The organism is Myceligenerans crystallogenes, assembly GCF_039529775.1.
Taxonomy (GTDB): Bacteria; Actinomycetota; Actinomycetes; order Actinomycetales; family Cellulomonadaceae; genus Myceligenerans; species Myceligenerans crystallogenes.
The window spans coordinates 73,053-188,395 of sequence record NZ_BAAANL010000007.1 but is presented as its reverse complement, the minus strand read 5'-3'; the positions used below and the strand labels follow the sequence as shown (position 1 = coordinate 188,395).

General features: G+C 72.1%; 93 protein-coding genes, 8 tRNA genes and 1 CRISPR repeat array (1 of these 102 only partly in view). Of the genes, 60 read left to right on the top strand and 41 right to left on the bottom strand.

Annotation, left to right across the window (positions count from 1 at the left end; translation table 11 throughout):
- From ABD208_RS16845 to gndA, 4 genes are all read right to left on the bottom strand, one after another.
- Positions 1 to 866 carry the 5' portion of an HRDC domain-containing protein gene (locus ABD208_RS16845; protein WP_344105122.1) on the bottom strand. It extends 406 nt beyond the left edge of the window, so the window shows 866 of its 1,272 coding nt (coding positions 1-866); its start codon is at positions 864 to 866; its stop codon lies beyond the left edge, outside the window.
- Positions 863 to 1,483, bottom strand: a complete 621-nt coding sequence (locus tag ABD208_RS16840) for a DUF3000 domain-containing protein (RefSeq protein WP_344105119.1) — start codon at positions 1,481 to 1,483, stop codon at positions 863 to 865. Before ABD208_RS16840 ends, ABD208_RS16845 begins: the two co-directional genes overlap by 4 nt.
- 181 nt (positions 1,484 to 1,664) lie before the next feature.
- Entirely contained in the window at positions 1,665 to 3,005 is a 1,341-nt protein-coding gene (locus ABD208_RS16835) for a carboxylate--amine ligase (protein WP_344105117.1), read from the bottom strand.
- The gene (gene gndA, locus ABD208_RS16830; protein WP_344105115.1) at positions 3,002 to 4,444 is read right to left on the bottom strand and encodes an NADP-dependent phosphogluconate dehydrogenase; all 1,443 of its coding nucleotides are present in this window, start codon (positions 4,442 to 4,444) and stop codon (positions 3,002 to 3,004) included. The genes ABD208_RS16835 and gndA overlap by 4 nt, the downstream gene beginning before the upstream one ends.
- A 120-nt stretch (positions 4,445 to 4,564) precedes the next feature.
- Here gndA and ABD208_RS16825 point away from each other — a divergent pair, with 120 nt between their 5' ends.
- Positions 4,565 to 5,278: a hypothetical protein gene (locus ABD208_RS16825; protein WP_344105113.1), complete on the top strand. Its 714-nt coding sequence runs from the start codon at positions 4,565 to 4,567 to the stop codon at positions 5,276 to 5,278.
- A 122-nt stretch (positions 5,279 to 5,400) separates the two neighbouring features.
- Here the strand turns inward: ABD208_RS16825 and ABD208_RS16820 are convergent, their stop codons facing one another.
- Positions 5,401 to 5,625, bottom strand: coding sequence for a hypothetical protein (locus ABD208_RS16820; protein ID WP_344105111.1), 225 nt, complete (start codon positions 5,623 to 5,625; stop codon positions 5,401 to 5,403).
- A 177-nt stretch (positions 5,626 to 5,802) separates the two neighbouring features.
- On the opposite strand from ABD208_RS16820, the gene glgX reads away from it, so the two are divergent.
- The gene (gene glgX / locus ABD208_RS16815) at positions 5,803 to 7,935 is read left to right on the top strand and encodes a glycogen debranching protein GlgX (protein ID WP_344105109.1); all 2,133 of its coding nucleotides are present in this window, start codon (positions 5,803 to 5,805) and stop codon (positions 7,933 to 7,935) included.
- A 100-nt stretch (positions 7,936 to 8,035) separates the two neighbouring features.
- Positions 8,036 to 9,787 carry a hypothetical protein gene (locus tag ABD208_RS16810; protein ID WP_344105107.1) on the top strand — a complete coding sequence of 584 codons (1,752 nt, stop codon included), beginning with the start codon at positions 8,036 to 8,038 and terminating at the stop codon, positions 9,785 to 9,787.
- Between the two features lie 21 nt (positions 9,788 to 9,808).
- Here the strand turns inward: ABD208_RS16810 and zapE are convergent, their stop codons facing one another.
- On the bottom strand, positions 9,809 to 10,888 hold the full coding sequence (gene zapE, locus ABD208_RS16805; RefSeq protein WP_344105105.1) for a cell division protein ZapE: 1,080 nt from the start codon (positions 10,886 to 10,888) through the stop codon (positions 9,809 to 9,811).
- Between the two features lie 127 nt (positions 10,889 to 11,015).
- Between zapE and ABD208_RS16800 the strand changes: the two genes are divergently transcribed.
- Together ABD208_RS16800 and ABD208_RS16795 are read left to right on the top strand one after the other, a co-directional pair.
- Positions 11,016 to 11,291 (top strand): hypothetical protein, encoded by a 276-nt coding sequence (locus tag ABD208_RS16800; RefSeq protein WP_425561121.1) that lies wholly within the window; start codon positions 11,016 to 11,018, stop codon positions 11,289 to 11,291.
- A gap of 142 nt (positions 11,292 to 11,433) precedes the next feature.
- Positions 11,434 to 14,937 (top strand): VanW family protein, encoded by a 3,504-nt coding sequence (locus tag ABD208_RS16795; RefSeq protein WP_344105103.1) that lies wholly within the window; start codon positions 11,434 to 11,436, stop codon positions 14,935 to 14,937.
- 235 nt (positions 14,938 to 15,172) lie between these two features.
- Here ABD208_RS16795 and ABD208_RS16790 read toward each other — a convergent pair whose 3' ends face one another.
- The 7 genes from ABD208_RS16790 to ABD208_RS16760 all read right to left on the bottom strand — a co-directional run bounded on the left by ABD208_RS16790 (position 15,173) and on the right by ABD208_RS16760 (position 19,420).
- On the bottom strand, positions 15,173 to 15,496 hold the full coding sequence (locus ABD208_RS16790; RefSeq protein ID WP_344105101.1) for a DUF2277 domain-containing protein: 324 nt from the start codon (positions 15,494 to 15,496) through the stop codon (positions 15,173 to 15,175).
- 175 nt (positions 15,497 to 15,671) lie between these two features.
- A tRNA-Val gene (locus ABD208_RS16785) sits at positions 15,672 to 15,743 on the bottom strand.
- 1 nt (position 15,744) lies between these two features.
- Positions 15,745 to 15,815: transfer RNA gene (locus tag ABD208_RS16780), tRNA-Cys, on the bottom strand.
- Between the two features lie 26 nt (positions 15,816 to 15,841).
- Positions 15,842 to 15,914: transfer RNA gene (locus ABD208_RS16775), tRNA-Gly, on the bottom strand.
- A 146-nt stretch (positions 15,915 to 16,060) separates the two neighbouring features.
- Complete coding sequence (locus tag ABD208_RS16770; protein ID WP_344105098.1) at positions 16,061 to 16,924, bottom strand: S1 family peptidase; 864 nt, start codon at positions 16,922 to 16,924, stop codon at positions 16,061 to 16,063.
- A 229-nt stretch (positions 16,925 to 17,153) separates the two neighbouring features.
- Positions 17,154 to 18,140: an alpha/beta hydrolase gene (locus tag ABD208_RS16765; RefSeq protein WP_344105096.1), complete on the bottom strand. Its 987-nt coding sequence runs from the start codon at positions 18,138 to 18,140 to the stop codon at positions 17,154 to 17,156.
- A gap of 173 nt (positions 18,141 to 18,313) precedes the next feature.
- Positions 18,314 to 19,420, bottom strand: coding sequence for a substrate-binding domain-containing protein (locus ABD208_RS16760; protein ID WP_344105094.1), 1,107 nt, complete (start codon positions 19,418 to 19,420; stop codon positions 18,314 to 18,316).
- A gap of 230 nt (positions 19,421 to 19,650) precedes the next feature.
- Here ABD208_RS16760 and ABD208_RS16755 point away from each other — a divergent pair, with 230 nt between their 5' ends.
- Together ABD208_RS16755 and ABD208_RS16750 are read left to right on the top strand one after the other, a co-directional pair.
- Positions 19,651 to 22,689 carry a chitobiase/beta-hexosaminidase C-terminal domain-containing protein gene (locus ABD208_RS16755; RefSeq protein WP_344105092.1) on the top strand — a complete coding sequence of 1,013 codons (3,039 nt, stop codon included), beginning with the start codon at positions 19,651 to 19,653 and terminating at the stop codon, positions 22,687 to 22,689.
- A 123-nt stretch (positions 22,690 to 22,812) separates the two neighbouring features.
- Positions 22,813 to 23,670 (top strand): glycoside hydrolase family 16 protein, encoded by an 858-nt coding sequence (locus ABD208_RS16750; protein ID WP_344105090.1) that lies wholly within the window; start codon positions 22,813 to 22,815, stop codon positions 23,668 to 23,670.
- A 100-nt stretch (positions 23,671 to 23,770) separates the two neighbouring features.
- Here the strand turns inward: ABD208_RS16750 and ABD208_RS16745 are convergent.
- The 4 genes from ABD208_RS16745 to ABD208_RS16730 all read right to left on the bottom strand — a co-directional run bounded on the left by ABD208_RS16745 (position 23,771) and on the right by ABD208_RS16730 (position 24,125).
- Positions 23,771 to 23,844 (bottom strand) — tRNA-Val (locus ABD208_RS16745).
- Between the two features lie 12 nt (positions 23,845 to 23,856).
- A tRNA-Val gene (locus ABD208_RS16740) sits at positions 23,857 to 23,931 on the bottom strand.
- Positions 23,932 to 23,942: 11 nt separating this feature from the next.
- Positions 23,943 to 24,013: transfer RNA gene (locus ABD208_RS16735), tRNA-Cys, on the bottom strand.
- A 39-nt stretch (positions 24,014 to 24,052) separates the two neighbouring features.
- Positions 24,053 to 24,125, bottom strand: a tRNA-Gly gene (locus tag ABD208_RS16730).
- Between the two features lie 139 nt (positions 24,126 to 24,264).
- Between ABD208_RS16730 and ABD208_RS16725 the strand changes: the two genes are divergently transcribed.
- The 3 genes from ABD208_RS16725 to ABD208_RS16715 all read left to right on the top strand — a co-directional run bounded on the left by ABD208_RS16725 (position 24,265) and on the right by ABD208_RS16715 (position 26,566).
- Positions 24,265 to 25,506 (top strand): chorismate-binding protein, encoded by a 1,242-nt coding sequence (locus tag ABD208_RS16725; RefSeq protein ID WP_344105291.1) that lies wholly within the window; start codon positions 24,265 to 24,267, stop codon positions 25,504 to 25,506.
- Positions 25,507 to 25,510: 4 nt separating this feature from the next.
- Positions 25,511 to 26,365, top strand: coding sequence for an aminotransferase class IV (locus ABD208_RS16720; RefSeq protein ID WP_344105087.1), 855 nt, complete (start codon positions 25,511 to 25,513; stop codon positions 26,363 to 26,365).
- A 124-nt stretch (positions 26,366 to 26,489) separates the two neighbouring features.
- Positions 26,490 to 26,566 (top strand) — tRNA-Val (locus ABD208_RS16715).
- A gap of 61 nt (positions 26,567 to 26,627) precedes the next feature.
- Here the strand turns inward: ABD208_RS16715 and ABD208_RS16710 are convergent.
- Positions 26,628 to 27,014, bottom strand: coding sequence for a DUF1304 domain-containing protein (locus ABD208_RS16710; protein WP_344105289.1), 387 nt, complete (start codon positions 27,012 to 27,014; stop codon positions 26,628 to 26,630).
- A gap of 334 nt (positions 27,015 to 27,348) precedes the next feature.
- Here ABD208_RS16710 and ABD208_RS16705 point away from each other — a divergent pair, with 334 nt between their 5' ends.
- The 10 genes from ABD208_RS16705 (at position 27,349) to ABD208_RS16660 (ending at position 37,799) form a co-directional block, all read left to right on the top strand.
- On the top strand, positions 27,349 to 29,022 hold the full coding sequence (locus ABD208_RS16705) for a flavin monoamine oxidase family protein (RefSeq protein ID WP_344105085.1): 1,674 nt from the start codon (positions 27,349 to 27,351) through the stop codon (positions 29,020 to 29,022).
- A 100-nt stretch (positions 29,023 to 29,122) separates the two neighbouring features.
- Positions 29,123 to 29,917 (top strand): tyrosine-protein phosphatase, encoded by a 795-nt coding sequence (locus tag ABD208_RS16700; RefSeq protein WP_344105082.1) that lies wholly within the window; start codon positions 29,123 to 29,125, stop codon positions 29,915 to 29,917.
- Positions 29,918 to 30,096: 179 nt separating this feature from the next.
- Positions 30,097 to 30,282: a hypothetical protein gene (locus ABD208_RS16695; RefSeq protein WP_344105080.1), complete on the top strand. Its 186-nt coding sequence runs from the start codon at positions 30,097 to 30,099 to the stop codon at positions 30,280 to 30,282.
- Between the two features lie 225 nt (positions 30,283 to 30,507).
- Positions 30,508 to 30,753 (top strand): hypothetical protein, encoded by a 246-nt coding sequence (locus tag ABD208_RS16690; protein ID WP_344105078.1) that lies wholly within the window; start codon positions 30,508 to 30,510, stop codon positions 30,751 to 30,753.
- A 183-nt stretch (positions 30,754 to 30,936) separates the two neighbouring features.
- Positions 30,937 to 32,979 carry a threonine--tRNA ligase gene (thrS, locus tag ABD208_RS16685; RefSeq protein WP_344105076.1) on the top strand — a complete coding sequence of 681 codons (2,043 nt, stop codon included), beginning with the start codon at positions 30,937 to 30,939 and terminating at the stop codon, positions 32,977 to 32,979.
- Positions 32,980 to 33,064: 85 nt separating this feature from the next.
- A complete protein-coding gene (locus ABD208_RS16680) occupies positions 33,065 to 33,631 on the top strand; it encodes an HIT family protein (RefSeq protein WP_344105287.1) in 567 nt (188 codons plus the stop codon).
- Between the two features lie 95 nt (positions 33,632 to 33,726).
- A complete protein-coding gene (locus ABD208_RS16675) occupies positions 33,727 to 34,578 on the top strand; it encodes a hypothetical protein (protein ID WP_344105074.1) in 852 nt (283 codons plus the stop codon).
- A 24-nt stretch (positions 34,579 to 34,602) separates the two neighbouring features.
- The gene (locus ABD208_RS16670; protein WP_344105072.1) at positions 34,603 to 36,456 is read left to right on the top strand and encodes a purine-cytosine permease family protein; all 1,854 of its coding nucleotides are present in this window, start codon (positions 34,603 to 34,605) and stop codon (positions 36,454 to 36,456) included.
- A gap of 151 nt (positions 36,457 to 36,607) precedes the next feature.
- On the top strand, positions 36,608 to 37,525 hold the full coding sequence (gene pdxS / locus ABD208_RS16665; RefSeq protein ID WP_344105069.1) for a pyridoxal 5'-phosphate synthase lyase subunit PdxS: 918 nt from the start codon (positions 36,608 to 36,610) through the stop codon (positions 37,523 to 37,525).
- 106 nt (positions 37,526 to 37,631) lie between these two features.
- Entirely contained in the window at positions 37,632 to 37,799 is a 168-nt protein-coding gene (locus ABD208_RS16660) for a substrate-binding domain-containing protein (RefSeq protein ID WP_486348042.1), read from the top strand.
- 6 nt (positions 37,800 to 37,805) lie between these two features.
- Here the strand turns inward: ABD208_RS16660 and ABD208_RS16655 are convergent, their stop codons facing one another.
- Both ABD208_RS16655 and ABD208_RS16650 read right to left on the bottom strand, forming a co-directional pair.
- Positions 37,806 to 38,246: a type II toxin-antitoxin system VapC family toxin gene (locus ABD208_RS16655; protein ID WP_344105065.1), complete on the bottom strand. Its 441-nt coding sequence runs from the start codon at positions 38,244 to 38,246 to the stop codon at positions 37,806 to 37,808.
- Positions 38,236 to 38,505, bottom strand: coding sequence for a type II toxin-antitoxin system Phd/YefM family antitoxin (locus tag ABD208_RS16650; RefSeq protein ID WP_344105063.1), 270 nt, complete (start codon positions 38,503 to 38,505; stop codon positions 38,236 to 38,238). The genes ABD208_RS16655 and ABD208_RS16650 overlap by 11 nt, the downstream gene beginning before the upstream one ends.
- Positions 38,506 to 38,825: 320 nt before the next feature.
- Here ABD208_RS16650 and ABD208_RS16645 point away from each other — a divergent pair, with 320 nt between their 5' ends.
- Both ABD208_RS16645 and ABD208_RS16640 read left to right on the top strand, forming a co-directional pair.
- On the top strand, positions 38,826 to 39,818 hold the full coding sequence (locus ABD208_RS16645; RefSeq protein WP_344105061.1) for a hypothetical protein: 993 nt from the start codon (positions 38,826 to 38,828) through the stop codon (positions 39,816 to 39,818).
- Positions 39,819 to 39,827: 9 nt separating this feature from the next.
- Positions 39,828 to 40,589, top strand: coding sequence for a Pr6Pr family membrane protein (locus tag ABD208_RS16640; protein ID WP_344105059.1), 762 nt, complete (start codon positions 39,828 to 39,830; stop codon positions 40,587 to 40,589).
- Positions 40,590 to 40,762: 173 nt separating this feature from the next.
- Here ABD208_RS16640 and ABD208_RS16635 read toward each other — a convergent pair whose 3' ends face one another.
- The 4 genes from ABD208_RS16635 to ABD208_RS16620 are packed head-to-tail and all read right to left on the bottom strand — an operon-like array spanning position 40,763 to position 45,272.
- Positions 40,763 to 42,904 carry a hypothetical protein gene (locus tag ABD208_RS16635; RefSeq protein WP_344105057.1) on the bottom strand — a complete coding sequence of 714 codons (2,142 nt, stop codon included), beginning with the start codon at positions 42,902 to 42,904 and terminating at the stop codon, positions 40,763 to 40,765.
- Between the two features lie 28 nt (positions 42,905 to 42,932).
- Positions 42,933 to 43,673 carry a VOC family protein gene (locus ABD208_RS16630; protein WP_344105055.1) on the bottom strand — a complete coding sequence of 247 codons (741 nt, stop codon included), beginning with the start codon at positions 43,671 to 43,673 and terminating at the stop codon, positions 42,933 to 42,935.
- Positions 43,674 to 43,704: 31 nt separating this feature from the next.
- Positions 43,705 to 44,409 (bottom strand): hypothetical protein, encoded by a 705-nt coding sequence (locus ABD208_RS16625; RefSeq protein WP_344105053.1) that lies wholly within the window; start codon positions 44,407 to 44,409, stop codon positions 43,705 to 43,707.
- Complete coding sequence (locus ABD208_RS16620) at positions 44,406 to 45,272, bottom strand: hypothetical protein (protein ID WP_344105051.1); 867 nt, start codon at positions 45,270 to 45,272, stop codon at positions 44,406 to 44,408. Before ABD208_RS16620 ends, ABD208_RS16625 begins: the two co-directional genes overlap by 4 nt.
- Before the next feature lie 61 nt (positions 45,273 to 45,333).
- Here ABD208_RS16620 and ABD208_RS16615 point away from each other — a divergent pair, with 61 nt between their 5' ends.
- Positions 45,334 to 47,934, top strand: coding sequence for an ATP-dependent RNA helicase (locus ABD208_RS16615; protein WP_344105048.1), 2,601 nt, complete (start codon positions 45,334 to 45,336; stop codon positions 47,932 to 47,934).
- Between the two features lie 89 nt (positions 47,935 to 48,023).
- Here ABD208_RS16615 and ABD208_RS16610 read toward each other — a convergent pair whose 3' ends face one another.
- The gene (locus tag ABD208_RS16610; RefSeq protein WP_344105046.1) at positions 48,024 to 48,866 is read right to left on the bottom strand and encodes a helix-turn-helix transcriptional regulator; all 843 of its coding nucleotides are present in this window, start codon (positions 48,864 to 48,866) and stop codon (positions 48,024 to 48,026) included.
- 229 nt (positions 48,867 to 49,095) lie between these two features.
- On the opposite strand from ABD208_RS16610, the gene ABD208_RS16605 reads away from it, so the two are divergent.
- Both ABD208_RS16605 and ABD208_RS16600 read left to right on the top strand, forming a co-directional pair.
- A complete protein-coding gene (locus ABD208_RS16605) occupies positions 49,096 to 50,040 on the top strand; it encodes an SDR family oxidoreductase (RefSeq protein WP_344105043.1) in 945 nt (314 codons plus the stop codon).
- Between the two features lie 52 nt (positions 50,041 to 50,092).
- On the top strand, positions 50,093 to 51,448 hold the full coding sequence (locus ABD208_RS16600) for an MFS transporter (RefSeq protein WP_344105041.1): 1,356 nt from the start codon (positions 50,093 to 50,095) through the stop codon (positions 51,446 to 51,448).
- A gap of 98 nt (positions 51,449 to 51,546) precedes the next feature.
- Here ABD208_RS16600 and ABD208_RS16595 read toward each other — a convergent pair whose 3' ends face one another.
- Positions 51,547 to 52,440 carry an alpha/beta fold hydrolase gene (locus ABD208_RS16595; protein ID WP_344105039.1) on the bottom strand — a complete coding sequence of 298 codons (894 nt, stop codon included), beginning with the start codon at positions 52,438 to 52,440 and terminating at the stop codon, positions 51,547 to 51,549.
- Positions 52,441 to 52,489: 49 nt separating this feature from the next.
- Here ABD208_RS16595 and ABD208_RS16590 point away from each other — a divergent pair, with 49 nt between their 5' ends.
- Positions 52,490 to 53,095 carry a TetR/AcrR family transcriptional regulator gene (locus ABD208_RS16590; RefSeq protein ID WP_344105037.1) on the top strand — a complete coding sequence of 202 codons (606 nt, stop codon included), beginning with the start codon at positions 52,490 to 52,492 and terminating at the stop codon, positions 53,093 to 53,095.
- A gap of 223 nt (positions 53,096 to 53,318) precedes the next feature.
- Here ABD208_RS16590 and ABD208_RS16585 read toward each other — a convergent pair whose 3' ends face one another.
- Positions 53,319 to 55,700, bottom strand: a complete 2,382-nt coding sequence (locus ABD208_RS16585) for a non-reducing end alpha-L-arabinofuranosidase family hydrolase (protein ID WP_344105035.1) — start codon at positions 55,698 to 55,700, stop codon at positions 53,319 to 53,321.
- A 192-nt stretch (positions 55,701 to 55,892) separates the two neighbouring features.
- Between ABD208_RS16585 and ABD208_RS16580 the strand changes: the two genes are divergently transcribed.
- The 15 genes from ABD208_RS16580 (at position 55,893) to ABD208_RS16510 (ending at position 75,464) form a co-directional block, all read left to right on the top strand.
- Complete coding sequence (locus tag ABD208_RS16580) at positions 55,893 to 57,527, top strand: nucleotidyl transferase AbiEii/AbiGii toxin family protein (RefSeq protein ID WP_344105032.1); 1,635 nt, start codon at positions 55,893 to 55,895, stop codon at positions 57,525 to 57,527.
- On the top strand, positions 57,524 to 58,270 hold the full coding sequence (locus tag ABD208_RS16575) for a sulfite exporter TauE/SafE family protein (protein WP_344105030.1): 747 nt from the start codon (positions 57,524 to 57,526) through the stop codon (positions 58,268 to 58,270). The genes ABD208_RS16580 and ABD208_RS16575 overlap by 4 nt, the downstream gene beginning before the upstream one ends.
- Positions 58,271 to 58,460: 190 nt before the next feature.
- Positions 58,461 to 59,015 carry an NUDIX hydrolase gene (locus tag ABD208_RS16570; RefSeq protein ID WP_344105028.1) on the top strand — a complete coding sequence of 185 codons (555 nt, stop codon included), beginning with the start codon at positions 58,461 to 58,463 and terminating at the stop codon, positions 59,013 to 59,015.
- A 65-nt stretch (positions 59,016 to 59,080) separates the two neighbouring features.
- Positions 59,081 to 61,810 (top strand): tetratricopeptide repeat protein, encoded by a 2,730-nt coding sequence (locus ABD208_RS16565; protein WP_344105026.1) that lies wholly within the window; start codon positions 59,081 to 59,083, stop codon positions 61,808 to 61,810.
- Between the two features lie 102 nt (positions 61,811 to 61,912).
- A complete protein-coding gene (locus ABD208_RS16560) occupies positions 61,913 to 64,489 on the top strand; it encodes a tetratricopeptide repeat protein (RefSeq protein WP_344105024.1) in 2,577 nt (858 codons plus the stop codon).
- A 46-nt stretch (positions 64,490 to 64,535) separates the two neighbouring features.
- Positions 64,536 to 65,201 (top strand): pyridoxal 5'-phosphate synthase glutaminase subunit PdxT, encoded by a 666-nt coding sequence (gene pdxT, locus ABD208_RS16555; protein WP_344105022.1) that lies wholly within the window; start codon positions 64,536 to 64,538, stop codon positions 65,199 to 65,201.
- 84 nt (positions 65,202 to 65,285) lie between these two features.
- Positions 65,286 to 66,047: a YebC/PmpR family DNA-binding transcriptional regulator gene (locus tag ABD208_RS16550; protein WP_344105020.1), complete on the top strand. Its 762-nt coding sequence runs from the start codon at positions 65,286 to 65,288 to the stop codon at positions 66,045 to 66,047.
- A 121-nt stretch (positions 66,048 to 66,168) separates the two neighbouring features.
- The gene (gene ruvC, locus ABD208_RS16545) at positions 66,169 to 66,744 is read left to right on the top strand and encodes a crossover junction endodeoxyribonuclease RuvC (RefSeq protein WP_344105018.1); all 576 of its coding nucleotides are present in this window, start codon (positions 66,169 to 66,171) and stop codon (positions 66,742 to 66,744) included.
- A 158-nt stretch (positions 66,745 to 66,902) separates the two neighbouring features.
- A complete protein-coding gene (gene ruvA, locus ABD208_RS16540; RefSeq protein WP_344105016.1) occupies positions 66,903 to 67,532 on the top strand; it encodes a Holliday junction branch migration protein RuvA in 630 nt (209 codons plus the stop codon).
- Between the two features lie 122 nt (positions 67,533 to 67,654).
- Positions 67,655 to 68,710: a Holliday junction branch migration DNA helicase RuvB gene (ruvB, locus tag ABD208_RS16535; protein ID WP_344105285.1), complete on the top strand. Its 1,056-nt coding sequence runs from the start codon at positions 67,655 to 67,657 to the stop codon at positions 68,708 to 68,710.
- A gap of 58 nt (positions 68,711 to 68,768) precedes the next feature.
- Positions 68,769 to 69,221 (top strand): preprotein translocase subunit YajC, encoded by a 453-nt coding sequence (yajC, locus tag ABD208_RS16530; RefSeq protein ID WP_344105014.1) that lies wholly within the window; start codon positions 68,769 to 68,771, stop codon positions 69,219 to 69,221.
- Positions 69,222 to 69,354: 133 nt separating this feature from the next.
- Positions 69,355 to 71,298: a protein translocase subunit SecD gene (gene secD, locus ABD208_RS16525; RefSeq protein ID WP_344105012.1), complete on the top strand. Its 1,944-nt coding sequence runs from the start codon at positions 69,355 to 69,357 to the stop codon at positions 71,296 to 71,298.
- Entirely contained in the window at positions 71,298 to 72,395 is a 1,098-nt protein-coding gene (gene secF / locus ABD208_RS16520) for a protein translocase subunit SecF (protein WP_344105010.1), read from the top strand. The genes secD and secF overlap by 1 nt, the downstream gene beginning before the upstream one ends.
- A 44-nt stretch (positions 72,396 to 72,439) precedes the next feature.
- A complete protein-coding gene (locus tag ABD208_RS16515; protein ID WP_344105008.1) occupies positions 72,440 to 73,039 on the top strand; it encodes an adenine phosphoribosyltransferase in 600 nt (199 codons plus the stop codon).
- A gap of 100 nt (positions 73,040 to 73,139) precedes the next feature.
- The gene (locus ABD208_RS16510) at positions 73,140 to 75,464 is read left to right on the top strand and encodes a RelA/SpoT family protein (protein WP_344105006.1); all 2,325 of its coding nucleotides are present in this window, start codon (positions 73,140 to 73,142) and stop codon (positions 75,462 to 75,464) included.
- Between the two features lie 32 nt (positions 75,465 to 75,496).
- Here ABD208_RS16510 and ABD208_RS16505 read toward each other — a convergent pair whose 3' ends face one another.
- The 3 genes from ABD208_RS16505 to ABD208_RS16495 are packed head-to-tail and all read right to left on the bottom strand — an operon-like array spanning position 75,497 to position 78,065.
- Positions 75,497 to 76,336 carry an LpxL/LpxP family acyltransferase gene (locus ABD208_RS16505; protein ID WP_344105004.1) on the bottom strand — a complete coding sequence of 280 codons (840 nt, stop codon included), beginning with the start codon at positions 76,334 to 76,336 and terminating at the stop codon, positions 75,497 to 75,499.
- On the bottom strand, positions 76,326 to 77,702 hold the full coding sequence (locus ABD208_RS16500) for a radical SAM/SPASM domain-containing protein (protein ID WP_344105002.1): 1,377 nt from the start codon (positions 77,700 to 77,702) through the stop codon (positions 76,326 to 76,328). The genes ABD208_RS16505 and ABD208_RS16500 overlap by 11 nt, the downstream gene beginning before the upstream one ends.
- Positions 77,703 to 77,708: 6 nt before the next feature.
- Positions 77,709 to 78,065 carry a hypothetical protein gene (locus ABD208_RS16495; RefSeq protein WP_344105000.1) on the bottom strand — a complete coding sequence of 119 codons (357 nt, stop codon included), beginning with the start codon at positions 78,063 to 78,065 and terminating at the stop codon, positions 77,709 to 77,711.
- A 171-nt stretch (positions 78,066 to 78,236) separates the two neighbouring features.
- Between ABD208_RS16495 and ABD208_RS16490 the strand changes: the two genes are divergently transcribed.
- Entirely contained in the window at positions 78,237 to 79,502 is a 1,266-nt protein-coding gene (locus tag ABD208_RS16490; RefSeq protein WP_344104998.1) for an ATP-dependent DNA ligase, read from the top strand.
- 50 nt (positions 79,503 to 79,552) lie between these two features.
- Entirely contained in the window at positions 79,553 to 80,212 is a 660-nt protein-coding gene (locus tag ABD208_RS16485) for a hypothetical protein (RefSeq protein WP_344104996.1), read from the top strand.
- A gap of 133 nt (positions 80,213 to 80,345) precedes the next feature.
- On the opposite strand, the gene ABD208_RS16480 is transcribed toward ABD208_RS16485, so the two are convergent.
- From ABD208_RS16480 to ABD208_RS16460, 5 genes are all read right to left on the bottom strand, one after another.
- Entirely contained in the window at positions 80,346 to 81,461 is a 1,116-nt protein-coding gene (locus ABD208_RS16480; protein ID WP_344104994.1) for a DNA polymerase domain-containing protein, read from the bottom strand.
- A gap of 209 nt (positions 81,462 to 81,670) precedes the next feature.
- A complete protein-coding gene (locus ABD208_RS16475; RefSeq protein WP_344104992.1) occupies positions 81,671 to 83,698 on the bottom strand; it encodes a DUF349 domain-containing protein in 2,028 nt (675 codons plus the stop codon).
- Positions 83,695 to 84,447: a peptidylprolyl isomerase gene (locus ABD208_RS16470; protein ID WP_344104990.1), complete on the bottom strand. Its 753-nt coding sequence runs from the start codon at positions 84,445 to 84,447 to the stop codon at positions 83,695 to 83,697. The genes ABD208_RS16475 and ABD208_RS16470 overlap by 4 nt, the downstream gene beginning before the upstream one ends.
- A 357-nt stretch (positions 84,448 to 84,804) precedes the next feature.
- Positions 84,805 to 85,818 (bottom strand): SGNH/GDSL hydrolase family protein, encoded by a 1,014-nt coding sequence (locus ABD208_RS16465; RefSeq protein WP_344104987.1) that lies wholly within the window; start codon positions 85,816 to 85,818, stop codon positions 84,805 to 84,807.
- 292 nt (positions 85,819 to 86,110) lie between these two features.
- Positions 86,111 to 87,121 (bottom strand): SGNH/GDSL hydrolase family protein, encoded by a 1,011-nt coding sequence (locus ABD208_RS16460; RefSeq protein WP_344104985.1) that lies wholly within the window; start codon positions 87,119 to 87,121, stop codon positions 86,111 to 86,113.
- A gap of 167 nt (positions 87,122 to 87,288) precedes the next feature.
- Here ABD208_RS16460 and ABD208_RS16455 point away from each other — a divergent pair, with 167 nt between their 5' ends.
- The 8 genes from ABD208_RS16455 (at position 87,289) to ABD208_RS16420 (ending at position 95,345) form a co-directional block, all read left to right on the top strand.
- Entirely contained in the window at positions 87,289 to 87,828 is a 540-nt protein-coding gene (locus ABD208_RS16455; RefSeq protein ID WP_344104983.1) for a hypothetical protein, read from the top strand.
- A 170-nt stretch (positions 87,829 to 87,998) separates the two neighbouring features.
- Complete coding sequence (locus ABD208_RS16450; protein ID WP_344104981.1) at positions 87,999 to 88,961, top strand: ADP-ribosylglycohydrolase family protein; 963 nt, start codon at positions 87,999 to 88,001, stop codon at positions 88,959 to 88,961.
- A gap of 49 nt (positions 88,962 to 89,010) precedes the next feature.
- Positions 89,011 to 89,748 carry a hypothetical protein gene (locus tag ABD208_RS16445; RefSeq protein ID WP_344104976.1) on the top strand — a complete coding sequence of 246 codons (738 nt, stop codon included), beginning with the start codon at positions 89,011 to 89,013 and terminating at the stop codon, positions 89,746 to 89,748.
- A gap of 61 nt (positions 89,749 to 89,809) precedes the next feature.
- A complete protein-coding gene (hisS, locus tag ABD208_RS16440) occupies positions 89,810 to 91,192 on the top strand; it encodes a histidine--tRNA ligase (protein ID WP_344104974.1) in 1,383 nt (460 codons plus the stop codon).
- 398 nt (positions 91,193 to 91,590) lie between these two features.
- Positions 91,591 to 92,097, top strand: coding sequence for a CBS domain-containing protein (locus ABD208_RS16435; protein WP_344104971.1), 507 nt, complete (start codon positions 91,591 to 91,593; stop codon positions 92,095 to 92,097).
- A 124-nt stretch (positions 92,098 to 92,221) separates the two neighbouring features.
- The gene (locus ABD208_RS16430) at positions 92,222 to 93,508 is read left to right on the top strand and encodes an ArsB/NhaD family transporter (protein ID WP_344104969.1); all 1,287 of its coding nucleotides are present in this window, start codon (positions 92,222 to 92,224) and stop codon (positions 93,506 to 93,508) included.
- 188 nt (positions 93,509 to 93,696) lie between these two features.
- Positions 93,697 to 94,701 (top strand): sensor histidine kinase, encoded by a 1,005-nt coding sequence (locus ABD208_RS16425; RefSeq protein ID WP_344104967.1) that lies wholly within the window; start codon positions 93,697 to 93,699, stop codon positions 94,699 to 94,701.
- Positions 94,698 to 95,345, top strand: a complete 648-nt coding sequence (locus ABD208_RS16420) for a response regulator (RefSeq protein ID WP_344104965.1) — start codon at positions 94,698 to 94,700, stop codon at positions 95,343 to 95,345. The genes ABD208_RS16425 and ABD208_RS16420 overlap by 4 nt, the downstream gene beginning before the upstream one ends.
- A 38-nt stretch (positions 95,346 to 95,383) precedes the next feature.
- On the opposite strand, the gene ABD208_RS16415 is transcribed toward ABD208_RS16420, so the two are convergent.
- The 6 genes from ABD208_RS16415 to ABD208_RS16390 all read right to left on the bottom strand — a co-directional run bounded on the left by ABD208_RS16415 (position 95,384) and on the right by ABD208_RS16390 (position 102,571).
- On the bottom strand, positions 95,384 to 95,572 hold the full coding sequence (locus tag ABD208_RS16415) for a suppressor of fused domain protein (RefSeq protein WP_344105283.1): 189 nt from the start codon (positions 95,570 to 95,572) through the stop codon (positions 95,384 to 95,386).
- 50 nt (positions 95,573 to 95,622) lie between these two features.
- Positions 95,623 to 96,153, bottom strand: a complete 531-nt coding sequence (locus tag ABD208_RS16410; RefSeq protein WP_344104963.1) for a PIN domain-containing protein — start codon at positions 96,151 to 96,153, stop codon at positions 95,623 to 95,625.
- Positions 96,153 to 97,271 (bottom strand): helix-turn-helix domain-containing protein, encoded by a 1,119-nt coding sequence (locus ABD208_RS16405; protein WP_344104961.1) that lies wholly within the window; start codon positions 97,269 to 97,271, stop codon positions 96,153 to 96,155. Before ABD208_RS16405 ends, ABD208_RS16410 begins: the two co-directional genes overlap by 1 nt.
- Before the next feature lie 90 nt (positions 97,272 to 97,361).
- Positions 97,362 to 100,256: a UvrD-helicase domain-containing protein gene (locus ABD208_RS16400; protein WP_344104959.1), complete on the bottom strand. Its 2,895-nt coding sequence runs from the start codon at positions 100,254 to 100,256 to the stop codon at positions 97,362 to 97,364.
- Positions 100,257 to 100,368: 112 nt separating this feature from the next.
- A complete protein-coding gene (locus tag ABD208_RS16395) occupies positions 100,369 to 101,028 on the bottom strand; it encodes a response regulator transcription factor (protein ID WP_344104957.1) in 660 nt (219 codons plus the stop codon).
- Between the two features lie 37 nt (positions 101,029 to 101,065).
- On the bottom strand, positions 101,066 to 102,571 hold the full coding sequence (locus tag ABD208_RS16390; protein ID WP_344104955.1) for a sensor histidine kinase: 1,506 nt from the start codon (positions 102,569 to 102,571) through the stop codon (positions 101,066 to 101,068).
- 211 nt (positions 102,572 to 102,782) lie between these two features.
- Between ABD208_RS16390 and ABD208_RS16385 the strand changes: the two genes are divergently transcribed.
- The 9 genes from ABD208_RS16385 to cas2e all read left to right on the top strand — a co-directional run bounded on the left by ABD208_RS16385 (position 102,783) and on the right by cas2e (position 113,724).
- Positions 102,783 to 103,553, top strand: coding sequence for an Ltp family lipoprotein (locus ABD208_RS16385; RefSeq protein WP_344104953.1), 771 nt, complete (start codon positions 102,783 to 102,785; stop codon positions 103,551 to 103,553).
- A 163-nt stretch (positions 103,554 to 103,716) separates the two neighbouring features.
- Positions 103,717 to 107,277 carry a CRISPR-associated endonuclease Cas3'' gene (locus ABD208_RS16380; protein WP_344104950.1) on the top strand — a complete coding sequence of 1,187 codons (3,561 nt, stop codon included), beginning with the start codon at positions 103,717 to 103,719 and terminating at the stop codon, positions 107,275 to 107,277.
- An 85-nt stretch (positions 107,278 to 107,362) separates the two neighbouring features.
- Entirely contained in the window at positions 107,363 to 109,030 is a 1,668-nt protein-coding gene (gene casA / locus ABD208_RS16375; protein WP_344104948.1) for a type I-E CRISPR-associated protein Cse1/CasA, read from the top strand.
- The gene (gene casB / locus ABD208_RS16370; protein WP_344104946.1) at positions 109,027 to 109,719 is read left to right on the top strand and encodes a type I-E CRISPR-associated protein Cse2/CasB; all 693 of its coding nucleotides are present in this window, start codon (positions 109,027 to 109,029) and stop codon (positions 109,717 to 109,719) included. Before casA ends, casB begins: the two co-directional genes overlap by 4 nt.
- A gap of 1 nt (position 109,720) precedes the next feature.
- Positions 109,721 to 110,866, top strand: coding sequence for a type I-E CRISPR-associated protein Cas7/Cse4/CasC (cas7e, locus tag ABD208_RS16365; protein ID WP_344104944.1), 1,146 nt, complete (start codon positions 109,721 to 109,723; stop codon positions 110,864 to 110,866).
- Complete coding sequence (gene cas5e / locus ABD208_RS16360) at positions 110,863 to 111,624, top strand: type I-E CRISPR-associated protein Cas5/CasD (RefSeq protein WP_344104942.1); 762 nt, start codon at positions 110,863 to 110,865, stop codon at positions 111,622 to 111,624. The genes cas7e and cas5e overlap by 4 nt, the downstream gene beginning before the upstream one ends.
- A complete protein-coding gene (gene cas6e, locus ABD208_RS16355; RefSeq protein WP_344104940.1) occupies positions 111,624 to 112,283 on the top strand; it encodes a type I-E CRISPR-associated protein Cas6/Cse3/CasE in 660 nt (219 codons plus the stop codon). Before cas5e ends, cas6e begins: the two co-directional genes overlap by 1 nt.
- On the top strand, positions 112,280 to 113,281 hold the full coding sequence (gene cas1e / locus ABD208_RS16350) for a type I-E CRISPR-associated endonuclease Cas1e (RefSeq protein ID WP_344104938.1): 1,002 nt from the start codon (positions 112,280 to 112,282) through the stop codon (positions 113,279 to 113,281). Before cas6e ends, cas1e begins: the two co-directional genes overlap by 4 nt.
- Complete coding sequence (cas2e, locus tag ABD208_RS16345; protein WP_344104936.1) at positions 113,278 to 113,724, top strand: type I-E CRISPR-associated endoribonuclease Cas2e; 447 nt, start codon at positions 113,278 to 113,280, stop codon at positions 113,722 to 113,724. The genes cas1e and cas2e overlap by 4 nt, the downstream gene beginning before the upstream one ends.
- A 16-nt stretch (positions 113,725 to 113,740) precedes the next feature.
- A CRISPR array of direct repeats spans positions 113,741 to 115,294; the repeat unit is 28 nt; unit sequence GCAGTCCCCGCGCCAGCGGGGGTGACCC.
- Positions 115,295 to 115,343: the final 49 nt, after the last annotated feature.

Sequence of the window (115,343 nt, the reverse complement as noted above, 5' to 3'; positions counted from 1 at the left end):
TGGCCGGCGGTGCGCGGCATGGCGCGCGCGGCCGCGACGAGGGCGCGGTCCGGCAGCACCCGCCCGGGGGAGATGTCACGCGCGCGGGCGGTCGCGTCCCGCGCCTCCCACAGCGCGCGCACGACGGCGAGCTGGCGCGCGTTGCGCAGCACGTGCATCCCGGACGTGCGCCGCCACGGATCGACGCGGGGCGGCGGCGGGGGAGCGTTCCGTACGGCCTCGAACTCCTGCGCCGCCCAGTCCGCCTTCCCGGCGGCCTCCAGCCGCGCGGCGAGCACGTCGCGGACCTCGGTCAGCACCTCCACGTCGAGCGCCGCGTACCGCAGCCAGTCCTCCGGCAGGGGCCGCGTGGACCAGTCGACGGCGGAGTGCTCCTTGGCCAGGCCCAGCCCGAGCGTCTCGGCGACGACGGCGGCGAGTCCCACCCGCTCCAGCCCGAGCAGCCGCGCGGCGAGCTCCGTGTCGAAGACGCGCGCCGGCCGCAGGCCGTGCTCGGTGAGGCCCGGCAGGTCCTGCGAGGCGGCGTGCAGCACGTACTCGGCGTCGCCGATCGCGTCGCCGAGGGCCGTCAGGTCCGGCAGCGCGACCGGGTCGATCAGCGCGATCCCCGCGCCCGCGCGCTTGAGCTGGACGAGGTAGGTCGCCTGGCCGTAGCGGTAGCCGGAGGCCCGCTCCGCATCGGCCGCGACCGGCCCGGTGCCGCGGCCGAAGGCGTCGATCACCTTCTCGAGCTCGTCGGGCCGGGTGATCACCGTGGGCAGGCCGCCGGCCGGTTCGGTCAGCGGGGTGACCCCGGCCCCGGGACCGGGTGCGGGGGTCTCGTCCGCTGCCGGTCCGTCCGCGCCGGGCGCTGGGGGTCGGTTCATGGGCCCACCGTATGCGGCTTGGCCGGACCGGGCGTAAACCGCCTGGTGATAGCGGTGACACCGGCGGGCAGCGGCGGGATCCCCGCGGCCGTCGACAGCAGCGCGGTCCACGCCGCCAGGTGCGCGCCCAGGTGCGTGCCCACGGGACTCCAGGACGCGCGGATCTCCAGGTCGACGGTGTCCGGCGTGTTCGACAGCGCCCCGTAGCTCTGCGACAGCACGCGGGTGACCGTGCCGCCCTCGGCGAGCGTGTCCGTGCCCGGCCGCAGGCCCGCCAGGTCCAGCGACTCGGGGATCCAGGACCAGGCGACGTCGGCCAGCAGCGGGTCCGCCGCCATCTCGGGTTCGAGCGTGGCCCGCACCAGCGTGACGATCCGGAACGTGCCCTGCCAGGACTCCTGGCCGGCCGGATCGTGCAGGACGACGAACCGTCCCGTGGCGGCCGGGTCGTCGTCGTGGTTCCCCGACGGGTTCGTCACCTCGCCCGACAACGCGGCGCTGAACGGCGCCACCCGGACGGGCGCCGCGATCTCCTCCACGTGCACCCCGGGCCGTGCGCCCTGGCCCCTCAGGTCGTCGAGGGCGGCCGCGAAGTCGGCCGGCACGTCGTTGCTCACGGCATTCACGGTACGCGCTGCGACGACGCCTCAGGCGGAGCCACGCGGAAGGTACGCCCGGCTACCGGGCGGAGTCCCCGGACGCGAGAAGCCGTCGTCGTCCCCCGGACGACGACGGCTCCGCGGTGCCGCGCGACGGCCGCCGTCACGGGGACGACGACGCGCCCCGCGCGTCCCTGCCTCAGTACCCCGTGGTCGTCGGCTCCGGGTAGTACTGCGCGTACTTGCGGCGGTAGTTCTGCGTGATGGCCTCGACGATCAGGCGCCGCTTCAGGCCCGAGTCGCCCTCGTACCTCAGCGGGTTGACCACCTTGCCCTCGGCCTTGAGGCGCTTCAGGCGCGCCTTCAGCCCCGGGTCCAGCACGTACCGCAGCAGCAGCCCGAACGGCACCACCGTGTACAGCACCTCGGTCGTCGCCCGGAGCGGCGGGATCGGCCGGCCCAGCACCTGGTCCTCCACGAGCACGCGCGCGACGTTCGCCCCGCCCGCGGTCACGTAGAAGTTGTTCCGCCCGATCCGCGGGTTCACCTCGAAGTACACGTGCCGGCCCGTGCGCGGGTCCAGCTTGTAGTCGAAGTTCGCGAAGCCCACGTAGCCCGTCGCCTCGAGGAACCGGGAGGCCGCCTCCATCGCGTCGTCGTACGGCTCCACCAGGATCGCCGCCGGGATGCCGAGCGTGCCGGGCGTGTGCTCCTCCAGGAGCACACGGCCCGTGGCCAGCAGCGTCACCACGCCCGACGAGTCGCGGTACGCGGTCAGCGACCGCATCTGCGTCTCGTCGCCCGGGATGAACTCCTGCACCAGGAACGCGCTCGGGTACCCCGCGTCGATCAGGTGGCCCAGCACCTCGTCCAGCTCCTCGCGCGAGTCGAGGTGGTGGATCTTCGCCTTGCCCGGGAACGACACGTAGTGCCAGTCCGCGCTGTTGGACGGCTTGCCGATGAGCGGGAACTGCAGGTCCAGCTCCAGCTCCGCCACCGCCGCCCGGCCGCCCTGCGCGGTGAGCTTCGGGATGTCCGCGACGACCGTGCGCGGCGTGGGGATCCCCAGCCGGTCGCAGACCTCCGCGAAACCCTCCTTGCTGGAGACCTGCTCCAGCACCTCCAGCGTGGGGTACGGCGTCACGTAACCGGCCGCCTCCAGGCGCTCGCGGTGCGTGATGACCTCGCGCACGAACCAGTCCGCGTTGGTCAGCAGGATCGGCTTCTTGCCGGGGTGCTGCGCCGCCACCTGCTCCAGCGACGTCAGGAACGTCTCCGTGTCGTCCAGGTTCGGCACGACGACGTTGGTCACGATCGCCGAGTCCTGCATCGGCCGGGTCGCGACCGACGACAGCACCACACCCGTCACCCCGTACTGCTCGTGGAAGGCGCGGATCAGGGCGTACGTCCCGACGTCACCCCCCACTCCGACGGCGATCGTGTTCGCGCCGTCGATGACGGCGTCGCCGCCGCCGGCGGACGACGACGGCGCTGCCGCGCCCCCGCCGTCCGCTCCCAGATCCCTGGGGATTCCTCTCACGCCTCAGCCTCCGTGCGGTCCCCCGACCATTCGGTGTGGAACACGCCGTCGCGGTCGGTGCGACGGTACGTGTGCGCACCGAAGAAGTCCCGCTGGGCCTGGATCAGGGCCGCGGGCAGACGCGGCGCGCGCACCGCATCGTAGTAGCTCAGGGACGAGGAGAACGCCGGGGCGGGGATACCGGCCTGCGCGGCACCGGCCACGATGCGGCGCCAGGACGCCAGGCCCTGGTCGATCGCGGAGGCGAAGAACTCGTCGGCGAGCAGCAGCGGCAGGTTCGCGTCGCGCTCGTACGCCTCGGTGATGCGGTTCAGGAAGCGCGCGCGGATGATGCAGCCGCCGCGCCAGATGCGCGCCGTGGCGCCGCGGTCGATGTCCCAGCCGTACTCGGCCGACGCCGCCGCGATCTGGTCGAGGCCCTGGGAGTAGGCCACGATCTTGGAGGCGTAGAGGGCCTGGCGCACGTCCTCGACAAAGGACTCCCGGTCCTTGACCTCCCAGCCCGCCGTGTGGGCGGGCAGGCCCTGCGCGGCCTCGCGCTGCGGCACCGAGCCGGACAGGCCGCGGGCGAACGTCGCCTCGGCGATCCCGGTGATCGGCACGCCCAGGTCCAGGCCGTTCTGCACGGTCCAGCGGCCGGTGCCCTTCTGCTGCGCCTGGTCGAGCACGACGTCCACGAACGCCTTGCCGGTGGCGGCGTCGGTGTGCTTGAGCACGTCGGCGGTGATCTCGATGAGGAACGACTCCAGGTCGCCCGTGTTCCACTCCTCGAAGATGTCGCCGATCTCCGCGGCCGAGGCGCCCAGGCCCACCCGCAGCAGGTCGTACGCCTCGGCGATGAGCTGCATGTCGGCGTACTCGATGCCGTTGTGCACCATCTTGACGAAGTGGCCGGCGCCGTCGGGGCCCACGTGCGTGCAGCAGGGGACGCCGTCGACGTGGGCGGAGATCTTCTCCAGGATCGGGCCCAGGCTCGCGTACGACTCCTTGGTGCCGCCCGGCATGATCGACGGGCCCAGCAGCGCGCCTTCCTCGCCGCCCGACACGCCCGTGCCCACGAAGTGCAGGCCCTTGGCCGCGAGCGCCTTCTCGCGGCGGATCGTGTCGGGGAAGTGCGCGTTCCCGGCGTCGACCACGATGTCGCCCTCGTCGAGGAAGGGGAGCAGCTCGTCGATGACGGCGTCGGTGGGTCCGCCCGCCTTGACCATGATCACGACCTTGCGGGGTCGCTCGAGCGAGGCGACGAAGTCCTCGATCGTCTCCGACGGCACGAAGTCGCCCTCGTCACCGTGCTCGGCGACCAGGGACTCGGTCCGGGCGTACGAGCGGTTGTGCACCGCCACCGTGAACCCGTTCCGGGCGAAGTTCCGGGCCAGGTTGCGGCCCATGACGGCCAGGCCGGTGACACCGATCTGTGCTCGTGCTGACTGTGCTGACAACGTGCGCTCCTGTGCTGGCTGGACGGACGGATCACGGTCAGCGTAGTTCGGTACGCCCCGGATGCCGCGCGGTGTCCGATCCTTGGCCGTGCCGCGGCACCCGGCGGTAGCGTCGGACGCATGACTCCTGTGGTGGTGGCCGGGGCGAGTGGTTTCGTGGGGAGCCGCGTCGTGGCCGGGCTGTCGCGCGCGGGGCGCGCGGTCCTGGCCGTGTCGCGTTCACCGCTGCCGATGCCCGACGACGCCGGGCCGGTCGTCCCCGTGCGGTACGACGACGTCGCCGGCCTGGGCGAGGCGGTGCGGGTGGCCTGCGAGCGGGCCGGGTTGCCCCTGCCCGGCGGGGCCGTCGCGTCGATCGGCGGCTGGCAGCTCGGCCCGCGGCTGCTCGACGAGCCGGATCTGGCGGCCTGGCGCGCGACGCTCGACAGCCACCTCACCGCACACCTCGCCACGATCAGGGCCCTGGCCCCGCTGCTCCGTGCGAGCGAGGAGCCGCACCCCGCCTACGTCGTCCTCAACGGCGCCGCCCGGGCGGAGGCCATGGCGGGTTCCGGGGCGGTCAACGTGACTGGGGCGGGCCTCGCCATGCTCGTGCAGGTTCTCCGGCTCGAGGAGGCGTCCGGCGCCGGGGGCGAGGCCGCGGGGGTCGGCGACGTCGTCGTACCCGAACGGGCCGGGCGCGCGCTCCGGTTCCATGAGCTGGTGCTCGACCATGCGGTCGCGGGGGACGACCGGAACGTGGCGCCGGAGCGTGAGGTGGCCCCGGGCGCCGTCGTGCACGCCCTTGCGGCGATCCTGGACGATCCGGCGGCGGCCGGCGTCGTGCACGTCTGACCGGCGCCGGCGCCGTGCGCGTCGGATCAGTGGCCGGCGCCGTCCCCAGGGCTGATCGGTGGCCGGTGCCGGCCCCGCGTCGGATCGGTGGCCGGCGTCGGCCCCTGTCTGACCGTGGCGGGTCAGAGCTCGTCCGGGTCGTCCCAGCTCGTGCCGCTGCTGTCGCCTTCCATGGGGGCCAGCTCGCCGGTGCCCAGGCGCTTGGGCGCCTTCGTCGCGTCGCCGCCGCCCAGGACCGCGCGCCTGGTGGGGCGCTGTTTCCGGGGCCGGGGGGCGATTCTCGCGTAGCCCGCCAGCGACTCCTCGCCGGGTTCGGGCCTGACCGTTCTCTCCACCGTTGCTTCCACCTCGGGTTCCGTCCCGGATCCGCTTCCTCGCGAGTCTCCGGCAGCCGTCGTCATAGGCATGATCCTGGCAGTGAACGGGCCTCACCGCTCGTCCAGGAGGCACCGCCCACCACGACGACACACCGTGGGCACATGGTGTTCGCACACGGCCGTCTGCCAGGTGTGATGATGCTGCGTATGCAGACCTGGCCAGGCCGCCCGTACCCGCTGGGCGCCACCTTCGACGGGACCGGCACCAACTTCGCGCTCTACTCCGGCGTCGCCGAGCGCGTCGAGCTGTGCCTGATCGCGGGCGACGGCACCGAGACCCGCGTCGAGGTGACGGAGGTCGACGCCGACGTGTGGCACGTCTACCTCCCGGGTCTCGGCCCGGGGACCCGGTACGGCTACCGCGTGCACGGCCCGTACGACCCGGCCCAGGGCCACCGCTGCAACCCCGCCAAGCTCCTGCTCGACCCGTACGCCAAGGCGATGGACGGCACGCTCGACGGCGACGCCTCGCTGTTCTCCTACCCGCACGACGACCCGGCCCAGGCGACGCGGCCCGGTGCGACGCCCACGACGTCGGACTCGGCGGGCCACACGATGACCTCGGTGGTGGTGAACCCGTTCTTCGACTGGGGCCACGACCGCCCGCCGGCCACGGACTACCACGACAGCGTCATCTACGAGGCGCACGTGCGCGGCATGACGATGCGGCACCCGGACATCCCCGAGGAACTGCGCGGCACGTACTCGGCGCTGGCCCATCCCGTCGTCGTCGACCACCTCAAGGGCCTCGGTGTGACCGCACTGGAGCTCATGCCGGTGCACCAGTTCGTCACGGACCCGTCGCTGCACGCCCGGGGCCTTACGAACTACTGGGGCTACAACACGATCGGGTTCTTCGCGCCGCACAACGGGTTCGCCGGCTTCGGCACGCGCGGCGAGCAGGTCATGGAGTTCAAGTCCATGGTCAAGGCGCTGCACGAGGCCGGCATCGAGGTGCTGCTCGACGTCGTCTACAACCACACCGCCGAGGGCAACCACCTCGGGCCGACGCTCGGCCTGCGGGGCATCGACAACGCCGCCTACTACCGGCTGGTGGACAAGGACAAGGCGCACTACTTCGACACCACGGGCACGGGGAACTCGCTGCTCATGCACTCCTCGGCCGTGCTGCAGCTCATCATGGACTCGCTGCGGTACTGGGTCGAGGAGATGCACGTGGACGGGTTCCGGTTCGACCTCGCCGCCACCCTGGCCCGCCAGTTCCACGAGGTCGACCGGCTGAGCACGTTCTTCGACATCGTCCACCAGGACCCGGTGGTCTCGCAGGTCAAGCTCATCGCCGAGCCGTGGGACCTGGGCGACGGCGGCTACCAGGTGGGCGGGTTCCCGCCGCTGTGGACGGAGTGGAACGGCCGGTACCGCGACACGGTGCGCGACTTCTGGCGGGGCGAGCCCGCCCAGCTCCCGGAGCTCGCCAGCCGCCTGACCGGCAGCAGCGACCTCTACGAGCACACCGGGCGCCGTCCGGTCGCCTCCATCAACTTCGTCACCGCCCACGACGGGTTCACGCTCGCCGACCTCGTCTCCTACAACGAGAAGCACAACGACGCGAACGGCGAGAACAACGCCGACGGCGAGAGCCACAACCGCTCCTGGAACGGCGGCGCGGAGGGCCCCACCGAGGATCCGGGGATCAACGAGCTCCGCGACCGCCAGCGCCGCAACCTCCTGCTGACCCTGCTGCTGAGCCAGGGCGTGCCGATGCTGTCCCACGGCGACGAGCTGGGCCGCACGCAGCACGGCAACAACAACGTCTACTGCCAGGACAACGAGCTGACCTGGATGGACTGGGAGTCGGCGGACGAGGGGTCCAAGGAGTTCCTGGACTTCGCCCGCGCCGCGGTCCGCCTGCGCCGGGATCACCCGGTGCTGCGGCGGCGCCGCTTCTTCGAGGGCACCACGGTCGGGGACCTCGCGGACATCGAGTGGTTCGACCTGACCGGCGACCGCATGGACGACGTCGACTGGCACACGTCCTACGCCCGCACGGTCACCGTCTTCCTCAACGGCGACGCGATCACCGAGACGGACGGGCGCGGCGGCGCGATCACGGACGACTCGTTCCTCCTGCTGCTGAACGCGCACTCGGAGCGCCTGGACTTCCGGCTCCCGCCCGAGCGGTACGGCATGACGTGGACCGTTGCCCTCGACACGGACGACAACGCCACGCCCGGCACCGTCCTCAAGCCCGGCTCGATCCTGCCCGTGACCGGACGCTCCATCGTGGTGCTCACTCGCGCATCCGGCACATCCCAGTAGGCTGGCCGCCGTGACCGGACCGCGTTCCGAACCCTCCTTCGGGTCCCCCCCACCGCCCGGCACCGCCCCAGAGTCCACGATCCCTGGTCGCCGTCCGGTGGTGTGGGCCCCCCATGCCCGCGTCGTCGAGGTGCTGCTGCCCTACGACCCGGGCGAGGAACCCGAGCACCTGCCGCTGCGCCTGGTCGGCGCCGACCATCCCGGCAGCTGGGGCGCCGACGTCGACCTCCCGCACGGCACCGAGTACGGCTTCTCCGTCGACGGCGGCCCGCTGCTGGCCGACCCCCGCTCCGTGTGGCTCCCCGACGGGATCCACGGCCCGACGCGGGTGTTCGACCCGTCGGTCTTCGGCTGGTCGGACGCCGCCTGGTCCCCGCCGGACCTCACCGCCGGCGTCCTGCTGCACCTCGACATCGCGACGTTCACGCCCGGCGGCACGTTCGACGACGCCGCCCGCCACCTCGCCGACATCGCCGCCCTCGGGATCGACGGGATCGAGATCGCGCCCGTGTCCGCCTACGACCCCGAGGCCGGTCCCGCGGCCGGCGTGCGGCTGCACTCGGTGGCGCAGGATCTCGGCGGCCCGCCCGGGCTGCAGGGGCTCGTGAACGCCGCGCACCAGGCGGGGCTCGCCGTCGTCCTGAACGTGCCGTACCGCTGGGCCGTGACCGACGAGCTCGGGCTGGACACCTTCGGGCCCTACACCGCCGGCTCGCAGCCGGCGCGCCCCCGGACCCGCGTCGACGACCAGCTGGCCGCCACCCGTGCCGCCCAGGCGATGCGGCCCCGCACCGGCCAGATCCCGCTGACCCGGCCCCGCACCGGGCCGATCAACCTCAGCAGCGCGCTCGGCCTGCAGGGACGCCGCCGTCCCGGTCAGGGCCCCGCGCGCATCGGTTCCGGCCCCACGGTGCGGACCGACGCCGCCGGGACCCGCATCAACCTCGACGGCAGCGGCAGCCTCGGGCCGCGCGGTTTCCTCATCGACAACGCGCAGCACTGGTTCCACACGTTCCACCTGGACGGGATCGTGCTCGACACGCCCGCGCTCGCCGACCGCGCGCAGATCCCCTTCGTCCAGGAGCTCGCCGACTCGGTGGTGCACGACGGCGAGCGCGCCGGGCGCCGCTACGCCCTGTACCTCGACGGCCCGGGCCTGAGCGACCGGCTCACCAGCACGGTCGCGGCGCTGCTGCTGCAGCCGGGCCGGCCGGAGAACATGGCCATGATGCGCCTGCTCGCCGAGCACCTGGCCCCGTCCGTCCGGCGCGCGGCCCGCCAGGGGCCGCGGCACAACCGTCGGAGCATGCGGCGCGCGGGCGCCGCCGTCGTCGAGGACATCACGCGCATGCCGGGCGCGGCCCTCGTCGTGCCGTGGGCCGACGACGACAGCCCCGCCAAGGCCCTGCTCGACCTGGACGACGTCGACCTGCGCGCGAGCCTGCTGGCCTTCGCCGTGCTCGCGGGGACGCCGCTCGTGCTGGACACCGAGCACGTGCCCGTCGTCCCGCACACCGGCGACGAGGAACGGCTGGGCGCCTGGGCCAGGACGCTGCTGGCCATCCGGGGCACCCACCCCGAGGAGCTCGAGATGCCGCTGGAGATCCGCGCCTCGACCGACTCGACCGTGCTCGCGGCCGTCCGCGGGCGCGGGGCGATCGTGCTGAACACGGCGGGCTCCCTCGCGGCCCTCCGCCTGAGCACGCTCCTGCGCCCCGTGGAAGGCTCGATCACGTCCCTTCCGCCGGAGGCGTACCGCCTGCACGCGGCCTGGGAACCCGGCGCGACCCGCCTGGTGGGCGACACCCTGACGGTCCCGCCCCGGATGGTGGCGGTCCTCCGCGCGGACTGACGCCAGGGCGACCGCGGCCGCCTACCTCGCGATCGCTGGCTCGTCACGGACGAGGCGGCGGCCCTCCTCGGCGAGGGCGCCCAGGCGGGACAGGGCACGGTAGTACTTCTTGCGGTAGCCGCCCGCGAGCATCTCCTCGGTGAACAGGCCGTGCTCGCCGGAACCGCCCAGCAGCACCGGGACGTCGCGGTCGTACAGCCGGTCCACGAGCACCACGAGGCGCAGGGCGACGTCCTGCCGGGTCACGGGGCGCACGCCGGTCAGCGCGACCAGGGCGACGCCGTCGAGCATCGCGCCGTAACGGGAGGGGTGGACCGTGGCCAGGTGCGCCGTCAGGTCGTCGAACGCGTCGAGGGTCGCGCCCTCGCGGGTCGTCGCGAGCGCGACGACGTCGTCGTCCCGCAGCGGCCGGGCGTCCGTGACGACGTCGCGGTGGCGGTAGTCCTCGCCGTCGACCCGCAGCACCTCGAAACGGGCCGCGAGCGCCTGGATCTCGCGCAGGAAGTCCTCGGCGGCGAACCGGCCCTCACCGAGCGCGTCCGGCAGCGTGTTGGAGGTCGCGGCGAGCGCCACGCCGCGGTCGGCGAGCTCGCGCAGGAGGCGGGACATGAGGGTGGTGTCGCCGGCGTCGTCGAGCTCGAACTCGTCGATGCAGACGAGGCGGCGGGCGGCGAGCGCCTCGACCGTGGGCAGGAACCCGAGCGCCCCGACGAGGTTGGTGTACTCCACGAAGGTGCCGTAGGTGACGGCGCCGGGCCCGAGCCCCGCGGTCACGGCGTGCGCGAGCGAGGTGAGCAGGTGGGTCTTGCCGACGCCGAACCCGCCGTCGAGGTACACGGCCGGGGGAGTGCTCTTCCTGCGGAAGGCGGCGAACGGCCGCGGTCGCGCCCCGTCCACGACCTGCCCGGCGAACTCACCCAGCCGCGCGAGCGCACGGGCCTGGCTGGGGTGAGCGGGGTTGGCGCGATAGGTGGTGAACCTGGCCTCCGCGAAGTGCGGCGGCGGCACCATGTCCTCGACGAGGCGGTCCGCGGGAACCTCGGGCCGCACCAGGGCAAGTGAACGCGTCGTACCGGGTGCGCCGTGGTCCGTGATCGTCACGCCTGCCCACGTTACCGGCGGGCCCCCGTGTTTCCGCGGTTCGGAGAGCAACCTCACAGCGGTTCCCGGCACGATCGGGAGCCGGCGGGGCGGGCCCGGCGTGGCGGGAGCGCCTACGCTTCCTGGCGTGGAGAAGATCGCACTCGTCAGCGCCGCGATGCACCGGGCGAAGGCCGATGCGCGCGCCGCCCATGTGACCGTGGGGGAACTGAGGAACTTGCCGGGTGGTCGCGTGGAGATCGACTGCTCGTGCGGGATGGTTCTGACGAACGGTCCGGACTGGTCGCTCGACGAGCACATCCGCCTGCACCGAGCCGAGGCGCGGTACCTCGCGGTCAGCAGGGTCGCGCCGCCTGGGATGCCGCGGCTCATCGAGGTCGGCGCGGACCGCCTGCCGCGCTGAGTCCCTCGGTTCGTCGTCGGCCGACGGCGTTTCGGCGTCGTCCGGAGGCAACGAAACCGCGGTCGGGGGCGTCATGAGGGAGTGAGACAATCACTCGTCTCATACCCCCTTCTCGCAGATCAGCATCCCCGGAGAACGATAGATGGAGCGACCCTCGGAGCGTCCCCTGACGCTCGATCCGACGACACCCGGTGAGCTCGAGCCGGTGCCACCGGAGCCGGAAGATCCGGCACAGGAGGGTCCGGTCCGGGAGAAACCCGCGGGCGAGGCGCCGGCGGAGCAGGACGCCGCCGGGGAGACCCCGGGAGGCGACGCGGAGGTGGCTGAGGTGCCTGGCGACGGCAACCCGGTTTCTGAGCCGGACGCCGAGGATGGCGCCGCGACCTCCGGGCCGGCCGCCGAGGACGACGCGGTGGCCTCCGGACGGGACGCCGAGGCGGCCGCGGAGGAGCCTGCCGAGGGCGACGCCGCAGTTCAGACGGACACGGACGCCGAGCCCGTGACGCTCCCGGACGACGAGACGCGCCCGCGCATGGCGGCGGCTGCGGTCCCGCCGGAGCGGGAGCCGGAGGCGAAGCCGGAGCCCGAGCTGGAGCAGCAGACCGAGGCCGAGCCGCAGCCCGCGGCCGAGCCGCAGCCCGCGGCCGAAGCGGAGCCGGAGGCCGAAGCAGGCCGGGAGCTCCAGGCAGAGTCGGAGCTCCAGGCAGAGCAGCAGGCCGAGCCCGCCGAACCTGTGACCGCCGATGACGAGGGCGCCGTCGATGAGGGCGCCCTCGATGAGGGTGCCGACAGCGGTACGACGGAACCGGCCACGGACGCCCCCGGCGTCGAGACCGCCGCACCGGACGACGAGGAGCCGCAGGTCACGGGAGCCGAGGACGGCCCCGAGGCTTCCGTCGACGCCGATGAGCGGGTGGCGTCCGTTCCGGCCGCGCAGTCCGGCAGCAGGCCCGAGCCGGCGGCCGACGAGTCTCCGACGGACGTCGCCGCAGACGGTGACGAACCACAGACGACCGCGGACGACGCGCGGCCCGAGCCCGCCGAACCTGCGGCTGCTGCCGACACGAACGAGGAGGCGCAGCCCGAGTCGACCGCCACGGCCGAACCTGCGGCTGCTGCCGACACCGACGAGTCAGAAGACCTCGCGGCCCCGGCGGCCGAGGCCGTCGTCGACGAAAAGCCCGCGGCTGAGCTCGCGGAGCCCGAGCCTGAACCGACCGAGCCTGAGTCTGAGCCGGACGAGCCTGAGCTGGGCGACGCGGCCGAACCCGAGGCTCCGGCCGTTGCGGACGGCAAGCGCGAGGCGACCAGGCCTGAGCCCGAACCGGCCGAGCCCGAGCCGGGCGACGCGACCGAGCCTGACGCTCCGGCCGCCGCGGACGGCAAGCGCGAGCCGATCGAACCCGAACCGACCAGGCCTGAGCCAGGCGACGCGACCGCTCCGGCCACTCCGGCCGGCAAGCGCGAGCCGACCGGTTTCACCGGGCCGATCAACGTCCAGACGATCGCCCTCGCCCTGGCCGAGGCGGCAGCAGCCGACGCCGCCCGGGTCAGCCCGCCGCCGACGGCCCCGCCCGCCGAGCCGAAGTCGCGGCCGGAAGCGAAGCCTCGCCCGGTGTCGCCCCCCGCGGCCGAACCCAGGCCGGCACCCACCTCGCGGCCGAGCCCCGCACCCGCGCTGCCGCCGAGCCTGCCGCCGAGCCTGGCACCCAGCCCGGCACCCGTTCAGGCACCGAGCCCAGCACCGACCCAGGCGCCGAGCCCGGCCCCGGCACCCACCCCGGTGCCGCCCCCCGCGTCCCCGGCCCCGGCCCCGATCCCGTCGTTCACCGACGTGGTCGGCACCCGCCCCGCCGCCAAGCCGCGCCCGGCGACCACGGCCGGCCCCGGCGACGTCGTCGCGCAGCGTGCCCGCGATCTGCGCGGATGGTGGACCGGCACCGGGCCCGACGGTGAGCGGACCGCCACGCCCGAGGCCGTCGCCGCGCGCAACCGCAGGCTCGTGACCGCGACCGTCGTCGGCGTCGTCGTCCTCGTCGGTGTGTACGTGATTTCCGCGTGGGCGCGCGCCGACGTCGTTCCGCAGGGCACGACGGTCGCGGGGATCGACGTCGGAGGCCTGAGCACCGCCGAGGCGGCCGGCGTCCTGAGCGACGGGATCCAGGAGCCCGCCCGCCGCAAGGTGGAACTGGTTGCGGGGGAGGCGACCACGAAGTTCGACCCGGTCGCGGCAGGGCTGTCCGTGGACGTGCCCGCGACCGCGGATTCCCTCACCGGCTTCAGCCTCAGCCCCGCTCGGATGTGGGAGCACCTGTTCGGTGCGGGCCCCGCGGCGCTCGTCGTCGAGGTGAACGAGGAGGCGTTCAAGTCGGCCGTCGGCGGCCTGGAGGAGTCCATGGTGGTGGCTCCGGTGAACGGCGCCGTCGAACTGGCGAAGGGGAAGCCCACCACGACGCCCGCGGCGGACGGCACCCGGATCGACCCCGCCGAGGCCGGCCGCGCCATCACCGGTTCGTGGCTCGCCGGCGAGAGCCCGATCCACCTGCCGACCAAGACCGTCGCGCCCGACATCACGCAGGCCGAGACCGACGGCGCCCTCGCCAAGGCGCAGCAGATCGTCTCCGGGCCGGTCACCGTCCAGGTCGGCGGGCAGCAGGCCAAGCTGGAACCCCAGGTGCTGGCCAAGGCCGTGAGCTTCGTCGCGCAGGACGGCCGCCTCCACGCGCGGTTCGACGCCGGGATGCTGATCGGCGCGATCGTCGACCGCACCGACAACCTGCTGGAGGTGTCCGAGGGCGCGCAGTTCAGCTTCGCGAGCGGCAAGCCGGAGATCGTCGGGGGCCAGCTCGGCACCACCCTCGCGGCCGAACCCACCCGCAACGCGATCCGCGACGCCGCCCTGGGCTCGAAGCGGATAGCGAAGCTCACGGTCGTCGAGCAGACCCCCGAGAACTCCACCCAGGCGCTGCACGCGCTCGGTGTGAAGGAGATCGTCGCGGAGTTCTCCACCCCCGTCACCGACGACTACACCCGCACGCTGAACCTGATCCGCGGCGCCGAGGTCATCACCGGCGACCTGATCCGGCCGGGGGAGACCTTCTCCCTGGTCACCGCCCTGTCGCCGATCTCGCTCGCCAACGGCTACCACATGAACGGCATGATCATCGGCGGCCAGCACATCGACGGCGTCGGCGGTGGCCTGTCACAGATGGCCACGACGTCGTACAACGCGGCGATGACGGCCGGCTTCGAGGACGTCGAGCACTGGCCGCACTCGTACTGGTTCGAGCGCTACCCGGCCGGCCACGAGGCCACCATCGCCGTGGGCAGCAAGGACATGAAGGTCCGCAACAACACGCCGTACGGCGCCGTGCTGCAGTCCTGGGTGGCCGACGGCCGCCTGTACGTGCGGATCTGGAGCACCAAGTACTACGAGAACATCTGGACCGAGGGCGTCAAGCAGAACATCGTCCCGCCCAGCGTGGTCACGAGCACAAGCCCCGACTGCGCCCCCTACCCGGGCGGCGAGGCCGGCTTCACTATCACCAACGGCCGCACGGTCAAGCGCGTCGACACGGGCGAGGTCGTCATCGAGGACTCCTACACGACCACCTACGGCCCGGACAACGCGACGGTCTGCGCGTAGTCGGGCAACGGCTGACCCGCGGCCCGTCACGATCACGTGACGGGCCGCGCCCGCACCTCCTGGGTACGACGACGACGCCCGTGGTCAGGTTCCGTACGGAACGTGACCACGGGCGTCGTCGTACCTGAGGCAGGTCGTACCTGAGGCAGAGGGCGTCGGAGACGCACGGACGACGACGGCGCCCGCGACCGAACGTGGGGCCGGACGACGGCGGCCGCGACCGAACGCGCGACCGTCAGTGCTCGTGCGCGATACCGAGCTCGTGCATCCGCTCGTGCTCCTCGCGGGCCCGCTGCCGCTCGGCGATCCGCGCCTGGACCTCCTCGCGCCGCAGCGGCGGCACGGTCTTGGGCGGCTGCCGCCGCTCGGGCAACTCGCTGAGCAACCGCGTCACGACGGCCGCGATCTCCTCGACAGCCTGCTCGAACGGTTCCCTCGTGGCATCGCTGAGCTTGGTCACTCCGCTCACCTTCCGCACGAACTGCACGGCAGCGGCCTGGATCTCTTCATCGGTGGCAGGCGGCTCGAGCCCCCGCAGCGTAGTGATGTTCCGGCACATGACCCCGACGCTACGCCGCCCGGGCCGCAGGGTGCGAGGCCTCCACGTCAACCCAGGGGAGAGGGGATCCGGGGGACGCAGTCCCCCGGGGCGGGGCGTGGGGGCTCCGCCCCCACAAGAAACGACGAGGCGGAGCGGCCCAACCAGGTTGGGCACACTCCGCCTATCCGTCTCGTGCGCGATACTGGGATCGAACCAGTGACCTCTTCCGTGTCAGGGAAGCGCGCTACCGCTGCGCCAATCGCGCGAGGTGGGTACGGGATTCGAACCCGTGTATACGGCTTTGCAGGCCGCTGCCTAGCCACTCGGCCAACCCACCACGAGGTTCTCACCCCAAACTTTCCGAGCGGACGACGAGATTCGAACTCGCGACCCTCACCATGGCAAGGTGATGCTCTACCAGCTGAGCTACGTCCGCACCGGCACCTGCTCGCTCTCGCGAACCGGCGCCTGGAGAAGATTACGTCAGTGGCCTGCTCAGGTCCAATCGGATCGGGCCGGGCGGGCGTACGTCACACCGGAGCGCGGCGCACGCCCGCCGTCGTCGGCCGATCGGATCCTGGATCAGTAGATCTCGACGCCGTAGGCCCGGGCGGCCTCGGTGACCGGCTGGAAGAACGTGGTGCCGCCGGTGCGGCAGTTGCCGCTGCCGCCGGAGGTCAGGCCGAGGGCCTTGGTGCCGTCGTACAGCGGGCCGCCCGAGTCGCCCGGTTCGGCGCACACGTTCGTCTGGATGAGGCCGCGGACGGTGCCGCCGCCCTGGTAGCGGACCGTCGCGTTGAGACCGGTCACGGTGCCGGTGTGGGTGCCCGTCGTGGAGCCGGTGCGGGTGACGCGCTCGCCGACGTACGCCTCCGCGGCGGTGAAGCCGCCGGTGTGGCTGAGGGCGGCGTTGTCGTAGCGCACGAGCGCGTAGTCGTCGCCCGGGAAGCTGGCGCCGACGGTGGCCCCGATCAGGGTGGTCGACGACGAGTTGGCGTACCACGTGGGCACGGACTTGCCGCAGTGGCCGGCGGTGAGGAAGTAGTAGGTGCTCCCGGACCGGACGTTGAAGCCGAGCGAGCAGCGGTAGCCGCTGCCGTAGATCGCGTCCCCCGCGGACAGCAGCGGGGTGAACGTGCCGCTGGTGCGCTGGACGGTGATTCTGCCGGCGCCCGCCTCCTGGCGGATCCGGGCGATGTCGGCCGCGGTGACGGACGCGTCGGCCGTGACGACGACCTTGCCGCTCGCGGCGTCGGTGTACCAGGCCACGCCGTCGACGCCGGACCGGTCCACGGCGCCGTGCGCGGCCGCGAGCTGGGAGGCGGTGGCGGGGAGGCGGTCGGGCGAGTCCGCGGACGCGGGGACCGCGCCGACGGCGGCCAGCCCGATTCCCGCGGCGATCGCCACGATCCGGGTGCGGATTCCGATACGGGGGATGATCCTCATGGTTTCCTCCTGGAGGATGCCGGGCGTCGCGGTCTGCAGGCCCGTGTGGGGCGGCGGGCGCACCTCGTCGTGCGCACGCCGTGTCCCAGAGTCTGCAGGTAATGTGACGGTCCCCACAAGACCAAAAGGTGAATTCAGGAGATAACCCATCCGCAGGTCCAGCGGACCTGAGGTGATCCGAAGCGGGCCGCGGCCCGGGGGAGTGCCGGCCGGCTCCCGTGGCCGACGGTCAGCGGCCTTCCTCGAGCCAGGCGCTCGCGAGCTGCGGCCAGGAGGCCACGCTGGCCCGGGCGTTGCGGATGCCGAACCCGTGGCCGCCCGACCGGAAGATGTGCATCTCCGCCTCGACTCCCGCGGCCTTGAGCGCGCGATAGTAGAGCACGCTGTTCTCGGTCGACACCCAGTCGTTGTGCGCCTGCACGATGAACGTGCGCGGCGTCCCGCCGGTGACCTGCAGCTCGCCGGAGAACGCGTCGACCAGATCGGGGCTCGGTGCCGGCCCGAGCAGGGCGTCGCGCGAGCCGCGGTGGGTGACGCCGGCCTTCATCGAGACCACGGGGTAGCCCAGCATCACGAAGTCCGGGGTCGCGTTGAGCTGGTCGGCCGCGTCGACGCGGGCATAGACCAGCGCGGTCGACTTGGTGGCGAGCGTCGTGGCCGCGTGGCCGCCCGCCGAGAACCCGATCGTGCCGACCCGTGCGACGTCGATGTCCCACTCCGCGGCACGATGCCTGATGATCCGGGTCGCGCGCTGCAGGTCCTGGAGCGGGACGTACTGGCGCAGCTGGTGTCCTTCGCCGGGCAGGCGGTGCTTCAGGACGAACGCGGCCACCCCGGCGGACGCCAGCCACCGGGCGATGTCGACGCCCTCCTTGTCGTAGACGAGGTTCGTGTACCCGCCACCGGGGACGACGAGTGCGGCGGCGCCGGTCGCCTGCCCGGGCTCCGGGAGGAAGGGGCGGATGGTGGGCGTGCTCACGCCGGTGACGACCCGGTCGCGCACCTTCGGGTCGGTGCTTCTCTCGGTGACGACCTCGGTGAGCCCCAGGCCTTCGGAGCCCGGGGCCTCTCCCGGCCAGAGCCGGATCTCGCTCTCCTCGATCGTGCGCCCCGGGCGGTTCTCCGCCGCGCGGGCGGCCGTCGCCGGCAGGGCCATCACGGCCCCGGCGACGGCGGAGAACGTCAGGAAACCTTTGCGGCTCACGTCTGCGAACATGTCATTCCTCCATGGCGTCGGGGCAGCGTCTCGGGGTCCCCGTCCCGGCGACCGATGGGGGTCGCGGCGTCCTCCTCGTCGAGGCATTCGCGACGCTAGCAACGGCCCTGTGTCGCAACAAGAACCAATGGATTCGACTCCGATCGATCATGATCGTTTCGGCGGCCCGGGCGTCATGCGCTCGTCACGGAGCCCGTGGAGGCCCGCCGGTGCAGGGTGGGCAGCAGGTAGGTGCGTTGCGCGGACATCGCTGCTCCCGTACGGAGGCGGCGGACCATCATCTCGATCGCCAGTTGCCCGACCTCGTGCTTGGGAGGGCGCAGCGCCGTGATGGCCGGCTCCGCGTTCTCGGCGACCTCGTCGTCGTACGCGATGATCGACAGGTCTCCGGGCACGTTCCAGCCTTGGTCCAGCGCCGTCTGCTGGATGACGACGGCCTCCGGGTCGGAATGGACCAGGAGCGCCGTCGTTCCGGTCTCGCGGCAGCGCGAGAGGATCCCGGTCACGATCTCCTGCCGCCGGGGTCCCTCCAGATCGCTCCGCTCGATGTCGAGGTCGATGTGGCAGGAGAGCCCGTGGTCGTCGAGCGCGCGTACCCAGCCACGGCGGAGGTGCCCGGAGGTGGGCGAGCCCGTGGACGTCACGATCCCGACCACCTGATGTCCGAGGTCGGCGAGGTGTCGCCCGGCGAGCGCGCCGCCGAAGACATGGTTGGTGGTGACCGAGTTCAGCCGGGTCAGCGCCAGGGTCGACGGCAGCCGGCGCTCCGCGAGGACCACCGGGACGTCCAGGGTGTCGAGCCAGTGGAGGAGCGCTAGGCCGTCGGCGCCGGAGGTCTCGGGCGCGACGACGAGGCCGTGCAGCGAACCGGTCGCCGCGAGCGAGGAGATCTGCAGGCGCTGGTCCTCCGGGTAGTAGCTCGCGCCGCGCAGCACGATCTGCACGTTGAGCTCGGCGGCCGCCGCGCGGGCACCGGTGATGACCTGCGGCCAGTAGTAGTTGAGCGACGGGACGACCATCCCGACGCGGAAGAGCTGGAGATGGTCACCGGGGTGATGCGTCGGCACCGTCGTGTCGAGGCGGCTGCGGAGCGTCGCCCCGCCGTGCACCCGGGTCACGAGGCCGCGGTCCGCGAGATAGCCCATGTCCCGGCGGATGGTCAGGGGGGTGACCTTGAACCGCCGGGCGAGATCGGCGACGCGCACGGCGCCGGTGCGCCGGAGCTCGTCGAGGATGAGCTCGCGGCGTGCCACGGCGAAGGGGGCGGGTGATTCTGTCATGGCGTCCTTGCCTTGATCGTCTTCGATCGATTCAGAGCGAAAGAATACGGACTCGTGCTGTCGAGGGCCATTTGAGGCCGGAGGCCGGGGCTTTCGATGTTTGTTTCAGTTCGAGTGCGATCAGAAGGCTTCGTTTCTGCTGACGTAGTGGCGACCGGGCTGCTACAACCCTGACAACGCCCGGGACTTCGGGCGTCCGCCGATGAAGACGGACGGAGAGGACGCATTTCATGGATGATCTGCAACGAGGGCGATTTGCCGGCCGCCGGGTGGCCGCACTCCTGACCATTGTTCTGGCGACCGCGGGGCTCCCGCTCGCGACCGGTGCGGCACAGGCGCTGCCGGGCGCCACCGCGGGCCAGACAGCTCAGGCCTCGTACGCCGAGCAGGGTGAGGTGCCGGTCATCGGCACGAACATCGGGACCGTGCCCTCGCTCCCGGACCGGGTGGCCGTGCGCGGCGACGACGGCTCCGATCACCAGGTGCCGGTGGACTGGGAGGCGGTGACAGCGGGCCAGTTCACGGAGCAGTTCACCAAGGTCGAGGTCCGCGGTACCGCGACCGGTGCGGACGGCTCACTTGCCGTGTACGCCGACGTGTGGGTGCTGCCCGCGAACCTGGTGTACCTGATCGACGCCGGCCGGGCGTCCACGACATCGGACGTGTTCGACGCGGCACGCGCCCTGCGCGGCGAGTCCCTCGTCAACGCCGTGCCGGACCGGCAGAGCACGGCGGCCGACCAGTGGGGTTACGTCCAGCGGAACGAGACCGACGTGCGCCGGGTGTCGACGACGGCGGGTACCGGCGAGGACTGGGCGACGTCCTTCGTCGCGGACGACAACGACGCCGACGAGGGCATCGTCTATCGCCTGCCGCTGGACACCGGCACCTATCGGGTGACGGTGGTCCACGTGCCACGGCGCACCCAGACGCACGGGAGCTGGATCAACCAGGACGGCGAGAAGATCGACTCGAAGACGGTCGCGGTGTCCCGGTCGAGCGATGGGGTGCACCCTCCGGTGCTGGTCACGCACGAGATCGTCGTCGAGCGGCCCACCGTGATCAGCTACGAGGCGCAGAAGCTGCAGGAGATCGGCGGCTACAACGCGAGCCTCAGCCTCGTCGCGGTCGAGCAGCGGTCCACCTCGGCTCTGTCACCGCCCGTGATCGAGCCGCTCTCGGGCCGGCTCACGTTCGCCGGCTCGGCGACGGTGACGCTCTCCTCGACGACGTCGGGCGGCGACGTCTACTACACGACCGACGGGACGACGCCGAGCGCGGACAACGGCACGCCGTACACGAAGCCGTTCACGCTGCTCGAGTCCGCGACGGTCCGGGCGGTCACCGTGGCCGAGGACGGGACGAGCGCCGAGTCGCGGTCGGAGTTCACGATCGTCCCCGACCCGCGCCCCTACGAGTCGGTGCCCGTCGGCCGGCAGTGGTACGACGACCGCGGCCGGCACATCCAGGCCCATGGCGGCGGCTTCCTCCGGCACGACGGCTGGTACTACTGGGTGGGGGAGAACAAGGAGCACCACTCCTCAAGTTTCCGGTCGGTCAACCTGTATCGGTCGAAGGACCTGCTGAACTGGGAGTTCGTGAACGAGATCCTCACCGGGGACTCGGCGACCGGTGACGACGCGCCCCGGCTCGCGGAGGGGAAGGTGAAGGTCGAGCGTCCCAAGCTCCTGTACAACGAGAAGACCAGGAAGTTCGTGCTCTGGGGCCACTGGGAGCTGGCCGAGAACTACTCGTCGGCGCGGATCGTGGTGGCGACGAGCGACACGATCGACGGCCTCTACGAGTACGTGGACGACTTCCGTCCGGGTGAGGGCGTCGTCTGGGACAAGAAGCAGCGTGCCGAGATCGACGCGACGGTGGCGAACGGCCAGTACGCCTCGTTCGAGGAGGCCGAGGCCGCGTACCGCGCCGCGGGCAACGTCCCCCACGGGCACCAGTCCCACGACTTCACGGTCTACCAGGAGCCCGACTCCGCCGACGCCTACCTGATCTCCTCGGAGGGCCACTACAACCAGCGCATCTACCCGCTGTCGGGCGACTACCTCATGGCCGACCACGAGAGGTCCTACCCCATCTTCACCGGCGAGACACGGGAGGCTCCGGCCGTCGTCAAGGCGGACGGGCGGTACTACCTGTTCACCTCGGGGCAGTCGGGCTGGTACTCGAACCAGCTGATGTACGCGCACACCACCGACCTCTCCTCGCCCGACGGGTGGTCCCGCACGATCACCCTCGGCAACAACACGGGCTTCAAGTCCCAGCCGACGTGGATCATGGACATCCCGAGGAGCGACGGCGGGCACAGCTACGTCTACATGGGCGACCGGTGGATCCCCGCCGGCGGCATGCCGGACAGCCCGGGCCACGCGAACTCGACGTATGTGTGGCTGCCGCTGGAGATCGGCGACGACCCCGACGCCGTCTCCATGGAGTACACCGATGGCTGGTCGCTCGACGTGGAGACGGGTGAGGTGGTCGTTCCCCGGCTGGATCTGGTCTCGGAGGGGAAGCCGGTCACCTCGACCGGTGGCACCGCGTCGAGCGGGTACACGGACCCTGCGTCCGTCGGTTATGTCGACGACCCCGAGGTGCGGGAGAACCCCGCGCGCGCCGCGAACGACGGTATCGACCACAGCGTGGCGCCGTACGACAACTCGCACTACTTCAAGCCCACGGCGCTCCCGCTGACCTGGCAGGTCGACCTCGAGGAGGTCCGTGACCTGGCGCGCGTCGACATCAGCTGGCGCTCCTACAAGGGATCCGAGACCTACCCGGGTTACCGGGTCTCGGGCAGCGTGGACGGCGAGAACTGGGACGTGCTCGCGGATCGTGCGGACAACCGCACCGTCGGGTTCACGAGCGACGGGCTCGAGGGCAGGTACCGCCACGTGCGGCTCGAGTTCCTCTCGAACGCCGGCGACCGGAACGGAAGCAGCGCGACCTGGGCCGCGGGCCTTGTCGAGGTGCAGGTGCACGCGCGGCCGTACGCGACGGCGGCCGCCTTGTGCACCGGCGGGCGGGCGTTCGTGACGGTGACCGTCGAGAACCCGAGGCCTCGGCCCGCAACCTTCCTGGTGAGCACCGAGTTCGGCAGCCGCAGGGTCAGCCTCGGCACCGGCAGGAGCCAGTCGGTCCTGTTCAGCGCACGGTCCCGGTCGGCGGAACCTGGCGTCGCCACCGTGGAGATTCTCGACCGCCCGGAGAGCGAGGCCGCCCGGGCGCCGTACGACGGCGTCGACTGCCGCTGACCCGAGGGCGGGGGACGACCCGATCCCGCCGAACCGAGGGGGTGAGGCCCATCGCACCTCCGCAGAACTGAACGCACGTGTTGTGCGCTGACAGTCAACGACGACAGTCACCGAAAGGACATCATGCAGAACGACTCGAACGACACCATCCCCCGGCGTCGCGCCGCGCGCCGCCGCAGGCTCCTCAAGGCCGTGACCACGGGCGCCGCCACGGCGCTGCTCGCCGGGGCCGCGGCGGCGCCTGCGGCGTCCGGCGCCGAGTCCCGGAAATCGGCGTGGCAGACCCTGATCGACGGGAGCTCCTTCAACTCCCGGGCGGCGCTGGAGTCGGAGTGGAACTACCTCTACCCGTGGGGTTCGGACCACAACGGCACCGCGCGGATGTACGCCAGCTCGACGAACAGCACCCACCTGTGGGTGTCGCCGGCAGGGCAGCTCAACATCAAGGCGACGCCCACATCCGGCGAGGGCTACAGCTCCAAGGACCCCCACCTGCCGATCCACTACCGTTCGGCGGCGATCCACGCCAAGGACCGGATCGTCGTCAACGACACCTACCCGGACTACGAGATCCGCGGCGAGTTCCAGGCGCCGTCGGCCCGGGGGACCTGGCCGGCGTTCTGGCTCACCGGCGCCACCAGCTGGCCGCCGGAGAGCGACATCCTCGAGTTCAAGGGCGACAGTCGCAACTGGTTCAACACCTACGACGGAAGCTGGGACAACACCCTCGTCTCGGTCTCCTCGCCCGGGAGCTGGCACGAGTACCGGATCTGGATGTCCAAGATCAACGCCACCGACGTCGAGATCCACTACTACCTGGACGGCGTCTGGAAGGCCCGGCACGTGGGGTCGAACTTCGTGGGCAAGCCGATGAACCTCATCATCAACCTCCAGATGGAGGGCGCCTCCGGGTCGCCGGGCCCCTCCGGGGAGACCTACTTCCGCGCGCGGGACGTCTACGTGGGCCGGACCGCCGGCTGAGGCCACCGCGAGGCCGACCCTGACGGGAACCGGATCCCGGCCCGGGAAAGAAACCGGCCCCCACCCGCGAACTCGCGGGTGGGGGCCGGTTTCCGGAGGGTGGGCGATACAGGACTCGAACCTGTGACCTCTTCGGTGTGAACGAAGCGCGCTAACCAACTGCGCCAATCGCCCCTGGTGGGGTGGTGGTGAGCGATACTGGGATCGAACCAGTGACCTCTTCCGTGTCAGGGAAGCGCGCTACCGCTGCGCCAATCGCTCGAGATCGTGCGAGGTGGGTACGGGATTCGAACCCGTGTATACGGCTTTGCAGGCCGCTGCCTCGCCTCTCGGCCAACCCACCGCGAGGATGCTCCTGTACGAGCACGGGAGCGGGCCTCCGAGCGGACGACGAGATTCGAACTCGCGACCCTCACCATGGCAAGGTGATGCTCTACCAACTGAGCTACGTCCGCACAGCCGGATGTGGGTTGCCCCGTGTTCCGGCGTGGTCTGAACATTAATCGAACATCGGCGTGGCCGTCCAATCGATTCCGTGGCGTTAGCGTGGACATCGTGTCCACCAGCCTGCGCCGACCGGCGAGAACCCGCACCATGACGCCGATCCCGGCGATTCCCGACGTGACGGGAACCACCCCCTGGGCTTCGTTCGCCGGGCGTGTCGCGACCGATCCGGTCCGCTGCGTGGACCTCGACGCCGAGCCGGAGGCGCTGGTCACGGGCACGTGGTTCGTCGTCGCCGACTTCGAGGGCCGTGCCCGCGCGTGGCAGTTCGCCACGGTCCTGCCCGCCCCCGCCACGCTGGGGGAGGACGACGTCGTCGACCACCCCGCGTCGTCGGGCACACCTGCTCTGCCGAGTGTCCGCGAGCCGCGCAGCGGCGTCGGATCGCGCGCCCCCGATCCCTGGACCGGCCCGGACCGCCGGAGCTGGACCAGTTCCCTGGACCGCGCCGCCTACGAGGCCGCGGTGCGGCGGATCCGCGAGCATGTGCGCGAGGGCGACGTCTACCAGGCCAATCTCTGCCGGGTCCTGTCGGCCCCGCTGCCCGCCCGGCGCGGCGTCGCCGGCCCCGGTGAGCCCGACGCCCGCGCGCTTGCCGCACGGCTCGCGGCGGGCAACCCCGCGCCGCACGCCGCCGCGATCCACGTCCCCGCGGGAACGCGCGGCGCCGGCGGGCGCGAGCTCGACCCGGTCTGGGTGGTCAGCGCCTCGCCCGAGCTGTTCCTCTCCGTCGCACCGGGCCCGGAGGGCCGGAACGCGGTCGTCACGTCCGGCCCGATCAAGGGCACGGCCCGCACCCCGGAGGGCCTCACCGACAAGGACCGCGCCGAGAACGTCATGATCACGGACCTCGTCCGCAACGACTTGCAGCACGTTTGCCTGCCGGGAACGGTCGAGGTCAGCGAGTTGCTCGCAGTCGAGCACCACCCGGGCCTCGTGCATCTCGTGTCGCGCGTGCGGGGCGTGCTGTCCGACGACGTCGCCGCCGCGCCCGACACCTGGAGGCACCTGCTCTCCGCGACCTTCCCGCCGGGCTCCGTCTCCGGGGCACCGAAATCGTCGGCGCTGCGGATCATCGGCGAGCTCGAACCGGTCCCGCGCGGGCCGTACTGCGGCGCGATCGGCTGGGTCGACGGCGACGCCGGGACGGCCTCGCTCGCCGTGGGGATCCGCACGTTCTGGTGGGAGCGCGGGGCGGACGACCACGGCGTGCTGCGGTTCGGGACGGGCGCGGGCATCACGTGGGGCAGCGACCCGGCCGCCGAGTGGCGGGAGACCGAGCTCAAGGCGGAGCGGCTGGTGGGGCTGGCGTCGTCGGGCAGGGCAGGATGAGCTCATGACTCAAACGGTGATCTGGACGGACGGACGGCTCGTGAATCCCGACGAGCGCACCATCAGCGCGGTCGACCACGGCATCACCGTCGGCGACGGCGTGTTCGAGACCTGCGCCGTGTTCGACGGCGAGGCGTTCGCCCTGACCCGGCACCTGGCGCGGCTGGCGCGATCCGCCGCGGGCCTGGGCCTCGCGGCCCCCGACGAGCAGCAGGTCCGCGACGGCGTCGCCGCGGTGCTCGCGGCCGGGCCCGACGCCGGCAGGCTGCGGATCACGGTGACCGACGGGGTCGGGCCGCTCGCGTCCGGGCGCTTGGACGGCCCGCAGACCGTGGTCGTCGCCGCCGGGCCCGCCACGATCAAACCCACCGGGCGGGCGGTGCGTTCGCCGTGGGTCCGCAACGAGCGCTCGGCGGTCGCTGGGCTGAAGACGACGTCGTACGCGGAGAACGTCGTCGCGCTCGCCGACGCCGTCGCGAAGGGCGGCGACGAGGCCGTGCTCGCGAACACGCGCGGCGAGCTGTGCGAGGGCACCGGGTCGAACGTGTTCCTGGAGCGCGACGGCGAGCTGGTGACGCCCGCGCTGTCGGTGGGGTGCCTCGCGGGGATCACGCGCGAGCTGCTGCTCGAATGGGGTGCCGAGGCCGGACTGCCGGTGCGCGAGGCGGAGCCGGGCGAGCTGATGTTCGGCCTGCTCGACGACGTCGTCGCGGGCCGCGCCCACATGCTGCTGACCGGCTCGGTGCGGAACGTGCAGCCGACCGCCTGGCTCGACGGCGTCGACCTGCTGACGGGCGAGCTGTCGCGCGCGGCGCGCGAGGTCTTCGAGAAGACGCGGCGCGAGCGGATGGACCCCTAGGGGGCGGTACGACGGCGCCCGCGGCGCGGATCTGGGGCGGCGGGGCCGGGGCCGGCCTGCGTGGCGTCGCAGCTCCTGCGTCTGCGGAGGCGGGCGGGGTGCTAGGATTTCTCCGCACCAGCCCGGGCGATTGGCGCAGTTGGTTAGCGCGCTTCGTTCACACCGAAGAGGTCACAGGTTCGAGTCCTGTATCGCCCACCAGACGAAGAGGCGGGGTCGACGCGGCACATGCCGCACCGGCCCCGCCTTCGTCGTTCCTGGTTCAGGCGGCGAACCCGATGGCCAGAGCGATGACGCCCAGGGCGGGGATCACGCCCTGCTTGAGGGCCGCGGAGGCCTTGCCGGGGCTGGACAGGAGCAGGACGAGCGCGGCTGCGGTCATCGAGCCGGCTCCGGTGAACACGAGCGTCGCGCCGATCAGCGGTTGGCCCGTCGCGACGAAGATGATGCCGAGGAACACGGCGATCGCCAGGAAGAGGTTGTAGAAGCCCTGGTTGAACGCGAGTTCCCGGGTGTCCTCGGCCTGCTGCGCGGTGAGGCCGAAGACAGCCCGAGCGGAGCGGCCCGTCCACACCAGGGACTCCAGCACGAAGATGTAGACGTGCACGAGCGCGGCGACGCCCGCGAGGATGAGCCCAGCAACGACCATCATGGTTCCCTTCACCAGGAGCGGCACCCGCTGCCATCAATATAGGTGAGAATCCGCTCCGGACCCCTACCTCCGCGCGGTGAGCGTGCCGGCGGCTCAGCTGGGGTGGTCGGCTTCTTGTCCGTGCGGTCGGCCGCCCGAGGGGCCGATTGCTCGACATTGAGCCGACCGCCCCCCTCAGTCGACCGACCTGCAGCCGCTACCGGCACTCCGCCGCCGCCCGGACGGCCTCAAATGGCGCCCCGCCCTCAACCATGAGAACTCGGAGCTGTCATCTCACACAAGGGGTATTAACAAACTTACTCCGCATATCCGATGTTATTGGAGGCAGAGCATGGTGCAGCAGGGGGACAAGGGCACCTCACGCCGCGGATTCCTCGGCGTGGCGGCAACGGCCGTCGCCTCGGCGACGTTGCTGGACGTCATGACCGGAGCCGCGCCGGCAACGGCCGTGACGGACGGCCCGACGAAGCCGGTCCCGGGACCGGCGGGGAAGTCCGTGGCGATCCTCGGTGCCGGCCCGGCCGGCCTGGCGGCAGCGCTCCGGTTCGTGGCGGCCGGCTACGCGGTGACCGTCCTGGAGGCCACCGGCCGCGTCGGGGGCCGCACGATGACCGCCCGGCCGGGTGACCAGGTGACCGAGGTGTGGGACGACGGCTCGGAGCGGACCCAGACCTGCGCCTTCGACGGCGGGCTCTACCTCAATCTCGGCGCCGGCCGGATCCCGTACCACCACCAGCGGGTGATCGACCTGTGCCGCAGGCTCGCGGTTCCGCTGGAGCCGTACATCCACACCACCACGGCCAACCTCTTCCAGAGCGGCAAGGGCTGGCAGGGCGCGAACAAGCCCAACCGCCGGATCGCCAACGACACCCGCGGGTACATCGCCCAGTTCCTCACCCGGGCGCTGCAGAAGGGGGTCCTGGACGACGAGCTGACTCCCGAGCAGCGCGACCGGTTCATCAGCCTCCTGGCCGGGTTCGGCAAGCTCGACAGGGACAGCGGCCTCTACCTCGGATCGACCCGGTCCGGCCTGGCCAAGCCGATCAACGTCCATCAGCCCGAGGAGCCGATCGATCCGCTGCAGCTGCGGGACCTGCTGGCGAGCGAGTACTGGAAGCACGGCTTCTCCCAGGACTCCGACTGGCACTGGCACACCACGTCGTTCCAGCCGGTGGGCGGGATGGACAGCATCTGGCGCCGTGCGGCCGCCGCGCTGCCCGCCGGCACGATCTCCTACGACTCCCCGGTCTCGGGCATCCGGCTGGACGGCAGCGGCGTGGTCGTCACCTGGTCCGCCGGCGGGAGCCCGAGGGGAGCCCGGTTCGACTACTGCCTGAGCAACATCCCGGTCTCGGTGCTGCGTGAGACGGTGACGCTGGAGGGCTTCACCCACGACTTCATGACCGCCGTCGAGAAGACGCCGTTCGCGCCGGCGTGCAAGGTCGGATGGCAGGCCAACAGCCGCTTCTGGGAGTCGGGCAAGTACCAGATCTACGGTGGCATCAGCCGGATCGACCACGAGATCTCGCAGATCTGGTACCCGTCCAACGACTACTTCTCGGCCAAGGGCACCCTGACCGGCGCGTACAACTCGTACGCCGCCGCCGAGGCGACGGGCGACCGCTCGCACGAGGAGCGGCTCCGGGTGGCCCGCGCCGCCGCGGTCAAGCTCCACGACGAGATGGCCGGCAACGCCGTCGTCCCCGACGAGCTGGGCATGTCGATCGCCTGGCACAAGGTGAAGCACCAGCTGGGCGCCTGGGCCGACTGGGACCCGTCGCGGCCCGAGCTCAAGCCGCTGTACGAGACCCTGATCTATCCCCAGGGCGAGGACAACTTCCTCGTCATCGGCGACCAGGTGTCCGTGCTGCCCGGCTGGCAGGAGGGCGCGCTGATGTCCGCGGAATGGGCCTTCGACCGGATCGCCAACGGCCCGATGGCGGCCACCGCCCGGAGGCCGGTGACGCAGCTGCCGAACGCCCGGGAACTGACCACGGGCGAGTGACCCCGCGCCCGGGAACCCGGCTGCCGGCCGATCAGGCGACCCGCTTCTTGAGGAAGCGTGGTGTCCGGGTTGTCGTGGTAACGGGGTTTACGCTCGGCCCATGCCCACGTACTCGCCCCTGCACCTGGACTGGCCCGGCCTGCTCAACGCGCGTGACCTCGGCGGCATGCCGTTGTCCGGCGGCGGGGTCGTGGCGGAACGCGCGATCGTGCGCGCGGAGTCGTTCAGCTGGCTCCGGCCCGACGGCGTCGAGGCCGCCCGCGCCTACGGCCTCGGCCGGATCATCGACCTCCGGCTCCCGGCCGAGACGGTCCGATACCCCCACCCGTTCGCCGACGAGCCGGACGTCTACGTCAACCTGCCCGTCCAGGAGCCCGACGACCCGGAGGAGGGCCCCTGGGCCCACCTCTACGAGGGCATGCTGGAGCGGCGCCCGAAGCTGTTCGCGCGCGCCGTCGGCGCCGTCGCCGACGCGCCCGAGGGGCCGGTGGCCGTGCACTGCGCGGCCGGCAAGGACCGCACCGGCCTGGTCGTCGCCTTCACGCTGTCCCTCGCGGGGGCCGACGACGCCCTGATCGCCGACGACTACGAGCTGACCAGCACCCGCCTCGCCCCGCGCGAGGCGGGGTACGCGGCGGTGATGGACCGCGCCCGGGCCGCGCACGAGGAGGCCAGGGCGGCCCGCCGGGCGGCGGGGGAGCAGGCCGACGGCGACGACGACCTGCCGGTCTGGCTGCACCCGGCGCGCCGCATCGCGGTGACCCGCGACATCATCCTGGAGACCCTGGCGTACGTCCGGTCGGCGTACGGGTCGATCGGCGGCTATCTCGAGGGTGGCGGCCTGACCGCCGCGCAGCAGGAGAAACTGGTCCGGCGGGTGCGCGGCGAGATCTGATCGAGGTACCCGCACCCGGGTCCCCACCAGCGTGAACGCGTTCGCGCCCCGCACGGGCGGCGTCGTTGCGGATGCGCGCCCGCCCTGGGGCGAATACGTTCGGGAACGGCGGCGGACGGTCCGCCGTCCACAGGGGGCGTGGACGCGCGCCTGTGCCCACCCGGCACCAGGAGGTCGACATGGGACTCTTCGACAGCGCCAAGGACATGGCGAACGACCCGGAGAACCAGGAGAAGCTCAAGGGGCTCGCCTCGGAGGAGAACGTGGACAAGGCCGCCGAGAAGGCCAAGGACATCGCTCCGGACCAGGCCGACGGCGGGATCGACGACCTCGCCGACAAGGCGAAGGACTTCGGCCAGCAGTGACCTCGCGGGCCGCCCGGTAGGCGGTCGGCCGCGCCGACCTGCGCGGCCGGGCGGCCGCGCGATGTCGGACGGACCGTGTCCCAAGGCAATCTGCCGCTTCGGGATGCGGTCTTCGTCCGCTGTGGGTACGTTCACGCACGGCGACGGAAGGACCGTCGTCGTGCAGGGGACCACGCCGTGGGGGAAACGCTCCGGTGTGCCTGCGCCACGCAGGAGGAGAGACACATGGGACTGTTCGACGCGGCGAAGGACTTCGTGACCGACCCGGAGAACATCGCGAAGGCGAAGGAACTGGCCACCGACGAGAACGTCGACATGGCGGCCGGCAAGCTGCGGGAGCTCGCTCCGGAGCAGGCGGACGGCGCCATCGACGGTCTTGCCGACCAGGCCAAGGCGTGGGGCGGCGACGAGGGTGCCGAGGCGGGCGAGCGCGGCGGCCGTGAGGGCGACCGCGAGAACCGCGGCAACTGACCCACCCCGGGCGGAGATCGCGGATCCGGCCCGCCGAACACGGGCCACCCAGAATCCGTGACCTCTGACCACCGGTATCGAGTTCGCCGAGGGCACGCGGATCGGTACGATCGAGGGGCGTCGTCCGGCTGGGCGGCGCCCCTCGCACGTGCGGGGGACATCCGCTCTTGAAGGAGACCCTTCGTGTCCGACGTCGCATCGCCGCTCACCAGTCAGGACCTCACCCCCGGTGACGTCACCGAGACGCAGGCGACGACGACCACCACGGTGCCCACCACCGGCGCCGATCTGTACGGCGACCGCAAGGACATCGTCGTCGTCCGGGTCGACGGCGTGCTGTGGGACCTGCACCGCGAGATCCCGTCCGGCGCCGTCGTCGAACCGGTGTCGATCCACGAGCCCGACGGGCTCGACGTGCTGCGGCACTCCGCCGCCCACGTGCTCGCGCAGGCGGTGCAGCAGGTGAACCCGGACGCGAGGCTGGGCATCGGCCCGCCGGTCAAGGACGGCTTCTACTACGACTTCGACGTCGCGCAGCCGTTCACCCCCGAGGACCTCAAGGCCCTGGACAAGGCCATGTCCCGCATCATCCGGGAGGGCCAGGCGTTCCGCCGCCGCGTGGTCACCGAGGAGCAGGCCCGCGAGGAACTGGCGAACGAGCCGTACAAGCTCGAGCTCATCGGCCTCAAGGGCGGCAACGTCGAGGACGCGGCGGAAGGAGCGGGCGTCGAGGTGGGCGCCGGCGAGCTCACCATCTACGAGAACGTACGCGGCCTCGGCCGCGAGAGCGAGACCGTCGTCTGGCAGGACCTGTGCCGCGGCCCGCACCTGCCGAACACCAAGCTCATCGGCCAGGGCGTGAAGATCCTGCGCTCGGCCGCCGCCTACTGGCGCGGCAACCAGGACAACGCGATGCTGCAGCGCGTCTACGGCACCGCCTGGCCGTCCAAGGACGAGCTCAAGGCGTACGAGGAGCGGATCGCCGAGGCCGAGCGCCGCGACCACCGCAAGCTCGGCGTCGAGATGGACCTGTTCTCGTTCCGCGAGGAGGTCGGTTCCGGCCTGCCGCTGTTCCACCCCAAGGGTGGCGTAATCAAGCGCGTCATGGAGGACTACGTGCGCCGCCGGCACATCGAGGAGGGCTTCTCCTACGTCGGCACGCCGCACATCTCCAAGGAAGACATCTTCTACACCTCGGGTCACCTGCCGTACTACGCGGACACGATGTTCCCGCCGCTGCAGTTCCAGGACGAAGAAGGAGAGGTCGCGCAGCAGTACCGCCTCAAGGCGATGAACTGCCCCATGCACAACCTCATCTTCTCCAGCCGCGGCCGGTCCTACCGTGAGCTGCCGATCCGCCTGTTCGAGTTCGGCACGGTGTACCGCTACGAGAAGGGCGGCGTCGTGCAGGGCCTGACGCGCGTGCGCGGCCTGACGCAGGACGACTCGCACTCGTACGTCACCCCGGAGCAGGCGCCGGGCGAGGTCAAGCACCTGCTGGACTTCATGCTCAGCGTGCTGAAGGACTTCGGCCTCGACGACTTCTACCTGGAGCTGTCGACCCGCGACGACAAGAAGAAGGACAAGTTCGTCGGCTCGGACGAGGACTGGGAGAAGGCGACGGCGATCCTGGAGAAGGTCGCCACGGAGTCCGGCCTGGACCTGGTCGCGGACCCGGGCGGCGCCGCCTTCTACGGCCCGAAGATCTCGGTGCAGGCCCAGGACGCCATCGGCCGCACCTGGCAGATGGGCACCGTCCAGTACGACTTCAACCAGCCCGAGCGCTTCGGCCTGGAGTACACGGGCCCGGACGGCACCAAGCAGCGCCCGGTGATGATCCACTCGGCCAAGTTCGGCTCGATCGAGCGGTTCATGGGCGTGCTCATCGAGCACTACGCGGGCCAGTTCCCGGCGTGGCTCGCCCCGGTGCAGGTCCTGGCGGTCCCGGTCGCGGAGGCGTTCGACGACTACCTCAAGGACGTCGTCGCGCAGCTCACCGCGCGCGGCATCCGCGCGGAGGCGGACCTGTCCGACGACCGCTTCGCCAAGAAGATCCGCAACGCTTCCAAGACCAAGGTCCCGTTCACGCTGATCGCGGGCGGTGAGGACGCCGAGGCCGGCGCGGTCTCGTTCCGCTTCCGCGACGGCACGCAGGAGAACGGCGTGCCCGTCGCTGAGGCGATCGAGCGGATCGTCAGGGCGGTCGAGGACCGCACGCAGGTCTGACGGCGTGGGTTCCGCAGGCATGATGTCCGACGACGACGGCGCCCGTACGGGCGTGCACGACGCCACCGCGACGTCCGACGGCGCGATGCCCGACGACGACGCCCTGGTGTGCGCGGACGACCCCGCCGCCTTCGGCCCGCCCGAGGACAGCTACCAGCGCCTGTGGACCCCGCACCGCATGGTGTACATCGGCGGCCAGGACAAACCGTCCGACGCCACCGAGCAGCAGTGCCCGTTCTGCCGCATCCCGCGCGGCGACGACGAGCAGGGTCTCGTCGTCGCCCGCGGGCGGCGGTGCTACGTGGTGCTCAACCTGTACCCGTACAACTCGGGCCACCTGATGGTGCTGCCGTACCGCCACGTCTCGGACTACACGGACCTGGACGAGGCCGAGACGGCCGAGCTGGCGGCGATGACCCAGACCGCGATGCGCGTCTCCCGCGCCGTCCACGCCCCGGCGGGCTTCAACCTCGGCATCAACCAGGGCGAGGTCGCGGGGGCGGGCATCGCCGCGCACCTGCACCAGCACGTGGTCCCGCGGTGGACGGGCGACGCGAACTTCCTCCCGATCGTCGCCCGGACGAAGTCCCTCCCGGAGCTCCTGGCCGACACCCGGCGCAAACTCGCGGACGCGTGGCCAGCTAGTCCTTGACCAGGCACCGCGCATCGGATTGACTGAGCCGCGCTGCCCCGCTCAGGAGGTGCCTCATCGCCCGCAGTCGATCTCGCAGGAGAAGGAAGCCGTCCATGGTTCTGGTGACCTACCTGCTCGTCGCGGGAGTCGTCGGGCTCGCCGGTCACCTCGGGTTCCTCCACCTGACCGGGCACGAGGCGAGGGCCTATCCGGTGCTCGCGGACGACGCCGAGGTCGAGGTCGCGGGGCGCGCCGTCACGGTCGCCCAGCTCGCCGAGCGGTACCTCCCGAGGTTCCACCTCGCACCGGGTCACCCGACCCCGCCCCTGCTCGGTTTCGTGTACGACGCCGTCGGGCAGGACGACCGGCTCGTCCTGAACTACTTCCAGGTCTGGGAGGACGAGATCCACCCCCAGGCCGTCCAGGACCTGGCCTACCGCGTCTATCGCGGTGCGCGGTACGGGATCCCCACCCGGGACATCGAGTACGTGCAGGTCGACGTCGACCTGGCGACCGGCGACGTCGCCGCGGTGACGTTCGAGGGCACCCCGGGCGACGACTACTTCGTGCACCGCAGCGTGCACCTCGTGGAGACCTACCGGCGCGCCGGCGACGGCACCTACCACCGGACGGTGACCACCAGGACGGGCGAGCCCGTCTCGGAGCAGTCCGGCGTCAGCGTGCCCCTCGACGGCACGCACGTCGGCCTCGCGGTCGCGACCTGGAACCACCTCACGCGGCTCGCGGAACCCGCCGACGAGCCGGTCGACGCGGGCGCGGCCGTTCCCCTGGCCCCGCTCACCGACGACGCGTACCAGGCGGGCAAGTACTCCCGGAAGAGCTCCGGGGAGTTCGGGACCCCCGGGTCCACGCTGACCAACTGGACCGGGCCGGCACTCGGCGTGGCCTACGGGATCGGCGTCATCGCCGGTGGCGTGGCCCTGCTGGCCCGGATACGAGGCTGACCGAGCACGAAGAAGGAGCATGTGGTGAGCGGTACCGGTCTGCTGCAGGTCTACCTCGTCTGTCCCTACTGCGCGGCGCCCGACCGCCGTGAGGTGGCGCCGCGGGCCGACCGGCCCGACGACGCCGTGGCGGACATCCGCTGCATGCCCTACGTCCGCGACGTCGATCGCTTCGACCCCGCGACCGACAAGGAGAACAAGGACCCGGCCGCCTGGCACCGCGTCGGGCAGGACTTCTACCGGCAGCTCCACTGGGACCAGCTCATCGGCATCCTGCGCATCCAGCGCAACGGATCCACCACCGCCCCGGACATCCGCTACCGGGTGATCCGGTGCGCCGCGTGCCACGAGCTCTACGACGCCTACGTCCTCCTCGGCGACGGGCACGCGGACCTCTCGGCGGTCTGGCCCCACCTCTTCGGGCCCGGGCGCGAGGACATCACCCCGTACGGCGGCCTGCCCCCGGTCCTGGCGGCCATGCGCCGGCTGCCGGGCGGTGCCCTCGGGCTGGGACTCATCCTTCTCGTCATCGGATGGCGCTGGCTCCCGTTCACCCAGGACGGCGGCCTGACACCCTGGAGCCTGACCTGGGCGGCGATGAACACCCTCGCGGCCGTCTCCGTCGCGTGGCTGTACCTGCTGCAGGATCTCGCGATCAAGAGGCAGGGCCGGGTGGACTCCTACGCCGAGGTCTTCCGGCTCCGGGGCCGGCACCTCGGGATCCACTGGCGTAACTTCACGCTCGCGCGGTTCGTCGGCGTCCAGCCCGAGCCGGGGGAGATCACCGTCGTCAAGCGGGTCGGCCTGCGGCTGACGCAGGCCGACATGGTCGGCGGGATCCTCACCTGGCTGATGTTCGCGGTCTCCTGGTGCATCGCGGGCGGCGGGCCGCTGGCGCTGCTGCTGGCGCTCGCGGAGGCCGCGGTGTACGTGGTGGGCGCACGCTGGATCCTGGGCGGCGGATCGTCCCGGACCGGGAGTCCGGGGGGTCCCCTCGCCCGGCGGCGCCTCGCGGGCTGGGGACTGATCGTGCTGCCGAGCGTCGTCGTGCCCGCCGTCGTCGGGCTCGCCCCCGGGACCTGGCTCGCGGGCATGGCCCAGGCGGAGTCGACCGTCCTGCTGTGGTCGGCGCTCGCGTACGCCGTCGGGGTGGCCTGCTACCTCGCGCTCATGACGGCCGGGACCATCCTGCGCGGCGCGCGTCACGTGCCGTTGCGCACGAGCCTCGCGCCGACCCTGGCCGAACTCGGCCCGTTGCTCTGGCTGCACCGGTTCTCCTGGACGACGATGGTCGCGGTCCTGGTGACGGCGATCGTCATGGTGACCGGCTGCGAGATCCTCGGCGCCGTCGGCAGCAGCGCCGCGTGGGGGATGCCGGACGGGGCCGACTGGCTGCGCTGGTGGGCGCTGGTCGCGGTCACCTTCTCCTTCGTGATCCTGGCGACGGCCGGCCGGGCCGTGTACCGCTGGGCTTTCGTGGGTATCGCGCTCGTCCAGGTCACGCTGTTCCTGCTCGGGATCGAGGTGCTCCGGGTCGGCGAGTTCGAGATCCACCTCAACGCCGTCGTCTTCACGGTCGGGGTGGTGTTCCTGTACGTGATGCACACGGCGGCGCTGGAGCAGGAGCTGCGGGCCGTCACCGGGCGCGCGCTCGAGAGGGCGCTCGACCTCGTCGACAAGGGGCTCGCGGTCGCGGTCCGCAACAGGAACACCGACGACGTCGTGCGGATCGCGCCGGCCCGGGCGGCCCTGATGACCGTGGACCTGCCGCGGTCGTCGTCGTGGGTCGGGACCCTCCTGATGACCGGCCTCACCGTGCTGACCGTCGTTCTGGACACGGCGGGCATCGTCGAGAACCTCCAGGGGTTCCTGCGGTGATGACGGTCGCCGCGCTCGGGACCCGTCCACGGGGCGCGAACGCGGCGACCGCATGCCGAATGCCTGGACCGGCGTGCCGGTGAGTCGACGTAGGATCGAGGCAGAAGGACGCCGGACCGGCGTCGTACCCGACCGGACGAGCGAGGTAGTGGTGGCTGACGAGACGACGACTGGCGTGGGCAGCGCGGGCACCGTGGGCACGGCGCGCGTGAAGCGCGGCATGGCCGAGATGCTCAAGGGCGGCGTGATCATGGACGTCGTCACGCCCGATCAGGCGAAGATCGCCGAGGACGCCGGCGCGGTGGCCGTGATGGCGCTGGAGCGGGTTCCGGCGGACATCCGCGCGCAGGGCGGCGTGAGCCGGATGAGCGACCCGGACATGATCGACGGCATCATCGAGGCCGTGTCCATCCCGGTCATGGCGAAGGCCCGCATCGGGCACTTCGTCGAGGCGCAGGTGCTGCAGTCGCTGGGCGTGGACTACATCGACGAGTCCGAGGTGCTCACCCCCGCCGACTACACGAACCACATCGACAAGTGGGCGTTCACCGTGCCGTTCGTGTGCGGCGCGACCAACCTGGGTGAGGCGCTGCGCCGCATCACCGAGGGCGCGGCGATGATCCGCTCCAAGGGCGAGGCCGGCACGGGCGACGTGTCCAACGCGACCACGCACATGCGCCAGATCCGCCAGCAGATCACGCGCCTGACCTCGCTCCCGGAGGACGAGCTGTTCGTCGCCGCGAAGGAGCTGCAGGCGCCGTACGACCTCGTGGTCGAGGTGGCCCGCACCGGCAAGCTCCCGGTCGTGCTGTTCACCGCCGGCGGCATCGCCACCCCGGCCGACGCCGCGATGATGATGCAGCTGGGCGCCGAGGGCGTCTTCGTCGGCTCGGGCATCTTCAAGTCCGGCAACCCGGCCCAGCGCGCCAAGGCCATCGTCCAGGCCACCACCTTCTACGACGACCCCGACGTCATCGCCAAGGTCTCCCGAGGCCTGGGCGAGGCGATGGTCGGCATCAACGTGGAGGAGGAGCCGGCACCGGTCCGGCTGGCCGAGCGCGGCTGGTGACGGTCTGCTCCCGAGCCTGACGTGGAGGCTCCTGTGACATCGCGTTCACAGGGGCCTCCTCGTCTTTACCTGGATGCTTATATGGGTTCCGATTTGTTTTGACCAGATGAGCACCCCGCCCCTGGCCGCGGTCCACCAGCCCATCGCGGACATCGGCCGCAGCGCCGTCTCCACCGTCGTCAACCTGGCCCGCGGCGCGACCCTGACCACCCAGCGCGTGGAACTCTCGACCCACCTGGTGGTCCGCGACTCCACGACGGAGCCGGCTACCTGACGGCGGTCAGTCCTGCGGCCGGGTGACCGGCACGATGGTGACCACGGAGTCGAGGCCTCTGAAGTCGTCCGGGTTGGTCGTGTACAGCGGCAGGCCTTCGGCTGCCGCTGTCGCCGCGATCATGAGGTCCGCGGTACGACGCCGCGGGGTGCGGCCGACGGCGATGACGCCTGCGACGATGCGGCCGTAGAGGCGCGCGCATTCGGCGTCGAACGGGATCGGGTCGAACTCGTTCTCGGCCCGCTGCAGGACATCGATCCGCCGTCCGCGTTCGGAGTGCTCGTCGTAGTCCGGGCTGTCGGGGCGCACCTGATGGGGACCGGCGGACAGCTCAGCGAGGGTGATGGCACTGATCGCGATCTGGTCGGGTAGTTCCTCGACATCGATCTGGTCGCGCAGGATCAGGATGTTGGTGTCGACCAGCCCCTGGGTGGGCTCATCGCTCATAGGGATCCACCGGCTCGTCGTCGAGGGCCGAGTCCTGGTCCGCGCGGAACGCCTTCAACGACATCCCGATCTTGGCCTTCGACATGGCGGCGAACTCGGTCCGGGAGACGAAGCGACGCTTGCGACGCAGGGGGATGAGCTCCCCGATCCGTTCCCCGCCCCGCGTGACCAGGAACGAACGGCCGGACTGGACCGCGTCCATGATCTCCTTCGAGTGCGACCGCAGGTCGCGCTGTGTGATGTCCTCACTCAAGCTCATGATTCAACGGTAGCACCGGGTGCCACATCGTGCTACAGCGCCATCCCGGCTCGCTCGGCTGGAGCAGCCGACGAAAAGTGAGGCCCCGTGGACTTTGTGTCCGCGGGGCCTCTCGCGTGTTCATGGGTACGACTCATCGGCGCTCGCAGAAGCAGAAGTTGTCAGGACTCCGCGGCCGGTTCGCCATGCGGGTTTCGGCCCAGGTCGTAGGTCGCCACGGCCTCCAGTACCCGCAATCGACCGGGGCGCGAGCCAGACCCTAACCTCGTGCCAAGATTCGACGAACTCGTTTTCACCGTTCCAGCATTACTCTGGCGTGCATGTCCGACGACGCCGTGTTCGATGCGCATGATCTGAACGGCCTGGTGCGCTCGGCGTCGGTCATCCGCGTGTACGACCGCGGCGCGACCGGGAACCGGCCGCCCGGCGTCGAGCCTGTGCTCACGGTCACCGCGCGCGCTGACCTCGACGAGCTCGTCCGGCTGCTGGAGGTCTCCCGATCGACGGGCATGGACTGCATGTGCCTCGGCGATTCCGCGTTCGAGCTGCTTGACCACATGGGCACCGCTATCGATGTCCTCGGCTGGCACCACGGCTCGACGCTGCGCTGGCAGGGCACGTCCGGCGGCGACATCGAACTTGCACACGGGCCCGAGCTCGTCGCGTGGATGGCCGCGCATGGCTATCCCCACCCCGTTGGACAGGTCGACCGGCGCGAACAACAGCGACGAGAGCAAGAGCGGGCCCAGGAGTCCTGGACCCAGGCCGCACCCGAGGCCATTCGTGCGGAGCTTCCCCGGATCCTCGCCGGGACGGGTTCTGCGCTTCCGGAGGAATTGGCCGATGACCTCGCCCGCCGCCTGAGAGAGACACACCCGGGCGAACCTGCCCAGGCGCTGGCGCTCCTGCGGTGGCGGTCGGGTGGCACCGGCCGCTACTCCGGTTACCCGGTGCACGAGGCGGCGTCGTCGACCTTGCTCGACCGGTTGCCGCCGCAGGCCGTCTTCACGGCCTTGGCCGACGTTCCTACCACCGATCCCGCGTGGTCCGGTGCCGTCCGCTACCTGCTGGCCTGGCGTCGCAAGGACATCGTGCTGTTGCGCCGCATCCCGGAAAGTGTCTGGAGCATGCTCGCCCAGGTCGTGCACGATGAAACCGACAGCACCTGGGCCGGCCGGTACGAGACCTGCTACCGCCAGGTCACGCACGCACGCGCCCAGCGGGAGCGAGCACGCGAGCGTTCCCGCCCGGAGAGCACGTCGCCGAGCCGTGAGCGGATCGCGTCCCGGGCGCCGCCGCGAGCGCGCCGTTAACGTGTGAGCATGTCGCGTACCTCGGCGGAGTCGCTTCGCCTCGCTGGAACGGGTGTCGATCGGGTCTGGCCGGTCGTGCGGATCGTCGGCGCCGCGCTGATCGTCGCCGCCGTCGTCGCCCAGCTGCAACGCACCGTGTCCATCGCTCTGCAGGCGACGACGCCGCACGGGTCGCATCTGCCGACGGTCGTCGCGAACTTCTTCAGCTTCTTCACCATCGACTCGAACGTCGTGGCGGCCGTGGCGCTGGTGGTCGCCGCGGCCTGGACGTGGACCGCCGGACGGGGAAGCGGCCGCGAGCCTCGGTGGCTCGCGCTCCTGCTGGCGGGTGCGACGACGTACATGCTGGTCACAGGGGTCGTCTTCAACGTGCTGCTGCGCGGCATCGCGCTGCCGCAGGGGGCGACGGTGCCGTGGTCCAACGAGGTGCTGCATGTCGTCGGGCCGCTCGTCATGCTGGCCGACCTGCTCCTCGCTCCGCGGCGGCGTGCGCTCGGCTGGGGTGCGATCCTCGCGGTCATCGCCTTCCCGCTCGCCTGGATCGGGTACACGCTGGTTCGCGCCGGGCTGGTGGTCGCGCCGGCCACGGGCGACCCGTGGTGGTACCCGTATCCGTTCCTTGACCCGCGTTCCCCGATGACGGGTGGCCCGGGCGGAGTCGCCGCCTACGTGGCGGGTATCGCCGTCGTGATCGCGACGGCCGCTGCCGTCGTCGTCTGGGTCGGCAGGCGTCGTGAGCGAGCCGGGATCGCGGACGTGGTGGGCCGCTGACTGCTCAGGCGTGCCCGCCTGGGTTCCGGCTCGCACTCGCGGTCATGGGGTCTCGGGCTGGCGGGAACGGTGCGGGGTCGACGACGCCGTCCGCACCATGGTCGCCCGGTACGCCGCGACCGGGCCGGGGTCATCGGCCGAGGACTGACGTCGGCACGCGCCCGGCGCGCAGTTCAATCGAGCGATTCCAGGATCGACAGGCACGTGGTCCGCAGCCGTTCGTCCTCCTGGATCGCGTGGCTGCTGCCGCCGAGGTGGATCGCGTTGAACCGCCGCGTTGCGGCGACCTCGACCTCGAGGAGGTCACGCAACGGCCGGCTTGCCGCACCGATGCCGGCCAGGAATCCGGCGATCGCCGGGCGGGTGTGGACGTTCTCGGCCCAGGCGGTTCGCAACGGCTCGACGGCGGCCGAGTGATCGCCGGTGATCTGCCAGAGTGCCACGGCGTACTCCTTGGCGCTGTGGTGCCACCCGGGACCATCGTCGGGCCCGCTCGCCCGCAGAAGAGTCCGCAGCCTGGGTACGAACCGTTCCCCGGCTCGACCGAGACGGCCCGCAAGAGCTGCGCCGTCTTGTGGTCGTGGCCCGCTGAGGCTCTCCTCCACCACGTCGATGACAGCGTCCGTTTCCTTGCCACCGGGGCCGCCGGTCAGTGTCAGCAGCGCCTCGGCGGCTTGCAGCCTGATCTTCGTGCCCAGCCACGGCCGGAGACAGTCGGCTGAAACCGGCGTACCGAGATCCGCGAGGGTGCGTACTGCGTCTCCGGCGCGCCACCAGAAGGTCCGGCCGACGTCGGCGCCGCCCAGCAGTATGCGGTGCAGCCCTTCCAGGTAGGCGCGGGCCACGGGCTCCGCCGCAGGTTCGCGCAGGAAACTCAGCCCGGTGAGCGTCGACGACAGGCGGATGTGCTCGGCGTCGTCCTGGCGGTCAGGGTCGCAGTGCCCGGCCTCCGCCAACAGCAGGGGTGTGAGGGTACCGGCGTGGTGGCCCAGGTCTTTCAGTGTGCTGCCGAGCGATCGCAGCGCACCGTCGGATTCCAGCACGGCGGCGAGGTGGGGCACTGCCCGTGCATCTCCGCACCGGGAGAGGGCGATCAGCCCGGCACCGAGGTTCGGAGGGCCGCCGCGGTATCGCTGGACCCGGGCGTCCGGGTTGTCGTCCAGGTATCGCGCGAGGTCATCGGCCGCCGGAGCCGCAAGGTGGAACAGGGATTCCAGACGGGTCGCCGCAGCCTCACGCCAGCGCGGGTCGGGCTCGGTGAGCATGCCGCCGATCAGCCGGACGGGCCGGTCGTAGTCGGCCCGGAAGGTGCCGAACAGCCCCGATGCCATCGAGGCGGCATCGAGCCGGTCAGCCGGGTGCGGGCTGGTCAGCTGGCCGCAGAGCAGGTGGATCCGTTCGTCGGTGCGAGCTCCCAGCGCATCATGGACGCCGCGCAACAGCGTGTTCATGTCCTGGGCTTCGTCGTCAGGCATCAGGACTCGCAGGTGGCCGACGAGCGTGTCGGTGGCGGGGCGCTGTTCCGATGACGGTCGGACATCGAGAACGGGCCGGTCGGCCATCATGGCCAGCACGGAGTCCACGAGACCTCCCGGCAGCGATGTCTCGGGGAGGCGAAGCGTCGCCACGAGCGCCGTCAGCCGCAGGGTCGGGTCGATGTCCTCGGACAGGAAGGTGGCCAGGCGGCCCGCTGCGACCGAAGTCCTTTCAGGGCGGGTTCGGGCCAGCAGGCCGAGAGCCTTGATCAGCGCGAGCGTCACCCGCGGTTCCGGCTCCAGATCGGCGGGATCGTCAGTGTTCAGCCGGCTCAGCAGCAGGGTCAGGAGCGCCTGGGGATCCGACCCGAACCGGACCGCCGGGGTGGCCGCTGCGCGTCGCACGTCGGGATCCGGGTCACGCAGCAGTTCCGCGAAATGGTGCGCATGGGCACGGACGAACGCCGCCGCCTCGGCGTCATCGGTCTCGTCCGCTTCCCCGGTGTGGTCGTCGACGTCGTCGTCGTCCTCGTCCTCGCCCTCGTCGTCGTCCAGTTCGTCGGCGAAGGGCGCCCCGATGTCCGCCACGAGTTCGACGACGCCCGCACGGTCGGGAACCGACCGGTCGCACATGATCTCGACGAGGAACGGCAGGCAGGCAACCGTCGAGTCGTACACATCCCCCTGATGGTGGACCCCCATCAACAGCGCGTCGAGGGCGCCTTCCCGCGTTGCGCGGTCGGGCGAGACGAGACCGCGCAACAGGGGAGGGACGTCATCGGCGCTTCCGTACGCGTGGGACATCGATCCCCAGTCCAGGGCGTCTAGGCCGTCCAGCATGCCTGGTGCTCCTTTCGGGCTGACCGGCTCAGGGGAGCAGGCCGGTCGCGGGGTCGCGGTCGGTGACGCAGAAGATGCTGTGGTCCGGGCCGGTCATGACCGTCCAGCTGGGGCCGCCGGAGAGCTCGCGGGCGCCGAGCCGGGTCAACCTCGCGACCTCGGCGGCGCGGTGGTCGGTGGCGATGTCGAGGTGGCCTGTCGTGGCGCCGTCGTCCAGGCGTTGCAGGAGAACGCGGACCGGCAGCGTCGGCGGCGTCCGAAGACGAGCGAACTCGGGTCGCGCTGATGGCGCGACCGTCCAGCCGGTGAGCTCGGACCAGAAGGTCTTCTCGCGCTCCCAGGCGTCGTGGGCGACATCGACGGTGAGCTGGTCGGGCAGCGACCGGTGGTCGCCCCAGTTCGCGGGCGTTGCCCGTGTCGTCCCGCCGTGGCCGGTCACGAGGCAGAAGACGAAGCCGGCGGGCGATCGCAGGATCGCATGATCCGGCCTGGCGACCAGGTGCGCACCGACCGCGAGCGCGTGCTCGACCGCCGCGTCGAGATCGTCGACGTGCAGATCGACGTGGACGCGGAACTCGCCGGTCCGGATGCTCTGGATCCGCAGATGCGCGTCCCCGGCCGGCGGGACCAGCGTCGCGAACTCGCCGTGCGTCCCGCGCGGCGACGACATCGCGTGGCCGGTCGCAGCCTGCCAGAAGGCACACCCTGCCTCGTGGTTCGCGGCGGGTATGTCCAGGAAGAGCGTCAGCCAGCGCGGAGCGGTCGTCACAGCATGGATCCTCGCACGTCACACCGTGACCTCACGCTCGGCCCAGCGGCACGATTCCGCTCCGTCCCTCCCAGCTCCCGTGTTCCGCGAGCGGGCGGAAGCGGAACGTCGCGAACTCGTGGTGGAAGTCGCGGCGGCGTCGTTCGGTCATCGCGTCCGCGTGCCGGCGCGGGTCGGGGAGCTCGGAGCGGCCGTGCACCATCTCCTCCATCTCGCGGACCGTGCGCCACACCGAGAACGTCGAGATCGTGCGCGGCGGGCGGACGGCGGCCAGGGCGAGCGTCGTGCCGGGATGGTCGCGCACCTGACGCTCCACGGGTTTGCCCCACCGCAGGAACCGGGGCACCTCGAGCAGGCGCATCCGCGCGACGGTCACCGCGACCACGGGCTCGTCCTGGTCCCAGCCACCCGCGCGGGCGGGCAGACCGGGCAGCGCCGCCAGGCGCGACCAGCGGCGCAGGTACTCCATCCGCACGTGCCAGCCGCCCGCCAGCCGGCGCCCGAGGGCGTCGTCGGACAGGAAGCGGTCCACGGCGTCGTCGTCGCGCCACTGCGCGAAGACGGCGATCCGTCGTAGCTGCAGCCGGTCCGGGGAGACGGTGGGCGCCCCGAGGCGCATGAGCGCCAGGCACTCCGCGTGGTCCAGTCCCGGCGTCGTCGCGGCCGACGGCGCCCGCAGCAGCGCGCGCGCCGTCACGGCGGGCGGCAGCTCGGCGAGGTGGAAGGTGTGGATCATCGGGCGCGCTCCATCTTGTAGTGCAGCCGCATCATCCAGGTGCGCCGCAGCCGCAGCTCGTGGTCGGTCCGCAGCACCCCGTCGGGGTCCCGGTACAGGCGGAAGGTCTCGTGGAGGGGGACGCGCGCCGCGAAGTCCCGCCCGTTGTCGTGCACGACGACGTAGGCGCCGTCCTGCCCGAAACGTCCCGGCGGCGACTCCAGCACGAGCCCGCCGCCGGCGCCGACGGCCGGCCGCAGGAACACCTGGACGTTGCCGGACTCGAGCGGGAAGGCGACGTGGACGCTCGGCCGGTCCGCGCCGGGCAGCCGACGCGCCGAGTAGCAGCCGCTGAACACGTACCGGCCCGACGGCCGGAGCGTGCGCAGCCACGCCGCGCCCACCTGCTCGCCGTCCCGGTCGCGGATCACCCGGACCCGGCTGTCCATCCCGTGCGCGACGTCGAGCGGGCGCATCGGGAGGGACAGCTGCTCCACCCGGCGGCCGAACAACCGTGCGATCAGTTCACCGGCCGGCCAGAACAGCGGCGACCAGCCGGACCACACCTCCATGCGCCAGGCGGCGGTGTGCTGGTAGAAGTCGCGGATCAGCGGGTCCAGGCGGGCGGCGTCGAACCCCGGACCGTCCAGGAGGGTCATCGCCGGGAGCAGGCCGGGCGCCGGGCCGCCCGCGGCATCCGCGGTCGCGGCGTCGTCGTCCACCGTGCCGCCGTGGCGCGCCGCCTCCGCGGCGAGCCAGCCGTCACCGACCGTCGGGGAACCGCTCATCGGCGCGCGCAACCAGGAGTGGTGCCCGGTCAGGTCGACGGGCCTGCCGGTCAGCCGCCAGAACTTCCGGGACCCCAGGTCCAGCAGATGGTTCACGATCAGGCATTCTCGCAGGGGGATCGGCCGGAGCGCGCCGCCGGTCGGTTACCGTCGGGGCGTGCTGCTACCTGAGGTGTCCGTGCCCGGGGCCGATCTGCCGGTCCGGGCGGTCCTGCCCGACGTCGTCGGCGCCGTGCGGTCGCGCGGCACCGCGGTGCTGGTCGCGCCGCCGGGATCGGGGAAGACGTCGCTGCTGCCGCTCGCGCTGGGCGACACGCTCGGCGGGACGGTCGTGGTCGCCGAGCCGCGGCGGATGGCGACCCGCGCGGCCGCGAGCCGGCTGGCGGCGCTCGCGGGGGAGCCGCTCGGGCAGCGGATCGGTTACGCGATGCGCGGTGAGCGCGCCGGCGGGGCGGGGCTCCGGGTCGAGGTGGTGACGACGGGGCTGCTCGTGCGGCGGCTGCAGAAGGACCCGGACCTGCCGGGCGTGTCGGCGATCCTGATCGACGAGTGCCACGAGCGGCACCTCGACGCCGATCTGCTGCTCGCGCTCGGCGTCGACGTCCGGGCGAACCTCCGGGAGGACCTGGCGATCGTCGCGACGTCGGCCACGGCCGACACGGCCCGGCTGAGCCGGGCGCTGGGCGACGACGTCCCGGCGCCGGTGATCACGGCGTCCGCCGCCCGGTTCGACGTGGCGGTCGAGTGGGCGCCGCCGCCGGTCGCCACGCCGCTGCTGCCCGGCGGGCGGGTCGACCCGCGCCTGCTGGATCACGTCGCCCTGGTCGTGCGGCGCGCGCTGGCCGAGAGCAAGGGCGACATCCTCGTGTTCGTGCCCGGCGAGGGCGAGATCAACGGCGTGACGCGCCGCCTGGCCGGCGAGAACGTCCTGCCGCTGTTCGGCCGCCAGTCCCGGGCCGAGCAGGACCGCGCGCTGGCGCCGTCCGCCACGCGCCGGATCGTGGTCACGACGTCGGTCGCGGAGAGCTCGCTGACCGTTCCCGGGGTCCGGGTCGTGGTCGACGCGGGCCTCGCGCGCGAGCCGCGGACCGATCAGTCCCGCGGGCTCGGGGCCCTGGTCACGTGCCGGGTCTCGCGCTCGTCGGCCGAGCAGCGGGCGGGGCGCGCCGGGCGGGAGGCCCCGGGCCGCGTCTACCGCTGCTGGTCCGCCACCGACCACGCGCGTCTCGACGATCATGCGGCGCCGGAGATCGCGACGGCCGATCTGGCGTCGTTCGCCCTCGATCTCGCGGCGTGGGGCGCGCCCGGCGGCGACGGCCTGGCCCTGCTCGAGGCGCCGCCGGCGGCGGCGATGACCGCGGCCGCCGACCTGCTGCGGCGCATCGGCGCCGTCGCCGGCGACGGCCGCATCACCGCACGCGGTCGGCGCATGGCGGCGATGGGCGTGCATCCCCGGCTGGCGCGCGCACTGCTGGACGGGGCGCCGCGCGTCGGGGCGGACCGGGCGAGGGAGATCGTCGCGCTGTTGTCCGACGACGCCGGGCGCGACTCCGGTGACGACCTCCCTGCCCGCTGGCGCGCCCTGCGCCGCGGCGAGGACCGCGGGGCCACCGCCCGCTGGCGGGACGAGGTGAAGCGGCTCGGCCGGGGCTCGTTGCCGGGGGAGCAGCCGGGCGAGCGGCCGGGGGAGCGGCCGGGCGGGCAGCCCGGGAATCGGTCGGGCGGGCGGTCCGACGTTCCGCCGGGCGGGCTGACCCAGGCGCAGGAGCCGCGCGCGGTTCCGGACGACCTGGCGGCGGGAATCGTCGTCGGCCTGGCCTACCCGGACCGGATCGCGCGGGCCCGGGGGACCGGCGCGCCGAGCTACCAGATGGCCGGCGGTACCGGGGCCGCCCTGGACCCGAGGTCGCCGTTCCGGGGCACGACCTGGCTGGCGATCGCCGTCGCCGACAGGGCACCCGGCCGCGCCGACGCCAGGATTCGTTCCGCCGCCCCGCTCGACGAGCAGACCGCGCGCGAGGTCGCCGGCGACCTGGTCGCGTCGTCGGACGTCATCCGCTGGGACGACGGCGCCGTCGTGACACGGCGCGTCGAGACCCTCGGCGGGATCGTGCTCAACGACGTCCCGCTGGCCAAGCCCGACCCGCTGCTGGTGCAGGCGGCGGTCCGCGACGGCATCCGCCGCGACGGCCTGTCCGTGCTGCGCTGGTCCGACGCCGCCCGCGCCCTGCGGGAGCGGCTCGCGTTCTGCCACGCCCACCTCGGCGCGCCCTGGCCCGCCGTGGACGACGACGCCCTGCTCGCCGGTCTCGACGACTGGCTGGGCAGTGACCTCGCCGCCGTGCGCGGCTCGCGCGATCTCGCCCGGGTCGACGTCGGCCCGGCGCTCCGGCGCCTGCTGCCCTGGCCCGAGGCGGGCAGGCTCGGCGAGCTCGCCCCGGAACGGCTCCGGGTCCCGTCCGGTTCCGAGGTCCGCCTCACGTACGACGGCGCCGGTCCGCCGGTCCTGGCGGTCAAGCTCCAGGAGGTGTTCGGCTGGACCACGACGCCCCGCGTCGCGGACGGCCGCGTCCCCGTCGTCCTGCACCTGCTGTCCCCGGCGCAGCGGCCGGCCGCGATCACGAGCGACCTCGCCTCCTTCTGGCGGCAGGGTTATCCCCAGGTCCGTGCCGACCTGCGCGCCCGCTACCCCCGCCACCCCTGGCCGGAGGACCCGCTCACCGCGGTCCCGACCAAGCGCACGAAACCGCGCGGCTGAACCGACCCGGGCGGCGGGAATCCCCTGGCGCGAACCGCCGGCCCCGGGCAGCGGGCGGCAGCGGGCCGAGCGCCCGGGATCCGCAGCGCTCAACCCAGCGTCTGGGCCCCGATCACTGACAGCACCTGCAGCTTCTCGTGGCTCTCGCTGCCCGGGACGGCCGTGTAGACCAGCAGCGAGTGGGCCTGTTCGGGGTCGACCAGGCGCTGGCAGTGGAGTTCCAGCGCTCCCACCTCGGGGTGGACGAAGTGCTTGACCTCGTGGGGGCGCAGGCCGATCTCGTGCTCGTCCCAGACGCGGCGGAACTCCTCGTTGCCACTCTCCAGGAGGAGGCCGGCGAGGTACGCGGCCCGGGAGCCGGGGCCGCGCACGGCGATGATCTGGCGCAGGCCGGCGGCGTACATCCGGGTCAGGAACGCGTGCTCGTGGGGGGCGTAGAGATCGCGGGCCGCCGGGTCGGTGAACCAGCGGTAGCCCATGCTGCGGGCCGGGCCGGTGAACCGGGTCGTGTCGCCCGTGAGCGCCACGCCCATCGGGCTCTGCCGCAGGGTCTCGCCGAGTTCGGTGACGATCTCCGCGGGAGTGTCGGCCAGCCGGTCCAGGATGCGCAGCAGGCCGGGGCTGACGTGCTCGCTGGACGAACCCCGCGGCGGCGGGTTGTGCCCGGCGAGGCGGAACAGGTGGTCCCGTTCGTCGATCGACAGGTGGAGCCCCTGCGCGATGGCGGCGAGCATCTGCTGCGACGGCTGTGGTCCCCGCTCGCGCTCCAGGCGTGAGTAGTAGTCCGCCGACATGCTGCACAGCGCCGCCACCTCCTCGCGCCGCAGGCCGCTGGTCCGACGACGCTGCCCTCGCGGAAGGCCCACGTCCTCCGGCTGCAGGGCCTCACGCCGATGGCGGAGGAACTCCGCCAGGCCGGTTCGATCGATCACGCCACACTCCCTTTCCGAGCACTGCCTCGTTCTTACCCTGCGGCCGGGGAAGTTGCCACGGCCTGACGATCCCCCTCTCGCGGAGCGGGGAGCAGAGCGGTGGCCCGGCGAGCCTGTGATCGAGAGGTCCTGGATCCGGTTCCGTGATGAGCCGAGCATCGATGTCGTGGCCCGAGCGGGCCGCGGTGACCGCCGTCGGAGCGGTCCATGACCTCCAGGAGAAGAAACCATGCCTCGCAGGGACATCGACATCCAGGTCCCGGACCTGACCGGGAAGCGCGCCGTCGTCACCGGCGCCAGCGACGGGATGGGGCTGGGCATCGCCGCGCGCCTCGCCGCGGCCGGCGCCGAGGTGATCATGCCGGTGCGCAACCGGCGCAAGGGGGAGGCCGCGGCCGACACCATCCGCAGGACGGCTCCCGGCGCGAACCTCACCCTGCGCGGCCTCGACCTGGCCTCGCTGGAGTCGGTCGCGGCCCTCGGCGACACCCTGGTCACGGAGGGCGACCCGATCCACCTCCTGATCAACAACGCCGGCGTGATGCGTCCGCCGGAGCGGCAGACGACGGCGGACGGGTTCGAGCTGCAGTTCGGCACCAACCACCTGGGTCACTTCGCCCTCACCGCCCACCTGCTGCCGCTCCTGCGCGCCGGTCGGGCCCGCGTGACCTCGCAGGTCAGCGTCGCGTCGGCGAGCGGCACCATGAACTGGGGCGACCTGAACTGGGAACGGTCGTACGACGGCATGCGGGCCTACCGGCAGTCCAAGATCGCCGTCGGGCTGTTCGGCCTGGAGCTGCAGCGCCGGAGCGAGGCCCACGGCTGGGGCATCACCAGCAACCTCTCCCACCCCGGCGTCGCCCCCACCAGCCTGCTGGCCGCGCGCCCCGAGCTCGGCCGCAGCGAGGACACGCCGCACATCCGGCGGATCCGCTGGCTGTCCGAGCGCGGCATCCTCCTGGGCACCGTCGAGACGGCCAAGCTCCCTGCCCTCATGGCCGCGACCGACCCGCGGGCCAAGCCCGGCGCCCTGTACGGCCCCAGCGGCCCGGGCACGCTCGGTGGCGCCCCGGCCGAACAGCGGATGCACCGGCCGCTGCTCGGGGCCGACGACGCCGAGCGCGCCTGGCGGGTCTCGGTGGACCTGACCAAGGCCGCCCTGCCGGCCGCGTGACCGCCGCACCCGGAAACCGCAGGTCCCCAGCGCGAGCCACAGGAGCAGCCCCATGAGTTCTGTCACCCAGCCCGTCACCGCGAGACGGCACCGGCCCTGGCGGGTTGCCGTCGGTGCCGGCACGGCCAACGCCGTCGGCCCTCAGATGTACCTGGCCACCACCGGGCTGTTCGTGCTGCCGATCGCCGAGAGCACGGGGTTCGGCCGCACGACCGTCACGGGCGCGTACTCGGTCGCCGCGGCCGGGATGGTCATCGGCCTGATCATCGTCAGCCGGCTGGTGGACCGGTACGCCGCCCGCTACCTCCTCGTGCCGGGGTTCGTGCTCTTCGCGGCCTCGATGGCCGCGATCGGGCTGGTGCCGCCGGTCGAGGCCGTGTTCTTCGTCCCGTGCTTCTTCGTGGGGTTCTTCGGGGCCGCCACCACGATCCCCGCCACCCGGGCCGTCGTGAGCTGGTTCGACAACAACCGCGCCCTGGCCGTCGGGGTCGTGACCGGCATCATCGGTCTCGGCGCGGCGCTGGGCCCCTTGCTGGCCGGCGCTCTCATCGACGGCGTCGGGTGGCGGCAGGCCTACGGCTGGATGGGACTGATCGCCGCGGTCGTGTCGGTCACGACGGTGACGCTGTTCGTGCGCGCCCGGGCCGAGCGGCACGTCCGCGGGCGGCTGGTCCAGGAGACCCGGGTGGACGGCCGCGACGTCAGCCTGGAGCTGCCGGGCCTCACGTTCCGTGAGGCGCTGCGGACCCGGCAGTTCTGGGGGATCGCGGTCGGGCTGGGGATGGTCGGGGTCGTGGTGGTCGGGCTGCAGGTCCATCTCGTCCCGATGATGACGGACCGCGGTCTGGACGACGACGCCGCCGGGCGGCTGCTCGTGGTCTTCGGCCTCGCGTCACTGGTGGGCCGGGTCGTCGGCGGCCTGATCATCGACCGCGTCCACGCCGCGATCGTCGGCCCGATCGTGATCCTTGCGCCCATTGCGGGCATGTTCTTCCTGGAGCCGCCGTTCACCACCACAGCCGCCGCGGTCGCCTTCATCGGCGTCGCGTTCGGGATCGAGGGCGACCTGCTCGCTCTTCTCATCACCCGGTACCTCGGGATGCGCAGCTTCGGCCGGCTCGTCGGCCCGGTCCAGGCCATGTTCATCCTCGGGAGCGCAGTCGGCCCGCTGCTGCTGGGGCTGGGGTACGACCAGCTGGGCTCCTACGACCCCGTCATCCCGTTCCTGATGGGGATGCTGGTGATCGGCGCCGTCCTCATCGGGACGCTGGGCAGGTACAACTACCCGGCCGTCACCGGCTTCGACCGGCTCGCCGCGAGCGACGAGCTCGCCGCCGCAGAGGTCCTGGGCGACCTCGCCGGAGCCGGCCGCGGAGAGGGGTCGTCGCGGCGGGACGTTCGCGCGTGACCTGCGGGATCCTCCGGCCGGATGCGGTCCGCTGACACAGGTCGTCGACCGGGACGTTCCGCCCAGGCGTTGTCCGCGGAACGCCCGTACCCGGTCGATCAGTGCCGTGACGTCGGCAAACGTTCGCTGTCGTGAGAACTCGCGAACGCCGTGACCCGCCCGAGGATCTCCTCGGGAATCTCGCCGAGCACGCCGTGTCCCCGGTCCTCGTAGACCTCGATCTCGGCCCGCGGGGCCAGGGACCGCAGCCTGTCACCGGTGCGGACCGGGTTGCTCACCACCGATCGGTCCCCGAGGATCGCGAGCAGGGGTACGGACAGGCTCCGGACCTCCGCGTCGGTGAGCGTACGGGCCCAGCCGAGGCCGGGCCGGAATCCCTGTGCCGCCTTGGCGACGGCCAGGACCTCGCCGGGCAGGGTGACCCCGGGCGTCAGCCAGGCGGCCATGCGGCGCCAGCCGTTCTCCGTCGGGTTGGCGCCGAGGCGGAGCATCCGCATCAGGGAGCGCACCGGCACGCGGGCGAAGACGCCGTTCGGTTCGATCAGCGACACGCTCGCCAGGCGTCCGGGGGCGTGCATGGCCATGACGGTGGCGTGCCACGCGCCCTGTGACTCGCCGACGACGTGGGCGCGTTCGACGCCGAGTCCGTCGAGCACCTCGGTGAACCACCGCGCGAGGTCGGTCTCGCGGCGCAGCGGCGCCGTCTGGACGCTCCTGCCCGCGGCGCCCATCGTGTCCAGGGCGTGCACGGCGCGGTCCCGCGCGAGCGCCTCGACGTAGCCGTGCCAGGTCGCTCCGTTGCCGCCGAACCCGTGCAGCAGCACGAACGGCGGGCCGTCCCCCGAGCCGGAGGACCGCACGCGCGTGGAGCCGTACGACGTCGGCACGTCGCGCACGGTCGCGGGCAACGGCCACAGCCGCTCCACCGCCGCGTAGGCGTCATCGAATGTCGCACGTGCCGCGTCGCTCTTGAACGTACCGATCCGGGCCATCGCGCCTCCTAGTATGATGGTATGAGCGTACCAACAAAAGGAGGTGGCCGTGCCGAGACTGGCTGATCACGGCCGGCGTCGTCGGCAGATCACGGACGCGGCGCGCCGCGTCGTCGCGCGCGACGGACTGGCCGCCGCGACCTTCCAGACCGTGGCCGCCGAGGCCGGGATCTCGGTGCGGCTCGTCCAGTACTACTTCGGCACCAAGCGCGAGTTCCTGCTCGCGACGCACCGCGCCGTCGCCGAGGACGCCGGGACGCGGCTCGCGGCGCGGCTGGCGGCCCTGGGGGAGAGCCCGCCCCGCGCCGTCGTGCGGGGAATCCTCGCCGAGCTCCTGCCTGCCGACGACGCGCGGCGGCAGGACGCCGTCGTCCTCGACGCGTTCCACAGCGCGGCGCTGACCGGTTCGGAGGTCGCCGCCGCCGACACGATCGGGGCGCCGCGGGTGATCGTCGACCTCGTCGCCGGCCAGTTGCGGCGGATCGAGGGGGCGTCACGCGGGACGTCGTCGGCCGACGACGACGCGTGGCTCCTCGTCCTGGCCGCCGCGGGCCTCGCGCAGGCGATGCTGGTCGACCCGCCGACCGCCGAACGGGCCGGCGATCTCCTGGACAGGCTGCTGGACAGGTTCGTCGGCGGGGCGAGCGGCCGGTAGCGGCCGGCGGTGATGGTCTGCCGGCAGCCGGCAGCCGGCAGCCGGCGTCCGTCGTCCGGCCGGCCCTGGGCGTTCGGCCGGCCCTCGCCGTCGGGCAACGAGAGAGGCCCGGGCGATCGGTGTCATCACTTCCGATCGCCCGGGCCCTTCCCGCCCGGCGGTGCTGCCGGCCGCTACTGCGCAGCGGCGGCCGGCCTGCCTGCCGGGGGTCCTGGGGTCCCGGTCACCGCTGGAGCGTCAGCAAGCCGGGACGGTAGGGCAGCTGGCCGTAGTCCATGCCGTCCGAGCTGGGGTCGCGCCCCTGGTAGAGCAGCTGCAGGTTGCACGGGTCGACGGTCATGGTCTGGTCCGCGCTGGTGCGGATGAGCTCGCCGTGGCTGATGTCGTTCGTCCACGTCGCGCCGCTGTTGGCCTTGCCCGCGAAGGGGTTGGCCTCGGTCCCGGCCTGCACGGTCCACCGGCCGTCGAGGCTGTCCGCCGTGAAGGAGCGGAAGAAGCGGATGCCGTTGGTGCCCATCGCCTCGACGATCATGAGGTACTTCTCCTGGTCCTGGAGCTTGTAGACCTGGACCGCCTCGAAGAGGTTCTCCCTCGTGTCGCTCATGACGGTGGTGTAGTTGGAGCCGAAGCTGCCGGGGAAGTTCCCGATCGGCATGCTCGCCCGGTAGATCTTGCCGTTGTCGCCGGCGAAGAACAGGTACATGTTCTCGTCGTCGCCGATGATCGCGTGGTCGATGGGACCGTACGGGGCGTCGGACACGCTGCCGGTGAACAGCGCCTGTGCGGAGGACCAGCCGTTCGGGTTGGTCGGGTCGCTCGACGTCCGGTACATGAACGGCGAGGATCCCCACTGGTAGGCGAGCACCCAGATGTTCTTGGGCTCGAAGTAGAACAGCGACGGCGCGACCGTTCCGGAGGACATCCCGGTCTGCGTGGCGCTCGACAGCTGCGACCAGTCGTCGATGAGGCTGAAGTTCATCGAGCCCCACGAGTCACCCGAGTCGTGGGTGGTCGCGTAGACGAGGTGCTTGCCGTTGTACGGGGCGGTGGTGAAGTCCTTGAGGGACACCCAGCCGGACTTCGGCTGGGCCAGGACGCCGCTGGACGTCCAGCGGTAGGTCGACGGCAGATCGCAGGTCGCCGGCTCGCTCGGTGAGACCGACGGCGACGCGGACGGCGAGACGCTCGGCGTGACCGACGGCCGGACGCTCGGTGTGGTCGTGGGGCCGGTACCGGAGTTGCTGGAGCAGCTGAGCTGGGCGTTGCCCGGTGCGGAGCCGCTGCCGATGAAGCCGAAGCTCGTGCTCTGGCCCGCTCCGAGGGTGCCGTTCCAGGAGACGTTGGACACCGTCGACCCAGACAGGCTGCCGTTCCAGACCTGCGTGGGCGTGATCCCGTCGGACAGCGTGACCCGCCAGTCGCTGAGCGCGGACGCCGCGGTGACCGTCACATCGCCCTGGTAGCCGCCGCCCCAGGAGTTGACGATCCGGAGCGTGGCCGTGCAGGCACCGGTGGCGGGCGGCGGCGTCGTCGTGCCCGGGTCGGTGGGGGAAGCCGACGGCGAAGCGCTCGGTGACGCACTGGGCGAGACGCTGGGCGACGCGCTCGGGGTGGGGGAAGGCGCCGGCGGCCAGTTCTTGTTGGAGACCGACCACGGGTACTGCGAGCCGAGCCCCGACTGGCCGAGGATGTAGCTGCGCGCCGTCGCGTTCTGGTTGAGCACCAGGTCGAAGAACGAGACCATGGCCGTCGCCCCGGACTGCATCTGCCCGCCGGTGATGAATCCGCCGTGTCCGGCGTCCGGGTTGGACGCGCGGACGGCGGGGACATGGTTCACGAGGTCGTAGTTGGCCCGCGTGTTGTCGTACGCGATGTCGGACGGGCCGCCGTCCATGAACAGCACGGGGGTGTGCAGCTTGTTGAGCTCCGAACGCGAGTAGCCGAAGGCGCCGTCGGCGAACAGGCCGCTGTTCAGCGAGGCGACGGCGTCCACGCGCTGGTCCTGGCCGGCGATGAGGGCCTCGATGCCCCCGCACGAGTGGCCCGCGGTGGCGACCCGCGACAGGTCGAGCCGGCCGGCCAGCGGGGAGCCGCCGCGCTGCTGCTCCCGCTCGGCCCAGGTGATCGCGCCGGTCAGCAGGGAGGGGATGGGCTGGCCGCTGGGCACGCCGTTGGACGAACCGTCGGCGGACCCGGTGTCGACGACGACGAACCCCTTGGACGCGACGAAGGTCAGCAGCCGGGTGACCTCGCTGTTGTCGGTGTGCGCGCAGGCGCCGTTGCCGAACGCGAGAACAGGGAGGTTGCCGCCTGCCGCCGCGGGATCGGAGGGGCGGAACACGGTGTACCGGTTGTCGCCGTACGCCCCGTGGCGGGTGACGGAGAAGTTGTTGCCGGTCATGGGCGGCCCGTCCGCCGCGGTGCGGACGGACGCGGCCGTGAGCCGGGCCTCACGAGGGCTCTCGGCGGCGGCGGGCTGCGTGAGCGCGCCGGTGACGAGTCCGACGACGGCGAGCGTGGCCGCGCCGATCGCGACCCGTCGCCTCCGGTGCGATGTGCCGGATCGAGTCCCGGAACCCGGGAACCCGGCGGAACGTGGGTGCATCGTCGTGTACCTCCTGTGCTGAGCCCGGCCGGGCGACCGGCTGGACCCGTGTGAGCGATCACATGGTGGTTTAACGTTATACAGAGTGAAGTTCGGGCGATAGCCGCCTGATCGTTTAAGTGCCTGGCGATCGGCGGCGTGCCGGGACAGGCCGAGACAGGCCGGGGTGGTCGCTGTGGGAAGATCGCGCGCGTGTATGACGGTGAGCTGGAGATTCATCTGACGGTGGACTCGCCCGGAGCGGACCGCCTCGACGGGTTCGCGGCGCAGCACGGGATCAAGGTGAGTCACATCGAGCTCGACCACGGGCGGCACCGCGCACAGCCGATGCTCACGGTGATGGTGCGCGGCTCCCTGGAGGACGGCCGGCGGCGGGCGGAACAGGTGCGCGAGCAGCTGGCCGAGGCGCGGATCGCGACGGTGCGGGTCAAGATCGAGGCCGTGCCCTGGAACGACGACGTTCCGGTGTCCGACGACGACGCTCCGGCGGGCCTGCACTTCGAGCACCACGTCAAGCTACGGCTTCCCGCCGACGACCTACTGCGCCGCGTGGAGCTGTCGGGTCTGGCGCGTGAGCACGGGGCGCGCGTCTCCAGGAACGCCCGGCGCAAGCGCACTGATGCCTCGGAGGAACGGTTCGTCACGCAGCGCTGTTTCGGGGTGGGGCGGACGACGGCCCGCGGCCGGCTCGACGGGCTCCTCGCGGATCTGGCGAAGGACGGGTTCGAGGTGCTGGAGGTCGAGGAGGAGTACGTCGTCGTCGACGACAACCTCCCGCTCGACGCCGGATGGATGGATCATCGGCCGCAGGATGCAGGGCCGGTGGAGCCGGTCGCGGCGTCCGTCGCGACGGCCTGGACGGATCAGCAGATGCGGTACCGGCTTGCCGACGGACGGAGCGGGTTTCCGGCGACGTTCGAACCGCCCGCGACAGGTGACGCCGTGATCCAGCACGCGGTGTTCGAGCCGGCGCACAAGGAGTTCACGAACGCCTACAAGGCCGGGCAGCCCGTGTTCCACGATCCTGCGCACACCGAAGCTTGGGGCTCGGCCCGGGACAACGCGCTCGCCCATGTGATGCGGACCTTGGCGGCATCCCCGTGGGCCGACTGCTTCGTGCTTCGCGGCAGCGTGACGCTGCCGGTGTGGCTCGGGGACGCCGCGCGGGCGCCGGGCGACATCGACGTCGTCGTCGTTCCGCGGACGATCGGTGCCGAGGACCCGACGGCTGTGGCGATGCTCGACGGACTGCTGACGCTGCTCACGGCCGACCCCGGCCCCGGGCTGCGCGCGTCGGACGCCGCGCGGGAGAGCATCTGGACCTACGAACGCGCCGAAGGGCGGCGGATCGTCGTCCCCTACGACGTCGACGGGTTCCCGGCCGGTGACGGCATGCCGGTCGGATCCGTGCAGGTGGACTTCGTCTTCGGTGAGGAGTTGCTCGCCGATCCGGTCGTGCGCGCCGTGCCGCCGTCGGGCGTCGAGATGCTCGTGGCGCCGCCCGACCTGCAGCTGGCCTGGAAGATCCAGTGGCTCGTCACGGACATGTACCCGCAGGGCAGGGACCTGTACGACGCCGTCCTGCTCGCCGACGTGGCCGATCTCTCCTGGGATCTGCTCACCGAGGTGCTCGGCGCCGTCGAGGATCCCTGGTGGGACGAACTGCTCCAGGCCTTCACGGCGGCCAATCTTCTCGGACTCGAGGTCGACTGGGAGAACTTCCGCTCGGAGCACCCGGACGTCGCCGAGGATCCGCGGGTGCTGGTCGAGCGGCTTGTTCTCGCGGTCCATCGTGTCGAGAAGCGGCACGGGCGCGGGGCGCCGTGATCGACGTCGGGGACGTCTCGCTGCTGGTCGCGTTGTTCGCGCTGATCCTGGTGTCCGGGGTGGTGCAGTCGCTGTCGGGGTTCGGGTTCGCGTTGTTCAGCGCGCCCCTGCTGACCGCGACCGTCGGCGGGCCCGAGGCGGTGTCCACGATCATGATCACCGGGACCGCCTGCGACATCGCGATCCTGGCGATGCGGCGCGGCGTGCCGCGGCCGGACAGGGGTGAGGTCCTGGCGCTCGCGGGCTGGTCGGCGCCGGGGATGCTGGCGGGCGCGTGGCTGCTGGCCGTGTTGCCGGCCGTCGGCCTGCAGGTGTTCGTCGCCGTCGTCGTGATCGCGGCGGTGCTCCTGCGGCTGCGGTCACGGGAGCGCGGCGTCGTCGTGTCCGGGCGGTGGGCCGCTCCGGCAGGTCTGCTGTCCGGCGCGCTGAGCACGTCGACCTCGCTGGCCGGCCCGCCCACGGTCTGCTACCTGGTGCACCGGGACCTGCCGCCCCGCGCCATGCGCGACACCCTCGTGACGTTGTCGCTGGTCCGGCTGCCGCTGAGCGTCGTGGCGCTCCTCGTCGCCGGGGTCTGGGAGACCTACGAGTACTGGCCTGTCCTCGTCGTGGCTGCCCTGCTGGGCCAGTACGCGGGAACCCAGGCGTTCCACCGCTTCGGCCACACCCGTTACGAGCACATCGTCCTAGCCCTGCTGACCGCCGCCGCCGCAGTCTCGGTGGCGTCGCTCGCTCTCCCTTGACCCTCCGTTGCCGAGTTGGCGTCAGTAGGATATCGAATCCATTCGAAGCGTCGAGTTCGGGGTCTGTCATGCTACTGACGCCACCGTAGTTCTGGGTGGGGGCCGCGGCCGGGCCGGCGGGCCGGGCCGCGGGCCGGGCCCGGGCCGGTGGCTGGGGCCCGGGCGCGGCCCCGGCGGATAGGGTTCTGCGGTGCGCGATTCCGAAGGCATCACGAACTCGCTCGGGCCCGATTGGCGTGTCGCGCCCGACGGGGTGCGCGAGCGGGACGCCGCTCGCGTGATCCTCCTGGACGGGGACGGGCGCGCCCTGCTGCTGCGGAGTCATGACGTCGATCAGCCGGAGCGTTCCTGGTGGTTCACCCTCGGCGGCGGCATCGACCCGGGGGAGACGCCCGTCGAGGCGGCGCTGCGCGAGGTCCGCGAGGAAGCCGGGCTCGTGCTCTCGCCGGACGATCTGGAGGGTCCCGTGCTGACCCGTTCCGCCCTGTTCGACTTCTACGCCGAGACCTGCCGCCAGCACGAGGTCTTCTTCCTCGCCCGCGTGTCCGCCGGCGCCCTGGCGTTCGACCGCTCCGGCTGGACCGCGATCGAACGCGAGACCATCGACGACCTGGCCTGGCTCGGCGCCGCCGACCTGCGCGCGCAGCCGCTCGAGGTTTTCCCCCACGAGCTCCCGGAGATTCTCGACGACCTCGCGGCCGGCTGGGACGGCCGGGCCCGGCACCTCGGCCCGCAGCGCGGCTGACCTCCGGAGGTCCGGAAAAAACTGGCCGCTGGTGCTGAGGTACCTACGTGCGGTTGACTTGGGGTGTGTTGCGGCGCAGTGGGCGAGATAGCCGGAAGCGCCGGGAGCTGTCGGAGACGGCCCCGGCGGACAACGGTCCCGCGCGCCTGCTCGATCCGCGGCTGCGGGTGGTGCCCTTCGCGGGACGCGACGCCGAGCTGAACGACCTCGCCGTCTGGGCCGGCGGCTCGGATCTCGTCAAGGTCCGGCTGCTGACCGGCCTCGGCGGCAGCGGGAAGTCCCGCCTCGCGGTCGAGTTGTGCGCCAGGCTGGGCCGCCGCCGCTGGAAGTCCGTCTGGCTCGGGCCCGACGACGACCCGGAGGTCGTGGCCACGGTCTGCCGCGGCCCGCGCGTTCTCCTCGTCATCGACGACGCCGACTCGTTCCCCCGCCTGCCGGAACAGCTCGCCGCGCTGCGCGACGCCGAGGCGGGGTTCGTCCGGGTCCTGCTGCTGGCCCGCACCGGGCGCGAGTGGTGGACGCGCCTGCGCTGGGCGAGCGACCTGTGGGCGCAGGACGCGGCCCAGGCTCCCGCGTCGGTCGCGCACGTGGGCCCGCCCGCGCAGGAGCCGGAACGGGTCGTTCAGGCCGCGGCCCAGGCGTTCGCGCCCTACCTGGGGGTGAGCGCACCCGAGGTCGTCGTCGGCGACCTGCCGGCCGACACCGAACCGCCGCGGTACGGCGACATGCACGCCGCCGTCCTCGCCGCGCTGGCCGGGCCGGACGCCCAGCAGCCGGCCAAGCCCGCGGCCAGGCAGGTGGTCGTCGACGTCGCCCGTGGCTACGGCGCGCTCCTCGACCTGGAGCGGGACCGGTGGGACGACACCGACGCCGTCGTCGCCCGTGACCTCCTTCGCGGCGAACGCCGCGACCTCCCGGACCGGCTCGCCGAACTCCACGTCGCCCGCACGCTCACCGCCACCCCCGGGATGACCGAGGTCTGCACCGCCGTGCTGCGGCCCGGTGAGGCGTTCCACGTCGCCCTGTTCGCCTTCCGCCTCGACGTGGACCCCCCGGCGGTACCCGGCGCGGGCCGCCTGACCGCCGCCCTGCTGGCCCGGGTCTCGGCCGCCCTCCCGGACGACCCGCAACTGCTCGCCCGCGTGCTGCGGCTGTACCCGTGGCGCCCGATCCCCGCCGCCGAGGCCGTCGACCTCGCCGAACGTCTCCTGAAGCTCGTGCCCGACGACGAGCCGGGGTCGCGGACCGCCTCGAACGCCGACCCCCACCGGGCCCCCGGTGCCGCCGAGCTCCTGCGCGCGGAGGCGCTCGGCGCCCGCGCCCGCGCCCTGGAGGAGGCCGGCCGGCTCGCCGACGCCGTCGAACCGGCCGAACAGGCCGAGGCGACCTGGCAGCGGATCGTGCGCTCCGACCCGCCGCGCTACCAGGTCGCCTACTGGCGCTCGCTGCGGGATCTCGCGATCGTCAGCCACAGCATGGGCCGGCACCGTGCGTTCTCCGCGGTCGTGGAGCAGGTGGTCGCGGCCTGGGACACGGCGGCCGACGCCGAGCGCGTGTGGACCGACCCGGACCACGCCTGGGGCCTGTTCGCGCTCGCCCTGTCGACAGGCCACCCCGGCAGCGCGGACTCGACCCGCTGGTTCCACGACCGGGCCGTCGGCCTGCTCCGCCGCCTCGTCGCACAGGACCCGGTCGCCTACGAGGAGCAGCTCGCGCTCGTCCAGGCCAACCTGCTCGTCCTGGTCAACCAGGGACGGGCCGCCGACGCCCTCGCCGACATGCGCGAGTCCGTCAAGATCCGCCGCAGGCTCGCCCAGCACCGTCCCGACGCGTTCGAACGGCGCCTCGCCTACAGCCTGTCCAACCTCAGCCACGCCCTGGCCGCCGTCGGCGAGTCCGCCGAGGCCCTCGCCACCGCGCAGGAGGCCCTCGCCCTGCGGCAGCGCGCCGTCCGCAAGGCCGCCGTCGCCGGCCGCGACGACGCGATCGGGCTGCGCTACGAGCTCGCGTGGTCGCTCTCCGGGGTCGGCGTCCTGCTCTCCGAGCAGGGCCGCCCGCACGAGGCCCAGTCCGTCGAGGAGGAGGCGCTCGCGATCCGCCGCGACCTGGCCGACGACGTCCCGGAGCGGTACCGCGAGATGCTCGCCACCTCCTGCTCCAACCTCGGCGTCACCTACTCCCGGCTCGGCCGGTTCGGCGACGCCCTGCGCCTGGAGACCGAGGCCGTCGAGATCCGCCGCGACCTCGCCGCCAGCTCGTTCGGCTACCACCGCATGTACCTGGCCCGCTCCCTGTCCAACCTCGGGGTGCGCTACAGCGACATGGGACGCACCGAGGACGCCCTCGAACCGACCCAGGAGGCCGTCGCCATCCTGCGGCGGCTCGTGCGCGAGGACCGCCGCCGCTACCTCGCCGACCTCGCCGCCTCCCTGGCCAATCTCGGCGCCACGTTCACCGACCTGTCCCGCGCCCAGGACGCCGTCGGCCCCCTCCACGAGGCCGTCGGAGCGCTGCGGGAACTCGCCAGGGAACACCCGAACCGGTACCTGCCGCCGCTCGCGTCGGCCCTGACGGCGCTCGCCGTCGCGCTCGGCGAGCAGCGTCGGCACGTGTCCGCCGCCGCGTCGGCGCGCGAGGCCGTGATGATCCGGGACCGGCTCGCGAGCGTCGACCAGCGCCGGTTCGGCGACGACCTTGCGCGGTCCGTGCGCGTGCTTGCGGCCCTCGAGGAGGCGTTGCCCAAGGACGGGCTGCGCACAGATCGCTCCGACACAGCGCGGACGGTCCGTTCCTGAGCTTGGATATCTCCCATGTGGCGTCCCTCGCGCTCCGACAGTCGCCTGCGCGCACGCCGCGCCCGAATCTCCCCCGCCAGGCTGCTTGACCCCCTGCTCCGCGTGGTCCCCTTCACCGGGCGCGACGCCGAGCTGGACGAGTTGCAGGCCTGGTGCCGCGAGCGCCCCCGGACGCAGGTCCGTTTCATCACCGGCGCGGGCGGCGTCGGCAAGACGCGCCTCGCCCTCGAGCTGGCCCGGCGGCTCAGCCGGCGCGGCTGGACCTGCCTGTGGCCGGAGCCCGCGGATCCGCCGGAGCGCATCGCGGCCGCGTGCCGCGGCCGGCGCGTCCTGGTGGTGGTCGACGACGCCGCCGCGTACCCGGACCTCGCCGGGCAGCTGGGCGCGCTCGCCGGCCGGGGCGGGACCCGGCTCCGGGTCGTGCTGCTGGGGCGCACCGGGCGGGAGTGGTGGTTCCGCCTGCGATGGGCCTGCGAGCTGTGGACCGGCCCGGAGCAGGTGCCGACCTCCCAGGTGCACCTCGCGCCGCCCGCCGTGCCGGTGACGGTGCTCGCCACGGTCGCCGCGCGGGCGTTCGCGCGGCGGGCCGGGATCCGCGCCGCGACCGGCGCCGGCGCCGTCCCGTGGGTGCGCGAGGGGCCGGAACCCGCACCCGTGCTCGACGTGCACGCCGCCGTCCTCGTCGCCCTCGTGCGTGGCGGCGTCGCCGACGTGTCCCGGGGGGTCGGTGCGCTGCTCGACCTGGAACGCGAACGCTGGGCCGACCCGGACGAGACGCTGGCGGGCGCGATGCTGCGCGGGCGGCGGCTGCCGTCGTCGGGTGCCTCGGACGCCGGCCTGCCCCACCGGCTCGAGGAGCTGCACGTCGCGCGGACGCTCGCCGCGGACCCGCACCGCGTCGAGGCCTGCACCCAGGGCCTGAGCGCCGGCGAGGCGTTCCAGGTCGCGCTGTTCGCGCTGCGGATCGACGTCGACGACCCGGGCGTGCCCGAGGCGGCCCGCCTCGCCACCGTCCTGTTCGCGCGGGTCGCCGTGGCGCTCCCCGACGAGGCGGCGCCGCTCGCGCACGTGCTGCGGCTGTTCGGGCGCCGGCCGCTCCCGCGGGAGGTGGCGGTGGGACTCGCCGAGCGGCTCGTCGCCGTCGTCGGCGGAGAAACGGATCCTGCGGATCCGTCGCACGAGGCGGCGTCGGGCACGACGGACGGGACGACGACGGCGGGCGGGACGGGCGGGACGAGCGCGTCGGGCGAGACGACGACGGGCGGGACGAGCGCGTCGGGCAGGACGACGACGGGCGGGACGACGACGGACCGGAGAACGACGACGGACCGGAGAACGACGACGGAACGGAACGGGGGGACGACGGCGGCCGAGCGGGCCGACGCCGTCGCCACGCTCGCCCGCTCGCTCGGCGCGCCGGAGCGGTACGACGAGCTGCCGCCCGCGGCCGAGGACGCCGTCACCCGGTGGCGGGACCTGGCCCGGCACCAGCCCGACCGGTACCGCGCGCCGCTGCTCGAGGCGCAGCTCGCGCTCTCGGGCATGTACTTCGGCAAGGGGCGTTACAGCGAGTCGCTGCAGATCTCCGAGCAGGTGGCCGGGGCGTGCCGGGCGGCGTCGGCGGCCGAGGCGGTGTGGACGGACCCCGCGCTGGCCGGCGCGCTGAACAGCATGGCGGTCACGTACGACTTCCTCGGGCGGCCGGAGCTGGTCGAGATGTGCCACACGGCGTCGGTCGCGACGCTGCGGCGGCTCGTGGCGCGCGACCCCGCCGCGCACGAGGCGACGCTCGCGCAGGTGCTGGCCAACACCGTCGGGCAGGTCGAGCTGGGGCGGGCGGCCGACGTCATCGACGGGCTGCGTGAGTCCGTCGAGATCCGCCGTCGGCTCACGATGCGGCGGCCGGGCGAGCACGAGCAGTGGCTGGCGTTCGCGCTGTCGAACCTGAGCGACGCCGCGGCGCAGCTCGACCGGCCCGCCGAGGCGGTCGCCGCCGCGCAGGAGGCGCTGCAGATCCGGCGGAGGTTCGCGCGCCGCGACCCGGTCGGGATGCGGTGGCTGGTGGCGTGGTCGCTGACGGGGCTGGGGTCGCTGCTGTCGAACCAGGGGCGCGTGGCGGAGGCCGTGGGGCTGGAGGAGGAGGCGGTGGCGATCCGGCGCGAGCTCGCCGGCGAGACGCCGCAGCGGTACCGCGACATGCTCGCGACCTCCTGCTCCAACCTGGCGCTGACCTACTCGCGGCTCGGGCGGTTCGACGAGGCGCTGCCGCTGGAGCAGGAGGCGGTCTCCGTCCGGCGGGAGCTCGCCGCGCGGCTGCCCGGGCGGTACGAGGAGGACCTGGCGAGGTCGCTGTCGCGGCTCGGCCTGCGGCTCACCGAGAGCGGGCGCCCGCTGGACGCCGTCGCGCCCGCGACCGAGTCGGTGAGCATGCTGCGGGACCTGGCCCGCACCCGGCAGCCGCACCATCAGGACGGCCTCGCCGCCGCGCTGACCAACCTGGCCACGGTGCTGCGCGGGCTCGGGCGGGCCGAGGCGGCGGCCGCCGCGGTGCGCGAGGCGTTCGCGCTGCGCGACGAGAGCGTGGAGACCGCCGCGCGGGAACGCGTGCTGCGGGACGCGCTCGGGGTGACGCCGGACGTGCTGGTGGACATCGAGGAGCGAGGGCCGGCGGGGTCGTAGGACGCGCGTCCGGCGGGGCCGGCCGCGCGGCATAGGATCGTCTGCTGTGACACATGCGTTGAACGTCGGAGTGCTCGCCCTGCAGGGTGACGTGCGCGAGCACGTCGCGGCGCTGGAGGCGGCCGGTGCGCGGGGCGTGGGCGTGCGGCGGCTCGCCGAGCTCGAGGCCGTCGACGGGCTCGTGATCCCCGGCGGTGAGTCGACGACCATCGACAAGCTGCTGCAGATCTTCGGGCTGGCCGACCCGCTGCGGGCGATGATCAAGGAAGGGCTGCCCGTGTACGGGTCGTGCGCCGGGATGATCCTGCTCGCGGACCGGATCGTGGGCGGGACCGCCGATCAGCGGACGCTCGGGGGGATGGACGTCGTCGTGCGGCGCAACGCGTTCGGGCGGCAGGTGGACTCCTTCGAGACGGACCTCGAGATGGCGGGGGTGTCCGGCGGTGCGGCCGGAGAGGGCGCGCTCCTGCGTACCGCCTTCATCCGCGCGCCGTGGATCGAGGAGGCCGGGCCCGACGTCGAGGTGCTGGCCAGGATCCCGGCGGTGGATACCGCAGGCCGTGAGCTGGCTGCCGCCGGTAAGATCGTCGCAGCGCGGCAGGGCTCGCTGCTCGCCACCGCCTTCCACCCGGAGATCACCGGTGACGCGCGCGTGCACGCCTTGTTCGTGGGGATTGTCGCTGGTGACGACGGAGGGCGCAGCGCAGGGTGAGGGCCGGGCAACGAGGCGCTCGCCCGGAGCGGAGTCCGAGAAGTCGCCGCATTCATACAGATTCGCGAAGGAGTTAACGGGTACATGTCAGGTCACTCCAAGTGGGCCACGACCAAGCACAAGAAGGCGGTCATCGACGCCAAGCGTGGCAAGCTCTTCGCGAAGCTGATCAAGAACATCGAGGTCGCGGCCCGGACGGGAGGCGGGGACCCCGCCGGTAACCCGACGCTGTTCGACGCCATCCAGAAGGCGAAGAAGTCGTCGGTCCCGAACGACAACATCGATCGCGCGGTCAAGCGCGGCTCCGGCGAGGGCGCCGACGCCGTGGACTACCAGACGATCATGTACGAGGGCTACGGCAACGACGGCATCGCCGTGCTGGTCGAGTGCCTCACGGACAACAAGAACCGTGCCGCCGCCGAGGTCCGCACCGCGTTCAACCGCAACGGCGGCTCGCTCGCCGACCCGGGCTCGGTCGCCTACCTGTTCTCCCGCAAGGGGCTCGTCGTCGTGCCGAAGTCCGACGGCGTCGGCGAGGACGAGGTCATGGAGGCCGCGCTGGAGGCGGGCGCCGAGGAGGTCTCCGACCTCGGCGAGGTCATCGAGGTCATGTCCGAGGCGACCGACCTGGTGCCCGTGCGCAAGGCCATCCAGGACGCCGGCATCGACTACGACTCCGCCGACGTGGTCTGGCACCCGTCGATGCAGGTCGAGGTCGACGTCGAGGCCGCCCGCAAGATCATGCGGCTCATCGACGCGCTCGAGGACAGCGACGACGTGCAGAACGTCTTCGCCAACTTCGACGCCAGCGACGAGGTCATGGCGGCGCTCGACGACGAGGAGTGAGCCGGCGGGCGCGAGCCGGCACCGCTGCCGGCCGCGCCCGCGGCGCCGCCGAGCGCCCGCGCGCCACGCCCGCTCCGCGGCGGAGGACGGTTTCGCGGGCGCTTCATGACATGCTGACGGCGTGCGAGTTCTTGGCGTTGACCCCGGTCTGACCAGGTGCGGCGTGGGGGTGGTGGACTCCCTGCCCGGCCGGCGCGCGCGCATGGCCGCGGTGGGCGTCATCCGGTCCGACGCCGACCTGTCCGTGGACCTGCGGCTGCTGCGGATCGCCGAGGGGCTCGACGAGTGGCTCGACGAGCACCGGCCCGACGTCGTCGCCGTCGAACGCGTCTTCGCCCAGCACAACGTCGCGTCAGTGATGGGGACCGCGCAGGCCGCGGGGCTGGCCATGCTGGCCGCGGCCCGGCGCGGGATCCCCGTCGCCCTGCACACCCCGAGCGAGGTCAAGGCCGCCGTGACCGGCTCCGGCCGGGCAGGGAAAGAGCAGGTCACCAGGATGATCACCAGGATCCTCGAGCTGGACGACCCGCCCAGGCCCGCCGACGCCGCCGACGCGCTGGCGCTCGCGGTGTGTCACCTCTGGCGGCCCGGCGGCGCGCTGCAGGGCAACGACAGCCACGACCTCACGCCGGCCCAGCGCGCCTGGGCCGAGGCGGAGAAGGCGGCGCGGCAGGTGGGGCGGCGCGCGGGGCGGTGATCGCCCGCCTGCTCGGGTCCTGCGACGACGGACGCTCGTCGCGGGACGACTCCTGGCGGACGGCGCGCCGGGTTGCCGCCGGTGCGGCGGGAGCGCCGGTGAGCCGCGTTAGGATCGCACGGACGTTCGAGGAGTCCTGACCGCAGGGAGGAATGCCCGTGATCGCCTCGCTGACGGGGATCGTGCAGCACGTGACGCTGGACCGCGTCGTACTCGAGGTCGGCGGGGTCGGGTACCTCGTGCACGCGACGCCGGGGACGCTCGCGGGGCTGCGCGTGGGTGACAGCGCCAGCGTGGCGACCAGCATGGTGGTGCGCGAGGACTCCATGACCCTGTTCGGCTTCGCCGACGCCGACGAGCGCGACGTGTTCGAGGTCGTGCAGACCGTCAGCGGCGTCGGGCCGCGGCTCGCGCTCGCGATGGTCGCCGTGCACACGCCGGAGTCGCTGCGCCGGATCGTCGCCACGGAGGACACCGCCGCGCTCACGCGGGTTCCCGGGATCGGCAAGAAGGGTGCGCAGCGCATCCTGCTGGAACTGGGGGACAAGCTGGGGCCGCCGTCGGGCGGCGAGGCCGTACCGCCCGGCGAGGTGAGCGCGATGCCGGCGTCCGACGCCGGCACGGTCCAGGTCGTCGAGGCGCTGACCGGCCTCGGCTGGCCGGTCAAGGCCGCCGAGGACGCCGTCGCGAAGGTCCTCGCCGAGACGGGGGCGGAGGTCGTCGCGCCGTCCGACGTCGCGAACACGCTGCGCGCCGCCCTGCGCACGCTGGGAGGGAACCGTGGCTGACGAGGCGGTGGTGCGGGGCGTGGTGACGGCGCCGTCCGCGGCGGCCGCCGCGGCGTGCCGCGTGGCGGTCGCGACGGGGCGCCGGGAGGCGCACCGTGACTGAGGCGTCCGAGGCCCGTCTGATGGGTGCGGTGGCCGACGACGTCGAGCGGGCCGCCGAGGCCGCGCTGCGCCCCAAGCGACTCGAGGAGTTCGTGGGGCAGCCCGTGGTGCGGGAGCAGCTCTCGCTGATGCTGCGGGCCGCCGTCGCGCGGGGGAACGCGCCCGATCACGTGCTGCTGTCCGGGCCGCCCGGGCTGGGCAAGACGACGCTCGCGATGATCATCGCGGCCGAGATCGGGTCCAACCTGCGGATCACGTCCGGGCCCGCGATCCAGCACGCCGGGGATCTCGCCGCCGTGCTGTCGTCGCTCGAGGAGGGCGAGGTGCTCTTCATCGACGAGATCCACCGCCTCGCCCGGCCCGCGGAGGAGCTGCTGTACTCCGCGATGGAGGACTTCCGGGTCGACATCGTCGTGGGGAAGGGGCCCGGCGCCTCCGCGATCCCGCTCGCCCTGCCGCCGTTCACGGTGGTGGGCGCGACGACGCGCTCCGGGCTGCTGCCGGCGCCCCTGCGCGACAGGTTCGGGTTCACCGGGCACATGGACTTCTACTCGGCGGCCGAGCTGGAGCAGGTCATCGTGCGCTCCTCCCGCCTGCTCGGGGTGGGTGTCGCGCAGGACGCCGCCGCCGAGATCGCCGGACGGTCGCGCGGCACCCCCCGGATCGCCAACCGGCTGCTGCGCCGGGTGCGCGACTGGGCACAGGTGCGGGGCGACGGGACGCTGGACCTGAACGCGGCGAGGTCGGCGCTCCAGGTGTACGAGGTGGACGCGATCGGGCTCGACCGGCTCGACCGGTCGGTCCTGGTCGCGCTGTGCCGGCGGTTCGGCGGCGGGCCCGTGGGCCTGACGACGCTCGCGGCGGCCGTGGGGGAGGAGTCCGACACCGTGGAGACGGTGGCGGAGCCCTACCTGGTGCGGGAAGGGCTCATCGCCCGCACGCCGCGCGGCCGGGTGGCGACCGTCGCGGCGTGGGAGCACCTGGGGCTGACGCCGCCGGAGGGCGGGGCGTTGCTGCCGGGTGGCGGTACGCAGTTGTCCACAGGCCGGTCAACGGACACGCTGTTCGACGCATAGACTGGGCTGCGGAAAGCCAGTACTCCGCCGAATTCTCCGCCGAACCGACAGGAATGCCGTGCCCTTCGATCCCACTTTCCTCATCCTTATCGTCGCTCTCGCGGCGATGCTGTTCTTCACGACGAACCGCAGCCGCAAGCAGCAGAAGGCCGCCGCGGAGTTCCGGGAGAACCTCAGGCCCGGGGTCGAGGTGATGACGCAGTCCGGCATGGTCGGCGTCGTCGTCGGCGTCGACGACGCGCGCCAGATCATCCGGCTCGAGTCCTCGGACGGCCACGTGACCGACTGGGTCATGGCCGCCGTGAAGGAGATCCCGGCGCAGTTCGCGACGCCCGTCCCGGAGGACTCGGACGACACGGACGAGGCCCGGGACTCGGAGGACAAGGATTCCGGCAGTACCATCGAGCCCGGCGTCATCGACGTCCCGGACGACCTCTCGGGTCTGGACACTGCCCAGCAGGAGTACCGGGACCAGCAGAAGCGCAAGGACGACGACACCGACGGCAAGTGACGACCGCGTCGCTGCGGACCTGGCCGTAGCGGCGCCGAACTCACACCGCTGACCTGGCGGTGTGCAACCGAGAAGAGACGACAAGTTGGCGACTGACAACCGGCGCTCACGCCCGGTCCGGACGATCGTCCTGATGACGATCTTCACGATGCTGCTGCCGTTCGTGGCGCTCGTGGCCGGGACCGTGTGGGACGCGCGTTCCGAAGAGAATCCCGATGGTGCGAGCTTCGGCCCGGGTCTGGCCCTCGACCTGCAGGGCGGCACCCAGGTGGTGCTCGAGGCCGTCACGACCGACGGCTCCGAGATCAGCCCGGAAGCCATGGAAGAGGCCGTCGGCGTGATCCGGCAGCGCGTCGACGCCAACGGCGTCAGCGAGGCGGAGATCGCCGTGCAGGGTGATCGGCAGATCATCGTCGAGATCCCCGGTGAGGTGGACGACGAGACGATCGCGCTGATCTCCAAGGCCGCGCAGATGAAGTTCCGGCCGGTGCTCAGCATGGTGGCGCCGCAGGCGGTGCCCCAGCCGAGCGCGGAGCCCAGCCCCGAGGCGTCCGGCGACGCGGAGAAGGAGTCCGGCAAGGATGCCGGTTCCGGCGACTCCGCCGAGGCCGACTCGGGCAAGGGCGACTCGGCAGAGGGCGACGCCGCGGAGGCCGAGGGCGACGACGCCGCGGCCGACCCGGAGGCCCTGCTGGCCAAGATCGCCGAGGAGCACAAGGAGCTCAAGCCGACGGACCCGAGCGACCCGGCGCAGATCACCCCGGCCGTCCAGGAGTACGCGAACCAGCTCGACTGCCTGGACCCGAAGAACCTCCAGGGCGGCGGCGGGGACGACCCCGACCTGCCGCTGGTCACCTGCGACGAGATCGGGTCGGCCAAGTTCATCCTGGGGCCGGTCGAGGTGGACGGGACGAGCCTGGTCAACGCGACCTCGGGCCTGATGCCCGGACAGAACGGCACCGTCTCGAACCAGTGGGGCGTCACCCTCGACCTCAACGACGAGGGTGCGGAGAAGTTCCGGGAGGTCACGCAGCGTCTCTACACGCTCGAGCAGCCGCGCAACCAGTTCGCGATCGCGCTGGACGGCCTCGTGGTGTCGGCCCCCAGCATCAACGAGCCGATCCCCAACGGCCAGGCCCAGATCTCCGGGTCCTTCAACCGGGAGTCCGCCGCGACTCTCGCGAACCAGCTGAGCTTCGGTTCGCTCCCGCTCACGTTCGACGTGCAGTCGCAGAACCAGATCTCGGCGACCCTGGGTACCGAGCAGCTGCAGCGCGGCCTGTTCGCGGGCCTCATCGGCCTGATCCTCGTGGTGGTCTACTCGCTGTTCCAGTACCGCACGCTGGGCCTCCTCACGGTGGCCTCGCTGGTGGTGGCGGGCGTCATGACCTACGTGGTGATCGCCCTGCTGTCGTGGGGCATGGACTACCGCCTCTCCCTGCCGGGTGTCGCGGGTCTGATCGTCGCGATCGGTTTCACGGCGGACTCGTTCATCGTGTACTTCGAGCGCATCAGGGACGAGCTGCGTGACGGGCGCTCCCTGCGCCTCGCCGTGCAGCGCGGCTGGACGCGCGCGCAGCGCACGATCTACGCGGCCAAGGCAGTGAACCTGCTCTCGGCGGTCATCCTGTACTTCATGACCGTCGGCGGTGTGCGCGGCTTCGCGTTCACCCTGGGCCTGACCACGATCATCGACGTGCTCGTCGTCATCTGGTTCACGCACCCGGTCATGGAGCTGATCGCCAAGATCCCGTTCTTCCGCGACGGTCACAAGGCCTCCGGCCTCGCCCCGGACCGGCTCCAGACGTCGTCCGGCCCGCGGTACAAGGGCGCCGGCCGCGTCGACTGGGAACAGCCCTCCGCGCCGTCCGACGACGCCGAGGAAGCGCGCGAGGGCGCCGAGCGCGCCCCGGCCTACGCCGGAGCGGGCGTGTCCCCGCAGAGCGCGCCTGCCGCGACGAGCGGAACCCCGGCACCCGCACGGACGGCCGACGGCCGCAGGATGACGATCGCGGAGCGGCGTGCCGCTGAGCGCAAGGCCGCCTCGGAGGCCGCGAAGAACGAGGAGCAGCTCTGATGGCCTTCAATTTCGCCCAGTGGGGCAACGACCTGTACACGGGTCAGCGGTCGTACCCGATCATCCAGAGGCGTGGCGTCTGGTTCTCGATCGTCGGTCTGTTCGCGGCGGCGTCCGTCCTGATCATCCTGCTGCAGGGCGGGCTCACGCTCGGCATCGACTTCCGCGGCGGTTCCGAGTTCACGGTCTCGGGCGCGTCCACCACGGACGAGCTGCTGGCCGAGGAGGCCGTGCACTCGGTCTCGCCCGGCCAGGAGGTGCTGACCAGCCAGGTCGGCGAGAACGCGATCCGCGTCCAGACGGCCCAGCTCACCGACAAGACCGAGCTGAACGACGTGCGTGACGCGCTCGCCGAGGCCTACGGCGTCCAGGCGAGCGAGGTGACCTCCGGGTTCATCGGCCCCACCTGGGGCGCGAGCGTCTCGATGAAGGCCCTGTGGGGCACCGTGGTGTTCGTCCTGGCGGCGGTCGCGTTCATGGCGCTGTACTTCCGCGCCTGGCGGATGGCCGTGGCCGGCATGATCGCGGTGCTGCTGGACATCGTGGTGTCCGCCGGGGTCTACGCGGTGGTGGGCTGGGAGGTCACGCCGTCGACGATCATCGGCTTCCTGACGATCCTCGGCTTCTCGCTCTACGACAAGGTCGTGGTCTTCGACAAGGTGCGCGAGAACACCTCGACCGTGCTCGACCAGTCGCGCAGCACGTACGCGGAGCGGGCCAACCTCGCGGTGAACCAGACGTTCGTCCGGTCCATCAACACCTCGGTCGTCGCGCTGCTGCCGGTGGCGGGCATCCTCTTCGTCGGCGCGTTCCTGCTGGGCGCCGGCACGCTGAAGGACCTGTCGCTGTCGCTGTTCGTCGGCATCATCGCCGGGGCGGCGTCGTCGATCTTCCTCGCGCCGCCGCTCGACGTGGTGCTGCGGATGGGCGACAAGAAGATCAAGGAGCACACCGAGAAGGTGCTGGCCGCGCGCGAGGGCCTGGCGGGCGAGGGAGCCTCCGAGGCGGCCCTGGCCGCCGCGGCCGCGGGCACGGCGCAGCTCATCCCGGGGGGCCACCAGGGCCAGGCGGCGCAGCCGCGCCGCAAGCGCCGCTGAGGTCGCACGGGACGGACCTGAACCGCCCGGGTAGGCTCCGTCCCGTGACAGACGACATCGCCATCGCCGCTCTCGCCGGCCTCGGGGCCGATCGGGCCGCCCACGTGCGCACCCTGATCCGCGACGTCCCGGACTACCCGTCGCCGGGCATCCTCTTCCGCGACATCACGCCGCTCCTGGCGGACGCCACGGCGCTGTCCGACGTCGTCGCCGGCTTCGCGGCGGTGGCCGCGGGGCTGGGCCGGATCGACCTGGTCGCCGGGATGGAGGCCCGCGGCTTCCTGTTCGGCGCTCCGCTGGCCACCACGCTCGGCGTCGGCTTCCTGCCGCTGCGCAAGGCCGGGAAGCTGCCCCCGCCGGTCGAGCGGGCCGAGTACGCGCTCGAGTACGGCACGGCCGCGATGGAACTGCGCTCGGGAACACTTCCGGCGGGTGCGCGTGTTCTTCTCGTAGACGATGTCCTGGCCACCGGCGGCACGGCCGCCGCCGCCGCGGACCTGGTCCGGCGCGGCGGGGGTGAGGTCGCCGGCCTGGCCTTCCTCCTCGAGCTCGAGGCGCTTCACGGCCGCAAGAGGCTCGAGGGCCACGAGGTCACTACGCTCCTGCGGGTCGGCCTTCCCGGTGAGGACGACCCGGCGGCGTGAGACGCAGCGGGCGAACACGACGGGTGAGGGCAGGTGGAGACCCGGGTCGGACCCCACGGCCGTTAGACTGAGCCATCTCCCGGCGGAAAGGAGGCACGTGATGACCGAGAACGAGATCACGTCCGCGCCCACGACCGCCTCGGCGCCCGGCCTGCGCAACCGGCTGGCCCGGCTCAGCCTGCGGCCGTCGTCGACCCCCGCGGAGATCGAGCCGCTGCTGCAGACCATCCGCAGCAACCACCCGAAGGCGGACCTCACGCTCATCGAGCGCGCCTACGCGACCGCCGAGAAGGCGCACCGCGGGCAGATGCGCAAGAGCGGGGACCCGTACATCACCCACCCGGTGTCGGTCTCCATGATCCTGGCGGGCCTCGGCTTCGAGGGCACCACGATCGCCGCCGCGCTGCTGCACGACACCGTCGAGGACACCGACTACTCCCTGGAGCAGCTCCGCGCCGACTTCGGGGACGACGTCGCGCTCCTGGTCGACGGCGTGACCAAGCTCGACAAGGTGAAGTACGGGGACGCCGCCCAGGCCGAAACGGTCCGCAAGATGGTCGTCGCGATGGCCAAGGACATCCGCGTGCTGGTCATCAAGCTGTCGGACCGCCTCCACAACGCGCGCACCTGGAAGTACGTCCCGCCGCACAAGGCCGAGAAGAAGGCCCGCGAGACGCTGGAGATCTACGCCCCGCTGGCCCACCGGCTCGGGATGAACACGATCAAGTGGGAGCTGGAGGACCGCTCCTTCCAGGCCCTGTACCCCAAGGTCTACGACGAGATCGTGCACCTGGTCCAGGAGCGTGCCCCCGCCCGCGACGAGTACCTGGGCGTGGTGCAGGGGCAGATCGAGTCGGACCTGCGCTCGGCGAAGATCAAGGCGTCCGTCACGGGCCGCCCCAAGCACCACTACTCGATCTACCAGAAGATGATCGTCCGCGGCCACGACTTCGCGGAGATCTACGACCTGGTGGGCACGCGCATCCTGGTGGACACGGTGCGGGACTGCTACGCGGCGCTCGGCGCCATGCACGCGCGATGGAACCCGGTGCCCGGCCGGTTCAAGGACTACATCGCGATGCCGAAGTTCAACATGTACCAGTCGCTGCACACCACGGTGATCGGTCCCGGCGGCAAGCCCGTCGAGATCCAGATCCGCACGCACGACATGCACCGCCGCGCCGAGTACGGCGTCGCCGCGCACTGGAAGTACAAGGACCGCAACGGCAGCGGCGGGGGAGCCCAGACCGAGACGACGCGCGCCCAGGACATGGCGTGGCTGCGCCAGCTCGTGGACTGGCAGAAGGAGACGGCGGATCCGTCGGAGTTCCTCGACTCGCTGCGCTTCGAGATCGGCGGCGACGAGGTCTACGTCTTCACGCCCAAGGGCGACGTGATGCCGCTGCCCGCGGAGGCGACACCGGTCGACTTCGCGTACGCGGTGCACACGGAGGTCGGCCACCGCACCATGGGCGCGCGCGTCAACGGCCGCCTGGTGCCGCTGGACTCCACGCTCGAGAACGGCGACGTCGTCTCCGTGCTGACCTCCAAGTCCGAGACCGCCGGCCCCAGCCGGGACTGGCTCGCGTTCGTGAAGTCGCCGCGTGCCCGCAACAAGATCCGCGCGTGGTTCACCAAGGAGCGCCGCGAGGAGGCGATCGAGACCGGCAAGGACGCGATCGCCAAGGCGATGCGCAAGCAGGGCCTGCCGATCCAGCGGCTCATGTCGCACGAGACGCTCGTCGGGCTCGCGGACGAGATGCGCTACCCCGACGTCTCGGCCCTGTACGCGGCGGTCGGCGAAGGGCACGTCTCGGCCGCGCACGTCGTCGACAAGCTGGTCAAGGCCCTCGGCGGGGACGACGGCGCCACGGAGGACGTCGCCGAGGCGGCCATGCCGGGCGCCGGGAACCGCACCCCGCGCCGGGTCCGGGCGGGTGACCCCGGCGTCGTGCTCAAGGGCACGGACTCGGCCGACGTGTGGGTCAAGCTGGCCAAGTGCTGCACACCCGTGCCCGGTGACGAGATCGTCGGGTTCGTGACCCGCGGCCAGGGCGTCAGCGTGCACCGCGACGACTGCGTCAACCTCGAGGGCCTGCGCAAGCAGCCCGAGCGGCTGGTGGAGGTCGAGTGGACCGCCGGGGCGAACACGATGTTCCTCGTGCAGATCCAGGTGGAGGCGCTGGACCGGTCGCGGCTGCTGTCCGACGTCACGCGAGTCCTGTCGGACAACCACGTCAACATCCTGTCGGCCTTCGTCTCCACGTCCAGCGACCGCCTCGCGGTCTCCCGGTTCATCTTCGAGATGGCCGAGCCGGGCCACCTCACCCAGGTCCTGGCGGCGGTCCGCAAGGTCGAGGGTGTCTTCGACGTGCACCGCATCACGGGCACGAAGCCCACGGAGCGCCCGCAGCTCCCGGTCTGACCGGCCGGGTCGCCCGTCGCCGGCTCCCCATCTCATGCGGGCACCACCCCGCTCGGCGCCGGCGCGGCGGCCGGCGCCTGGCTCGCCTCGAACGTCAGCGTCGGCAGCAGCAGCCACTGTTCCGGCGCCCGCAGGATGCGCTCCTCGAGCAGGGCGGCCAGCAGCGGCGCGATCTCCTCCGGCCGGGGCCGGCCGCTGACCTGGACGGGTTCGGCGACGTCGGCGACGATCGTGCCGTCCTCGGCACGGCAGGCGACGAACGGCAGCAGGTGCGTGCCGTGGCGTGCGGCGGACGCCGCCCAGCCCCGCGACATCGCGCGCCTGGTCCCCAGGAGCTCGACGTCCACCGTGGCCCGGCCCGCGTACACGAAGTCGCCGTAGGTGCCGTAGACGCCGCCCGAGGCCAGCACGTCCAGGATGTGGCGTGCCTCCCGGCCGGGTTCCGCGACCTCGACGTCGGCGGGGACGTCGTCGGCGCCGACGTCCTGGCCGAAGACGACGCAACGCCGGCCGGGGAACATCACGGGCAGCACGGTCAGGGCGTCCTGCATGTCGAGCGTCAGGGGCGTCACCACCACCGTCCCGCGGCCCGTCGTCTCGGCGACGTGCTCGGTGCCGCGGACCGTGACACCGAGCGGGTCCCGCCGGGCGCCCCGTGCGCGCCGCGCCGCGCACCACAGACGGTGCCGCAGCCACCGGAGCGGGTCGGTGCCGGCGATCGCGGCGGCACGGGCCAGGGCGGCGGTCTCGCCCCACGGGTCCGACCCGGCCAGTTCCGCGGCGAGGTGCTCCGGGTCGGACGCCGCCAGCAGCATGCGGCTCGACGGATACCGCTGCAGTTCCGCGAGCCAGGACTCGAGACTAGGGCGCATCGACACCGACGCTTTCCAGGTAGCGGCGCAGGTTGCCGCCGCGCCGGACCAGCTGGTCGGCGATTCGGTCGAACGCCGTCAGGGCGAGCGCGCACGCGAGCGGCGGGATCTCGTCGCGGCTCGCGGCGTGCGCGAGACAGCCGCCGCCGCACACCCCGTACCAGGTGCACGACGCGCATCGGGTCGCGGACAGGTCGCGTCCCCGCACCTCGTCGGCCTTCGGCGTCGCGCGCGCCTGCGCGAGGGTGACCTCCGCCGCGTTCCCCAGCCCGGCCAGCGGCCCCGTGCGGTCGATGCAGTCGCACGCCTCGATCGAGCCGTCCACCGAGATCGAGGCGAGGTCGCGCCCCGCCCCGCACTGCGGTCGCATGCACATGTTCTGGCCGGGCCCGCGCACGAAGTTCTGCACGTAGGACAGCACGGGGAGCACGGGGAACCCGTCGAACCGGCCCGCGAGCACGGCGTCGTAGAGCGCCTCCCAGGAGGCGACGACGGTGCCGGCGTCGGGCTCGAACCGGCCGGACTCGTGCCGGCCGCGCCCGATCGCCTGGAAGAGCGTCCAGTCCCAGGACGCCATGCCGAGGTCGTAGAAGTGCTCCGCGACCTCGAGGATCCGGTCCTGGTTCGCGCTCGTCACGGTCGACAGGACGCCGCAGCTGCGCAGGAAGCGCGGGAACGCCTCCAGGGAACGCGCGAAGTCGGCGTAGGTGCCTCGCCCGTTCCGGTACACGCGGAAGTGGTCGTGCACGTCGGGAGGCCCGTCGACGGAGACGCCCCAGACGATGTCGTGCTCCACGCTGAACCGCCCGATGCGCGCCGTCAGCAGCGACATGTTGCTCTGCCCGACGAACCGCAGGGTCTTGCCGCGGCGCTCCGCGGCCGCCTCCGAGCGGATCACGAGATCTTCGACGAGGTCCCAGACGAGCATGGGCTCCCCGCCGTGCAGGATCACCTGGAGGCTCTCGTCGCACTCGTCGAGAGCCTCCTCGATGGATTTCAGGGCGACGGCGGCGTCGATCCGGCGGGCGCCGAAGGCCGCCTCGAAGTCGTAGCAGTAGCTGCAGGCGTGGTTGCACGCGGCGGTGAGCTTGACGATGAGGGTGTTGAGCCTCCCGAACGAGCGGTCACCACCCCGCGTCCCGATGTCGTGCTCGATCATGTGCTCCCGCAGCGCGGACGCGGCGGGACTCGTCGCCGCGTCCCGTGCCGTGACCGTCAGCGGCAGCACGTCGGCCCAGTGCCGGGGCACCGCGCTCCAGCGGCCGGAGACCCGGTCCATCAGGAGCAGCGAGTCCCCGCGGACCTGCGCGTGCACGCGTCCCGGGTCGAAGGGGGAGGTCCGGAGTTCAACCGCGACCGCAGCCACCGCCGGTCACTCCGCCACGTGGTCGGCGCCCTGCAGCCGCACGGTGCGCAGGGTCGACTCGAGGTGGATGCCCTGCATCCGGGCGGGCAGCTGCAACGCCGTGACGTCGAGGTCGGAGACGACGGGCTCCTCGAAGTCCTCGATGACGCGGCGCTTGTCGCAGCACGCGCGCGTCCACTGCACCCACACCTCCGGGTCGAGGCCCTGCGACAGCGCCATCGCGTTGACGCCGACCGGCCGGAGGCCGCCGAGCCGCTCGATCATCTCGTCGGCGGTCTGGATCGCCGCCCTCTCCGCCTCCTGCGGCGACAACTCACCCAGCCGGATGGACTCGGGCGGCACGAACTCCACGATTCTCACCATGGTGATCTCCTGATCTGGAATGGCGTCGATTTTCCGACGCGGCGCCGTTGTGGCGCAATTCACCATGCGCCTGAAGGGCGATCCGCGCGACCCGAACGGCGGATGGGCCTCTCGCGCGGCGTGGCCGTACAATCCGCGCCGTGCCGCGGTTCCGGCGGTACCGTGCTGAGCATGGACCTACCCGTCATGCCGCCGCTCAAGCCGATGCTCGCGAAGCCGATCACGCTGGACAAGGCTCTGGCGATGCTCCCGGACGTCCACCTCGAACCCAAGTGGGACGGCTTCCGCGCCATCGTGTACCGCGACGGCGACGACGTGCACATCGGGTCCCGCACCGGAAAGCCGATGGAGCGGTACTTCCCCGACGTCGTCGAGGCGGTGCGCGGGGCGCTGCCGGAACGGTGCGTCGTCGACGGGGAGATCGTCATCGCCCAGGTGCCCGACGGCGACGGCGCGAAGTCCCACCTCAACTTCGAGCTGCTGTCCCAGCGGATCCATCCCGCCGCCTCGCGCGTGAACCTGCTCGCGGAGGTCACCCCGGCCGCGCTGGTCGTCTTCGACGTCCTCGCCCTGGGAGACGACGCGTACCTGGACCGCCCGCTCGCGGAGCGCGTCGCCGCGCTCGACACGCTCGGCCTGAAGGGTCCGCTGGTCTTCGCCACGCCCCGCACGCAGGACGAGGCCGTGGCCGCCGAATGGTTCGACGCCTTCGAGGGGGCGGGCCTCGACGGCGTCGTCGCGAAGCCGCTGGACGGCCCGTACGAACCCAACAAGCGCACCATGCTCAAGATCAAGCACGCCCGGACCGCCGACGTCGTCCTCGCCGGCTACCGGCTCCACAAGACGTCCACCCCGGAACGTCCGCTCCTCGGCTCGCTCCTGCTCGGGCTGTACGGCGCGTCGATGTCCGACGGCGCGGCGGGTCTCGCGCGGCCCGGCGGCGGGTCGTCCGCGGCCGGTTCGGTGTCCGACGACGCCGGGCCGGGCCCGGCCCGTGCGGTGTCCGACGACGCCGGGTCGACACTGCAGTTCGTGGGCGTGGCGGCGTCGTTCTCCGAGCAGCGGCGCGCCGAGCTGGTCGAGGAGCTGGCGGACCTCGTCGTCGTCCCCGGCACGCCCGAGGCCGACGCGCATCCCTGGAGCGGCTGGTCCGACCCCGCCAAGGCCCTGCCCGCCGCCGAGGCGGGGGACAGGCTGCCGGGCGCGGTGTCCCGCTGGACCGGCGGGAAGGACCTGTCCTTCACGCCGCTGCGCCCGGAGCGCGTCCTGGAGGTGGGCTACGACCACATGGAGGGCACCCGCTTCCGTCACACGACCCAGTTCAAGCGGTGGCGCCCGGACCGCGACCCGGACTCCTGCACGTACGACCAGCTGGCCGAGCCCGTCTCGTTCGACCTGGCGGACCTCCTCCCGGGCGCCCCCGGGACGGCCCGCTGACAGCCTGTGGACAGCGGGCGCCCGGCGGGTTCCGTTTCTACGGTGGGCCGGTGAGACTCGCCCAGTTGCTCGATCCCGATCCGGTCGCACCGCCCCCGGTGGTGACGCCCGCGCAGGTCGGCGGGCCGGCGGCCTGGCAGGATCTGGTGCGCTGCGGCGCGCTGACCTTGGTGCGCGACGCGTCGCCGGGCACCGGCGGGACGCCCGTCGGGGTGGCCGCCGGGACGCGGCTCACCCCGGTGCATCGGGCCCTCGCGCTCGCCGCGTTCACCGGCGGGACGCTCCCGGCGCGTGCCGTCCTCGCGGGGAGTTCGGCCGCGTGGGCGTACACGGGGCTGTACGAGGGGGTCGTCGTCGGCCTCCTGGCCGACGGCGGCGTCCCGCTCGAGCTCGCGCACGATGCGGGCGTCCACCGGCCCGACGCGCCCGCGTCCGCCACGGTGCGCTGCTCACCGGGCCTGGTGCAGCACACGGCCCGCCTGGGCGGGGTGCCGGTCACCACGCCCGCGCGCACCGCCGCGGACGTCGCCTGCCGCCTCCCGCTGGAGCACGCCGTCCCGGTGCTCGCCGCGCTGGCGGCGGGAGACCGGGACACGCCGCCGGTCGATCTCGGTGCGGTCGAACGGGCCCTCGAGACCCGCAGGCGCGTCGTCGGACGACCTGCCGCCCGGCGTGCCCTCGCTGCCGCTCGCGCCCGCGGCCCCGGGTAGGGGCACGTCCTGCGGGCCTGACGCCTGACGGCCCGGCGGGGCCGGCTCGACGACCACCGGCCCGTGGCCGGCTGGCGCCGGCGTCGATGAGGTCTGACGTCGATCGGCCAGGCGCGGACCGGTCCTGCGGCCCTTACTCCGCGGGTGCGTCCTTGGGGCGGTCCTTGTCGCGGCTGGGCTGGACGCGTTTCGGTTCGCCCGGCTGCTTCGGGTACTCCGGCGGGTACGGGAGGTCGCCGAGGCCCTCGGCCTCGTCGCGGTCGGCGAGGTCGAGCGCGGGGCGCAGGTCGCAGTCCAGCGCCGGGTCGCGGTCGGCCCGCAGGGGCGCGAACAGGTCGCCCACGTCCTTGAGCCGGGCCGGGGCGGTGCGCACGTCGAAGTCGTCCGGGTGCACCTGATCGACCTCGTCCCAGCTCAGCGGCATCGAGACGGTCGCGCGGGCGTTGGCGCGGATCGACCACGCCGACGCGATCGTGCGGTCCCGCGCCATCTGGTTGTAGTCGACGAACACCTTCTCGCCGCGCTCCTCCTTCCACCACTTCGTGGTGACCTGATCGGGCAGCCGGCGCTCCAGCTCGCGCCCGACGGCGATCGTCGCGCGGCGGGCCTGCGTGAACGTCCACTCGGGCGCGAGCGGCACGAAGACGTGCAGGCCGCGCCCGCCGGAGGTCTTGGGGTACCCCGTCATCCCCAGTTCGCCCAGCAGCTCGCGCAGGTGCGGCGCGACCCGGGCGGCGTCGTCGAAGTCGGTGCCCGGCTGCGGGTCCAGGTCGATGCGGAGCTGGTCGACGCGTTCCGTGGCGTCGTCGTCGGGCCCTCTCCGGACCGGCCACGGATGGAACGTCAGCGTGCCGATCTGCGCCGCCCATGCGGCCACGGCGGGCTCGGTGGGGCAGACCTCGTCGGCGGTGCGGCCCGACGGGAAGGCGATCCGCGCGGTCTCGACCCACTCCGGGGCGCCCTTGGGGATGCGCTTCTGGTAGAAGGCGTCGCCGTGGCTGTCGGCGCGCGTGGCCATGACGGCGTCGGCCGACCAGCCCTTCGGCCAGCGCTCCAGCGTGGTGGGCCGGTGCAGCAGCGCACCGTTGATGCCCTCGGCGACGTCGGCGAAGTACCGCACGACGTCGAGCTTGGTCAGCTCGCCCCCGGCGGCGGACTCCGGGAACACGACCCGGTCGGGCGACGACACGCGCACGGTGCGGCCGCCGACCTCGATCTCCACGGGCTTGGCCTTCTTCGCGTCGGGCATGGCCCCAACCTACGCCGCACCTCTGACATCGACGAGAGATGAGGCGGAGGGTGAGGGCCGAGGAACTCGCCGTCGACGGCGCGACGACATGGCGCTCGCCCGGAGCCGAATCCGAGGAGACGGCAGCGACAACGCTGGCATCGACCACGGAAACACCAAGCCGGCGCATCCTCGCCGAGGATGCGCCGGCTCGATGGGTTGCCTGCTCGTCAGGCCGTGCTGTCCTCCGCGGCGCGGACGACCTGCTCCAGCCACGCCTTGCGTGCGGCCAGCGACGACTCCAGCTCGGACACCTTGCGGTCGTCGCCCTTGGCGCGGGCGGCCTCCAGGTCGGCCTCGAGAGCGGCGATCGCGGACTCCAGCTGCGCCGCCGCGCCCTCGGCCCGCGCGCGGGTCTCGGGGTTGCTGCGCTTCCACTTGTCCTGCTCGGCGTCGCGGATCGCGTTCTCCACCGCGCGCATGCGGTTCTCGACGCGCTGGATGTCCTTGCGAGGCACCTTGCCCGCCTCGTCCCAGCGGTCCTGGATGCCGCGCAGCGCCTTCTTGGCGGCGGCCAGGTCCTTGATCGGCACCAGCTTCTCCGCCTCGGCCAGGAGTTCCTCCTTGACCTTGAGGTTCTCGCCGTACTCGGCGTCCAGGGCCGCGTTCGCCGAGTCACGGTGCTCGAAGAACTTGTCCTGGGCGGCGCGGAACCGCGCCCACAGGGCGTCGTCGTCCTTCCGCGAGGCGCGGCCCGCGGCCTTCCAGCGGGCCATCAGGTCGCGGTAGGCGCCGGCCGTGTAGCCCCAGTCGGTGCTGTCCGACAGCGCCTCGGCCTCCGAGACCAGCAGCTCCTTCTCGGACTTCGCCGCCTTGTTGCGCTGCTCCAGGTCGGCGAAGAAGTGCCGCCGCTCCCGGTCGAACGCGGTGCGGGCGTGGCTGAACCGCTTCCACAGCGATTCCTCGGTGCCGCGGTCGATGCGCGGCCCGCCGCGCTGCGCGGTCTTCCACTGGTCCAGGAGGGCGCGCAGTTCCTCGCCCGCGGGGCGCCACTGCATCTTGGCCGGGTCGGTCGTGGCGATCTTCTCGGCCTGCTCGACGATGGCCTCGCGAGCCCTGACCGCCTCGGCCTTCGCGGCCGCGCGCTCCGCCTCGAGGGCGGACCGGCGCTCGGCGGCGCGGCCGCGCAGGTCCTCCACGCGCGCACGCAGTCCGTCGAGGTCGCCGACGGCGGCCGGTTCCGCGGTCTCCTCGGCGAGCTTGGCGAGGGTCTGGTCGATCTCCTTGACCGACAGGTCCGCGCTGTCCAGCCGCGTCTCGAACAGCGACACCTTGGCGACGAGGTCGAGGTAACGCCGCACGTACAGGCTCAGCGCCTCGGAGGTCCCGACACCCGGGAACTGCCCGACCTCACGCTCGCCCGACTTCTCGACCACGAACACGGTGCCGTCCTCGGCCACCCGCCCGTGCTGCTCCGCCGCGGCGACCGCGGCGTCGTCGGCCACCACCGGCACGGGCGCCACGGGCGTGGCGGCAGCCGCCTGCGCGGCCGGAGCTGCGGCGCCGGGCTTCGGCGCCCGGGGCCGCGCGAGCGCGGCGGGCGACGGCACGGTCGACGGCTTCGGCACGGCGGCCGCATCCGGGGCCGCGGCGGCCTGCCCCTCGAGGGCGGCCTCGCCCTCGGGGGCGGGAGCGGCTTCGGCCTCAACCACGGGAGCGGCCTCGGGCGTCAGGGCAGCCTCGGCCTCTGCCGCAGGAGCGGTCTCGGTCTCCGCCGCAGGCGCAGCTTCCGCCGCGGGAGCTGCCTCAGTTTCTGCCGCAGGCGCAGCCTCGGGGGCGGCCTCGACCGCGACCTCCGCGGTCGGCTCGGCCTCGGCCTCGGCCGCAGCCGCCGGTTCCTCGGTCGCGCCCGTCGCGCTCGTCTCGTCCGTTTCCGGGACGACGACGGCGTCCGTGGCCGGCTCGGCCTCGGACGCTGCCTCCGCGGTCACGGTCTCGACCGGTTCCGTGCCGTCCTCGGGAGCCGCCGTCGCCGTGGCATTGTCGGAGGTCGCGTCGTCGTCGGCCACCACGTCGGCTGCGACGGCGTCGTCGGACACCGTGTCGTCCGCCGCGACCGGCTCGGTCGCCGCGTCCTCGCCTGCGACCTCCGGCTCGGGAGCCTGGTCGGTCGCGGGTGTCTCGGGAGTCTCGGCCACGGGCTCGGTGGCGGTCACGTCCTGCGCGGGCCCGCTTCCCTGCTCGATGCTCTCGCTCACTGGGTCTCAACTCCTTCGATGGTGACGGGGCTGGCAGGCGCGACGCCGTCTGCCGCCAGGCCCCCGTCCGCGACTGCCTGGACGACGTCCAGGCCGGTGGTGATCTTCCCGAAGACCGTGTATCCGCCGGCTTCGTCCGACGGGATCTGGGACTCCTCGTACACGAGGAAGAACTGGGAGCCCATGGACTCGCCGTTGCCACCCTGCCGCGCCATCGCGAGGGTGCCGACCGGGTAGACGTCGTCCTGGGGGGCGTTCTCGATGGGGCCGAACTCGTAGCCCGGCCCGCCCGTGCCCTGCATCGTCGGGTCGCCGCACTGCAGCACGAAGATGCCCGACGTCGTCAGCCGGTGGCAGCCCGTGCCGTCGAAGTAGCCGTCCTGCGCGAGCGTCACGAAGCTGGCCACCGCCTGCGGCGCGGCCTTGCCGTCGAGCTCGAGCTCGATCGCCTGCTCCTTGCCGCCCGCGCACACGGTCATCGTGACGGTCCAGGTGCGGTCCTCGGCGACCTCGGGATCCGGCAGCTCGTGACCTTCGCGCGCCGCGGTGCTCTCCGGCTCGCACTGCCCGGCGGCCGCCGGCTCCGGTGTCGTGTTCACCAGGGCGGCGACGACGAACGCTCCCACCAGCGCCAGCGCGGCGACAGCCGCGACGAGCGCGGTACGACGACGACGGCGCGCTCTGCGCGCGGCCTGCCGCTGCTCCTGTTTTGCCTGCTGGGCGCGCTGACGCTGCTTGCTGGTCGACACCGTCGCCGGGCTCCTCTCGCATCGCTGCTTGACGTGGCACGAACCCGCGATCAGCGAGCCTCTGGGGCGCTGGGCCGTTGCAGTCCGTGCGGGGACAGTGTAGGCATCACAGGCCAGGACATTCTGCCTGTGCGCGCCGGGCGAGGCGAATGGTGTCGCCCGGGGCACCGGTCGGGGGCGGTGAGGGGCGGAAATTGCCGGGAACGCGGGGGTCCGCCGGGCGGGCCGGGAAGGATTTCACCCGCGCGTCCGGCGTCGGACACGAAAGACGCCTTCCGTCGGAATCGACGGAAGGCGTCTTGCCTGCCCGAGTGCCGGCCGGCCGTGCTCACGGCCCGGCCGGTCGCTCGCGGCCGGTCAGTTCCGGACCTGGGCCCACCAGGCGTCGAAGTCGATGCCCTCGTCCGCGGCGAGCTTCCTCAGCTCGGCCTCGGTCGGGGCCCGGAAGCGCTCCGGCGCGATCTTCTTGTCGGCGGCGGCGTACTTCCGCTGACGTTCCGCCTGCTCGGCGCCGTCGGCCCGCGCCTCGGCGAGCAGGGTGCTCGTCGTCGTGACGGTGGCGCCGGTCAGCACGCCGCTGACGAGCGGCGTGTAGCCGTTGGCGTGGCCGAGCCGGTTGGGGTGGTAGGACTCCCGGGTGGGGTCCGAGAACCCGTTGATCCACTCGGTCGAGTCGCAGACGGCGTGGCCGGTGAACCGGGTGACCGGGTTGACGAAGGTGAATCCCTTGGCCGAGGCGGCGGTCTGCGTGACGGAGTTGATCAGCACGACGGCGTTGTTCAGCGCGGTCTCGTCGGACGGGCTGAAGAAGGTCACGAGGTTGCAGTCCTCGCCGTTGAAGAGCTTCGGGTAGCCGACGACGACGACCTTCGCGTTGGGCGCCTTGCTCCTGATGGCGGCGTACAGCGTGTTGAGGCGGCCCGGGAGGGTGTTGGAGACGAACGAGCGGGCCGCGTTGACCGCGCCGGCGCAGTCGTCGGCCCACGACGGCAGGGCGCACTCGGTCAGGACGTCGGAGAACCCGGCGTCGTTGCCGCCGACGGAGATGGTGACGTACTTCGTCGTCGACGTCAGCGCGCCGAGCTGGGTGTTGGTCACGTCGGCCACCTTCGCGCCCGAGCAGGCCCGGAAGTTGAGGCTGTAGTTCCTGGCCGCCGCGGTGAGGCTGGGGTAGGCGTAGGTCGAGCGGAGGCACGACGTGCCGTCGTTGATGTAGGTACGCGTGCCGGTGCCGGAGGAGTAGGAGTCGCCGAGGGCGACGTAGGACTCGCCGGCGGCGTACGACGGCGTGGCCTGCGTGGTCACCAGCGAGAAGGTGGCTAGGCTCAGCGCCGCCAGGGCGGCGGCGAGGCGCAACGGACGAAACTTCATGGGCATCTCCCGAAGGTCCGTCGAGTCACCCGTGACTCGATCGCTCTCTTTATACGGGTTGGTCCACGAAAAACGTCATGTCATGCAGGTGAACTTTTCTCGTCGTGCGTCGCGGCCGCGCTCCGTGGATCGAGTCCCGGGCGTCGGCGCCGGCCAAAAGGGCCTATGACCTGCAGGGGAAGGCGCCCTCCGTCGGTTTCGACGAAAGGCGCCCGCCCTTTTTAGGTGCCGGTCGGGCCGTCCCGAGGCTGTCCCGTGGCCGGGCCGTGGCCGGGCCGCCGGCTTGCCGGGTTCAGTGCGTCCTGGCCCACCAGGCGTCGAAGTCGACGCCCTTTTCCTTCGCCAGCTTCCTCAGCTCGGCCTTGGTCGGGAGCTCGACCTGCTGCTGCTTGATGGTGCTGTCGGCGTCGGCGTACCTGCGCTGGAGCTGCGCCTGCTCGGCGGCGCCGGCCTGCGCCTCGGCGACGACGGCGCCGGTCGCGGTGACGGTGGCGCCGGTCAGCATGCCGCTGACCAGGGGCGTGTAGCCGTTGGCGTGGCCGAGGCGGTTGGGGTGGTAGGACTCCACGACCGGGCTCGAGAACCCGTTGATCCACTCCGTCGAGTCGCACACGGCGTGGCCCGTGAACCCGCCGACCGGGTCGGCGAAGGTGAACCCCTTGGCCGTGGCGGCTGCCCGCATGACCGAGTTGATCAGCACGACGCCGTCGTTCAGCGCGGCCTCGTCCGCCGGGCTGAAGAACGTCAGCCAGTCGCAGTCCTCGCCGTTGAAGATCTTCGGGTAGCCGACGACGACGACCTTCGCGGCGGGCGCCTTCGTCCTGATGGCGGAGTAGAGCGTGTTCAGGCGGCCCGGGAGGGTGTTCGTGACGATCGACCGCGCCTCGGCGACCGCGCCGGCGCAGTCGCTGGCCCACCCGGGCAGGGCGCACTCGGTGATGACGTCGGCGAAGCCGGCGTCGTTGCCGCCGACCGAGATGGTGACGTACTTCGTCGCCGAGGTCAGGGCGCCGAGCTGGGTGGTGGTCACGTCGGCCACGACGGCGCCCGAGCAGGCCCGGAAGTTGAGGCTGTAGTTCCTGGCCGCCGCGGTGAGACTCGGGTAGGCGTAGGTCGAGCGGAGGCAGTCGCTGCCGTCGTTGATGTAGGTCCCGGTGCCGGTGCCCGAGGAGTAGGAGTCGCCGAGGGCGACGTACGACTCGCCGGCGGCGTACGACGGCGTGGCCTGCGTCGTCGCCAGGGGAATTGTGGTTAGGCTCAGTAGTGCGATGCCAGTGAGGGCGCGCAGCAGAGGTCGCTTCATGGGGTTCTCCCGAAGGTCCGTCGAGTCATCATTGACTCGATCGCTACCTTTATACGGTAAGACCCCGGAAAACGCCATGTCTTCCAGGTGAAGATTTTACGGAGTGAGGGCGACGTCGGACACACTCCTTCCTGGCAGGCCTCGTTGCCTGCGTTACCGTTCGGGTCATGACTGACCGGTTCATGTCGTTACGTCGCCAGTACCTGTCGCTGGGTCTCGGTGAGCTGGTCTCGGTGGTCCTGTTCGCGCTGGTGGCCGTCGTCTCGGTGGCGCCGCGGCTGCCGGAGTCCGGGCAGCGCGCGCTGTGGTGGGCGCTGGCGCCGTTGCTGGTGGTCCTGGTGCAGGCGGGCGTCTACTGGCTGGCCGCGCGGTCCTGGATCGGGCGCACGCGGATGCCCGCCGGCTTCGCGGCGGTCTACCGGGTGTTCCCGGTCCTCAACCCGCTCCTGCTCGCCGTGGCGCTGCTCGGCGTGGTCACGTCGTGGCCGGACCAGGCCCCGGCGGGGGTGCTCGTCGCGGGGGTGTGGCTGTTCGGCGTCGCGGAACACCTGAACTACTTCGTCGTACGGCTCTCCTACCCTCTGATGGGCTGGTTCGCGAACGTCCGACGACGACGCACCCCCGTCCTCGTCCGCGACCTCCGCCGCGCCGCCGTACGAGTGGAACCTGGATCGAGGTGGATGCCGCCGCGTGGATGGAGTCGGTGACCGACCTCGCAGACACCGTCGCGCGCAGGCCGAGCACCGGAGGAACTCAAGGTCGGGAGTCCCGTCCGGGGTGAGGTGGTCGGGAACGTACGCGCGAGTACCTGAGCGTCCAGGTGCGAGAAGCCTCGGACAGGCAAGACCCGCTCACGACCGTCTGCAAGGATGAGGTCGTGTCGCCGTCGCACCCCCGCGTTCTCGTACCCGGTCAGCGTGCTGCCCTGTGTGCCGACAGCCTGGCCGGGCTCTCCGTGGGCGATGCGCTGGGCGCTCAATACTTCGTTCCGGACAACGATCCGACGGCGTTGCTCCGGGACGCGATCGTTCCGGCAGGGACGTGGTCGTGGACCGACGACACGGACATGGCGTGCACCGTCGTTGCGGAACTGATCGGCCACGGGGAGATCGACCAGGACCGGATCGCCCTCGACTTCGCTCGGCGATGCGACCCGTATCGCGGGTACGGCGCCGGCGCCGTGCAGGTGCTGCACCAGATCCGGGACGGCGTGCGCTGGAAACAGGCCGCGGTCGCGGCGTTCCCGACCGGGTCGTACGGCAACGGCGCCGCCATGAGGATCGCGCCGCTCGGGGCGTACCACGCCGGAGAGCTGAATCGGACTGCCGAGCAGGCGATCCGTGCGTCGGAGGTGACGCACGCCCATCCGGAAGGCATCGCTGGCGCCGTCGTCGTGGCGGTGGCGGCGTCATTCGTCGCGCGGGCGCGGATCGACGGCGTCGTCCCGACGCCTGGCGACGTGCTCGACGTCGTCGGACGCTATCTCCTGCCAGGAGCGACGGCCACGGGGGTGGATGCCGCGCGTGGGCTGCTCACGGCATCGGTCGAGGAAGCTGCCTGGACCCTCGGCAACGGAGCGCGTGTCTCCGCCCAGGACACCGTCCCGTTCTGCCTCTGGGCCGCCGCGACCCGGCTGAACGACTACCCCGCCGCAATCAGGGCCTGCATCGAGGCAGGCGGGGACGTGGACACCACGGCAGCGATCGTCGGTGGGATCGTGGCGGCATTCACCGGCACCGGAGAACGCGACGACGTCGTCGGCGTCCCTGCGGAATGGCTCGCACGACGCGAGCCGCTGCCGGAATGGCTTCCGGATGGTGCGGCGGCAACGGCTCCCTGACGCTGTCACGGTCGACGGCGCGTCCTCCGGCTCTGCCAGAATGCGGCCCGTGAGCAGCTATTTCGCGCGATATGCGGCCGGGGAGCACGACGACGTCTGGAAGGACCTGCGGGCGCTCGGGAGAGCGGCCCTGGAGGGGCCGGTGCGGGAGGACGCCGAGGCCGTCGCGGCTGAGATGGGCTCGCGGGCGTTGTTCAACGTCGAGACGCTCGTCGCCCGGCTCGGGGCGGCTGGGTACGTGTTCCGGGAGAACGACGACGACCTGACTCCCCGTGCGGCGCACATCCCGCCGTCCGCGCAGGCGGACGCGTGGGTGGAGTGGCTGGAGTCGTCGTTCGGCCCGCTGCCGCTGACGGTCAGGGCGTGGATCCAGAGCGTGGGCGACGTGTGGCTCGTGGGGGACCATCCGCTGTGGCCGTCCAGCGAGCTGGGAGATCCGCTGGTCGTGGAGTTCGAGGGGTCGGGCCACGGCGGTATGCGGGACTACTACGCGAGTGAGTACGAGTCCTGGCTCGAGGCCGAGGACGATCCCGACCGGGCGCCGTTCGAGCTCTCCTACGCCCCGGACGCCCTGCACAAGGCCAACATCAGCGGCGACGCCCCGTACGGGATCGAGCTGCCCGCCGTCGGGGTGGACGGCAGGGTCGGGCCGGCGACGTGGTTCGTGGACGACCTCAACGCGGCGTTCGCCGCAGGAGGTTTCCCCGGGACCCTCTACTCCGAGGGCTACCAGGACCCGCCCGCCGGGCTGCTCGACGACCTGGCACGGGACCTGCTGCGACTCTGATCCCCGGCACCCGCCCGAAACACCGAGCCGGATGTCAGGCCCTCGTGCGAGGATCTGACGCATGGCCCGTATCGCACCACTCTCCGGATTCCCCGAATGGCTCCCGCAGGACCGCATCGTCGAGCAGCACGTGCTCGACACGCTGCGCCGCACCTTCGAGCTGCACGGGTTCTCCGGGATCGAGACGCGGGCCGTCGAGCCGCTCGACCAGCTGCTGCGCAAGGGGGAGACCTCCAAGGAGGTCTACGTGCTGTCCCGTCTCCAGGAGGAGGCCGACGACGGCGCCGCGGCCCGCGACAAGAGCCAGCTCGGCCTGCACTTCGACCTCACCGTGCCCTTCGCCCGCTACGTCCTCGAGAACGCCGGCAAGCTCCCCTTCCCCTTCCGGCGCTACCAGATCCAGAAGGTGTGGCGCGGCGAACGCCCCCAGGAAGGCCGCTTCCGCGAGTTCATCCAGGCCGACATCGACGTCGTCGGCTCCGGCGACCTCCCGTACCACTACGAGGTCGAGCTGCCCCTCGTCATGGCCGAGGCGTTCGGCGCCCTGCGCGAGATCGGCCTGCCGCCCGTCCGCATCCTCGTCAACAACCGCAAGGTCGCCGAAGGCTTCTACCGCGGCATCGGGCTGACCGACGCCGAGGGCGTGCTCCGCCAGATCGACAAGCTCGACAAGATCGGCCCGGAGAAGGTCGCGGAACTGCTGGTCAACGAGTGCGGCGCCAGCGAGGACCAGGCCAAGGCCTGCCTGGCGCTCGCGGGCATCAGCGGGTCCGACGCGTCCGTCATCCGCGACGTGCGGGCGCTCGCGGAGTCGCACGGCGCGGTCACGGAACTCCTGGAGACCGGACTGGGCGAGCTGGAGGCGCTGATCGTCGCGGCGGAGCAACGCGCCCCCGGCGTCGTCGTCGCCGACCTGAAGATCGCCCGCGGCCTCGACTACTACACGGGCTCGGTCTACGAGACGGTGCTCGTCGGCCACGAGCAGCTGGGCTCGGTGTGCTCCGGCGGCCGGTACGACACCCTCGCCTCCGACGGGAAGGTCACCTACCCGGGCGTCGGCCTGTCGATCGGCGTGAGCCGGCTCGTCTCGCGCATCGTGTCGGGCGGCCTGGTCACGGCGACGCGCGGCGTCCCGACCGCGGTCCTCGTCGCGGTCAACACGGAGGAGACCCGCGGGGTGTCCGACGACGTCGCCGCCGCCCTGCGATCCCGCGGCATCCCGTGCGAGGTGGCCCCGGCCGCCGCGCGGTTCGGCAAGCAGATCAGGTACGCGGACCGCCGCGGTATCCCGTTCGTCTGGTTCCCCGGCGAGGGCGACGACGCCGGGCCGGCGGGCTCGGTCAAGGACATCCGCTCGGGCGACCAGACCGACGCCGACGCCTCGACCTGGGCCCCGCCGGCGGAGGACCTGCACCCGCGGGTGGTCCCGGGTTCGGCGGACTGACGCCGACGCGGAGCTGACCCCGCACCACCACCCTGCTGCGCCACCCACCCTGCTGGGCGTGGGGTGTGTTCAGGGAGCTCGGGAGTTCTCGGGCTTGCGGGCCGGTCACCGTTCGACGCTGCCTCGTGCTCGGTGAGGAACTCGTCGAGGAGTTCGAACGGGGTTCTCGGCGCGTGCTCGTACCCGACGTGCGCCGAGAAAATGGGTGCCAGGCCCCATGGATTCTCACGGTCCACCGGACAACACTGGTTGGCATAACCGGTACCGACCGAGCGGAGGCCTGCGATGAACATCACCCGGACGATGGTGACGGGCACGGCAGCGGACCGACCGGTCGCCGGGGTCCCGCACAGTGGGTACACCGTTGATCGGCCCGCCGGGTACGCGGGGTGATCGTGATGACGATCCTGGATCCCGGCCCGCGGGACATCGAGAGGAACGGGACGATGCAAGCAGGCGACATCGCCACCAGCGTGCCCACCGTCACGGTGCACGACGCCGTGACGTGGGCGGTGCGGATGATGGCCCTGCGGCGGCTGCCCGGGCTGGTCGTGATCGACGACGACGGACGGCCCCTGGCCGTCCTGCCCGGCACGCAGGTGCTCAAGCTCGCGGTGCCGTCGTCGTACCAGGAGGACCCGGCGCTCGCCCGTACCGTCGACGAGGCGCACGCCGACACCTTCTGGACGGAGCTGAGCGATCTGACCGTCGGGCAGTGCCTGCCTGCCAGGCCGTCCCGGGCGGCGACGGTGCGGGCCGACGCGAGCCTGCTCGAGGTGGCTGCGCTGATGTCCCGCGCGCACAGCCCGCTCGTCGGCGTCGTCGACCGGCACGGGATCCTCACCGGCGCGATCACGCTCGAACGACTGCTGACGAGTCTCGCGATCGCGCGCCTGGACGAATAGCTCCGCCGCCGCCGTCCCGTAGACCTTCACCACCCACGCCGACCTGGTCGGTTCTCCCGAGCCAAGAGGAAGACTTCGTGCGCCTGAAAACAGCTGGTACCGCCGGACCGCCCGGGTCCAAGCCATGACCGGCGCGCTGGCGCTCGGCATCTTCCTGGTCGCCTTCGTGTTCATCGCCACCGAGAAGGTGAGCAAGGTCAAGGTCGTGCTGGTCGCGGCCGGGGCGATGACGGTCCTTGGGCTCGTGCCGGGGGCGGAGGTGTTCTACGCGGCGCATGAGGGGATCGACTGGGAGGTCATCTTCCTGCTGCTCGGGATGATGGTCATCGTCGGCGTCATCAAGCAGACGGGGTTGTTCGACTACCTCGGCATCTGGGCGGCCAAGATGTCGCGTGGCCGGCCCTACCGGCTGATGGTCATGCTCATGGTGATCACAGGGGTCGCCTCGCCCGTCCTCGACAACGTGACGATCATCATGCTCGTCGCGCCGGTCACGATCGTCGTGTGCAGCCGTCTGGGGATCTCGCCGCAGCCGTTCATCATCGCCGAGATCCTGGCGTCCAACATCGGTGGCGCCGCGACCCTGATCGGGGATCCGCCCAACATCATCATCGGCAGCCGCGCAGGGCTGACGTTCACGGACTTCCTCGTGCACATGGCGCCGGTCGTCGCCGTCGTGTTCGTCACGTTCGTGCTGTTCACCGGTCTGCTGTTCCGCAAGTCGTTCGAGTACGACCCGGAGCGGGTCGCCAACGTGATGGCGCTCCAGGAGCGGCGCGCCATCACCGACCCCGGTCTGCTCGTGCGCAGCCTGATCGTGCTCGCCGGCGTCATCACCGCATTCAGCCTCCATGCCGTGGTGCACATCGAGCCCTCGGTCGTCGCCCTGATCGGTGCGGGCGTGATGCTGCTGGTCTCACGGACGGACCCGCTCGACGCGCTCCGGGAGATCGAGTGGCGCACCCTCGTGTTCTTCGTCGGCCTCTTCGTCATGGTCGCGGGCCTGGTGCACACGGGTGTGATCGCGGCGATCGGCACCTGGGCGATCGAGGCCATCGGTGACAACTACTTCGGCGCGGCGACCGCGCTCCTGTTCGGTTCGAGCGTGCTGGGCGCGTTCTTCGACAACATTCCCTACGTGACGGCGCTCGCGCCGATCGTCGAAGGTCTCGCGGCGGAGGTGCCGGACGCCCGGACAAGCCAGGCCCTGTGGTGGGCCTTCGCCCTCGGCGCCGACTTCGGCGGCAACGGCACCGCGGTGGCCGCGAGCGCGAACGTCGTCGCGCTCGGCATCGCCGCCAAGGCGGGGCACCCGATCTCATTCTGGCAGTTCACCAGGTACGGCATCGTCGTGACGGTGTTCAGCACGTTCATGGCCTGGATCTACGTCTGGCTGCGCTACTTCGCCTGAGGCGGCCGCAGGGTCAGGGTCCTCGACGAGATCCACGAGAAGACGGGTGATCACCGCGGCGGCGACGAGGACGACGGGCATCGTGAACGCTGACAGGTCCATGTACCACGGTCGCCCGCAGGCACGGTGGACGACAATGAGGTCTGTCCCTCATCTCTGACGCGCGGTGAACCGGAAGGGTGGATCACATGTCTCGCTTGTCGATGCCGTTGTTCTGGCGGGTCTGCCTGATCAACGGTGCGGTGTTCCTCGCGGGAACCCTCGCACTGGCACTGTCCCCGGCCACCGTCTCGCGCCAGCCCTTGCTGTCGGAGTTCGTCGTGCTGTTGTTCGGACTGACCGTGATCGTGCTGGTCAACGGTGCGTTACTGCGGTCCTTGCTGCGTCCGCTGGACCGGTTGACGGCCGTGACGACGAAGATCGACCTGCGATACCCGGGCCTGCGCCTGGACGAGGCTGCCTCAGGGCCGGCCCGCGCACTGGTGCGCGGTTTCAACGCGATGCTGGAGCGGCTCGAGGTGGAACGTTCGACGAGCACGGCCCGCGCCCTGCAGGCGCAGGAGGCGGAACGGCAGCGCATCGCCCAGGAGCTGCACGACGAGGTGGGGCAGAGCCTGACGGCGGTTCTGCTCGGGCTGCGGTACGTCAAGGACATGGCTCCTGAGCGGGTCCGGGCCGAGCTCGACGGGCTGCGGGACACGACTCGCACGAGCCTGGAGGAGGTGCGCCGGATCTCGCAGCGTCTGCGGCCCGGCGACCTGACCGACCTCGGGCTGACCAGCGCACTGGCCGGCCTGGCACGTGACACGTCCGCGCGCAACGGGCCGCAGGTGCGCCGCCACCTGCCGTCCGTCGTCCCGGAGCTGCCGTCCGAGAGTGAGCTGGTGATCTACCGGGTGGCTCAGGAAGCGCTCACGAACGTCGTCCGCCACGCGCGGGCGACGGCCGTCGATCTCGGCCTCGCCGTGTCGGGCGGTGCTCTCGAGCTGCGGGTCGCCGACGACGGCGTCGGGATCAGGGAGGGTGCGATGGGCGCCGGGATCCAGGGGATGCTGGAACGCGCCCAGATGGTCGGCGGTGACCTCGTCGTGCGCGCGACGGGCCGTGCCGGGCCCGGCGGCGGGCCCGGCGGCACGGAGGTGCTGCTCAGGCTGCCCCTGTCTGCGCCTCAGCCGGCGAGCGTGAGTTCATGACGGTGCGCATCCTGCTGGCCGACGACCACACGCTCGTGCGCAGCGGCGTACGCAGGATCCTGGAGTCGGAACCCGACCTCGAGGTCGTCGCGGAGGCGGCCGACGGCGCCGAGGCGGTCGAGCTCTCGCGCTCGACCCGTCCCGACCTCGCCGTGCTCGACGTGTCGATGCCCCGGCTGACCGGGCTGCAGGCCGCCCGGGAGATCTCCCAGCGGGTCCCGGAGGTGCGCACGCTGATCCTGTCGATGCACGACAACGAGCAGTACTTCTTCGCCGCGCTCAAGGCCGGCGCCAGCGGGTACGTCCTCAAGTCCGCCGCGGACGAGGACCTCGTGGCGGCCTGTCACGCCGCGATGCGTGGCGAGCCGTTCCTGTACGCGGGTGTCGCGGGAACCCTGGTGCGGGACTATCTCGAACGGATGCGCCGGGGGGACCGGATGCCCCGGGCGCTGCTCACCCCGCGTGAGGAAGAGGTGATCAAGCTCATCGCCGAGGGCCACACCTCGCGACAGATCGCCGCCGAGCTGGTGATCAGCCACAAGACCGTGGAACGGCACCGCTCGAACATCCTGACCAAGCTCGGGATGCGGGACCGGACCGAGATGACCCGGTACGCCATCCGGGCAGGGCTGGTGGAACCGTGACCTGGGTTCACTGTGATCGTGGCGGTGCAGGGCTCGGTTCAAGTCGTGCTCGGCCGCCCCGAGTCGAGCACCGGCGACAGCCCTGCGGCGGACAGCCGGTCCAGCAGCGCGTCGGTTCCCTCGTCGAGCTTGAACTCGAGTTCAGCGGCGGTGAGGAACGTGGGCATCAGGAACGTGATCTCCTCGCCGTCGCGTACGAGGGTGCCGAGTTCGGGCGGGACGTCGATGGGCGAGGTGAGTGCCCTTCACAGTTACGGTGCAGATCGAACCGCGGCGCTCAGACGAGGTCGTGCGTTTTCGCCCAGTCGGCGAATTCGCCGGGGCCGAAGGGGAGGCGGTACTCCGTTTCCAGCATGTGGTCTGCGATCGTCGAGATCATCTCGATGGACGCCGTTCCGCGACGGACGGCTTCGCAGAGGAGTGCCAGCGTGCCCTGGAAGTTCAGCTGGGAGTTCTTCGCGTGCTTGCGGGCGGCACCGTCGTCCACGATCGCGAGCGCGCCGTGTACCTGTGCGTACGCGAGCACCGAGGCCTCGCCCTGGTTGTGGTTGCCGCTTACGAGGAACCCGGCGAAATGCTGGTAGGCGCCGATCTCGGCGGCCGACGTCAACGGCCGGCAGGTGATCCACCCGGCGTCCAGGACGGTGTGCAGATGCTGATGGGCCGGTGTGCCTTCGCGTAGTTCCGCCTGGACGACATCCGTGATGACGACCGCGCGGTCATCTGCGACGGCCCGGAGCATCCCTAGCCAGCCCGCCTCGGCGAAGACGCTGAGCGGACCGGTGTCGATGACGATCTCCTCGGGCATCAGACGTACTGCCAGATCTCTTCGGCCGACCGCATCGGCAGGATCGGGAGATCGGCGACGGTCCAGGCGCCGAAGAGCAGTTCCAGGGTGCGGGCCTGGCTGATGAGTTCTGAGCGGTAGAGGCGCAGGACGGCGGCGATGTACTCCCTTGCCATGTGGTCGACCGGAAGCTCGTCGGCGACGACGAGATTCAGTTCTTCGATGTCGGCCCGGACGGTGCGCACGGCGCGGACTGCTGCAGCATCGCTCGGCCCGACCAGGTCAAGCTCTTGGAGGCGGCGAGCCAGGGTCGCCATGTCGACGCGGTACTCACTGCCTAGTCGCACTGCGGCCGTTCGAAGTTCCCCGTCCGAACCCTCGGCCTCGCGGGGCCAACGCGCATGAAGGTCTTTGGCAGGCAGCAGAAGGGCTCGGGCGAAACGATCGATCCGGCCCTCTCGCCGGGCCACGGAATCTTCCGAAGCCACACGCCAGTCCACTGAGTACTCGTCTGCCACCAGCACGTGCCCGAGTTCATGGGCCAGCGATAGTCGCCGTCGCCCGACCTTCAGCGAGCCGTTGACGACGACTACCGCCCCACGCTCAAGAAGGATCGACGCGGCATCTGCGGAGTCCGGGCCGAGGTCGACGACGAACGGCAGGATCCCGGCCTTGCTGACATAGCGCTCGAGCATGTGCAGGGGGCCATCGGCCGGAACGTCAAGCAGCGCGCGTGCCTCGGCCGCCAACTCTTCTGCCGCCTCGGCGTTGGCTGGCATCTCACGCGATTCCAGTACGGGTAGATCGAGGCCGGAGCCGGCGCTCGCCACGAACTCCACCTCACGCACCCGGCGTTCGACAGCCCTGTCGATCGCCGGGCTTGCGCCGCCGGGGTCAAGGAGGTTGCGATGAGAAGCAATCGCCTGCGGAACTTCCTGGAAGAACCATTCGAGGCGCTCGTCGACAGCGGCAGAGATCCGGGACAGTTCAAGGGCGGTGACCCGCCGGTCCCCGATCTCGATCTTCGCGAGCGCGGAACGATCAAGGCTGACTTCGGCGGCAAGTTGAGCCTGCGTCAGACCAGCACGCAACCGGGCGTCGGCGATTCGCTGGCCCAGGACACGCACGTCGATAGTCACGAGTTCGATTCTAGAACAGTCCGACGGAGCGCCGGGCAAAGATTCCGATGGAGTGCACGTTGAAGACTGGGATCGACGCGGCTGCGGCGATTATCGCGCGCCGCGCCATGGGAGCCGAGCATTGACGATGAATCGTCCGGCTGCGGCGCGGGCGGAGAGGGTTCCGCCGAGTTCCGTCGCGCGAGCGGTCATCCCTTCGATGCCCGAGCCGGAGCCCGTCGTCGACCCGGCAGGCGCAACGGCTGGCAGCGGGTTCCGGACGACAAGGGTGACTCCCGTGGTGGGGGCGCCGCGGAGGGTGATGTCGATCGGGAGGCCGGGGGCGTGTTTGAGGGCGTTGGTGACCGACTCCTGGACGATGCGGTAGCAGGCGCGAGCCAGGGCGGCGTCGGCCGAGGCGCCGTGGGTGACGACGACGTTGCTGGTGATACGGGCGCCTTGGGCCCTCAGGCGGGTCAGATGGTCGGTGAGGTCGGCGAAGGAGACCGTGGCGCGGCCCTCGGCTCCCGTGCGGAGGCTGGCCAGGATGCCACGGAGCTCGTGTCCCGCGCGTCGGGCTGCCGCGCGGATGCTCGCGAGGAGTTCGCGGACGGCGGGATCGGTCCCTGCCGCGACCTCCAGCGCGGACGCGCTCAGAGCGATCTCGGCGAGGGAGTGACCGACGGTGTCGTGCATCTCGCGGGCGAGCGCCGCATGGGCGTCCGGGACCTCGGTCCCGGCGATCGTGGCGCCGGCCGGAGCGCGCCCCGGACCCCACTCCGGCAGCAGTTCGCTCCGGTCGCCGTCCCACACGAGGGCGAGGTTGTCCCGCGCCCGTGTCGTCGCCACGTAGAGCAGCGACCGTTCCCGTTGCAGTGCGTCGGGCCGGTCGCCGTCGGGCAGGCGGTCGACCGCCGACGCGGACCGCGTCGTCGTCCCGAACACGAGCACGCTGCGGAACTCCATGCCCTTCGAGCGATGCATGGTCATCGCGACGACGCGACCGGCCCTGGGCTGGTCCTTCGCACCGACGTACTGGACCGGCAGGCCGCGCCGGGAGAGCTCGGAGACGATCATGGTCGCCTCGTTCGAGCTCCGGAGCAGGACGGCGATGGTCTCGGCCGGTTCGCCGGCCTCCAGCCAGTTCTCGACCCGGTCGGCCGCGGCGTCGAACGCCTTCTCGAGGGTGTCGTAGCCGTCGGCGGTGGGCGGCGGCCCGGAGCGGGACGAGCGGAGCCCGTCGGCGTCGTCGACGTCGTCGTCCATCCCCACGACCTCCCGACCGGACAGGATGCCCGAGGCGTAGCCGAGGTTCTGGGCCGTGGTGCGGTAGTTGAGCGTGAGGCGGCGCGAGCGGCCGGTCACGCGGATGCCGTGCCGCGAGAGCACGATCCGCGGGGAGTAGATGCGCTGCAGGGAGTCCTCGGCGAGGAACAGGTCGTCCGGGCCGGGGGCCACGAGGGCGCGCAGCAGGAGGACGCGGGCAGGGGTGAGGTCCTGGGCCTCGTCGACCAGGACGTGGTCGGCGAGGCGGGCACCGCCGCGTTCCGCGGCGGCGTCGAGCGCCGTCGCGGCGATCATGGCCTTCTCGTCGTAGTCGGTCGTGCCGGCGCGCGCCGCCGCGGTCCGGTAGGCGTCGACGACGTCCCACACCGCGTTGCGCTGGGCCCTGCCGAGGGAAACGCCGCGTCCGGGGCGCTGGGTGCGGAGGTACACGTCGCGGGCGGTGATGTACGCGGGGACGACGACGGTCGCGTACTCCGAGGCGAGGAAGTCCTCGTTCCGGAGCGACTCGGGGAGCTTCTGACCCGCCTGCCGGACGGCTGCCTTCCAGGAACCGTCCTTGGTCGCCGGGACGACGTCGGCACGGGTGTGGCCGAGGACCGCGGACGTGGCGGCGGCGACGTCCAGGCCGTGGTCCGCACCCTTGAGGACCAGGTGCCACGACACCGCGTCGATGGTGCCGATGTAGATGCCCGGATCGCCCGGCTTCTTGGCGAGCCGCAGGGTCTTGTCGAGGGTCAGCAGGTTGTCCTGCAGTGCCTTCGCCAGGGTCTTGTTGTAGGTCGTCAGCAGGATGCGGGCCGACGGGTTCGCGCGGTGCAGGTGGCGGGCGCGGTGGAGCAGGACGACCGTCTTCCCGGTTCCGGCTCCGCCGGAGAGGCGGAAGGCCCCGTTCGTGCGAGCCTCCGCGTACTTCCGCTGCTCGGGGTGGAGGAACACGCGCCACCGGGCGAAGTCCTCGTCCTCGATGGCGGCCCGGAGGTCGTCGTCGTCCTCGAGGTACGCGAACTGCATGCGCGAGGCGGGGTGGTCGAGGGCGTCGATCAGGTCGTCGTCGGTGTCGGGAGTCGCGTCCGCAGCGACCGGGCCGACGGCGTAGGACGCGCGGACCTGGGCCGGCGTCGACCCGTCGCCGAGCAGGAGGAGGGCGTCGGACTGGAGCTTCGACGGGGCGGCCAGCGCGACCTCGAGCAGCTGGGTCTCGTCGGCGGCGAGCAGTGCCTGGTGCGCGACCTGGCTGTCGATGCCGAGGTCGAGGAGGTCCTCGAAGGTGACGCCATGGACCTGCAGGATCGGGGCGGGGGAAGTACCCGTGGGCGGGCCCGGGACGGCGGGCGGGGCGGCGTCGGGGCCGGGCGTGGATTCGATGCCGGCCAGGCCGGCAGGGTCAGGATCGACCCGGATGACCTCCGCGACGCCCGTCCGCGGGTTCCGCTGGAAGATGACGCCGCGGGCGTACGCGATCGCGTCGTCGTGCGGGAACGTGCCCAGATAGACGTACCGCGGTTCGTCGTCGGACCCGGTGAGCTTGACCAGGACCGCACGCCAGAACTGGCTCACCCGGCCCGTCCGGACGCGCCGGTCCGCGGCCTGCTTCATGGGCTCGATGTGCAGGCTGGGGAGGGTGTCGTCCCTGCGGAGCTTGTCGAGGAAGGCGTAGGCCTGTGATCGGACGCTGCCGTCCAGGGATGGCACCTCGGAGGGGATGATCACCTGGGGCATGGGCCATAAGAGTAGTCGCCAGGTAGCGCCTGAGCAGGGCTCGGGCACCATCCGACGGGGTGAATGACGGGTCTACCGGAGTGGGCTGGTGATGCGCGGGGCCGGCCTGCGTTCAGTACGTTCCGTCTCCCGAATCGGCCCGGTCCACGATCAGGGCGATCTGGTCCCGGCCCTGCAGCCCGAGCTTTGTCATGATGCTGGAGAGGTGGACCTTCACGGTGTTGTCGGAGATCCCGAGCTGACGCGCGATCTGACCGTTGGTGCGGCCGTGCACGAACGCCGCGACCTCGCGTTCCCGGTCGGTCAGCCGGGCCAGCTGCTCGCGGGCCTTGGTGGTCTTGTCCGGCACGCGGCTGACGTTCGTGTACTGCTGCACCACGGTGTCCATGGCGTCGGCACCGAGCGCATACCGGCCGTTCGCCACCGCGTACACCCGCGCGGCGAGGTCGTCCGGGTCGTCGTCCTTGGACAGGAATCCGGCGGCGCCGGCCTGCAGCGCCTGGACGACGGCGTCGTCGGTCCCGAAGCCCGTGAGCGCGACGAAGCGCGGCGCCCCGGGCCTGGACGCGTTGCGCCGGATCGCCTCGACACCGTTGACACGGCGCATCTGCAGGTCGATGAGGACGACGTCGGGACGGTGCCGGATGACGGCGTCCGGCACCTCGTCGCCGTCCTCGGCCTCGGCGACGACGTCGATGCCCTGTGCGGTGAGGATCGTGCGGATCGCACTGCGGGCGAACGAGTCGTCGTCCACGATCAGAACTTTTGTCACGGCGCCAAGGTAACCGCCGGACGGCCCTGCCTGAGGGTCATGGCTCATCGGCGGACGGTCCCGTCCACGGCAGGTGTGCCTCGACCTGGAACTGCCGCCGGGCCGGACCTGCGGTGAGGCTGCCGCTAGCGAGGCGGGCGCGCTCGGTCATGCCGGGAATGCCCGAGCCGGTTCCGGTGACCGCGGGCGGCGCGGCGGCGTCGTCGGGCAACGGATTCGTGACGGTGATCGTGACACCCGTGGCGGGCGCGCCGCGCAGCACGATGTCGACCGGCAGGCCGGGTGCGTGCTTGATCGCGTTCGTGACCGACTCCTGGACGATCCGGTAGCAGGCGCGCGTCAGCGTGGTCCCGGCGGTGTGGCCCTCGGAGACGAAGACCGTGCTGTTGATGCGCGTGCCCTGGTCACGAAGGTCGAGCAGCAGGCGGGCGAGGTCGTCGAAGGACACCGCCGTGTGCCCGTCCGCGCCGGTGCGCAGGGTGGTCAGGACACCCCGGAGCTCGGTGCCGGCCCGCCGGGCGGCGGCGCGGATCCTGGCTGTGGCCTCCTGCACCTCGGGCGTGGCGCCAGGTCCGGACTCGAGCGCCGAGGCCTGCAGGGCGATCTGACTCAGGGAGTGCGCGATGGTGTCGTGGACCTCGCGGGCGATGGCCTCGCGTTCCTCGGTGCGGCTGAGGCGGTCCTGCATGACGGCGTTCCGGGCGGTGTGCAGCTCGGCGTTCTGTGCGGCGTGGTCGATGACGACGGCGGTGCGCCGGTCGGCGGCGATCGCGCGGCAGATCAGGCCGGCGCCGACCGCGACGACGAGGGCGAAGACGCCGACGGCCACATAACCGGCGGCGTTGAGGGTCTCGCCGTCGGAGGTCGCGAACACCTGGTCGCTGTCGGGCAACGCGAGGTCGCGGGCGATCGCGGCGGTCACGGAGACGACGACGGCGGCGGTGCCGGCCAGGATCCAGCGGATGCGCCGCGACGTGTACAGGGCGGGGAGGCAGACGAGCGCGGTGACGGCGTCGTAGGGGAACAGCACGGGCAGCGCGGCGGCACCGAGAACGACCGCGACCGGATAGCGGTGGCGCAGGAGGACCGGCCACGGGGTGACGACAGTGAGCAGGGCGAGCCCGACGTACACCGGCGAGATGTCCTCGGGCTTCTCCACGTCGGCCAGGGCGTGGAACGCGATCGCGACCATCGAGCTGAACCAGCACAGCGGCAGGAGCAGGAGGCCGCGGATGAAGTGCCACCGGGTAGGGGAGAGCCACACGAGCCAGGCCGGGCCCCAGGGCTTGCGGGAGGCGGGGTCCGGCAGGCCCGGTGTCAGGTCCGAGGCCACCCTCGCGGCGGCCCGCTGGACCGGCTGCGGCACGGACCCGTAGAGCGGCGGAGGGCTGTACGACGACGGAGTCGTGTACGGCAGATGCGTGCCGGGCGACGGCGCGGCCGTGGAGTACGGCTGCGGGGTGCCCGGCGACGGCCTCGTGCCGTGTGCCGGCGTGGAGCCGTACGACGGCGGCCGGGCAGGGCCGCCGGAATGGTGGGACATGCCCCGAGCGTAGGTCGCCCGGCCGAGGCCGTACATGATCCGGGCGGGTGGTTTCGGCGGGGTGGGAACCTACCCGATCGGGTGACGGGCATCTGCCGGGACGGGCGATGTGCGGCACGGGCGACCCGGGAGAGAGTCGAGGGACCGGCTGCGACGCGCCCCAGACGCGTCGCGGCCGGGCCGGACCACGACGCAACCCCAGGAGCCTGCCATGTCCCAGTCCTTCCCTCCCTCCAGCGGGAGCACGCACGACCCGGCCGGACCGGGCGTTCCGCCGCAGGGTGCCTACCCGCCCCCGGTTCAGACCGGCTACCCGGTCCCGGTGGCCGCACCGACCAACGGGCCTGCCACGGCGTCGATGGTGGTCGGCATCGTCTCGCTGTTCGCTTCCCTGCTGTTCCTGCCGGCGGTGATCGGCCTGATCCTCGGGATCGTCGGCCTGCAGCGGTCCGGGAGCACGACGCCGCCCGTCGGCCGGGGCAAGGCCGTCGCGGGCATCGTGATGTCGGTGGCCAGCTTCGGCTTCGGCGCGCTGTGGATCGCGATCATCGCGGCGTCGGCCGGCGGTGATGTCGGCGCTGCCGACGCCACGTCGACGTCGATCAGCCAGGACGGCACGACGACGGAGGAGGCCGCCCCGGACAAGCCTGCCGCAGAACCGGCCGACAAGCCCGAGCCCGCCGAACCCGCGATGACCGTCAGCCAGGAACAGGCCGTCGGCAGCGCGCAGAACTACATCGACCTCACGCCGTTCAGCAGGTCCGGCCTGGTCGACCAGCTCGTCTACGAGGACTTCTCCCGGGCCGACGCCGAGTTCGCCGTCGACCAGCTCGACGTCGACTGGAAGGAGCAGGCCGCCCGCAGCGCCAAGAATTACCTCGACCTGACGTCGTTCTCCCGCCAGGGCCTCATCGACCAGCTCGTCTACGAGGGCTTCACCACGGAACAGGCCACCTACGGCGTGGACCGGACCGGGCTCTGACCGGAGTCGGCACCTCGCACAGGAAGGCCGAACCGGATTCACCCGGGTGAATTACTCCAGATTCACCGTGGAAGCCGGTTTGGCGCCTGTTTGCCTCCTATCCTGGGCTGCCTGTCCGGTGGTCCGCGACCGTTTCCCCAGTTCATGAAGGGTAATGAACCTCATGGGTTCCGACGAGAAGGTGCCTCTGTTCGATGTGCGGGCGGCTGCCGGCTTGGTATGGGGCAAGACCGACAAAGCGCGCGACGGGCGCTATCTGTGGCTGCCGGTGCACCAGCACCTCGCGGACACCGCGGCCGCGGCCGGCCGGCTGTGGGATGCCTGGTTGCCGGAGCGGGCACGCCGGGTCGTCACGGACGCGGCCGCCGGAGCGCCGTCGCCGGAGGCTGCGGGCCGGGCGCTCGCGGTCTTCCTGGCGGGCGCCCACGACATCGGCAAGGCGACCCCGGCCTTCCAGATCAAGGTCTCCAGGCCTGGCGACCCGTTCGCTCAGCTGACCGACCGCGTGCGGAGGTCGGGACTGCCGCTGGCGGCCAAGATCCCCGATGGGCGCGATCTGCCGCATGCCCGCGCGGGGCAGGTGATCGTGGAGCCCTGGCTCGTCGAGCGACACGGATGGGAGAAGGGTGCGGCCCGGGCGCCGGCGTCCGTCGTCGGTGCCCATCACGGGGTGCCGTCGGGTGTCGGCGAGATCAACGCGGCTCGCGTGCGTCAGGCCCTGCTGGGCGGGCCGGACTGGCGTGCCGTGCAGTACGAACTGCTCGACGACCTCGTGTCGCGTCTTGATCTGGGTGACCACCTCAGGTTCTGGGGCTCACGACGACTCCCGGGCACGGCGCTGATGCTCCTGTCGGGCCTGGTGGTCGCCGCGGACTGGATCGCGAGCAACAACTGGCTGTTTCCCCTGATCGACGTGGAGGACGACGCCGTCCGGCTGCCTCAGGACGCGCGCCTTGACCGGGCGTGGCGCCGTCTCGGCTTCCCGGCACCGTGGCGTCCCGTGAACGACGGCGCGCACCCCGGCGACCTGCTCCGCGACCGCTTCGAGCTGCCGGACGGCGCTTCCGCGCGACCTCTGCAGATCGCCGCGGTCGAGCGTGCACGATCCATGGACCTGCCGGGTCTGCTGGTCATGGAGGCCCCGATGGGTGAGGGCAAGACCGAGGCGGCGCTCCTGGCTGCCGAGGTGCTCGCAGCCAGGTCGGGGATGTGCGGCGTCTTCGTCGCCCTGCCGACGCAGGCGACGAGCGACGCGATGTTCGCACGCGTCCTGAGATGGCTGGAGCGCGTTCCGGAAGCAGCAACGGTCGGTGACGACGGTGAGCCCGTGGCCGCGGAGGCGGCACGTCGCACCGCATTCCTTGCGCACGGCAAGGCCCGGCTCGACCCGACGTTCCGGGAACTGCGTGCCGAGAAGGCGGAGCAGGCGGTGACAGGCATCGACGACGCCGACGACGCCGGTGGTGGCTCGCACCCACGTCCCGGAAGGCGCCCGGGATCGCACCAGCTGCGCGGCGCGGCGTACGTGAACTGGTGGTTCTCCGACACGAAGCGCGGGATCCTCGCCGACTTCGTCGTGGGGACGATCGACCAGGTCCTGTTCGCGTCGTTGCAGGCTCGGCACGTGATGCTGCGGCACCTGGCGATGGCCCGCAAGGTCGTGATCCTGGACGAGGTGCACGCCTACTCGGCGTACTCGAACGTGTACCTGATCCGGGCGCTGGAGTGGTTCGGCGCCTACGGGATCCCTGTCGTGGCGCTGTCGGCGACGCTGCCGGGCGCACTTCGTGAGCGGCTGATGGACGCCTACCGGACCGGTCGGAAGGCGGGCGTTGCCGGCCTCGGCCAGACGGCATCGGCCGGGCTCGACGGCGTGACCGCACGACCCGGCGAGCCGGCGTCGTCGAACGGAGGAACGCCGGCCGTGGACGTCGTCGTGCCGTCAGGTCCCCGGAAGCTTCGAGGGCGGCGTCCGGTATCGGCCGCCGTCACGGAATCGCGGCCGGCCGAGGTCGTGGCCGATCCCCGGGCGACGTCGTTCGTCGGGCACGACGCAGGTGACGTTCCACATCGGTGGGGCGTCGCGGCATCAGGCCGTGGCGTCGAGGTCCGGCTGGACACGATCGTCGACGAGAAGGTTCCGGACCCGCACGGCGAACTCGTCCGCACGGTTGCCGAGGCCCTCGGCATGACGCCCGGGTATGCGGGGTGGCGCGGCGAGCCGGCGGGCTGCGTGCTCGTGCTGCGCAACACGGTGCGCCGTGCACGCGATGCCGCTCGGGCGCTCTCGAGCGCTCTCGAGCGTCCCGGCGGCGAGCCGCTGGTGCGCCTGCACCATTCACGGTTCATCGCACATGACCGCCTGCACAACGACAACGAACTGCGCTCCGAGCTCGGCCCGGGTTCGGTTAACCGGCCCGCCGCGCGGGTGATCGTGGCGACCCAGGTCGCCGAGCAGTCGCTGGACATCGACGTCGACCTGCTGATCACCGACCTGGCGCCGATGGACCTGATCCTGCAGCGTGTCGGTCGCCTGCACCGCCACGAGCGTGCCCGGCCGGCCCGTCTGGCCGCGCCGCGGTGCGTGATCACGGGAGTGACATGGGACGACGACGGCGGTGTGCCTGAGCTGACCCAGGGAACCCGCATCTACGAACCTGCGGCCCTGCTGCGCGCGGCAGCCGTCGTACGGGAACGACTCGACGGCGACCGCGTGATCAGCCTGCCGCGCGATCTGGGTCCGTTGGTGGAGCGGGCCTACGGGGACGTGGTTCCGGGGCCGGCCGCTTGGCACGACGCGATCGCCGAGGCGGATCTGGCAGCTTCTCGCGCGCGGGAGCGCCAGATGGCCGACGCCGCTGCCTGGCGGATGCCCGCACCGGGCGCCGTCGCGCAGCTCGACGGGCTCCTGGACGCGCACTCCGGTGACGCGGATCGTGAGGTCGGCACGGCTCCGCGGGTCCGGGAGGGTGAGGACACGATCGAGGTGCTGCTCGTCGAGCGGAAGCACGGCATGTACTGCATCCCGAAGTGGATCGAGTCACCGGTTGCGGGAATGGAGCTGGCACCGGATCACCGCCCTGACGAGGATCAAGCGCTGGCACTGGCCAGGTGCACGATCCGGTTGCCCCTGGAAGCTACTCGGGGCCGCTCGGGTGATGCCCTGATCGAGCACCTGGAGGAGAACTACCTTCATGCCTGGCAGTCCGTGCCGGAACTCAAGGGCCAGCTCGTCCTGCCGATCGACATCGGTGCTGACGGTCGCCCCGAACCGATCAACGGATGGCGGTTCGGCTACGACCCCAGGAACGGTTTGGACGTCAGGAACGCGACCTCGGTCGGTCAGCCGGAAGCATCTGCCGCCGACCAGCCTTCGGCCGGCCGCCACCAGGGGAACAGCGGCGATCCCGCACCCGCCGGTTCGGAGTCGCGCGAGAAGTACGCCGTGTCGTGGCAGGCGATCGTGGACGACGCGATCGCGGACGAGTGCGTCCTCCTCGACGCCGTGGCGGACCTCTCCCACGCGCTCCCGGCACCGACGCTCGGCGACGAGGTCGGCGACGGGATCGGCCTGTCCGTCTCCTGGGAGTCCTTGCGCATCACCGTCGGACACGAGCAGCTCACCGCCGAGAACACGGCGTGGCTGACCGAGCACGGCTGGACCGTCGTCGACCCCGAGCCCGACGAACTTCGCCACGTTCTGAACGAGGCGATCGCCCGATGAACCAGATGTACCGAGGCGGTGCTGCGAGTGCGCCGCTGCCGGTGGAACCGAGAACTTCCGAGGAGGAACTGGATGTGAGAAGGACATGAGCGAGACGACGCAGCACGCGGCGTTCGATCTGACGGTCGAGCCGTGGATCGTCGTGCTGGACAAGGCCGGGGTCCGGCGGGAGATGTCGATCCGGGATGCGTTCCGGGAGGCCGGCGAGATCAGTCAGATCGTCGGGGAGGTGCCTACGCAGGGGTTCGCGATCCTGCGGGTGCTGCTGGCGATCCTGCACCGGGCCGTCGACGGGCCGCGTTTCGAGGAGGGCGAGGACCGGAGCAGGCACGAGCACTGGTGCGAGGTACGGGACGACTGGGACGGCGTGGTCGGTGCGGTCGGGGAGTACCTCGACGAGTACCGGGAGCGGTTCGACCTGCGGCACCCGGTGACGCCGTTCTTCCAGGTGGCAGGGCTGAGCACCGCGGCCAAGGACGCCGCCGGCCTGGAGATGCTCATCGCGGACGTGCCGAACGGGCAGCAGTACCAGACGACCAGGAGCGGCCGGGGGACGGCGACGATCACCTGGGCGGAGGGGGCCAGGTGGCTGGTGCACGCCCACGCCTACGACCCGTCCGGGATCCGCGGCGCTGCGATCGGTGATCCGCGGGCCAAGGGCGGCAAGGGTTACCCGATCGGCCCAGGCTGGTCGGGGCAGATCGGCGGGGTGTTCCTCCAGGGTGCGACCCTGCGCGACACGCTCCTGCTGAACCTCACGGAATCCGTGACGGCGGGGCTCGAAACGGTCGGCACCGATGTGCCGGTGTGGGAACGCCCGGCGCTGACCGCGGCGCCCGACGGCGGGCCGGACGGCCGCGAACCGACGGGACCGCTCGACCTGTACACCTGGCAGACCCGCCGTATCCGGCTGGTCGGTGACGGGGTGGTGCATGGTGTCGTGCTGTGCAACGGTGACAAGGCCACGCCCCAGAACCGGTTCCGGCTGGAGCCGCTGACGGCCTGGCGCTGGTCGGACCCGCAGACCAAGAAGTTCAAGCAGGACACCTGGATGCCGCGCAAGCACGATCCCTCGCGGGCGATCTGGCGTGGTCTCGCAGGTCTGCTGACGGGCGCGTCCGGCAGCAAGGACAAGGCCCCCGGGGTGCTGCGGTTCGCCGAGGAACTGCTGGCCGACGGAGTCCTGACCGAACCGGTGCTCACCGTGCGTGCTGTCGGTATCACGTACGGGCCGCAGGAAGCGACCATCAGCGAGATCACCGACGACCACCTCGATCTGCCCGCCGAGATCGTCGCGCACGGCGACGGCGAGACCGCGCGGCTCGCGGTCCTCGCCGTCGAGCAGGCCGACCGCGCCGTGTACCAGCTGGCTTCGTTCGCCCAGAACCTCGCGCTGGCTGCGGGCGGGGACACCGAGTCCTCCGGTCCGCGTGACCGGGCCCGGGAAGCGGCCTTCGCCGAGCTCGACCCGATGTTCCGGCGCTGGCTGCTGTCGCTGGCGACCTCGGACGACCTCAGGAAGAGCGAGACGGTCTGGCAGCGTGACGTAGCCGCCGTCGTGCACCGGCAGGCCGACGATCTGGCCGGACAGGCCGGCCCGGCCGCCGTCGTCGGGCGGCAGGCCCGCGGACGGCACATCGATCTGGGCCTGGCGCACGCCTGGATCCGTGCCGGCGTCGCCAAGGAACTGCCGCTGGCCGCCGCGGAACGCCGTCGGCCGAGGAACGAACGCGACGACAAGGGAGAGTCATGAGCGAGACGACGCCGCCTCCGGCGGCACCGGCGCCGGCCGGAAACGGCGACCGTGCGGACGCGGTCTACCGGTTCACCGCCCAGCAGGTCCTCAAGCTCCAGAGGGACCGCGACCAGTCCGGTTCCGGCGGCAGCCGCGCCGTCGCGCTGCTCGCGCGGCTGCGGCGCGTCGCCACCGCCGAGCCCGGTACTGACCCGGGCGTGTGGGACGCGACGCTCGACGGCGCGCCCGGATCGCCGTCGGACGGCCGGATCAGCGAACCCACCCGTGAGGAACGGGCCATCCACCTGGCCCTCGCCATGTACGCGACCGCGCAGCAGGGTGTCGCCGACGCCGCTCACGCGCAGGGTGCCGGTCTCGGAACCGCCGTCCAGCAGCTCGAACGGCTCCGGCCGGGCGCGGGCGACAGCGGCCGGTCGCCGGTACGACGACGCTTCGACGCCCTCGCCACCGCCACCGACCTGCCCGAGCTCGCCGTGCACCTGCGCGGCCTGGTCACCCAGATGCGCGGCACCACCGCCCGGCTCGACTACGCGCGGCTCGCGTCGGATCTGTTCTGGTACCAGGTGCCCGGCAGAGCCGGATCCGTCCGGCGCACGTGGGCCCGGGACTTCTACGCACTGCGCGGTCAGGACGACCGATCGGCGTCCGCCGCACCCACGAACGACACCACCTCGAAGGAGAACTGACATGGCTCAGCCCCGCACCCTCGTCGACGTCCACATCCTCCAGACCGTCCCGCCGAGCAACCTCAACCGCGACGACACCGGCAGCCCCAAGACGGCGTCGTACGGCGGCGTCCGCCGCGCCCGCGTCTCCTCCCAGGCCTGGAAGCGCGCGACCCGCCTGCACATGGCCGAGAGCGCCGAGGGCCTGGCCACCGGCGTGCGGTCCAAGCGCGTGGTCGAGCTCCTCGGCGAGGAGATCGTCGGTCAGGACCCGTCCCTCGAGGTCGAGCGCGCCCAGGAGCTGGCCAAGGACGTGCTGACCACCGGCGGCATCAAGATCAAGGCGCCCCGCAAGGGCGACGTCGAGGAGGCGACCTACCTGCTGTTCCTCAGCAGGCAGCAGGTCACGGCGCTCGCGGGCCTGGCCGTCGAGGCAGCCCGTTCCGGCGAGAAGCTCGACAAGAAGGTCGTCCAGGCGCACTTCAAGGACAAGAACTCGATCGACCTGGCGATGTTCGGCCGCATGGTGGCGGACGTGACGGACCTCAACGTGGACGCGTCGGTCCAGGTCGCCCACGCTCTGTCGGTGCACGCGGTCGAGACGGAGTACGACTACTTCACCGCCGTCGACGACCACAAGGCCGACGACGCCGACGAGGACGCCGGCGCGGGGATGATCGGCACGGTCGAGTTCAACTCGTCGACCCTCTACCGGTACGCGACGATCGACGCGGACCTCCTGGCGAGGAACCTCGGCGAGGGCGCGCCGGTCGGTGAGGCGGTCGCGGCGTTCGTGACCTCGTTCGCCCGTTCGATGCCGTCGGGCAAGCAGAACACCTTCGCCAACGGCACGCTGCCCGACGCCGTCGTGGTGTCCCTGCGCACGGACCAGTCGGTCTCCTGGGTGGGGGCGTTCGAGGAGCCGGTGCGTGCCGGCATCGAGGGCGGGCGGATCACCCGGGCCGCCGAGGAACTGGCCAGGTACGCGAAGGAGACGACCGACGCCTTCGGCGGCGCGCCCGAGCGCACCTGGGTGACTGCCGTCGGCGCCAAGGGCGCGGCCCTGGACCAGCTCGGCGAGCGCGTCTCGTTCGACGAGCTGACCGGGACGCTGGCGGCGGTCGTCGAGGAGCGGACCCGGGCAGGGCAGCCGGTCGGTGCCGCATGAGCACACTGCTGCTCAAGCTGGCGGGACCGCTCCAGTCCTGGGGCACGACCTCCCGGTTCACCCGTCGCACGACGCAGCCGGCACCGTCACGCTCGGGGGTGCTGGGCATGATCGCCGCGGCTCAGGGACGACGTCGGACCGACCCGCTGACAGATCTGCTCGACCTGAGGTTCGCCGTGCGGGTGGACCAGGCGGGGAAGCTCGAGCGGGACTTCCAGACGTCGCGGACCCTGGACGGCAGCAGGAGCATGCCGCTCACCGACCGGTACTACCTGTCCGACGCCGTGTTCGTCGCGGGCATCGAAGGGCCGGGCACGCTGGTGGACGGGATCGAGCAGGCGCTGCGGCGGCCGGTGTTCCCGCTGTACCTCGGCCGCAGGTCGTGCCCGCCCGCGGGCGCCGTCGTCGTCGGACAACGTGACGACGGACTGTACGGCGCCCTGGCGGCCGAACCCTGGCATGCCGCGGCGTGGTGGCGGCGGCGCGAGGAGCGCCGTCCCGGCGGGCCGGCGCCGCTCGATCTGCTGGCCGACGCCGGGGTCGTGCCGCCGGGGCTCGTGCGCGAGGCGACGCAGACGCATCGCGATGTCCCGGTGTCGTTCGATCCGGAGCTGCGGGAGTACGCCTGGCGGCAGGTGGAGCGCGTGACGGTGACACCGCCTGGGGTCGGCCGGACGGCGCCCGGCGGCGTCGACCACGACCCGATGTCGCTCACCGAACCGGAGCACGATGTGATGGCGCTGCTGGAGGAGGACTGATGCACCTGACACGGTGTGAGATCGACCCGGCGCAGCGTGGCGCTCGCCGGCTGCTCGGATCGCCGCAGGCGATGCACGCCGCCGTGCTCGGCGGGTTCGACCACCTGGACGACGCCGCGAAGCAGGACGGGCGCCTGCTCTGGCGCGTGGACCAGGGACCGGCTGTGACCTGGCTGTACGTGGTCTCCGGGGCCGAGCCGCGGCTGGACGGGCTGCTGGAACAGGCGGGGACGCCCGGGACGCAGCAGACGCGGCCGTACGGGCGTGTGCTGGAGCGGCTCGAGGCCGGGCAGCGGTGGGCGTTCCGGCTGCGCGGGAACCCTGTCTACTCCGCCGCGAATCCGGACGGCGGGCGCGGGCGGCGTGTCGCCTACGCGGGAGTGGCCGGGCAGACGGAGTGGCTGCTCAAGAAGGCCGAAGGGACGGGGGTCTGGCTGGGCAAGGAGGATGAGCCGGACTTCGCCGTGACGCGGCGCGGGGTGGCGCAGTTCGGGCGCCGGTCGGACGGCACGCAGCGGCAGGTCACGCTGGCGTGGGCGCAGTTCGACGGAGTGCTGGAGGTGCGTGACCCCGAGCTGCTCCGGGACGCGATGACCGGCGGCGTCGGGCGGGCGAAGGGGTACGGCTGCGGGCTGCTGACACTGGCACCTGTGCCGTGAGTCTGCCCGGGACGCGGCCTGCCGGCGTCACCGAGCTGGCTCGCGTGCAGGACCGGCTGACGTTCCTGTACGTGGAGCACTGCGTGGTCTCGCGGGAGTCCAGCGCGATCACCGCGAACGACGGGCGCGGGACCGTGCACGTCCCGGCCGCTGCTCTGGGTGCGTTGCTGCTGGGGCCGGGCACGACCGTGAGCCATCAGGCCGTCGTGCTGCTCGCCGAGTCCGGGTCGACGGTCGTGTGGGTGGGGGAGAAGGGCGTGCGCTACTACGCGCACGGCCGATCTCTCGCCCGCACGTCCCGGCTGCTGGAGGCACAGGCCGCCGTCGTGTCGAACACACGACGGCGGCTCGAGGCCGCCCGGGTCATGTATTCCAAGCGGTTTCCCGGGGAGGACGTCTCCGGGCTGACCATGCAGCAGCTGCGCGGGCGTGAGGGGGCGCGCGTCCGGAAGGTGTACCGGCAGTGGTCGCAGCAGACCGGCGTGGCCTGGGCGCGGCGGGACTACCAACCGGACGACTTCGAGAGCTCTGACGCGATCAACCAGGCGTTGTCCGCCGCGGCCGCGTGCTTGTACGGGGTGGTGCACAGCGTCGTCGTCGCGCTCGGGTGCGCGCCGGGGCTCGGCGTCGTGCACACCGGGAACGAGCGATCGTTCGTGTACGACGTCGCCGACCTCTACCGGGCCGAGCTCGCGATTCCGGTTGCCTTCCAGGTCGTCGCGGAAGGGCCCGTCGACGTGGCGGGCGCCGTGCGGAGGGCGATGCGGGACAGCATGTTCGAGGCGCGGGTCATGGAGCGGTGTGTCCGGGACGTGCAAGAGGTGCTGCTCGGGGTCGGGGCCGGGGCGGACCGGTCCGGGGAGGATCTGATCGAGGCGGACATGTTGAAGCTGTGGGACGACCGGAGTGGGTCCGTGTCCGGTGGGACGTCCTACGGATGGGACGTGCTTGACGCGTCCGATGACTTGCTGGATGGTCCTGACCAGGAGGAACCATGATCGTCGTGGTCCTGACGGCTTGCCCGGACCGGTTGCGAGGACAGCTCACCCGATGGCTGCTGGAGATCTCGCCCGGGGTGTTCGTCGGGCACGGCTCGAAGCGGGTGCGGGAGATGCTGTGGGAGCGGATCGTCGAGCATGTCGGGCGGGGGAAGGCGCTGATGGTGAACTCGGTGCGGGGTGAGCAACGGCTGGCGTTCCGGGTTCACCAGCATGAGTGGGAGCCGGCGGACCACGACGGGCTGATGTTGATGCGGCGGCCGTCGAAGCGGGGAGGGATGACGCGGATGTCCTGGGAGCGGGACGGGGATGGTGCGGAGCGGGCGCTGAAGACGACGCCGGAGAACTGGAGTATTGCTGCGCGACGGCGGCGGTTCCGTGGGGAGGTGGAGCAGCGGCGAGTCGAGCAAAGTGAACGAGAAAACGGTGGGGAGCCGGTGTAGCCGCAGGTCAGGAAGTGCAGTCCCCGCGCCAGCGGGGGTGACCCGTCCTCCATGTTCTTGATCGCGCCCTCGGCGAAGCAGTCCCCGCGCCAGCGGGGGTGACCCCTCGTTGAGCTTTTCCTGCGCGGGGTCGAGCGCGCAGTCCCCGCGCCAGCGGGGGTGACCCGCGCCGTCTGTCCCGGCGCACGAACCCAGCCGAGCAGTCCCCGCGCCAGCGGGGGTGACCCTTGATGTCCGACTGCAGCTCGCGGCCCGCGGACGCAGTCCCCGCGCCAGCGGGGGTGACCCCGGCGACGTCGGCCACACGTAGCGCCTTTCTGAGCAGTCCCCGCGCCAGCGGGGGTGACCCGGTTCTCGCGCTCGCCATGTTCGCGGAACCGGAGCAGTCCCCGCGCCAGCGGGGGTGACCCGTGGTGTGCGCCCGTTCCCGTGATGGCCGCGACGCAGTCCCCGCGCCAGCGGGGGTGACCCGCCCTCGGCTACACGCGCGAGGAGGCCCGCCAGGCAGTCCCCGCGCCAGCGGGGGTGACCCCCGAGCGCGGCAGGCTGGAACACCTTGGAATCCGCAGTCCCCGCGCCAGCGGGGGTGACCCCCGCGCGCGCGCCTCGTCGACGCTCATCAAGTTGCAGTCCCCGCGCCAGCGGGGGTGACCCCGGCACGTGCGCGACGTCGTACACGGACAGGCTGGCAGTCCCCGCGCCAGCGGGGGTGACCCGGTCCTCGACTCGATCGAGGACCTGGGGAACATGCAGTCCCCGCGCCAGCGGGGGTGACCCCGGGCGCGAGGCTCTGACCGTCGACATCATCGGGCAGTCCCCGCGCCAGCGGGGGTGACCCCCCGCCCCGCCCGTCGATCCCGTTGGCGACCGAGCAGTCCCCGCGCCAGCGGGGGTGACCCCCGTCGGGCGGCGGAGTCAGTTGGGCTTGCGCTGCAGTCCCCGCGCCAGCGGGGGTGACCCGGACGCCTACGACGTCGGCACCGTCGCGCACGCGCAGTCCCCGCGCCAGCGGGGGTGACCCCTCGCGCCACAGCGCGGCCGACATGATCGCGAAGCAGTCCCCGCGCCAGCGGGGGTGACCCCCGCTGCCCCTGCCCGTGGCACCTCGCAATGGCGCAGTCCCCGCGCCAGCGGGGGTGACCCCGGGGCCTCCGCGCCCAGGTCGAGCAGCAGCTCGCAGTCCCCGCGCCAGCGGGGGTGACCCTAACTCTGTTGTAAAGGCTATTCACGGGTGAGAGCAGTCCCCGCGCCAGCGGGGGTGACCCCTGCGCCGGCAGAGTCGCGATGTTCTGGGCAGTGCAGTCCCCGCGCCAGCGGGGGTGACCCGCAGCGGATCGCCTGGGACGAGGCCATCGCGGAGCAGTCCCCGCGCCAGCGGGGGTGACCCCTCGACGAGCCGGGACGAGGCGAGGGCGGGCAGGCAGTCCCCGCGCCAGCGGGGGTGACCCTCCCACGTACCGGTTGGTGGTGTCGGGGTCGTCGCAGTCCCCGCGCCAGCGGGGGTGACCCCCCGGCCACGTAGTCCCGGTAGGCGTTCACGGCGCAGTCCCCGCGCCAGCGGGGGTGACCCCTGCGCCGGCAGAGTCGCGATGTTCTGGGCAGTGCAGTCCCCGCGCCAG

What these genes read in the sequence shown, in the direction of transcription:
- ABD208_RS16455 (WP_344104983.1), top strand. Translation starts at nt 87,289, where the DNA reads ATGACTGACCGGTTCATGTCGTTACGTCGCCAGTACCTGTCGCTGGGT.
- secD (WP_344105012.1), top strand. Translation starts at nt 69,355, where the DNA reads ATGACGATCTTCACGATGCTGCTGCCGTTCGTGGCGCTCGTGGCCGGG.
- ABD208_RS16430 (WP_344104969.1), top strand. Translation starts at nt 92,222, where the DNA reads ATGACCGGCGCGCTGGCGCTCGGCATCTTCCTGGTCGCCTTCGTGTTC.
- cas6e (WP_344104940.1), top strand. Translation starts at nt 111,624, where the DNA reads ATGCACCTGACACGGTGTGAGATCGACCCGGCGCAGCGTGGCGCTCGC.
- cas7e (WP_344104944.1), top strand. Translation starts at nt 109,721, where the DNA reads ATGGCTCAGCCCCGCACCCTCGTCGACGTCCACATCCTCCAGACCGTC.
- ABD208_RS16770 (WP_344105098.1), bottom strand. Translation starts at nt 16,924, where the DNA reads ATGAGGATCATCCCCCGTATCGGAATCCGCACCCGGATCGTGGCGATC.
- ABD208_RS16710 (WP_344105289.1), bottom strand. Translation starts at nt 27,014, where the DNA reads ATGGTCGTTGCTGGGCTCATCCTCGCGGGCGTCGCCGCGCTCGTGCAC.
- ABD208_RS16460 (WP_344104985.1), bottom strand. Translation starts at nt 87,121, where the DNA reads ATGAAGCGACCTCTGCTGCGCGCCCTCACTGGCATCGCACTACTGAGC.
- ABD208_RS16495 (WP_344105000.1), bottom strand. Translation starts at nt 78,065, where the DNA reads ATGGTGAGAATCGTGGAGTTCGTGCCGCCCGAGTCCATCCGGCTGGGT.
- ABD208_RS16660 (WP_486348042.1), top strand. Translation starts at nt 37,632, where the DNA reads ATGAGCACCCCGCCCCTGGCCGCGGTCCACCAGCCCATCGCGGACATC.
- ABD208_RS16505 (WP_344105004.1), bottom strand. Translation starts at nt 76,336, where the DNA reads ATGCGCCCTAGTCTCGAGTCCTGGCTCGCGGAACTGCAGCGGTATCCG.
- ABD208_RS16675 (WP_344105074.1), top strand. Translation starts at nt 33,727, where the DNA reads ATGGTTCTGGTGACCTACCTGCTCGTCGCGGGAGTCGTCGGGCTCGCC.
- secF (WP_344105010.1), top strand. Translation starts at nt 71,298, where the DNA reads ATGGCCTTCAATTTCGCCCAGTGGGGCAACGACCTGTACACGGGTCAG.
- ABD208_RS16725 (WP_344105291.1), top strand. Translation starts at nt 24,265, where the DNA reads ATGACGCCGATCCCGGCGATTCCCGACGTGACGGGAACCACCCCCTGG.
- cas2e (WP_344104936.1), top strand. Translation starts at nt 113,278, where the DNA reads ATGATCGTCGTGGTCCTGACGGCTTGCCCGGACCGGTTGCGAGGACAG.
- ABD208_RS16410 (WP_344104963.1), bottom strand. Translation starts at nt 96,153, where the DNA reads ATGCCCGAGGAGATCGTCATCGACACCGGTCCGCTCAGCGTCTTCGCC.
- ABD208_RS16680 (WP_344105287.1), top strand. Translation starts at nt 33,065, where the DNA reads ATGCCCGACGACGACGCCCTGGTGTGCGCGGACGACCCCGCCGCCTTC.
- ABD208_RS16825 (WP_344105113.1), top strand. Translation starts at nt 4,565, where the DNA reads ATGACTCCTGTGGTGGTGGCCGGGGCGAGTGGTTTCGTGGGGAGCCGC.
- ABD208_RS16380 (WP_344104950.1), top strand. Translation starts at nt 103,717, where the DNA reads ATGGGTTCCGACGAGAAGGTGCCTCTGTTCGATGTGCGGGCGGCTGCC.
- cas5e (WP_344104942.1), top strand. Translation starts at nt 110,863, where the DNA reads ATGAGCACACTGCTGCTCAAGCTGGCGGGACCGCTCCAGTCCTGGGGC.
- ABD208_RS16640 (WP_344105059.1), top strand. Translation starts at nt 39,828, where the DNA reads ATGTCGCGTACCTCGGCGGAGTCGCTTCGCCTCGCTGGAACGGGTGTC.
- ABD208_RS16700 (WP_344105082.1), top strand. Translation starts at nt 29,123, where the DNA reads ATGCCCACGTACTCGCCCCTGCACCTGGACTGGCCCGGCCTGCTCAAC.
- ABD208_RS16655 (WP_344105065.1), bottom strand. Translation starts at nt 38,246, where the DNA reads ATGAGCGATGAGCCCACCCAGGGGCTGGTCGACACCAACATCCTGATC.
- ABD208_RS16550 (WP_344105020.1), top strand. Translation starts at nt 65,286, where the DNA reads ATGTCAGGTCACTCCAAGTGGGCCACGACCAAGCACAAGAAGGCGGTC.
- ABD208_RS16480 (WP_344104994.1), bottom strand. Translation starts at nt 81,461, where the DNA reads ATGCCCGACGCGAAGAAGGCCAAGCCCGTGGAGATCGAGGTCGGCGGC.
- casB (WP_344104946.1), top strand. Translation starts at nt 109,027, where the DNA reads ATGAGCGAGACGACGCCGCCTCCGGCGGCACCGGCGCCGGCCGGAAAC.
- ABD208_RS16765 (WP_344105096.1), bottom strand. Translation starts at nt 18,140, where the DNA reads ATGTTCGCAGACGTGAGCCGCAAAGGTTTCCTGACGTTCTCCGCCGTC.
- ABD208_RS16385 (WP_344104953.1), top strand. Translation starts at nt 102,783, where the DNA reads ATGTCCCAGTCCTTCCCTCCCTCCAGCGGGAGCACGCACGACCCGGCC.
- casA (WP_344104948.1), top strand. Translation starts at nt 107,363, where the DNA reads ATGAGCGAGACGACGCAGCACGCGGCGTTCGATCTGACGGTCGAGCCG.
- ABD208_RS16695 (WP_344105080.1), top strand. Translation starts at nt 30,097, where the DNA reads ATGGGACTCTTCGACAGCGCCAAGGACATGGCGAACGACCCGGAGAAC.
- ABD208_RS16705 (WP_344105085.1), top strand. Translation starts at nt 27,349, where the DNA reads ATGGTGCAGCAGGGGGACAAGGGCACCTCACGCCGCGGATTCCTCGGC.
- glgX (WP_344105109.1), top strand. Translation starts at nt 5,803, where the DNA reads ATGCAGACCTGGCCAGGCCGCCCGTACCCGCTGGGCGCCACCTTCGAC.
- ABD208_RS16635 (WP_344105057.1), bottom strand. Translation starts at nt 42,904, where the DNA reads ATGCTGGACGGCCTAGACGCCCTGGACTGGGGATCGATGTCCCACGCG.
- ruvB (WP_344105285.1), top strand. Translation starts at nt 67,655, where the DNA reads ATGGGTGCGGTGGCCGACGACGTCGAGCGGGCCGCCGAGGCCGCGCTG.
- ABD208_RS16760 (WP_344105094.1), bottom strand. Translation starts at nt 19,420, where the DNA reads ATGACAGAATCACCCGCCCCCTTCGCCGTGGCACGCCGCGAGCTCATC.
- ABD208_RS16605 (WP_344105043.1), top strand. Translation starts at nt 49,096, where the DNA reads ATGCCTCGCAGGGACATCGACATCCAGGTCCCGGACCTGACCGGGAAG.
- ABD208_RS16595 (WP_344105039.1), bottom strand. Translation starts at nt 52,440, where the DNA reads ATGGCCCGGATCGGTACGTTCAAGAGCGACGCGGCACGTGCGACATTC.
- ABD208_RS16465 (WP_344104987.1), bottom strand. Translation starts at nt 85,818, where the DNA reads ATGAAGTTTCGTCCGTTGCGCCTCGCCGCCGCCCTGGCGGCGCTGAGC.
- ABD208_RS16795 (WP_344105103.1), top strand. Translation starts at nt 11,434, where the DNA reads ATGGAGCGACCCTCGGAGCGTCCCCTGACGCTCGATCCGACGACACCC.
- ABD208_RS16435 (WP_344104971.1), top strand. Translation starts at nt 91,591, where the DNA reads ATGACGATCCTGGATCCCGGCCCGCGGGACATCGAGAGGAACGGGACG.
- ABD208_RS16755 (WP_344105092.1), top strand. Translation starts at nt 19,651, where the DNA reads ATGGATGATCTGCAACGAGGGCGATTTGCCGGCCGCCGGGTGGCCGCA.
- ABD208_RS16625 (WP_344105053.1), bottom strand. Translation starts at nt 44,409, where the DNA reads ATGATCCACACCTTCCACCTCGCCGAGCTGCCGCCCGCCGTGACGGCG.
- ABD208_RS16490 (WP_344104998.1), top strand. Translation starts at nt 78,237, where the DNA reads ATGGACCTACCCGTCATGCCGCCGCTCAAGCCGATGCTCGCGAAGCCG.
- ABD208_RS16645 (WP_344105061.1), top strand. Translation starts at nt 38,826, where the DNA reads ATGTCCGACGACGCCGTGTTCGATGCGCATGATCTGAACGGCCTGGTG.
- ABD208_RS16585 (WP_344105035.1), bottom strand. Translation starts at nt 55,700, where the DNA reads ATGCACCCACGTTCCGCCGGGTTCCCGGGTTCCGGGACTCGATCCGGC.
- ABD208_RS16390 (WP_344104955.1), bottom strand. Translation starts at nt 102,571, where the DNA reads ATGTCCCACCATTCCGGCGGCCCTGCCCGGCCGCCGTCGTACGGCTCC.
- ABD208_RS16600 (WP_344105041.1), top strand. Translation starts at nt 50,093, where the DNA reads ATGAGTTCTGTCACCCAGCCCGTCACCGCGAGACGGCACCGGCCCTGG.
- ABD208_RS16425 (WP_344104967.1), top strand. Translation starts at nt 93,697, where the DNA reads ATGTCTCGCTTGTCGATGCCGTTGTTCTGGCGGGTCTGCCTGATCAAC.
- ABD208_RS16750 (WP_344105090.1), top strand. Translation starts at nt 22,813, where the DNA reads ATGCAGAACGACTCGAACGACACCATCCCCCGGCGTCGCGCCGCGCGC.
- ABD208_RS16510 (WP_344105006.1), top strand. Translation starts at nt 73,140, where the DNA reads ATGACCGAGAACGAGATCACGTCCGCGCCCACGACCGCCTCGGCGCCC.
- ABD208_RS16720 (WP_344105087.1), top strand. Translation starts at nt 25,511, where the DNA reads ATGACTCAAACGGTGATCTGGACGGACGGACGGCTCGTGAATCCCGAC.
- ABD208_RS16790 (WP_344105101.1), bottom strand. Translation starts at nt 15,496, where the DNA reads ATGTGCCGGAACATCACTACGCTGCGGGGGCTCGAGCCGCCTGCCACC.
- ABD208_RS16420 (WP_344104965.1), top strand. Translation starts at nt 94,698, where the DNA reads ATGACGGTGCGCATCCTGCTGGCCGACGACCACACGCTCGTGCGCAGC.
- ABD208_RS16690 (WP_344105078.1), top strand. Translation starts at nt 30,508, where the DNA reads ATGGGACTGTTCGACGCGGCGAAGGACTTCGTGACCGACCCGGAGAAC.
- hisS (WP_344104974.1), top strand. Translation starts at nt 89,810, where the DNA reads ATGGCCCGTATCGCACCACTCTCCGGATTCCCCGAATGGCTCCCGCAG.
- ABD208_RS16650 (WP_344105063.1), bottom strand. Translation starts at nt 38,505, where the DNA reads ATGAGCTTGAGTGAGGACATCACACAGCGCGACCTGCGGTCGCACTCG.
- ABD208_RS16400 (WP_344104959.1), bottom strand. Translation starts at nt 100,256, where the DNA reads ATGCCCCAGGTGATCATCCCCTCCGAGGTGCCATCCCTGGACGGCAGC.